The sequence below is a fragment of the Croceifilum oryzae genome (assembly GCF_030814315.1).
GTDB lineage: Bacteria > Bacillota > Bacilli > Thermoactinomycetales > Thermoactinomycetaceae > Baia > Baia oryzae.
Genome location: NZ_JAUSUV010000009.1, coordinates 57,672 through 152,128, shown reverse-complemented (window position 1 = coordinate 152,128; position 94,457 = coordinate 57,672). Strand labels below are relative to the sequence as shown.

Here is a 94,457-nt window from a genome sequence, read left to right as displayed (position 1 = left end):
CCAACGGGTCCGACAGGAGCCTCAGGATTTGCCGGAGCCACAGGAGATATCGGTCCAACGGGTCCGACAGGAGCCTCAGGATTTGCCGGAGCCACGGGAGATATCGGTCCAACGGGTCCGACAGGAGCCTCAGGATTTGCCGGAGCCACAGGAGATATCGGTCCAACGGGTCCGACAGGAGCCTCAGGGTTTGCCGGAGCTACGGGAGATATCGGTCCAACAGGTCCGACAGGAGCCTCAGGGTTTGCCGGAGCTTCTGGAGAAACCGGTCCAACAGGAGCCACCGGTCCACTAGGAGAAACGGGTCCAACGGGAGCTACCGGAATAGGAGAGACAGGAGCCACTGGTCTAACAGGTCCACAGGGAGGAACTGGACCTCAAGGTCCGACGGGAGTTCCCGGCTCAGCAGCAAATACGGGAGCCACTGGAATAACAGGTCCACAAGGAGACACTGGACCCCAAGGTCCGACGGGAGTTCCCGGCTCAGCAGCAAATACGGGAGCCACTGGAATAACAGGTCCACAAGGAGACACTGGACCCCAAGGTCCAACGGGAGCCTCAGGATTTGCCGGAGCCACGGGAGAAACCGGCCCAACAGGTCCAACGGGAGCCTCAGGATTTGCTGGAGCTACTGGAGAAACGGGTCCAACGGGAGCCTCAGGATTTGCCGGAGCCACAGGAGAAACCGGCCCAACAGGTCCAACGGGAGCCTCAGGATTTGCCGGAGCCACAGGAGAAACCGGCCCAACAGGTCCAACGGGAGCCTCAGGATTTGCTGGAGCTACTGGAGAAACGGGTCCAACGGGAGCCACCGGTCCACTAGGAGAAACGGGTCCAACGGGAGCTACCGGAATAGGAGAGACAGGAGCCACTGGTATAACAGGTCCACAGGGAGGCACTGGACCTCAAGGTCCGACGGGAGTCCCCGGCTCAGCAGCAAATACCGGAGCCACCGGAGTAACCGGTCCACAAGGAGATACTGGACCCCAAGGTCCGACGGGAGTTCCCGGTTCAGCAGCAAATACCGGAGCCACTGGAGTAACCGGTCCACAAGGAGATACTGGACCCCAAGGTCCAACCGGAGCCACCGGTGCAACTGGAGCTACCGGCCCAACGGGAGCCACCGGTGCAACTGGAGCCACCGGCCCAACCGGAGCCACCGGCCCAACCGGAGCCACCGGTGCAACCGGAGCCACCGGTGCAACCGGAGCCACCGGTGCAACTGGAGCTACTGGTCCAACCGGAGCTACCGGCCCAACAGGTCAAACTGGCTTGACCGGACCAACAGGTCCTAATTTTGCAACAGAAGGGTTCTCTGTTTTCCGTCCTACTGGTACGAATACTGCCGCGAGTACTGTATTATCTGGCTGGGTAGCGCCAGGTCCTCCATACTATTTTGGAAGCAGCTTCAATCCAGTCACCGGAGTGTATACGGTTCCAGTATCTGGAAGGTACTCTATGAAGGCGGTTATAAGTTATACAACAACAGTAGCTCTTACTGTATCACTTGGTGCAGGTGTTAATCCGGCCTTTGCTATTCAAAGAACGGCTCCAACCCCGACAACTTTGGTGTCTGGCTTGTTCCCTCTGTTAAATGTTAACATTGCATTGCTATTAACCTTAAGAGCGATTCTGGGGAATGCTTCTGTTACATTAGTAGGAGACTTTGAACTGAATGCGGGAGATCAAATTGCAATTTTTTACATCGCAGACGGATTAATTGTGAACTTAGATCTAGGTGGAGATCCTACCTTGCCTGCAGGTACCGTTTGGTCCGTGCATCGATTGACCTAGGGTACAAAATATCGCTTTATCCTTATACAGAACCAGCCTGTAAATCGAGAGTTCGATTTGCAGGCTGGTTTCAATTTTTTCAAGACAAATGGGTTATACTCTCTTACTAAGAGTACATCATTAATCAAAGAGTGGAGTTACATACAAATGAAAACAATCAAGCTCAGGGGAACATGGAAAAAAAGGATGCTTATCACGTTCATCACTATAATAGGACTAGCCATTGCCGGGATTAGTTATTGGAACCTTTCTCCCGTTCCAAAATCATTTTTGATTAAAAGAGCATTTGAAGGTGGCGTATTCGCCCCATCCGCAGTACATGGAGATGCTGAAAATAAAACGACAATCGTTAAGGATATCGATTATCAGTCCAAGTTTCCAGATGGTCAATTAGATATCATCTATCCAAAAAATCGAACAAGGGAAACCCCGACTATTTTTTGGGTCCATGGTGGAGGGTTTGTAGGAGGGGATAAATCGAATATTACTGGATATGCGGTAGAATTGGCCTCCCATGGTTATACTGTGGTGAATATCAACTATGCCCTAGCCCCAAAAAGAAAATATCCTACCCCTGTCCTTCAACTAGGTGAAGCATATGAATACATGAAGAAAAATGATAAGAAATATGAACTAAACTTAGATCGGGTTTATTTTGCCGGAGACTCTGCTGGTGCCCAGATATCAAGCCAGTTCGTTAACATTCAGACATCAAAAGAGTATGAAAAGCTAAACAAGATTGATGCAGTCGTGGATCCGGCTACGATTAAGGGCGTGTTGCTTTTTTGTGGTCCGTATAATATGCCGAATCTAGCTAAGATGGAAACCAGTAAAAACATACAGGACTTCTTGCGTACCACGGGATGGGCATACTTGGGTAGAAAAGATTGGGAAGGGTTACCGGAAGTAAAAATAGCAGCTGTTTTAAATCATGTTACCGAAAAATTCCCCCCTTCCTTTATTACCGATGGGAATAAGGGATCATTTGAAGATCAAGGGAGAGAACTAGCTGCGGCATTACAGAGTAAAGGGGTATATGTAGATGCTCTTTTCTTTGATAAAAAAGAGTTTGGTGAGTTAGTTCATGAATTTCAATTTAAAATGAATACTCCAGCAGGACAAAAAACCTTTAACCAAGTTCTAGAATTTTTAAGTAAAAAGAGATGAACCTTTCTGTATAAATCCGAAAACGGTGTTACAATATACGCATACCCTTGACGAGGAGAGGAAGTCCATTATGATTAACCAACAAAGAATACTTGATGAATTTATTGAACTTGTACAAGTGGACAGCGAAACAGGGGACGAACGTGCGATTTGTGACCTGTTGAAACAGAAGCTAACCGATCTTGGACTAGATGTAGTGGAAGATGGCTCAGCAGCTGTGACAAAGTATGGTGCGGGAAACCTCATTGCTACGCTAAAAGGTACTGTGGAAGATGCTCCTACGATTTATTTTACTTCCCATATGGATACCGTTACTCCAGGAAAAGGCATCAAGCCGATTATCAAAGATGATCATATCTATTCTGATGGAACAACGATTCTGGGCAGTGACGATAAAGCGGGTCTTGCAGCCATCTTAGAAGGTATTCGGGTGCTGAAGGAGCAGAAAATCGCTCACGGTACGATTCAATTGGTTCTAACGATCGGAGAAGAATCCGGATTAGTGGGTGCTCGCCACTTAGAACGACAATACGTAAAAGCAGATTTCGGCTTTGCTTTAGACTCCAATGGACCAGTAGGAGAGATCATCGTGAGCGCTCCATCCCAAGTGAAGATCCTCGCTCGCATCCACGGTCGTGCGGCGCATGCAGGAGTAAATCCGGAAGCGGGTATTAGTGCCATTCAAGTAGCTAGTCGTGCCATCTCTCGTATGCCGCTAGGACGGATTGATGAAGAGACGACAGCAAACATTGGTAGCTTCCACGGAGGTACTGCAACTAACATCGTGACAGAATACGTGGAAATCCTAGCTGAGGCTCGAAGCCGTAATGAAGAAAAGCTTCAGCAACAAGTAGAAAAAATGGTACAAGGATTCCAGTCCGCGGCCGCTGACTTCGGTGCGACAGCTGATGTGGAAACCAATGTCCTCTACCCAGGATTTTCTTTCACAGAAAAAGATCTAGTTGTCCAAAAAGCAGTTACGGCTGTGAAACGGATTGGTCGTACGCCAGCGATTGGTGGAAGCGGCGGTGGTAGTGATGCCAACGTGATAGCTGGATACGGTATTCCAACTGTCAACTTTGGAATCGGATATAAGAAAATACATACCACCGAGGAGCATATGCCGATCGCAGAGCTCAACAAAGCCGCTGAGTTATTTGTAGCAGTTGCACAGGAATGTGCTGAATAAGATAAAAATAGATTCCGTTTCATGAAAAAACCCCCAGATTATGCAGGGGCTTTTTCTTTTGTTTGAGAAAAGGAAGAAAGGGTGTATGAACCCATCTTTCTTTGGAAAAATAACGCTAATCACAATGAAACAGGAGACGAAAATATGAGTGTGTTTTTTTTCCTTACAGGTTTACTTTTGGTTTTTGTGTTAGGCTATATAGCCAGCAATAATCGAAGAGATATTAAACTGAAGCCTATTATTGCGATGTTAGTGGTAGAAGGGATTCTTACCTTTTTTATGCTGAGTACAAAAATAGGGATTACCATTGTGTCTGGTTTTTCCCAAGCATTTCACAAGTTAGTGGTGCTTGGGATTAGTGGTGTCGATTTTGTATTCGGTGGGTTAGAGAACAATGGAGCATCTACCTTTTTTCTTGATGTACTACTGCCGATTGTCTTTATCTCGGTATTGATCGGGATCTTAAGTCATTATCACATATTGCCGTTTATCATTCGGATGATCGGACTCGGCTTAAGTAAGATAAATGGCATGGGAAAATTAGAGAACTATGTAGCCGTTTCTTCCGCGATATTGGGACAATCCGAAGTGTTCCTGACCACTAAGAAACAGCTCGGTTTAGTATCTAAGCGTCGTCTTTACACGTTATGTACCTCGGCGATGAGCGCCGTTAGTATCGCGATCGTAGGGGCATATATGACGATGGTGGAGCCGAAATATGTGGTTGTGGCGATTATCATCAATATTTTTTCCGCACTCATCATTGCCAATCTCATTAACCCTTATGACCTGGGAGATGAGGACGATTTAGCGATTGAGCAATCAGCGGAGAAGCTTAACCTCTTTCAAACCATTAGCGAGAGCATTATGGATGGGTTTAAAGTGGCGATTATTGTGGCTGCGATGTTGCTTGGGTACATTGCTTTGATCAACTTCATTAACTTCCTGTTTTCATTTATCTTCCATATTTCGTTCCAAACCATACTTGGTTATATCTTTGCACCGATTGCTTTCTTGATGGGAGTGCCTTTCAATGAAGCAGTGAGAGCTGGGAGTGTGATGGCGACTAAACTAGTAACCAATGAGTTTGTGGCCATGCTTGACTTCCAAAATGTGTCCAAACAACTATCTGCTAAAACCGTCGGAATCGTCTCCGTCTTCCTGGTTAGCTTCGCCAACTTTAGCTCGATCGGGATTATTACCGGTGCGATTAAGGCGTTGAATGAGAAGAAGGGGGATGAAGTAGCGAAGTTTGGTTTAAAACTATTGTACGGTTCTACCTTAGCCTCGATTTTATCGGGTACGATTGTTGGATTGTTTTTGTAGGGAACGAAGAGCATTCTGTCTAGATACGCCTAGATAGGATGCTTTTTTAAGTAGAGAAATGAAGATTAGAAAAGAAAACTCTTCATGTAAGCGCTAATATGAACGATAACGAGGATCATATGCCTATTTTTCGCCTGAAATGCGTCTGTACAGTCGCTTGCTACGGGAGTAAGATTAGTTCAATTTCATATAAAAACATCTTTTCCCTATAATCGCTGAATTCCAATGGGAACGGGGGAACCAACTGTGGTTGATTAAAGACCACATGGGGTGAATCTTATCAAATGATGCCTATTTGATGAGTAGGGTGACTCTCAGCACCCGAATCCGTCAGCTAACCTCGTAAGCGTAGTGAGAGGGGGGTTATTTATTGTGGGTATTAGATTAAAGCCAACAGGATAACCACCTGTTGGCTTTTTGCGTGCAAAAAAATATGGAATAACTGAGAAAATAAACGATTTTAAGTGTGGAGGCGGTAAATGGTGATCTGGTTTATGTGTGCTGTTACACTCGCGATTTTTATCTATCTAGTCTATGCCTTACTTTATCCGGAGAAGTTTTAACGATAACCAATGGGAGGATTTTTGCACAATGGGAAATGCTACTTTACAGTTTCTGCTTATCTTGATTTTACTATTTGTGATTGCGATACCATTAGCAAAATATTTACAACTGGCGTTTTCGAGGGAAGAGACTAAGCTAGACCGATTCTTCGCCCCTTTTGAAAAATTTATCTATCGGGTAGCGGGGATTCAAAGTCGGGAGGAGACGGGCTGGAAAAAGTATGCTCTTTCCTTAATCTTAGCGAATGCGGCGCTGTTAGGGATTTCTTACGTAGTATTACGAGTTCAGAATTTCTTACCTCTAAACCCAGGTAAGATTTCCAATATGGAATCAACTCTCTCTTTTAATACAGCGATTAGCTTTATGACAAATACGGATTTGCAACATTACAGTGGTGAGTCGGGTCTCACGATTTTAACGCAAATGATATTCGTGACGATGATGATGTTTACCTCTGCGGCAACGGGTTTAGCGGTGGCGATTGCCGTCATTCGAGCTTTATCGAGCAAAGGGAAAACCATCGGGAATTTCTATCAAGACTACATCAGGGCAAATGTTCGTGTGTTGCTACCGCTTTCTGTGATTTTGACGATATTACTCGTTGCATTCGGTGTCCCCCAAACATTGGACGCAAGTACAACCATTACGACATTGGAAGGAAAAGCACAGACGATTGCGATGGGACCAGTAGCTTCTCTGGAATCGATTAAGCATATCGGGACAAATGGTGGAGGATTCTTTGGAGTCAACTCGGCTCATCCGTTTGAGAATCCAAATGCTATCACGAACATTCTTCAAATCTTAGCCATGTGGTGCATTCCTGCTGCTCTCCTTATCACCTATGGATTGATGGTGAAGAATCGGAAACAAGGTTGGGTTTTGTTCGGATCGATGATGGCGATTTTCCTTATTGTTCTTACCGTGATTTATTGTGCCGAACAAGCAGGGAACCCGGCGTTAAATAAGCTAGGATTTTCTTCGGCTCAAGGTAGCATGGAAGGAAAAGAAGTGCGATTTGGGATCCCACTTTCCAGTTTCTTTACTGCATTAACCACTGCGGCCACCACAGGTACTGTGAATAATATGCACGATACACTTACGCCAATCGGTAGCCTCGTTCCATTTGGACTAATGATGTTAAACAATGTGTTTGGCGGAGAAGGTACTGGTTTTGTCAATCTATTGATGTACGCGATTCTAGCGGTTTTCCTAGCGGGACTCATGGTAGGTCGTACACCCGAATTTTTAGGACGGAAAATCGAGCCACGTGAAATGAAGTTGATTGTGATCGCTTTGTTGATTCATCCGCTTATTATCCTAGGTCCATCTGCCATTGCCTTTATGACTCATTTAGGAACAGATGCGATCAGTAACGGAGGCTTCCATGGGATCTCGCAAGTAATATATGAGTTTACATCAGCGGGAGCGAATAACGGTTCAGGATTTGAAGGATTAGGAGATAATACACCTTTTTGGAATATCTCTACCGGGATTGTGATGATACTCGGACGTTATATTTCGATCATTGCTTTGTTGGCGGTAGCCGGTTCATTAACACAAAAGCAACCCGTACCTGAGACGATCGGCACATTCCGTACTGACAATGCAACGTTCGGGGCGATTCTGATCGGAACGGTGCTGATCATAGGGGCTCTTACCTTTTTCCCCGTCCTCGTTCTAGGTCCGATTGCAGAGTTTTTGTCTATTCGTTAAAAGGGAGAGAAATTACAAAATGAATTCGCAAACGAAAAATCAATCGATGTTTCAAGGACCGATTGTTCGTCAAGCGTTACGAGATAGCTTTAAAAAATTGAACCCACTTATCATGATGCGAAATCCGGTCATGTTTGTGGTAGAAGTAGGGACCTTCATTACTCTGTTGATGATTCTGATGCCGGGTTATTTTGGAATACAAAATCAGATGGGCTACACCATTGCGGTGTTTGTCATTCTATTTTTCACGATTTTATTTGCCAACTTTGCCGAAGCACTTGCCGAAGGTAGAGGGAAGGCGCAGGCAGATTCTCTGAAAAAAACCAAGGCAGATACTGTAGCAAAACGAGTGAATGAGAAAGGTGAAATCGAGAAGGTTTCATCTACTGAATTACGAAAAGGCGATGTGGTAGTAGTCGAAACAGGGGACTTGGTTCCCGGAGATGGAGAGATCATCGAGGGATTAGCTTCGATTGATGAATCTGCGATCACAGGGGAATCAGCACCAGTGATTAAAGAAGCAGGTGGCGACTTTAGCTCTGTCACAGGCGGGACGAAGGTAGTGAGTGATTCGATCAAAATACGAATTACAGCTGATCCTGGTGAATCATTCCTGGATAAGATGATTTCCTTAGTCGAAGGAGCATCTCGTCAAAAAACACCGAATGAACTTGCTCTAAACACGTTGTTGATTACCTTGACGTTAACGTTCCTCATGGTCGTCGTTACCTTATTGCCGATTGCTGGCTATGTAGGCGTTCATTTACAGATTGCTACGTTGATTGCGTTACTTGTCTGTTTGATCCCTACCACGATTGGTGGACTTCTTTCGGCCATCGGGATTGCGGGGATGGATCGGGTAACCCGGTTTAATGTCCTCGCCATGTCTGGCAAAGCGGTCGAAGCGGCAGGCGATATTAACACGATGATTCTCGATAAAACAGGAACGATTACTTTTGGGAACCGGATGGCCGCACAGTTTACCCCAGTTGGTTCTGCTACAGAGTCAGAAGCAAGAGGAGCGGCGGTACTATCTTCGTTAAAAGATGAGACTCCCGAGGGGCGTTCCGTTTTAGAGCTCTCTAAAAGTCAAGGGTTTACAGTAGATCCTGCTCCTTATGAGCAAGCAGAATTTATCCCCTTTGCAGCGGAAACCCGAATGAGTGGTATGGATGCAAATGGTGTCATTTATCGCAAAGGTGCTGTAGATTCGATCCAGAAATATGTTCAAGAATTAGGAGGAGAAGTTCCGGCTGATCTAAAAGAAAAAAGCGATCAAATCGCTGGGCTAGGTGGTACGCCACTTGGCGTTTCAGTCGGGAATAAAATCGTTGGGCTTATCTATTTGAAAGACACTGTAAAACCGGGTATGAAAGAGAGATTTGACGAGTTACGCAAAATGGGGATTAAAACCATCATGTGTACAGGGGACAATCCTCTGACTGCGGCCACGATTGCCAAAGAAGCAGGGGTAGACGACTTTATTGCCGAAAGTACACCAGAAGATAAAATTCGAGTAATCCGCGACGAACAAGCACAAGGGAAATTAGTAGCGATGACAGGTGATGGTACCAATGACGCACCTGCTCTAGCTCAGGCAGATGTAGGGCTCGCAATGAATAGTGGAACGATCGCGGCGAAGGAAGCGGCCAATATGGTGGACTTGGACTCTGATCCCACGAAAATCATCGAAGTCGTGTCCATCGGGAAGCAGCTATTGATGACACGAGGAGCGTTAACAACTTTCAGTATTGCTAACGATATTGCTAAATACTTTGCGATCTTACCAGCTATGTTTACCGTGGCGATTCCACAGATGGAAGCATTAAACTTCATGAATCTGAATTCGCCTACGAGTGCGATTTTGTCAGCTTTAATTTTTAACGCGATTATTATTCCCTTGCTGATTCCTCTAGCGATGAAGGGAATTGCATATAAGCCGATGCCAGCTGCAGCGCTATTACGTCGTAATTTACTCATTTACGGTTTAGGTGGCGTGATCGCTCCGTTTATTGGGATTAAGCTAATCGACCTTGCCGTCGGATTGTTTGTATAACACATAGGAGGAATTGTGAGATGAAAGGTATTCGTTTAGCTGTAGTTATGATCGTCGTGTTGGGCCTGGGTTATCCTCTCGCTATGACGGGGATCTCTCAGCTCATTTTCCCACATCAAGCCAATGGGAGCATGGTTTATAATGACCAAAAACAAGCAATCGGTTCCGAGTTAATCGGGCAATCGTTCGAAGGTCCACAGTATTTCCATGGGCGTATTTCTTCGATCAAATATGACGGAGCTGCATCCGGCACCCCAAACTACGCCCCTTCTAACGAGGAAATGATCAAAAGAACGAAGGAAGAAGCAGATAAGTGGCTAGCACAAAATCCAGGGAAGTCAGTAGGCGATGTTCCACTAGACTTAATCACGAACTCTGGGTCTGGATTAGATCCACATATTAGCCCAGAAGCCGCTCGCTTTCAAATCCCAGCTGTGGCGAAAGCAACTGGCTTGTCCAATCAACAATTAGAAGACCTACTGAAGAAGCATGTGGAGGGCCGAGCCCTTGGTGTGTTTGGAGAACCGCGAGTCAACGTATTCAAGTTAAATCTGGATCTGCATAAGCTGATCCAAGCTAAGGCGTGATTGAATGCAGAATGATAGAGAGTATAAGCGTTTAACTCCAGAAGAAATCTTACAAAAGATCGAGAAAATGAAGAAGGGTCGCCTCAAAATTTACATTGGGGCGGCTCCTGGTGTTGGAAAGACGTTTCACATGCTACGAGACGCACATGACCACAGGGCCAAAGGGATAGACATCGTGGTTGGTTTGGTCGAAACACATGGACGTACGACCACCGCCGCTGAAATCAAAGACCTAGATATCATCCCGAAGCAAACGATTCGTTACAAAGGAAAAGAGCTTCAAGAGCTAGATGTAGACTCGATTATCAAGCGTAATCCAGACGTGGTCATTGTTGATGAGCTAGCTCATACCAACGTGCCCGGATCGAAAAACAAGAAGCGGTATGAAGATATTCACGAGATACTAGAAGCCGGCATCCACGTCTGGACCGCTATGAATATCCAGCATTTAGAGAGTGTCCGAGATATTGTTGGGCAAATTACAGGGATTCAAGTAAACGAACGAGTCCCTGACTCTATGTTACGTGAAGCTGATGAAGTGGAAGTTGTGGATGTGAGTCCCGAAACACTACGGTCTCGGATTCAAGAAGGCAACGTATATAGCAAGGATAAAATCCAGCAATCTCTTAACAATTTTTTTCGTAGGGGAAATCTGGTTGCACTGCGAGAGTTATCTTTACGGGAAGTAGCGGATGACATTGATTTACGTTTAGAAAGAGAGAGAACAGAACTTGGAATTGAAGAACCGTCTGGTGTACACGAGAAAATCTTAGTTTGTATCCAGTACGGTCCTAATGCCGAAAAGTTGATTCGCCGGGGCTCCCGCATAGCGAATCGTTTAAATGCAGAGCTTTACATCCTTCATATCCGCTCGCACAAATCTGATTCAAAATCGATCGAAGAATGGAAGCAACTCGCCGAGCAGTTTGGGGCTACGTTTCTCGTCCAAAAGGCAAGATCAAGAAAGGTAGCTCAGCAAATGGTAGAAGTTTGCCGTGAACATAAGATTAACCAAATTATCATGGGGATGTCGGCACGTACCAGATGGGAAGAAATCTGGAAAGGCTCTATCATTAACATAATCATGCAACAACTACAGTATGTGGATGTTTTGATTGTGTCGGATCGATCCTCTAAAAATCCATAAAGTCAATCGCAACAAAATATATCCGATACACGCTCCTGTTACATTTAAGATCACATCGTCTATATCGATGACACGAAGTCTCCATCCGGATAGTTCATTCCCTAACATCTGCAATAGTTCGATGAGTACACTTAAGCATAAAGCTAATCCAGCTGTTTTGATGAATCGGTTTATTTTCGCCCAGATGAGAGGAATCAAGAAACCAAATGGGGCGAATAGAGCAATATTTCCCCCGATTTGCTTCCAGAAGCTATTCCGACCCGTGTATGTTTCGATCGTAGAAAAGGGAATAAAATTAAATCCAGCAACCCAACTTATTTGTCCTTCTGGCATGAATATGGGAATAGGAAATAGAGTAACACAAACTAAGAGAGCTAAGTAAAAGAGAAAGATCATTTCCAGTATGAATCTTTTCACTGGAACTTGCTTTCTACGTATCATGAAATGTATGAGGAAAATCGGAATAAGATAGAACCACTTAAAATGAATCAACATATAAAATCACTCCTTAAATCTAGGAGATTATAAGCCAGAGAAACAAAGATGAGATAAAGATCATATCAATTTCAGATAAAGATTTTATTATGTAACATGTAAAGGTACCTTAAACAAAAAACAGACTCATCTAGAGAGAATAGAAGCTTCTCTAGATGAGTCTGTTTTTTGTTCTAATTGAGATGCATTTTAGGGATTACCATGGATTAATCCCATATATCTCCGATGAGATAGGCTCATTGTACACTTTATAGCTGGCTACTCTTCCCTTATCGATCCTGACGGAGAACTCGCTTTTATCAGGGAAAAAGGTTGCAAATGGAAACTCTGGATATGGAGGGTATTTTGGATAATTTGGATAGGCAGTTGTTTGGGTAAACTTGTAAGAACCAACAGGAAGTTGAAGATTCATTTTTCCATCTTGATTTGTTCTTTGCTTTGTATACTCTTTCCCGTCCTTATAAATCGTAAATTCCACATTCGACAACTTGGTTAGAAAATACTCAAAACCCGAAGGATCACTAGGTGAGTATCTCCAATCTTTGCCGAACACCGTAATTTCTAAGGTTCCTGTTTCTACCTTATAGGTTGAACTTGCATTCGCTACATGTGTAGCATTCGATACTCCACCAAAAATCAAAGATCCTACTAAAACGAACATAGATAAAAATTGAATCGTGCGCTTCATTGAAATTCCTCCTATGGGATCGCTCCTATGAGCCTCTCTAAGAATATGGTCTTTTGTTTGAAGGTTGTTGCGAATTAAAAGTTTGTTTATTTCATTGCAAATACCGCCTCTCATGTAAATATTTTTACTCTCTAAATAATAATTGCTACATGTGAGGCGGAATATCCTGCTTTTAAAATATGATGTTTATGAACTTAAATATAACTTTATCTCAACGAGGGGGATTCGTTATGTTCTTTTCCGATTTTTCTCCGACACACCATTCTAGTCTTGATCTGATCAGTCTAGGCGATATTTTCCTTTCTCTAACTTCATGTCGATAAAATCAACCACTTTTTGCAACGAGGAAATTTGGCTAATGACATTCTCCCTGTGGCTTTTTAAGCTCTCCACTAACTCCGGAAATTCTGCTGGATCCGTATCGGTGGGAACTGCTAAAAACGGCCGCATTTCCTCTAGTGACATCCCTGTTTTTTTCATGCAGGTAATTAACTGGATCGTATCAATGTCCTTTTGCCGATAGATGCGATGTCCGTTATCCTGTCGATCTGCACGAGGCAATAATGCGATCTTTTCATAATAACGAATCGTATCCTTCGAAACGCCCGTCTGATCAGCGGTTTGCTTGATCGTAAAAGTAGACTCTGTCGTCATCATTCTGTTCCTCCGAAGCCTTGTTTTTGTGCATTATACATCTTGGAGTTGGCTCCAAGTCAATCCTTTCTCTTTAGAAAAAATGTGTGTTTTCCCATCTTGACTTGAAGTTGACTCCAAGTTATACACTGTGCACATAACAAGGAGGAATTAGGATGAGAACAAGTCAGCACGAAAATATTGCACTCATTACGGGTGCAAACGCCGGAATTGGATTGGAATTAACTCGGAAATTATTGTCGGAAAACTGGCAGGTGGTAGCTTTAAACCGTTCCGACTTCTCAGCAGATGTGGAAATCCAAAAAGAGATCAAAAACGGATCACTTCGAATCTATAAAACGAAGGACCTTGCTGATTATGTCAGCTTGAGGAGAGTGCTAGAAGAGATTAAAGGGACGGAGCAACGAATCGATATTTTGTTTAACAACGCCGGTAGGAGCTTCAATGAACTAAGCTATTCTAAACAAGGGCGCGAAAGCCATTATGAGCTGATGGCAGTCGTTCCATACATCATCGTGATGGAATTAAAGGGACTTTTACAAAACGGTCACTTCAAAACGGTGATTAATACTTCTTCTGCCGCGATACAATTTGCGAAGGAGTTTACGATCGAAACACTAGAGCGCCCTAGAACGTTTCGGAAACTGCTCGGTCCTTACGCCACATCCAAGCTGGCACTCTCATTATGGACAGGGGCCATCGCACCACAACTTGCCAAGGACGGCATCCAAATTCGCAGTGTGGACCCAGGAGGCAATAATACATTACGAAAAGGAAGAAAATCCGGATTGCCTATCTTCATTGAAGCATTAATGAAGTTCTTTTACTCACCTCCTACTCATGGTGCGGGCCAATTATATGAAGGGGCACTGGGAAAGCATCGTAACGAGACGGGCGTTTTTCTACTAAAAGGTCGGGTTACGGGATTAAAGTTTAGTGACCAAGCGAGGGAAGTTTTGGAAAGGGTTCAGACGATTTACGAACAAGAATTTCTTTCTTAAACGCAGTCCTGATTTCAACAGTTCTTCTACGAAAAGAGAGCGCCCGAACTCTAGACTGGTGTCTGTCATATTGTGATATATAACGAAGTGGAAGGATGGTTATGTTATGTACCATTATTGGCAACCCAATCATTTTCCTTACGATCCTCATTATGAAGGTAAAGAAGTATATGAATACGAACATGTTCCCATAAGGGATCATCAGAATCGAATCAATCTAAGCAATGGCATGCGTACCCTATGGGCGCAACATGTTGTTTGGACCAGAATGGCTATCATTAGTATTCTGCTTAATTTACCCGATACGAAATTTGTTCTCGCACGACTTCTTAGAAATGCTCAAGATATGGGGAATGCGTTAGAATCCTTATACGGCGACAGAGTGGCAAGAAAATTTAGCGAATTGATAAAAGACCATTTGGTCATTGCCGCAGATTTGGTTAGAGCAGCAAAAGCAGGAGATAAGTTAGATGTAGCCATAGCCGAACGAAAATGGTATGCCAATGCAGACGACATTATTAAGTTTTTAACGAAAGCCCTCCCATATTTACCGAAAAAAGAATTTCAAAAAATGTTCTACAGACATCTCTCTTTAACGAAAGCAGAAGCTGAATCGATTCTAAATAAGGATTATCAAGGCGGTATCCAATTGTATGATCAAATCGAACACGAAGCATTAATGATGGCGGATCAAATGACAAAAGCCATTGAGAAGCAATTTCCTGAGAGATTTTAAATAGGGATGATGAGAATGACATAGCAAAGGTGCTACTCTCTACGGGTAGCACTTTTTGTTATACTATTCTGTAAAATGATCCTAGGAGTGGTCATAATGGTGTCTTCCTATGAAGCCTTCCTGGAAGGTGTGAAGCCCTCAGCTTATGAAAATTTGGACATGCTTTCTCAATCAGAGCTCATTCCAGCATTGAAAAAACACCCAGCATGGAATGAGTGTGAGAATTTCTGGATGTTTTTTCAGTCTGAAGGTCAAAAAGAGCGATTCCTAAGTCAGTATCTTCATTCCACCGATTCGGAGCAACATCGATTACTGGGTTTAGAATTAGGCTACCCACCGAGAGCGGTTGACTTCTATGTCAAAATACTGCATGAGACCAGTCATCCAACAGTAGGAGTTCATTACCACGGGTATAACTTTACTAGTTGTATCCACGATCTAGAAGAGAATATAAAATGGCTATGGAGCACTCATAAGATCGTCGACTCGGTAGAAGTGCGTTTTAACCAAGAGAGTTATCAAATTCGCCACTTAGATATCAATGACTTGCAGACTGCATTAGAGGAAGTGCATAAGAAGACAAACGTGTTAGAAAGTGCAATGTGAGGGTGAAGTGCATCTCTGGTGTTAGGTACGGAATCTAACACCAGAGATGCTTTTTTCTATGATAAAAATGAGGGTTTGGTACCGATTGATATAAATGAGAAGTACAAGAGATAGCATGTCCCAGAACCCAAAGTGGACTACCTTAAACTATCCCAATTCAATCAATGTCTGATGTGCTATTTGGTGCAATTTCTTCAAGTTCACAAAATTTTGCTCTGCCTACAGAATTATTATCAAGAAACTTTACCGATACATATGCTTGAATATTTTTGTCATAATTATCAGGAACAAATTTTCGGATGGTTACAATCCGATCCCTATTCCGTTTGGTGAGGGGATTGCGAGGCTTGATAATATATTTATTGCCCATATACAACGTTCGTTTGATAACTCCATCCACTTTAATCTTTGCTTTCCAAAACTCGCCGTCATGATCTTCTACAAGTTTCACATCACACTTTCGCATATTTTCCTCCTTAATTATAAGAAATATCTGTTATGAAGATGACATGGCAAAGGTGCTACTCTCTAGGGGTAGCACCTTCTCACTAATACAGGATTTGTAGGTATTAACAGACGATTTTTCCAATAATCGCTGTTACTCATCATCATCGTCGTCATCGCCAACCGATAAAAAGGCAGGGACGTTAGCACTAAAGGACTTCATAAACTTCCTCCTCAATTTGATATTTCTCTCTTTAGAAGAAGCGATAGTTGCTAAACTACTCAGTATCATCATCATCACCAATCAACAAAAATGAATGGGTGTTAGTACTAAAGGACTTCATAAACTTCCTCCTCGCTCCGAATATTAAGTTCTTTTTGAAGACGGTACAAACGTATCAAATAATATCCTAGCTCAATTTCTTCTTTCATATTATCAAAACAATCCGCCGATTTCAATAAGGCTGTATATTGACGTTGCTTATATCCATGTTCTTCAGCGATTCGAGACGCTTCTTTATAATATACGAGAGCTTCCATAAATTGACCTTGATAATAGTGGACATTCCCTCTCACAATTAGAGTTTTTGCCATGCGAAATGCATCTGTATGTTTTCTTCCGATCTGGAGGGCTTCCTCTAGATGTTTGGTTGCTTTTTCCCAGTCTTGATGAGCAATGTAGAAAATGCCGAGATAGGTATGAGAATCAATATGTCTACGTGGAGACTTGAATTCCTTGTCTGAATTAAGGACTAGCATAAATCGATCAAATGCTTTCGTAAAATCCTTCTGTAACAAGAAAATACTACCTGAAATAATAAGAAAGTCGAGATAATGATTTTTTTGATTACGATGAGTCCGAGCGATCTGTAGTCCTCGATCACAACATTGGAGAGCATCTGTGAATAAATTTTGATTCCGTAAGATGGTGGATCTAAATTTATAAATGTTTAGTATTGGATAGTCACCATAGTTCTGGTCTAAATTAGATACTTCGGACCAGATTGTATCCAATATCTTTGAGGCTTCATCATTACGTGACAATTTCAGCAGATACATTACCTTATTCCCTAGTAGCTGATATTTGACCCCTTCTCCTTTCTTATTTGCATCATAGGTCTCTAGACCATCATTGACGTATTTAATCGCCTGATGTAAATCTCCATTTACATATCTACATTTTGACAATTCAGAGAAGCAAGAAGCAATAATATTATCTTTTGGATTCAAGTTATATCGCTCTGTACATAGTTTGATTGCCAATTCCAACTGTTTTTCAGCGCGCTCTAACTTTCTCTCCTCATAAAAAATCCGTCCACGTAGATATAAAGTAAAAGGAGTAAGTGGATGATATTCTTCGAAATCCATTTTATCTAACTGTTCTTTTGCGGATTTCAAGTCACCAAACTCGATAATGGTTTCAATCGCTTCCAGTTGATAATAAACCTCCTTTATTTCAGCCCTTGCCTTCTCTGCTAATTCGAGTACATCTGATTCTTTTAAGCCCAGCTTTTCCAGATAGATCTCAAGTGTTTTCGCACTCACTTTTCCTCTTGCTTTCTCTATATTGCTTATGGAACCCTTTGAAATCGTATGGTCAAATAGATCATCCATTTTCATATCTAACTCTCTAACTCGTCGCCGCTTTAACACGTACCGAATGATGTCGTCTTCTAATTGAATCAAATGCCCTTCTACTTTAACCGACATAAAATCACTCCATTCGAGGTTGTCCTAGTACCATTTTACAAATCTATTTAGAAAAATCAAATTGTTCATTCTAAGAAATGAATAATTTTTTTATTAGATATGATTTGAGCGATTTATAGAACATAAATAGAAAATATCCATAGGTAAGGTTAAACAAGAAAATTATTGAATTAAATTTTAGAATTGACTTATAATTAAGACAGGAAATGAAGATAAATGCCAGTGTTATAAAAAATGCTAATAGGGAGTTTGGAGGATTGGGATGACAAGAGTAGATCAAGTATTGCAACAAGTAGACTACGACTACTTCGTAGTAAAAGAAGATGGCAAAATGATTACTCAAAGCACCGCAAGTGGAGCGATTCAGAACGGACTGGAGATGTTAGATGTTAAAGCAGGACAGCATGTGATGGAGATTGGGACAGGCTCAGGATTTAGTGGGGCACTTCTGGCTACGTTAGTAGGTGCAACTGGTTCGGTTGTGTCCATTGACATTGAACCTCATTTAACGAGTCGAGCAAGAGAGTTGTGCGAGAACAAGGAACTCAATCATATCTTCCATGCAACCCGCGATGGTCGAAAAGGGTTTGAATCTGGAAAGCCATACGACCGAATTATAGCCTGGACAACCCCGGAAAGCTTTCCTGTTGCTTGGAGTGATCAGTTACAAGAAGGGGGACTTATCGTCATACCATTTCAAGTTCTGCCAATCGCTCGCTGTATCGTTACAGTCTGTCTGCGAAAAGTAAATGGAGTTTTGCAAGGAGAATCCGTTTCAGATGAAGGGTATATTATGATGTCCACAGAGCCGATGCAAGATTTAACAGCAGGGTATCAGATGCAAGCAGAATTGATTAAAGAGGGAGAGGAAGCAATCTGGGCAAGCTCTATGTGGATGAAGAGTAATCCAGATAAAGAGTGGTTAGACAAATTCGCTGTGACACAATCGGAATCATCAACTTTTGAAGAAACAGGCGAAGAGATTCGTCCGTACCTCCTAGGAATAAATCCCGAAGGACTTACGAGTGCTTTTCACCCTGAAACGGGCTACTGGATTGGTTATAGCAGTCTGACTGGATTTGCCCTTGTCTCCGGACGCGAGCCTAAAAAGTGGCTTATAACGGATCAATCACATGCTGATGTACTTTGTAGCTGGTGGGATGAATGGAAGAAGCTAGACAAGCCTAGTTTTGAGCAATTACAGCCTGTGCTAGTAGGAGACCGGGTTGAAGTGAGATTGAAGGGAGGTGAGTAAAGTATGGAATATCAAGCTCCAGAATTGATTGAGATCGGTTCTTTTGAAGACATGACATTGGGTTCAAAGAACACGGATACGGCGGATGAAAATTCACATCGTTGGTAGAAAAGAGCAAGGGGGACGCTGTTCGATTTGAGAGGTCAGCAGCGTCTCTCTTTTATTAGGAGGAACCCGATTGTTTCTTGGACATTATGAAGGATGTTCGCTATCTTTTGAAGTGATGCAAACTCCGTACCTGCATCTCGAAGAAAACGGGACTGAATGTTACTTCATTGGTGAAATTTTATCAGATCCAGATGAGATTGACTATGCCTTTCACCAGTTTATAAAGGAACGTCAACCAGAGCATATCCTGTTTCTTCGTGGAAACTATCAAACGATTATTCGTATATCGGATGAGTTATGGATGTTCTCTGATTTGGCGAATGTAAGACCCCTTTATCATGCGAAGCAAGGAAGCTCATACCTTTTCTCTTCTCATCTTACACCGATTCAAAAGCAAGTACAATCTACTTGTAATGTGTCATGGTTTCAGCGTTCGCTATCCGTTAACGGGTTTTGTATAGAAGAGGAAACACCCTATCAGCATATAAAGAGAGTGCCATCCGGATTTGGACTTTTGGTAAGTCCGCAAGGGGAGAGAATGGTACAAGCGTGGAATGTGGATCAAGAAGCCCCACTGTCTTGGGAACAAGCACAGAGAGATTTAAGAGAGGAATTAACAGCTTCCGTACGGTTACGTTGTCATGGAAAGAGAGTGACGAGTGATCTAAGTGGTGGGCTTGATTCGTCTACGATTACGTGGATCGCTTCTAGAGAACAGCCTATTAAATCGCTGACGATTATTGGAAAAGAAGAAGACGAAGATGGAAAAATAGCCAGAGAAGTCGCAGAAGTACAGAAAAACATTCAACATTTTATCTGGCAACAGGATGATATTCCGCTCATTTATTCCCATATGGATCAGATTCGTACAGATATTCCCATTCCTTTTCTCTGGTCAGCCAATAAAGTAAGGAAGAAAATGAGATGGGCAAGCGAAAATCATTCTGAAATTCATTTTAGCGGAGAAGGTGGAGACACCGTTTTAGGGGCTGATTTTACTTATCTCGTTGATTTAATTCGTCAGGGGAAGTGGAAAACATTTTACTCCCACGTATATGGATGGGCTACACAGAAAAAGGAGTCTCCATTTCTTTGGATCTCGGGAGCACTTTGCAAAGCGTTTCATCTTCCTTTTCAACCGAGACAAAGAAACCCGCTCTCTACTGTAAATAATCTAGCAGATTGGTTCAAATTTAGTCCAATGGTCCGTGATGTGCGATTTTCACGATATCAGGGAGTTAATAAAACGATGTACGGTATCCAGTATCTCGGGTATGTTTCGCAGGGATTAAAGGACTTGGCTAACCAAGAGCAAGTACATTTATGTGTGCCCTATCTGGATCATAACGTGATTCGGGTTTGTATGCGTACCCCATCAGAGCTAAAAATGAATCCATATGAACTAAAACCTCTGTTAAAGAGAGCTTTCCAAGATGAATTGCCATCTTCTCTCTTAAATCGCAATACAAAAGGGGATTATACGTCTGATGTTTACTATGGAATGAATCAGCAGTTCTCGTGGTTTCAAGAGTATTTTCGAGAAATGGCTTTATCTGAAATGGGACTAGTTGATCTTTCGGCATTTCAACAGAGTCTGCATCGATTATCACTCGGAGTGCCAGTGAAGCTTCCAGAGTTTCATCATACGCTTTCACTCGAACTGTGGCTTCGTCAAAACTTTAGATAGCATGAAAGGAGCAACGAGAATGAAGCTTACTGTACCCGACCATGTACAGATATCTGAAGTGGATGGTAAGTATGTTCTATTAGATTGTCGAAGTAACTTTTTTTACACGGTGAGCCGATCTGGAGCTGGGTTTATCGAACAAGTTCGACAACATGGTGATATGAGAAAGGCAATTGAGAAGATTAGTATGAACCACGTAGTTTCGTTTGAACGAGTAGAAGGTGAGATGACTTCTTTCGTAGATCATCTCATTCAGAAGGGATTGTTAATCAAAACATGACACGCGCTTGGCTTTCACTTTTATTCGCTTCTTTTTTGATCAAAACGCAGAGCTTAGAGAGGTTAAAACCGTTTCTCATTCAACGCAAAATGTCTTGTAAGGAAGCATGGTCGCTTGAAGAGGCAGAACAAGCATTTCTACAAATTGAACAAGCAAAGCGTTTTTTTATTTCTCGAACAGCTTGTCTGGAACAGTCTCTCGCCCTTTTTCTATTTGCTACATCACAAGGGAAATCGATTGATTGGTGTGTCGGGATTCGGCTCGCTCCGTTTGCTTCCCATGCATGGGTGGAGGCAGAAGGGATCACAGTTCGAGAGTTAGAGAGTGTCCAAAAGTATAGGAAGATTGTAGAGATTTAGAAGTAGACTCTCTTAATCCCGGTTATGTAACGTTGGTGATACTGGTTGCCCTAATCAAGTGGGTGACCTTTCGTTGTATATTGATCAAAATCAAAGGAGCATAATGAATGATATCGAAACGCCTATACTCCCTCATTTTAGAGCAAAAGAAGGCTATAGTAAGTTCCAGTTTGTTTCTCTTGCTCTCTATCGGAAGCACTTTGCTTTTCCCATATCTAACAAAAGTGTTGATTGATCAAGCGATTCCCGAAAGGAATCTCTCTCTTTTTATATGGCTCGTAGTGGGTGTTGTATTACTCCCCACTAGTGGATCACTCTTTCAAGCAATTGGTTCAAATATTCGGCGAAGGATAGGGGCTTATGTGACCGATCAATTGAGAATTCGTCTACAGGAGAAGATAGTAAAGCTACCGGCCAGTATCTACAATCAATTTAAATCAGGGGACATTTCAGGGAGGATGTATTCGTGTGGCGAGATAGGGGACTTGTACATCAATGCTTGTGTGGGACCAGCATTTTTTCAATCTGTCATTTTTATCGCTACTATTGGATTTATGTTTGTTTTGGAATGGAAGATGGCTCTTCTCTCTTTGATTATGGTTCCCTTTTTATTCACCGTTTCGAAGCGTCTATCTGTAAAAGTAAATGTTCTATCTGTAAAAGTAAATGTTCTATCTGGACAAGTTATGTCTATGCAACGGGATATGCAGGCTGATACGACTGAACTGGTAATGGGATTGAAAACAGTTCAGTCTATGCGTCAGGAAGAGAGGGAGATAGAGAAGCATAGGGACTGGGTACAGAAGTATCGCAAGGTAAGAGATCATGTTTTTTATCTAGGGAATGTGGGAGAATTTATAGTGAATAGCCAGAAGTATGTAGGGCTGGGGATTTTATTGTCCTATGGTACGTATCTCATTTTTCAAGGGAATCTTACGATTGGGACGTTACTAGCTTTTACGATTTACTATCCACAACTCTTTGGAAACCTAGAGCAGATCCAGTTTGCGGTTATTAAAACGCAGGAAATCATGCCAAAGATGCAATTGATTGATGAAATACTAGATTATGAAGAGATGGATTTATACTCAGGAAAGCCAGTTAACGAGGTGAAAGGGGATATTGTGCTGGAGCAAGTATCCTTTTCTTATGAGAAGGATCGCGGGAAATTGAACAAAATGGATATGAAGATCGAGTCAGGGCAATTTATCGGCATCGTAGGTCTGTCGGGTGGTGGGAAATAAACCATTTTGGATTTGATTATGCGATTCTATCAACCTGATAGTGGACGAATCTACTTGGATGGAGAAGATATCTCTGGGCTTAGATTGAGTGATTATAGGCAGCATATTGGATATGTGGGGCAAGATGTCTTTCTGTGGAACCAATCGATTAAAGAGAATTTGCTGTATGGAAATCCGAGGGCTACAAATGATCAATTAATAGAAGTGTGTAGAAAAGCCCAACTTCTTTCGTTTATTGAGTCGCTACCAGACAAATGGGATACGATTATCGGCGAGCGTGGTGTGCGCATTTCGGGAGGAGAGAAACAACGGATTGGGATTGCTAGGGCATTGCTACAAAATCCGATGATTCTGTTAATGGACGAGCCAACTTCTGCTTTGGATGTACAGACGGAACAACTTTTAAGCCAATGTTTGCTCGAATTTTTTCATGGGAGGACGGTAATGGTAGTGGCTCATCGACTATCGACCATTCAGGATGCGGATTATATCTTTGTGATAAATGAAGGTAGCATTTCAGAAAAAGGAACATACGATGAATTTAATAAAGCGAAAGGGATTTATTATGGATTGGTTCTCGATCAGCAGTTAAAGGATGGTCTGTAATTTGGGCCAATTGGAATTCATCGCTCAGCCACTGTTTTAGCCCCGTAAGGACAAGATTTTTACCGAATAGATGGGCATTTATGTAACGAGATATCTGTGCACTAAACAAGGTGGGCTAAAATATATTGAAAACGGGAGCAGATTTTGTCAGGAGGTGAGTAATATGTCTTATCCCAATATACCAAATGTAAGCCCTAATATTACGGTGACTCGAGACGATGCAATTAATTTACTTTTATCTTCGATTGCTCTAGAAGAATTAGGATTGAGTCATATTATAAATGCAGAAGGAGAGAAATTGCAGTACGTGCTCGGAACACTTCCAGGTATTTCGTCAGCGCTAAACCCCTCACTTACGGATCTTTTGGTGATCAATGAAAGTGTTCGGGATACGATTAACGTGATAGCTAAGAAAGAATGGATCTTGAACGAGAAGTTAGAAAATGTCTTAGAGAATGTAGGTGGTTCCCTGAATGTAGGACCACCAGGACCACCAGGACCACCAGGCGCACTAGGTCCACAGGGTCCTGCGGGTCCCCAAGGTTTTGTGGGTCCACAAGGTCCGCAAGGTCCAATAGGTCCACAGGGACCACAAGGTCCGCAAGGTCCACAAGGTCCACAAGGTAACACTGGCCCTACTGGTGCTATATCTACAGCTTTTGCGAATGGACTTAGTGGTATTATAGATTATCCCCAAAATGTGAATACTCCCATTATCTGGACTACTGCTAATTCTGTTGGAGTTGGAGTTGCGATCGCAACTAATACTGCCCCCATTACGCTAGATGCTGGACATAGTTATTTAGTTTCGGCTTCGATGGCTGGGCGTGCCGTCGGTGGGAACGATGATTTTGGATTCTTTGAATTGTATCTAGGTGGAACCCTCATCCCTACTGCACAGTCCATTATGTATAGTAGTGGCCAAAATGCGGATGGTGCTCTTCAGGTAACAATTCCTGTTGTTGGTGCTCCTGCTGCTCTTACTGCACAAGTAAATCTTACCGATCCTGTGGGGTCATCGGGTCCTATTGCTGTAGAGGGTGCTTTGGCAAGTATTACAGTATTGCAAATAAGTTAAGGAATCATGATATTTCAGAAAACCGCTTCGTAAAGAAGGGGTTTTCATTTTTTATTCCATCAGAAGGAGTTTATCGTACATAGATAGAATAAAACAAAATGTAAAAATATTTAAAATATATCCATTAGGGAGGAATTATGTTGAAGAAGGCGATCCGCAATACAGCCATGGGGTTAGTGCTTTCGATCCCGTTGGTTTTTACAACTGCATTTGCTTCGGCAGTGCCTGTACAAGGCAAGGGGCATGCCAAGCCTCGTGTGTCGGAGGAGCGAATTTATCGTGATATTGCTTGGATGGCAAGTAAAGATGATGCTCGTATGGCGGGAACTCCAGGTGAACATCAAGCGGCGAAGGTGATCGCACAACGCTTTAAAAAATTAGGATTTGATGTAAAGATGCAAAGATTTCCGTTTACCCGCTTTGAGAGTCATGGGGCGGCACTAACGATCAGCCAACCGGAGAATAAATCGTTTGAGACGGCTCCTTTAACCTATTCTCCGAGTACACCGGCTCAAGGGCTTAGTGCAGATTTAGTCTATGCTGGGTTGGGTGCGGAGAGTGATTTTGCTTCTGTGGATGTAAAAGGAAAGATTGCCCTGATCAAGCGAGGAACTCTCACTTTTTACGATAAAACGCAAAATGCGGCGAAAGCAGGAGCGATTGGGGTTGTTATCTTTAATAACGTTGCGGGTAAGTTAGGTGGAACGCTCGGACAGCAGACCAATATCCCTGCGATCGGTATTACGGATACAGATGGGGCTCTTTTGACCAATTTGTTAAGCAGTGGAAAAAAAGTAACAACAACGATGAAAGCAGACACGGAGGTTATCAATACGTACTCCCAAAATGTGATCGGTACGTATAAAGCGAAAAATGCACGAAAAGCGAAGACACTTGTGGTGGGCGCACACTATGACGGTGTAGACTCAGCGGCAGCTAATGATAATGCTTCTGGAACGGCTACGATGTTAGAAGTGGCACGTCTTGCTTCCCAAAAGAAGCTTGATATGAATGTGCGATTTATTGCATTTGGAGCAGAAGAAGCGGGATTGGTTGGATCGGAGTTTTATGCGAAATCGTTAAAACCAGAAGAAGCTGCGAATATTTCGGGCATGGTCAACATGGACATGGTTGGAGTTGGCGATCAGGTGAGTGTCATGACTGCCTCTGCGGATGCGCAGTCCTTTGTGGCAGATTTGGCAGTCGAGAAAGCAGAAGAGTTACAAATTACACCGGGTAGAGGGTTCTCCACACGAAGCGATCATGCTTCGTTTGAACCACTGGGCATTCCTGTCGCCTTCTTAAATGTAGGTGAAGATCCAAACTACCACAGCGACCAAGATACTTTAGATAAAATCCAAAAGCCGAATCTGAAAAATGTGGGAACGATTGTTACGAATCTAGTTCTCGATATCGCAGATAACAATTCGGGTGCACCAGCAGTAGCGAAGAGACAGACGCAACCTGTAAAAGAAATTCAAGTGAAACAGGCTCACCACGATCACGGGATTCACTTGGTAACGAAATAAGCTGAGATGGAAAGGCATCAGATTCTAGATGAGTCTGATGCTTTTTCTCTTGTGTAAAATATAAATTTTTATATATAAAATTAAGATAATTAATTGTTCCATGAATCATCTTTTGATACAATGGGTAATGAGAAAGGTAATACCTTTAGATGATTTACTACTTATGCTTGTGAGGTTGAGAAAAAGATGCAATTTGATATAGGAACAGAAGGTGGGCATCCATTTTTTTCGGAAGTTCGTCCGGGCCGTGGTTTTGAAGATATCGCGATGCAGATTAAGGAAGCGATTTTGCAAGGGCATCTAAAGGACGGGGATCGTCTGCCGAATGAAAGAGAACTCGGTAGCCTCTTTGGAGTGAGTCGTCCTACTGTGCGGGAAGCTATTCGTTCATTAGAAGCGATCGGAGTGGTAGAGGTACGTCGTGGGGTTTATGGCGGTATTTTTGTGGCGGAGCCTAAGCCAGATCATGTAGGGAAAGCACTCGCGGCATTGCTCCGTTTTCGGGGTGCTACGATTAGTGAATTAGTAGAGTTCAGGCAAACGTTTGAAGCGGAAACGGCATACTGGGCTGCACAACGAGCCACGACCCAACAGATAGAGCAATTGGTGACAATCGCAAACAAATTAATGGAAGTGGCACATTCCAGTCAGGTGCCGTGGGAGAAGTTTATTGAACTAGACTTGGCCTTCCACGAAGAAGTGGCTCAGGCTTCTCATAATCAGATTCGGGTTGCGATTATGCTAGCGATTCACGGTGTGCTACGTAAAACTTCTTTAATGCTAGAGAAGGTTGATGATGTGGCTTGGCGTGAACAGCAAGCATCAGACTTGATCGAGATTGCTGAGGCGATTCGCGAGAAGAAAGCTGAATTAGCACAAGAGCGGATGTCGAATCATATAGAGCGAAATATTAGCAAATTTGATTAATGAGCAAACGAGTAACGATGGGGTGAGGCATGTGAATGAAGGGTACATTGTTTGCAGATGTGAGGAAGTGACTGGTAAACAATTGGAAGACGCCTATCTCTTAGGAGCGATCACGTCTCGTCAGTTGAAGATGAAAACGAGAGCTACAATGGGAGCTTGTCAGGGAAGGGTATGTCGTCAGCTGGTTAATCTGTGGCTTAGTAAGAAAGATCAGTGTGCTGACAAAGGAGTCGAACCATTATCCTATCGAACTCCGATCCGACTTGTTACTTTTGGAGAATTGGCAGGTGAGGAATAAGTGAGAAAATCTCTTCGCATCAATCATCACCCTCTTTTGGGCGAGATGGATAAGAAAGTGATCTCATTTACTTATAATGGTGAGAAGTTACAAGGGTTAGAGGGGGAGCCGATTGCGGTTGCGCTACTGGCTAATCACATTCGGATTTTGCGTAGGCACGAGGAATCAGGATCGGCTCGAGGGCTTTATTGCGGGATTGGTCACTGTATGGAGTGTCGCGTTGAGCTACTTGGAAAAGGGCAAGTACGGGCATGTCTCACTCCTTTGAAAGAAGGAATGGAGATTCGAGAAGGAAGCAGACTTCCCAATGCGATTACGGGGAGGGTGGATTCATGAGCGAAGTACAGCAAACAGACCTGCTGATTGTGGGTGCGGGTCCGGCAGGATTGTCGGCAGCGGCTACGATTTCGGCGGATCGTGATTTCAGGGTTATGGTTATCGATGAATTCCCGGAACCCGGTGGGCGCTTGTTGGGGCAGTTCCATGAAGAGAGGAATCATTCGTGGTGGATTGGAAAAATAGTTGCCGCTGATCTCATCATACAAAACACCTTAGCAGGGGTTATGATTCAATGCGGCGTTTCGGTGTATGGGCTAGAGCTACTTCCTGATGGTTGGAGAGTGCTTACTTCCAAGGGAGACATTCGTACAAAATACTTACTACTCGCCACGGGTGCAGCTGAGGTTCCTATGCCGATCTCGGGGTGGACACTTCCGGGAGTGATGTCGATCGGGGCGGCTCAAGTGATGGCAAATGTTCATCAAGTAAAGCCGGGCGAGAGGGGATATATCGTAGGTGTAAATGTGTTGTCCCTCGCAATCGCAAAGGAGTTAGTCGTAGCCGGGATTGAGATAGAGGGGATTGCGTTACCACCCGATGATTTATTTGCGATGGAGGAAACGAATCCAGTTGCCGCGATCGAACTTTTAACCAGGCTGTCGGATGCGGCTCCTGCTCCGTGGATGCGCTGGGGTGGAAAGCTGGCACAGAAAATGAAGTTGAGTCGATTGATTGCCTCTTGTTTCCCAAAAAAGGGCGTCAAAGTGTGGGATCTTCCATTGCAATTGCGAACGGCACTTGTCTCTATTCAAGGAGTAGACCAAGTAGAATCGGTTATCGTGGCTGATGTAACCCGTAGTGGAGAAATCATAGAAGGAAGTCAGAGAGAGATAGAGGTTGATTTCGTTGCCATAGCAGGAGGATTGTATCCGTTAGCTGAGTTGGCGGCGTTGGCGGGTTGTCCTTTCCTCTATGTTTCGGAATTAGGCGGAAATATCCCGGTTCATAATGAACGATTGAAAACAACTTTACCGAATCTCTATGTAGCGGGAAATATAACGGGGGTAGAGGGAGCACAAGTAGCAATGGCTCAAGGACGTTTAGCGGCACACTCAATTTCGTATGATGCTGGTTGGTTTGCATGTGAAGAAGAGCCGAAGTTGCTAGATGCCATTGCCGAGGTAAAAGAGGTAAGGAGGTCTGCGATGATTCAATTTCATCCAGAGATTGATTCGGCTCGAAAGCGAATCTATGAGCTATTTGAACATTGGATGTAAGTTTCGGAAGGTGGTGAGCCTTAGATGACAACAGAGAGTGCGGATGTAGTGATTATTGGCGGTGGCATTATTGGGATGGCTACCGCTTACTATCTAGCTAAGCTTGGTTCGGATGTAGTGGTTGTGGAAAAAGGGGAGATCGCGGGAGGAACTTCCTCCAAATGTGATGGCAATATACTAGCAATTGATAAGGAACCAGGTTTTGATAGTCAGATGTCGCTAGAGTCACAAAAGCTGGTATCTCAATTGGTGATGGAGTTAGATGAGGAGTTTGAATATCGAGCGCCCGGTAGTATTTTGGTTTGTGAGTCAGATGAAGAGATGGAAGCCGCAGAAATGTGGGTAAATCGGCAAAAAGAAGTAGGATTACCCTTTCGAATGCTAGATCGAGGCGAGATTCGAAGTGAATGGAAGTACATGGCGGACGATATCCACGGTGGATTAGAGTGTGCTACGGATTCCACGGTAAACCCTGTGTTACTTACGTATTCCATGGCGGTAACGGCTGAGCGTTTGGGTGCTAGATTGAAAACGCATACATGGGTGACTGGAATTCGATTGGACCCATCCGGAGCTGTGGAAGGGGTGGAGACGTCAAGCGGATTGATTCGGACGAAGCATGTTGTGAATGCGGCAGGTGTTTGGTCCAAGCCCATTGCCCAGATGGTCGGGATTGAGATTCCGGTGGAGCCGCGAAAAGGGCATATTTTAGTCTCTTCTCGAACGGAGAGTATCGGGACGAGAAAAGTGATGGAATTTAGTTATCTGATGAGCAAGTTTGGCAAGGAGAGAAAAGTAGATCAGCTAACGGAACAGTATGGCGTTGCGCTGGTATTTGAACCGACTGCCTCACAAAATTTTCTAATCGGAAGTAGTCGTGAATTTGTGGGATTTGATATGAAGATTAATGTAGACGTGATTCGCTGTATCGCAAGACGGGCGATTCGATTTTTTCCTGTGATGAAGGATATCCCTGTGTTGCGGAGCTACTGTGGGCTTCGGCCGTGGACTCCTGACCATTTGCCGATTGTGTCCCGGGTGGAAGAGGTTCCTGGATTTTATATCGCTGCTGGCCATGAAGGGGATGGGATTAGTCTCGCTGCGATTACTGGAAAAGTGATGAGTGAATGTATTACGGGTCAAGAGACAACGATTTCAATCGAACCACTACACTATAATCGATTTAAAAAGGAAGCTGGGAAAAGATGAGGATTTCAAAACTAATTTCGACGATTGATACACATACGGGTGGTAATCCAACTCGTACGGTTACAAGCGGTGCACCTAAATTATTAGGAAACACGATGACCGAGAAAATGGTCTATATGGAAGAGCATCATGATGATTTTCGGCGTCTTCTCATGTATGAACCACGCGGACACGGCGTGATGTCAGGATGTATTTTAACGGAGCCTTGCGATCCTACCGCGGATGTGGGCGTGGTGTTTATTGAAACGGGTGGCTATCTACCGATGTGCGGACATGACACGATTGGTTTATGTACGGCGTTGGTGGAAGCAGGAATCTTTCCAGCTGATCAAACCACATTGCGCCTAGATACACCAGCAGGTCTAGTAGAAGCAAAGCTTTCGATTGAAGATGGAAAGGTGAAGCGGGTTACGTTTACGAATATCCCTTCTTTCTTATACAAGCGAGAGGTAAATGTGACAGTGGACGGTTTAGGAGAAGTAACGTGCGATATTGCGTACGGTGGCAATTTCTATGCTCTAGTGGATGCACAGAAAGTTGGATTGGAACTCACGACCGAACATGCGGCTGAAATTGTCCAGAAGGCGATTCGGATTCGGGATGCGATAAATGAACAAATCGAGGTCGTTCATCCTGAGATTCCCGTGATTCGTGGGCTTACACATGTGGAGTTTTACGCTGAGCCGGTATCTTCGGAAGCCGATTGTCGGAATACAGTTGTGATTCCGCCGGGTGGAATTGATCGTTCACCATGTGGAACGGGAACTTCTGCGAAGGTAGCAACGTTATTTGCCAAAGGGGAATTAGCGCTTCATCAAGAGTTTGTACATGAAAGCATCGTGGGTTCTCTTTTCTATGCGGAGGTGCTGGATGAAACTACAGTAGGCGATCTCCCTGCGGTGATTCCGCAAATTTCGGGTTCTGCATGGGTGACTGGTTTTCATCAGTTTGTGATTGATCCGAGTGATCCGCTTTTGGATGGCTTTTTGATTCTTTGATGTTGAGAGGATTGGAAGGGGGGTGATGCATTTCTAAGCAATCGTTTGAAGTACGTTTTTTTGCCCATCATGTTCACATTTTAAATACAGGGGGAAGGATAATGAAACGATTTTACGGCATCTATGTGGCGATTGTAACCCCTTTTACAGATTCGATGAAGGTGGACTACGATCGATTGCGCGACCACGCTGACTGGTTAATTCAAAATGGAGTTCATGGACTTGTGCCAGTTGGATCAGTAGGAGAGTATGCTGCTTTGGACGATGAAGAGCGAGCCAAGGTAGTGGAAACGGTTGTCGAGGTAGCGGCAGGTCGTGTTCCGGTGGTAGTGGGGACAGGTGCTCCGTCTACGCAAAAAGCAGTTGGCTGGGCAGAACATGCGAAGAGGATAGGCGCAAGCGGGATTATGGCTTTGCCGCCGATTAACTACAATCCAACTCGATCGGAAGTTATTTCTTTTTATCAGTCTCTGTCGGATGTGGGTTTACCGATTATTGCTTATAACAACCCGTTTGATACCAAAGTCGATTTGACCCCTGATTTATTAGCAGAGCTTTGTAAGCTCGAACATGTAGTCGCTGTGAAAGAATTCTCCGGAGATATACGCCGGATTCATGAGATATATGAAAAGACCGATCTGGAAGTTTTGGCTGGAGCGGATGATTTGGCTTTAGAAGGCTTGTTAGCAGGTGCGACAGGCTGGATTGCTGGCTTTACCAATTCGCATCCGAAAGAAAGTGTTGAGTTATTCAATTATGCAATTAACGGAAAAGTTGCGGAAGCCACACAATTGTATCGTCGTTTGTTGCCTCTTTTTCGGTATGATTCGACTCCGCGATTAGTGCAGTCGATTAAGTATGCGTTGGAGTTAGTAGGAAGACCAGTGGGTAAGGCTCGTGCTCCTCGTTTGGATTTGACGAATGAGGAGAAGGTGAGTATTGAAAAGGCAAGTCAGTGTATTTGAACATGTAATGTTTTGCTGGATTAGGTGCTTTGATTAAAAAACGAAAATTTGAATAAGAGAAGGGAGAGTCTATTCGATTACGGCGATGTTAGCGATCCTACTTAGCGGAGCCATCCGTAGCATGGGTGTTTTGGGTGCAACTTGTTTGAGCGTTTTTTGCGATTTTTGCACCTACCCCAGCGAAGGATCGTGGAGCGGACAGTCTCAACTTCCTTGTGGGATCGGTATTTGAGCAGTGATTGAATAGATTCTCCCAGCTCTGATCATCCAATAGATCATAATCAATTCACTGATACCAGACAAAGCTTTGGATAGATGATCAGAATTGCGATGTAGCCTTCAGTTTGATAGGAGTTTCTCTTGGTGATTGCGAAATTACGCTACGTTTTACAGGAGGAGATATGGTGGAGAGTCGAAACTGGATTGGTGGGGAATGGATTGAGCCGGTGGGGGAGAAGGTGGTTATAAAAGACCCTTCGAATACGGAGATGGAAGTGGGGACGATTACGCTTTCGGATGGTTCACATGTGTTGCAAGCAGGAGAAGCCGCGAGGAGAGCTTCGAGAGGGTGGGCGAAGTTAACGGGCTCTGCTAGGGGAGAGTTTCTGTATAAGATGGCTGATCTGTTGCAGAGTCACTTGGAGGAAGTTGCCCAATTAGCGAGTCAGGAGATGGGGAAGCCGATTTCGGAGATGAAGATGGAAGTGATGCGGGGTGTACATCTTCTGCGGTACTACGCGGCGGAGGGAGTAAGGACGCATGGACAGCTAATTCCATCCACTCAAACGGAGGTGGTGCAGTATTCAAAACGGGTTCCACTCGGAGTAGTCGGAATTATTACTCCATGGAATTTCCCTGTGGCGATTCCGATTTGGAAGATTGCCCCTGCACTCATCTGCGGGAATACGGTGGTCTGGAAGCCAGCGGAATATGCTTCTTTGACAGCGGTTCGCTTAACAGAGATCTTTGCGAAAGCGGGACTACCTGAAGGTGTTTTCAATCTAGTGATTGGGAAGGGTAGTGTCATTGGGAATCAGATGATTGAGAAGATGGATGTAGATGCTATCAGCTTTACGGGCTCTTCTATGATCGGAAGTCATATTGCAGCTACTTGTGCCAAGCGCCATATCAAGTATCAGACGGAGATGGGTGGAAAGAATGCCGCTATCGTTTTAGATGATGCAGATATCGAAAAAACGATCCCAATGATTTTAAGCGGTGCTTTTCGTTCAGCCGGTCAGAAATGTACGGCAACAAGTCGAGTCATCGTGGAAAAAGGGATTATGAATTCATTTATCGATGCGCTCCGGCAAGGATTATCGAATGTGAAGCTGAGTCATGCCCTCGATCCCCATGCATACTTAGGACCCGTTGCGTCCAAAGAACAGTATCAAACGGTTAACACGTATGTTGAATTGGCTCGTCGGGAAGCGGAGGTTGTTGTAGAAGGAGCGAATACGCTACAAAAACCAGGCTATTATATACCCCCTCTAATCGTAAAAGGAGTAGGAAACGATCATAAGCTCGTGCAAGAGGAGATCTTTGGTCCTGTTGTAACGCTGTTACCTGCTCATGATTTTGAGGAAGCGATTCAACTATGTAATCAAACAGTCTACGGATTAAGTGCGTCTATCTTTACAAAAGATGTAAACCACGCGTTCCGATTCCTAGAGGAAGCAGAAGTAGGAATGGTCCGTGTGAACCAAGAAACCGCCGGAGTAGAATATCAATCACCATTTGGCGGCATGAAACTCTCTAGTTCCCACACACGCGAACAAGGTGTAGCCGCGCTCGACTTCTATACACAATGGAAAACGTGTGCAATAAGCTACTCCGTTTAGATGAATAATGTAGATCCAGCTTAGAAAGGTGAAGCTGGATTTTTTTATAAGCGATAAACGAAATGTCTAAAAAACATGAACAAGAAGGATATATTATATGTTTAATCGAAATAATTAAAGTAAACAAACATATATTGTGTGAAAAATTTCCTGTTGCACGATTGCTCCCAATGCTGTATAGTTGCTTTATCACATAAAAGCAAACAAGCATAAAAGTGAACAAGTGATAAAGTGAATATACGGCATCGACAAGATTCAGTAGCAACTTACATGAGCAGTGTCAGAGACTAGGTGGAAGGTGCAAACCTAGGCAGTGTTAGATGTGAATTACCCTTGTCAAAAGGATGCCATAAAGAGTGGGTTGTAGCTTACATGTTATAACCAATTAGGGTGGTACCGCGGAGCTTTTCGTCCCTATTAGGATGGAAGCTTTTTTATTTTGTTATAAAAGGAGAGAGATTTATGTCGAGGAAAACAATCCCGTCCCATCTACAAGCGTATGTTTCAAAGCAGGATTATGACTTATATACGCCTATTAACCAGGCTGTGTGGCGTTATGTGATGAGACAAAACTATCATTTTTTCCGTGATCTTGCTCATGAATCCTACCAGGATGGCTTGGAGAAGTCGGGTATTTCCCTCGATCGAATCCCTCGTGTAGATGAGATGAGTCAGTGTTTGGAGCCATTTGGATTAGCGGCAGTAACGATCGATGGGTTGATCCCGGGGGTGGCGTTCTTTGACTTCCAAGGTCATGGATTCCTACCCATTGCGACAGAGATACGGACTCTGAAACATATCGGTTATACACCTGCCCCTGATATGCTTCATGAGGCTGGAGGACATGCTCCCATCTTGAGCGAGCCGAAATTTGCGGAGTATGTCAGGCTGTTTGGACAGATTGGAGCAAAGGCGATCTCGTCACGAGAAGAGCATGAGTTGTTTTTAGCAACTCGTAAGCTAACTCAAATCATGGAAGATCCAGCTTCCACTCCAGAGATGATCACTGAAGTAGAGCGAGTTCATGCTGAGAAGATGAAGGCTGCAACAGTGCGATCGGAAGCGACTGAGATTTCTAGGTTGTACTGGTGGACGGTTGAATACGGTTTGGTTGGTACATTAAACGATCCGAAAATCTATGGGGCTGGATTGCTTTCTTCGATCAGTGAAGGACAGCATTGTCTATCGTCTGATGTGGAGAAAATCCCGTTTGATGTGGATGTATGTATGGATACTGACTTCGATGTAACAAAGCCGCAACCTCAATTGTTTGTTTGTCGGGACTTCGATCAATTAATTGAAGAGATCCAGGTCTACAGTGAACGAATGGCGTATCGGGTTGGTGGAACGGAAAGTTTGGAAAAAGCACAGCGTTCTGGACAAGTAACCACCTCTGTATACAATTCTGGTTTACAAGTAAGTGGAGTTGTGACAGAACTTCTCTACGATGAGCAAGGAGAAGCGGTTTACCTCCGAACAGAAGGCGGAACACAGCTCTCGTTTGAGGATGAAGAGTTACCAAACCAAGGATGTGCAGTCCATCATCATGGATTTTCGGCTCCAATAGGTAGAGTAGAGGGTTTAGAGAAGCAGTTAGAAGAGTTGAGCTTAGTAGAGTGTGAAGAGTTAGGAATGCAGATAGGTAGTCAGTTGAGCTTGAGGTTTGTGAGCGGAGTTGAGGTAGAGGGGACGTTAACGAACATGACGTTCCAGAGAGATCGTTTGATCCTACTTTCTTTTGAAGATTGTAAGGTTACATGGGGCGATCGAGTATTGTTTGAACCAGAGTGGGGAACTTTTGACATGCCAGTTGGAGAGAGAATCCAATCGGTTTACGCAGGACCTGCTGATCATGATCATTTTGTTTTTGAAGAGCAGGATGTATGGACTGTTCATAAACCTGCGGTGGTTTGGACGGATCTGGATGATCTTTATCAAGATGTTCGTGATTTACGAGAAGAGCAGAGAAAAACGTGGGAAGTCACAAGTATTTTGGCCCGTCTACGTCAGGTAGACCCAGATGACTGGCTATTACGAGTAGAGATATTAGAGCTAGCCATTGCCTTTGAGGACAAGAGCTTAGAGAGACAAGTGAGAGCAGAGTTGAGTGAGATAGCAGTAAGACAAGTAGAGAGCCGATCCCTAATTGATAACGGGATCCGGTTAGCAGAGCAAGAGCCTCATACCATTCTCGTCAAACAGACGACATAGGAAGAAACAGAAACAATAGAAAACCCAGTATCCACATGATTGTGTGGTTAGCTGGGTTTTCTATTTCCTATTTTGGATCGAATCGGAATCAGGTGGGGTCTCCCTGCATGATGAGCTTCGATCAATTCTTGAAGCGTGATCGGAAGGTGCCCCCATTCTTGAAGTGTATCTCGAATTTCTTGGACGGTTCCGGATAGGCGGATGCCGTTCGCAAATATTTTCTTCTCCATATCTTCGCACCCTTAATAAAAGTCTTTTCTAACGGGATACGCTAAAACCGAAGGAAATATACCCTTTTTGAAATATATTTTTGTGTATAATAGAGGAATATTAAGAGCCGAAAGGTTGCGATTGCATGAGGAATTTAGAGGAAAAAACGATTTCGACTCAATCTATTTTTAAAGGTAGAGTCATTTCTCTCCAAGTTGACGAGGTTGAATTGCCAAATGGAAACACTTCAAATAGAGAAATTGTGAAGCATCCTGGAGCAGTAGCCGTTGTAGCCATTACGCCAGAAGATCGCATCATTTTAGTACGTCAATTTCGAAAGCCATTGGAAAAGACGATTTATGAAATCCCAGCAGGTAAGAGAGAATCCGGAGAAGATCCACAAGTTTGTGCAGAGCGTGAACTAGAGGAAGAGACAGGCTATCGTGCAGAGAAATGGGATCACTTGGTCTCATTCTACACATCTCCAGGATTTGCGGATGAATATCTCCATCTCTATCAAGCGGATGAGTTAAGCAAAGGGCAAGTAAACCTAGATGAAGATGAGTTTGTGGAGCTGGTAGAGTGGACGCTTCCAGAATGCCTTCAGGCTATCTCACGTGGAGATATTTGTGATGCAAAAACCGTAGCAGCTATCTTATTTTGGCAGAACCAACAACACCAGTCATGACTGTTTTAACGAACCTATTTGCGGATTTGCATATTCATATTGGTCGAACGCAAACAAATAAACCGGTCAAAATATCGGCTGCTCAAAACTTAACGTTTCGGAATATCCTTCAAGAAGCTTCCGATCGGAAAGGTCTTCAATGCATTGGAATCATTGATGCTCAGTCTCCTCCTGTTTTAGAAGAAATTCAAGAGGGGATTGGATCAGGGATCTTTCGAGAGCATTCAGATGGCGGGATTATCTACGGACAGACGACCTGTTTGCTAGGGGCAGAGTTAGAGTTGCGCGGGGATCATGGGCTGTTTCATGTGCTTGTGTACGTACCGAAACTTGATCAAATGAAGGAGTTAAGTCTTTGGTTGAGTGGATATATGAAAAATGTACAATTAAGTACACAGCGCCTTTATGTACATCCTTCTGTCTTGCTAGAAAAAATAAAAGAATTAGATGGATTTTTAATCCCAGCTCATATATTTACCCCTTTTAAAAGTGTGTATGGGAGTGCTAGTTACTCACTAGAATCGCTGTTCCCTCTTTCTGATATTGCAGGAGTGGAGTTAGGATTAAGTGCGGATACAAATGTAGCAGATCAAATTTCCGAGTTACAGTCTCTCACATTTGTCTCTAACTCCGATGCTCACTCGCTCCCTAAGATAGCAAGAGAATACAATGAATTTCATGTTGCCGAAGCTTCTTTTCTGGAGATGAAGCGGGCTCTCTTTCGAATCGATCAACGTAAAGTGATGACCAACTATGGGCTGAGTCCCAAATTAGGTAAGTACTATCAAACGATTTGTGACCAGTGTCAGCAAGCCATACCGATGGATAAAGGCAAATGGATTTGTCCTAGCTGTAGGCATGTACAAACGGTTTTAGGAGTAGCGGATCGAATTGCCCAGCTTGCGGATCAGTCTGTGCAACATCCAGATCATAGACCCCTTTATATTCATCAAATTCCCTTGGAGTTTCTACCGGGCGTAGGGAAGAAAACGATTGATCGTCTGCTTTCTGTATTTGGAACGGAGATGAATATCCTTCATCGAGCTAAGTTAAACGATTTACAAAGTGTTGTGGGGGATCGAATCGCTCATTATATCGACTTGTCTAGGAAAGGAATGGTAGATTTAGTCGAAGGTGGTGGGGGAACGTATGGAAAACTGAAGCAATCGGTTTTTAGATGAATTTGGAGGACGAAATTATTTCGATTCTCCAAATTCATTCCACTTTTCTCTAGTAAAAATGATATAATACAATTATTCTGTTAAATCATGTTCTTTCACTAGGGATAGAAGAGGTGATGTGGATGAATCACACAGAAGGACACATTCCACTCACAGCAACTCGATATACGCTTTACTCTTGGGTTCTATTTTTACTACCGCTAACTTTTGGTGTATTATTAGCGTCGATCTATGATTGGTCGGACTTTTGGGTAGCCGTGGTAATTGGATTAGGTTGCTGTGTACTTGTAAATAATATCATTGTAGTCATGTATCAACTTTATACGAGACGAGTTAGTATCTTGATGATTTTGGGTCAAGTGTACGTTGCTTGTTTTTTTGGAATTATGTTTTTAGGAAAAGCATATGTGGATGTTCGATTAGAGTTTGTACTTATGGCCATCTTTGCGATTAATGCCCTTTTGGGTGTGATGTACCGTAAAAATCTATTGCTTTGTGGCTGGTGTGCCAAAGTGATCTTGCTCTTTACGGTTGGGTTTCCCTTTGTTTTTGCACAAATTGCCTATACATATGGATGGTCTTCTACTATGGATGCACCAGGTCTGATGAGTTCGATTGCGGCCGCATTTACTTATTATACGGGGTCCTTGTTAAATAATAATTATTATTTCCCGTCATAACAAACAGAATATTAATCCGGTTTACAGAAGAGTCGCAAGTTTGAATTATCACACTTGCGACTCTTCTGGTTTTCATCAATAAGCAGTCTTCAAGGTCAGCTATCTTGCAAATCTATTAAATTGATCATATCTCTCTCATTTCTCTCATAGAATTGTTTTAAGAGAGTGAGGAGGACGGATCAATGGGAAGAAAACATTACTGGAGTCAAGCTATACAAGCTCATGTACAGAGCCAAAAATCGCTCTATATTTTTGTAGTCGTCTTGTTTTTGACAGGGGTTGTCTTTGGAGCGGTTATCGTAAACATGTTGACTGCCACACAACGTACGGGACTATCTAGTTATTTGGGACACTTTTTTAAAGAACTAGGGAGAGGGAGTATTGCTGATTCCGAAGTTGCCCTACAACATTCGATCGGAGAGCATTTGAAAACAATTGGCCTGATGTGGTTATTAGGTTTATCAGTGATCGGAATCCCTATTTTATGCCTCTTTTTGTTCTTTAAAGGAATGGTGATTGGCTTTACAGTTGGCTTTCTTGTTCAACAGTTTTCATGGACCGGATTATGGTTTGCTTTTGTTTCTATCGTGCCTACGAATCTGTTTGTGATTCCTGCTATGATGATTGTCTCGGTAGTGGGAGTTTACTTCTCCGTAGACTTAGTAAAAAATCATATTATTGCGCATCGAGGTTCGCTTTATCCCAAATTTGTTTCGTATTGTGGAGTTGTCGTGATGATGGCGTGTCTCATGATGATCTCTTCTCTTGTTGAGGCGTATCTCTCACCGATGATCATGAGAGGATCACTGCCTGAACTTGCTTTTATGTTGCCACATTTCTCTTTAGTTTAAAGTAATTATTATGTGATAATCTCTTTTAGTTGGTTTGACTTTTCCCGTATATCTCTCATATAATGTTGAGTAGATTGAGGGGGGTGTGGATGTGGAAAAACGAGTAAATCAAATTAAACAACAATTATCCGCCCACAATTATAAACTAACCCCCCAACGGGAAGCGACTGTGCGTGTTTTACTTGAAAATGAAGATGATCATTTGAGCGCAGAGGATGTTTACCTGTTGGTGAAGGACAAGGCACCTGAGATTGGGCTTGCGACCGTTTATCGTACGTTGGAACTACTTAGCGATCTTCACATCATTCATAAGCTGAACTTTGGTGATGGTGTGACCCGATATGAGTTTCGTGCTGAGGGAGCTGAACATCACCATCATCACTTAATGTGTTTAAATTGTGGCTCTGTTGATGAGATTATGGAAGATTTACTGGGGTCTATTGAACAGCGGGTCGAGCGGGAGTTCCATTTTCAAATTTTGGATCATCGTTTGACGTTCCACGGAATTTGTTATCGTTGCAAAGGTCAGGCAATTGATCCAAAAAAATTAATAGGTTCGAAAGTAACGTGAGATGCTAGTAATGGCTCTCACTTCTTTTTGGTGATTTTTAGGTTTTAAGTACAATTGGAAAGTGTTAAGATAGGTTTGATGCTGAAGGAGGTTCATTATGAGAATTGGAATTCCTAGAGAAATTAAGAACAACGAGAACCGGGTTGCGATTACTCCTGGTGGCGTAGATGCGTTCATCACGGCGGGTCATTCGGTTATGGTAGAAAAAGATGCAGGAATTGGAAGCGGTTTCACTGACGAGGTTTTTGCTTCCCATGGTGCTCAGATTGTGGACAGTGCGGAACAAGTTTGGGCAAACTCCGATATGATTTTGAAAGTAAAAGAACCACAACCTACGGAATATGGATATTTCCGCGAAGGGCTTGTTTTATTTACATATCTCCATCTTGCTCCTGAGCCAGAATTAACAGCGGCACTCATGGAGAAGAAAGTAACGGCAATTGCTTATGAAACTATCCAGTTAGATAATAGATCTCTTCCTTTATTAACCCCGATGAGTGAAGTAGCAGGTCGTATGTCTGTCCAAATTGGTGCTTCTTTTTTAGAAAAGCCACATGGTGGAAAGGGCGTGCTATTAGGTGGTGTACCGGGGGTTCTTCCTGGTGAGGTCGTAATCGTAGGGGGAGGAATCGTGGGTACCAATGCAGCGAAGATGGCTGTGGGTCTTGGTGCGAACGTAACGATCCTCGATGTGAACCCAGACCGTCTGCGTCAACTAGACGATCAATTTGATGGGAAATTACGAACTTTGATGTCCAATCCATACAACCTATCAGAAGCAGTTAAGAAAGCAGACCTGCTCATTGGTGCGGTACTCATCCCAGGACGTCGTGCCCCTCGTTTGGTGACCGAAGAGATGGTAAAACAAATGCAACCTGGTTCCGTTATCGTGGACGTTGCCATTGACCAAGGTGGTTCGATCGAAACGATTGACCGTGTAACCACACATAGTGAACCAACTTACGTAAAACATGGAGTGGTTCATTACTCAGTGGCGAACATGCCAGGTGCGGTTCCTCGTACTTCTACGCTCGCGTTAACCAATGTAACCATTCCTTATGGTCTTCAGATCGCCAATAAAGGAGTAGAACGTGCTTTAGCGGAGAGTAAACCATTGGCGCTTGGTGTAAACACAATTCAAGGAAAATGTACATATCAAGCAGTTGCAGAAAGCTTGAACTTGACTTACACGCCTCTTGAAGAAGTTTTATAAGAATAAATCAGTTCTCCTACCCATACATTGATAAAAAATGGGTGGGGGACGAGTTACTTATGATTATATCCACCAGACGGATCAAGCAATGGCTGACTTTTTTATTATTATTTGTCTTGTTCACCCTTCTTCTCTATCAAGTGATGAGTTTTTTTACCGAGATGTTTGAACCAAATTCGATCTATAAAGAACCAATCGGCGATGCGGTAAAGGTATTTTCAGACTATGGTAGACAAACATCTCAAGTGACATTCTCCGAACTAGTCCGAGAGCGCCTGTTATGGTTTTATGAGATTGGGGAATAAGAATAGTAAGATTTTCTGTAAACATCCTAACAAAATAGGATGATTCTTTTTTTATCAACAACATATGAGAGGGGGATTAGACATGAGAAAATACAATCGTGTCTTCCTCATTGTCTTGGATAGTGTTGGAATTGGCGAATTACCAGATGCCAATTTATATAATGATGTCGGCGCTCATACATTAGGTCATATAGCACAACATGTAAATGGATTAGCTATGCCCAATATGTCGAAGTTAGGACTTGGAAATATTGAAGCAGTAGAAGGGGTCTTACCTGCTGATGTTCCGCAAGCTTCTTATGCTCGGATGAAAGAAGTTTCACGTGGTAAGGATACCACTACGGGTCATTGGGAATTTATGGGCATTATCACGGAGACTCCGTTTAAAACCTATCCAGATGGCTTTCCGAGCGAACTGATTCAGGAGTTTGAGCAAAGGATTGGTCGCAAGGTTTTGTGTAACAAACCTGCCTCGGGCACAGAAGTGTTAGATGAATTTGGTGAAGAGCACATGAAGACAGGTGCCGTCATTGTTTACACTTCTGCGGATAGCGTATTCCAGATTGCAGCGCATGAAGAAGTCGTGCCACTAGAAGAGCTATATAAAATTTGTGAAGTAGCAAGAGAACTAACGCTAGATGAGAAATATTGCGTAGTGCGAGTGATTGCACGTCCATTTGTCGGAAGCCCAGGAAGCTTTACACGTACTTCCAATCGTCGTGATTATTCAGTGAAACCACCTATTAAAACTGTTTTGAATCATTTGCAAGAGGCTGGTAAAGAAGTAATCTCGATTGGTAAAATCTCCGATATCTATGCAGGAGAAGGAATTGTTCGCTCGATCCATACCAAAGACAATATGGATGGAGTAGATCAAGTGTTAGCAGTGGCGAAACAGGAGTTCCACGGTCTCGCTTTTGCCAATCTAGTCGATTTTGATGCTAAATTTGGGCATCGACGTGATCCAGAGGGATACGGCCGGGCGCTAGAAGAATTTGATGCTCGTTTGCCTGAGATTCTCGCAAATCTGCGCGAAGACGATCTTTTGATTATCACAGCGGATCATGGGAACGATCCAACCTTCCACGGAACCGATCATACTCGTGAATATACGCCACTTGTCGTATATAGTCCATCGATAACAGAAGGTACAAATTTAGGTGTTCGTGAAACATTTGCTGATATTGGTGCTTCCATTGCTGAGAACTTTGGAGTAACCTCTCCTTATGGAACTAGTTTCTTAAAAGAATTACCTTAAATAAATGATAGGCGGTGCTGACGTGAGTCAAAATCAATCAAATATCCGAGAAGCAACAGAATGGATTCAATCCAAAATCCAAGTTCAACCGAAAATTGGCCTTATTTTAGGTTCTGGTTTAGGAGTACTAGCTGGTGAAGTAGAAAACCCTGTGAAACTTCCTTACAATGATATTCCTCATTTTCCACAATCTACAGTAGAGGGGCATGCTGGTGAGCTAGTGGTAGGTACATTAGAAGATCAACCGGTATTAGTAATGGCGGGTCGTTTTCATCTATATGAAGGACATCCATTAACATCGGTAACCTTCCCCATTCGTGTGATGAAAGAGTTAGGAGTCGAAAAGATCATCGTAACTAACGCGGCTGGTGGAGTGAATACTTCCTATGAACCTGGTGACCTTATGCTCATTAAGGATCACATCAACATGACGTTCCAAAACCCATTGATCGGGCCTAACGATCCAGAGCAAGGGGTACGTTTCCCAGATATGTCGACTGCATATGATCCAGAGCTACGTGAAATGGCTCGCAAAGTGGCAATAGAGCAGGGAGTGAAATTCCAAGAAGGTGTATATATCGGACTTCTTGGCCCTACTTATGAAACGCCAGCAGAGATTCGTATGTGCCGTTTTCTAGGTGGAGATGCGATTGGAATGTCAACTGTGCCTGAAGTAATTGTTGCTCGTCACGCTGGGATTCGTTGCTTAGGTATCTCCTGCATTAGCAACATGGCAGCAGGAATCTTAGAGCAACCTCTTTCCCACGATGAAGTTATGGAGACAACAGAGCTAGTAAGATCTCAGTTTATTAATCTGGTAAAAGGGATCTTGCGCAACATCTAAAATCTTACATTTCGAGGTGCAACGATGAATATGATCCAACTTATCCAAGAGGCGAAAGAGTTTATCTCAAGCAAAACAAATCAAACTTATCAAATTGGGTTGATCCTCGGTTCTGGCTTAGGTGATCTGGCAGATAAGGTAGAAAATAAAATTACGATCAAATATGATGAAGTACCTCATTTTCCTGTATCCACAGTAGAAGGTCATGCAGGGCAGTTAGTGTTAGGTACTTTGGCAGGTAAGCAAGTCATCGCGATGCAAGGTCGTTTTCATTTCTATGAAGGCTACAGCCAACAAGATGTAACCTTCCCAGTGCGTGTGATGAAAGCGCTCGGAGTTGAAACGGTGCTCGTAACCAACGCAGCAGGTGGGATGAATGCAGATTTCCATGCAGGGGATCTCATGCTTATTACGGATCATATTAATATGACTGGTTCCAATCCATTGATCGGTCCTAATTTTGCGGAACTAGGTCCTCGTTTCCCAGATATGTCGACTGCCTATACCCCGGAATTAGTGCAGGTAGCGAAGCGTGTAGCGACCGATCTAGGCGTTACCGTTCAACAAGGGGTATATGCTGGTATTAGTGGCCCAGCTTATATGACACCGGCAGAGCTGATTATGTTACGTAATATGGGTGGAGATGCGATCGGGATGTCGACTGTCCCAGAGGTAATCGTAGCCCGTCATGCAGGGATGAAGGTGCTAGGGATCACTTGTATCACGGACATGGCGATTGGAGAAGCACTCGAACCGCTTACTCATGAACAAGTAGTAGAAGTAGCAAATCGTACCAAACCAATCTTCATGAATTTGGTTCAGGGAATTTTAAAAGAGGTGTAAGTGGATGGACACAGTTTCTTTAATTCGCAAAAAACGGGATGGACACGAATTATCGACAGAAGAAATTCGTTTTCTTGTAGAAGGTTTTTCTGCGGGAGAAATCCCAGATTATCAGATGTCTTCGTTTGCTATGGCAATCTTCTTCAAAGGGATGACAGACCGAGAAACGGCAGACCTCACCATGGCAATGGTAGAGTCTGGTGAACAAGTTGATCTTTCTAAGATTAATGGAATCAAAGTAGATAAACATAGCACAGGTGGCGTAGGGGATACGACTACTTTAACATTGGTCCCACTCGTAGCAGCTACAGGTGTTCCAGTAGCGAAGCTCTCTGGACGAGGACTCGGGCATACAGGTGGAACTATCGATAAGTTAGATGCGATCCAAGGGTTTTCTACGGAGCTTGACATTGAAGAGTTTATCCAGCTAGTGAATAACAGCAAAGTAGCCGTAGTGGGCCAAACAGCAAACTTAACACCTGCGGATAAGAAGCTTTACGCCCTTCGCGATGTAACAGGAACGGTTGACTCCATTCCCCTCATTGCGAGTTCGATTATGAGTAAAAAGATTGCATCGGGTGCAGACGCGATTGTTCTCGATGTAAAAACCGGTGACGGTGCTTTTATGAAAGAGGAAGCAGATGCGATTAAACTAGCAGAAGCGATGGTGGCAATCGGAAAGCAAGTAGGCCGAAAAACAATCGCTGTTATCAGTGACATGAGCCAACCATTAGGTTATGCGATCGGAAATGCTGTTGAAGTAAAGGAAGCGATCGATACCCTTAAAGGAGAAGGTCCGGAAGATCTTCACGAGTTAGGGCTTGTCCTCGGTTCTCAGATGCTGATCCTTGCAGGTCGTGCGAAAACAACTGAAGAAGCACGTAGTTTGCTAGAGGGTGTTGTGAAGGACGGTAGTGCCCTTGCGAAGTTCCGTGAGTTTATTAAAGGGCAACACGGAAATGCAGAGATCGTCGATCATCCTGAACTTCTTCCGCAACCAGCAGAGAAAATCCAAGTCCTCGCTGAGAAATCTGGATTTGTACAACGTATTCTCGCTGAAGAAGTGGGTCTCTGTGCCATGAGATTAGGCGCTGGTCGTGAAACGAAAGATGATGTGATCGATTACGCAGTAGGTATCGTGCTTCATAAGAAAGTGGGCGATTCGGTTTCTGACAAGGAAGCGATCGCAACCCTTTATGTGAACGCAAAAGATAACCTTGATGAGGTACAGTCTCGTCTGCGTCAAGCGATCCAGATTGATTCTGAGCAAGTTCAAGAACCTGCATTGATACGTTGCATTGTTACAGAAGATGGTGTGCAAAAAGTATAAATACGTAAAGGAAGCCAGCCCAATCGCCTACAAGCGAGAGGAGCTGGCTTTTCTAATAAGTGAATGGAAAGCGAGATATGATAAAAGGTACCCACATTGCTCTGTGGGTACCTTTTTCTGATGAATCCCTATTTTACTTCAAAGAATTTCGCTACATCGTCAAGCATGAGGTTTGCTGCTAGAACGCCACCAGCGGTGTTCCAGATCGTGTCGCTTACTTTGAATGCTTTTTTGTTTTTCACTGCGTTTAGTCCTTGGAAGAGTGGATCTTTCAACCATTCTTTTTCGAGGTCTGTTGCTTTGTTATCGCCTGTTTCATAAGTGAAGTAGAATAGGTAGTCGCCGTCCATCGCAGGGATGCGTTCTTTGCCTACACCACGCTCAGCTAAGTCATTTTTGTTTTGTGACTCAGGACGTGCAAATCCGAGATCTTTTAGAATCACTCCAGAGAATGAATCTAAATGGTAAATACGAACATCTCCTGTTATAAAGCGAACCATGGAAACTTTATTCTTTAGCTTATCTCCCAATTTACCTTTTAATTGGGCAATCTTCTCATCATATTGAGCAAGTACTTTTTGTCCTTCTGACTCTTTGTTTAATACTTTCGCATAAAATTTGAAGTTTGCTTTCCAATCACCTCGTAGTGATTCTGAGTAAACAGTGGGTGCGATTGCTTTTAATTGTTCATACACTTTCTCGTGACGCATTTTATTTCCTATGATTAAGTCGGGTTTTAAAGAAGCGATGGTTTCAAGGCTTGGCTCACTTTCCATGCCAACCACCTTTACGCCTTCCATTTGACCTTTAATATGATCATACCAAGGTTTACCAGTAAAGGATTGTACGGCTCCAACCGGCTTTACTCCTAGAGCGAGTAGAGCTTCGGTTCCTTCATTAGTAAGAATAACCACTTTTTTAGGAGTGCCCTTGATTTCTGTTTTCCCCATTGCGTGCTCAATCGTAGTAGTTGGACCATCTGATTTACCAGATTCAGTCGTGGTTTTACTACCACAAGCTGTAAGAGCAGATGCGATGAAAAGCAAGCTCGCTAAGATGAATAGAGAGCGACTTTTTATAAATCGTGAAAACATATATATGATTCCCTCCGTTGATTTGAAAATGATTTTCAATTACAATGAGAATCATAATCAATATTTAGTGTAGCTGTCAACAAAAGAAAATAAAAATAATTCTTATTAAAAAACAACATTGTGGTCACATGAGGGGAGTATGTAGTAAGAAATGAAGATTCATACGCACCAGGGGAAATGGCTTACACTAATCATTTCTATTTTTGTATTAATTCTTTGTATGGTAGGTAGTGTATTACTTGGCTATACAGATACGTCCATTCAAACGGCTATTCAAGCTTTTTCACATCCGACAGGCGTTTTTGATCAATTAGTGGTGACAGAGGTTCGCTTGCCACGTGCTTTGATCGGTGTAGCGATTGGAGGGGCGTTAGCGGTTGCGGGTGCATTGATGCAAGCGCTTACCCGTAATCCAATGGCGTCCCCAGATTTTATCGGGGTAAATGCAGGTGCTAGCTTCTTTATCGTTGCTGGGATGATGCTGTTCTCGGTTACTTCATTGGAAGCGTTTTTATGGATTGGATTAGTGGGCTCTGCCGTGACTTCACTTGCCGTGTACCTATTAGGGTCCATGGGAAGAGGAGGACTGTCTCCATTAAAAATAACATTAGCTGGTGCAGCGACCGCAATGTTATTTGCCTCGATGACACAAGGGTTGTTAGTGTTAGATGAATCTGCACTGGATCAGGTGATGTTTTGGTTAGCAGGTTCGATCGAAGGGCGAAAATTAGAGTTATTACAATTGATAGTTCCCTATTTGACGATCGGATTCCTAATCGCTCTTTTCTTAGGAAAATCGATTAATGTGTTGCAGATGGGGGAAGATGTGGCAACGGGCTTAGGGCAGAAAACGTGGCTAGTAAAATTGCTTGGACTCGTTTCGATCGTTCTTCTAGCAGGAAGTGCTGTATCGGTAGCAGGCCCGATTAGCTTTATTGGAGTGATGGTTCCTCATATTGTCAAAGGCTTAGTGGGTAATGATTATCGTTGGGTAGTTCCTTTTAGCATAACGATCGGAGGGATTGTCCTCGTACTGGCTGATATAGCCGCTCGATTTGTCATGATGCCAGAAGAGGTTCCTGTAGGTGTGATGACAGCATTAATCGGGATCCCATTTTTCTTAGCAGTAGCACGTAGGGGAGTAGGAAAGGCATGAAAACGAAACGATGGTTGATAATACGTAGAGGGAAAGCAGAACGAGTCTCACTTCTATTTGAAAAACGTTCCTTTTGGATGATCACGATTTTTTCGGTTCTCCTTATGGTTACGTTTCTCCTGACTGCGGGAGCAGGAGAGGTATATGTGAATCCGATTGAAGTGGGGAAAGTGATATTTGGTTTGGATGCGAATGCATTTTCGAAGCTAGTCGTCGAATCGTTTCGGTTGCCTCGAATGATTGTGGCTGTTTTAGTCGGTATGTTACTAGCGATTTCAGGCTCGATTTTGCAAGGGATTGTTCGAAACCCACTTGCTTCTCCTGACTTACTAGGAATCACGGGTGGTGCGAGTGTAGCGGTTGTCATGTTTTTAGGGATGTTTAGCGATCCTAAGACGAATGCACTAATCGTAAGCATTCATTGGCTTCCGTTGATTGCGATATGCGGAGCTCTCATAGCGGCCCTGATTTTATATAGTCTGGCATGGAAAAATGGTTTGTCACCCGTTCGCTTGGTGTTAATGGGGATCGGGGTTTGGGCATTGACGAAAGCGCTCACGACTTTATTTATGGTGAAAAGTGTCATTTACCGTGCAAGCCAAGCAAATGTGTGGATTACAGGTTCGGTATATGGCGCAAATTGGGATCATGTATCGATACTCGTCCCGATCGCACTTTTATTAATATTATGTACTTTCTTTTCGGTACGACAGTTAAATGTTCAGGCCTTTGGAGAAGAAATTGCGGTTGGTTTAGGTGGTCAGGTCTCAAAACAAAGATTATGGTTACTTACCTTAAGTACGTTAACAGCCGGAGTCGCCGTTGCGTATGGCGGGGGAATTAGTTTTGTGGGTCTAATGGCGCCACACATCGCTCGTAGATTGGTCGGTTCTAACTATGGTGCTCTTTTGCCTATTTCGGCCTTAATAGGTGGATTTCTCGTATTACTCGCTGATACGATCGGGCGGACACTTTTTCTGCCGTTGGAAGTGCCAGCAGGTGTGTTTATCTCGATCCTAGGAGCCCCTTATTTTATTTATTTATTAATTCGAGAACGAGGCTAACGTGGTGATATAGGCGTGATGGGTAAGGAGATGATTGACGATATGATTGCACTAGAGACAAGTCAATTAAAATTGGCATATGGAGAGCGAGTTATTATAGATGGGCTGGACGTTGAGATTCCAAAGGGGAAGATTACGGTATTAATTGGCTGTAATGGATGCGGAAAATCAACTTTACTACGCTCTATGGCTCGGCTACTAAAACCGAAAACCGGGACCATTTTACTGGAAGGACAGATGATTTCAAAGATGTCCACGAAGGAGATCGCGAAACAGCTGGCGATCCTGCCACAAGGTCCTGTTGCTCCAGAGGGATTAACGGTTTTACAGTTAGTGAAACAAGGACGATTTCCTTATCAAAGCATGCTTCGTCAGTGGTCTACTGAAGATGAGGAGCTTGTAAATAAGGCACTTGAAGCAACGGGATTAGATGAACTACGAGATCAGGATGTTGATTCACTATCAGGTGGACAGAGGCAACGTGCTTGGATTGCCATGACCCTCGCACAGAATCCAGATATCCTCTTGCTAGATGAGCCAACAACTTACCTAGATTTAACACATCAAGTAGACATTCTGGACTTATTATTTACGTTAAATCGCCAAGAGAACCGTACCATTCTTATGGTGTTACATGACCTCAATTTAGCTTGTCGATATGCGGATCACTTAATTGCTGTCAAAAGTGGAGAGATTTATGCACAAGGTTCACCAGAGGATATTATGAAACCTAGTTTGGTACAGGATGTATTTCAAATGGATTGTGAGATTATTTCGGACCCGATTTTTGGAACCCCTTTATTAATCCCACATGGGAAAGGGAGAAACATTGTTAGAAAGGAGGGATAGACATGTCCATGATGATGGAAGAGCTTCATTTGTTACAAACTCGATTTCGTCTCGATCCGCGATCTTGGAGTGAGATTAAAAGTGAAGTACAAGGATGGAGCTTTCCGCTAAGTGACTTGCTGGAAGAGAATCCTAGAGAACAAGTGTTACGTCAAATCAAAGATCTTTTAGGAACAGCTAATTTATCGGTAGCTAGCTCGATGTTGGTGAAGAGAATTAGCTTCGCCTTCTTAATTCCGTTAACGCTTTTTTCCCTTTATCAAAAGAGAGTAGTAGGCTCAGCTTGGAATGTGGCATTGTTAACCCCTCCTGAATCAGATTCGTTATGGATTCCCAGTATTGTTATGGACCTATCTGAAATGAAAGAAATACATCCAGAGGAGCGCTCTTCCGAGCGAACGGAGCTGTTTCGCTGGATGTTTCAACAGCATTTCGCGCCATGGACGAATGGAATCCGAAGTTCTGTTAATATTTCCGAAATGACGCTATGGGAAAATGTATATGTCTACATCAAGTGGATGTATCAAACCATGGTGACAGAGGTTTCTTCTATAGAATTGAAAAGACAGATTGAGGAAGATTATCAGGCACTCATTTTAGATCCTACCTTATCCCTAGATCAAAAAGGAACGAACCCCTTTGTTGTCTTTTCGCAACCAGAATTTGCTCATAACCGTAAGACTTGTTGCTTAGCTTATTTAACATCCTTACGGCCGAAACATTGCAAGACTTGTCCGGTAAATTGTAGTGCACGTGAATCATCCTCGGGTTGATTTCGCATACTTCCTGTTTGTCTGAGAGACACTATGCTCATTAAGACAATAGGAGGAATGCTAGATGCTGAAACGGATCAGTATCTCTGTTTTTATTTCAATCTTTGTACTCTCTTTGTTTGTACCACGAGCGATCGTACATGCGGCAGAATTAGATCTAGCACCTAATGCGAAATCAGCTGTATTGATGGACGCAGATACAGGAACGGTCATTTATGAGAAAAATAGTCATGAAAAATTACCGCCTGCAAGTATTACCAAGGTGATGACAATGCTTTTGGTGATGGAAGCCATTGAACAGAAGAAATTAAAGATGACGGATTCGGTTACGGTTTCAGAAAATGCCTCGTCAAAAGGTGGCTCTCAGATTTTCCTCGAGCCGGGTGAGTCGATGACCGTTCATGACTTATTAAAAGGAGTCGCTATCGGTTCAGCAAATGATGCCTCAGTCGCGCTAGCCGAGCATATCGGAGGAACAGAAGAAAACTTTGTTGCGATGATGAATAAACGCGCTGTTGCACTGGGATTAAAGGATACTAAATTTCAAAATCCAAACGGCTTACCTGTAGCAGATCACTATTCTTCGGCATATGATATCGCTTTGTTATCTCGTGAGTTATTGAAGCACCCTGAGATCACTAAGTATACGAGTTTGTATCAGGATTACTTACGTCAAGACTCGAAAAAGCCGTTTTGGCTTGTAAATACAAATAAACTGGTTCGTTTTTACCAGGGATTAGATGGTCTGAAAACAGGCTTTACCACGGAGGCGCGTTTTTGTTTAACCGCGACTGCCAAACGTGATAACTTCCGTGTCATTTCAGTAGTGCTGGGTGAACCTGATTCAAAAATGCGAAATCAGGAAATTTCCAAGATGTTAGATTATGCCTTTAGCCAGTACACCAACTACACTTTCTACAAAAAAGGGGATCTCATTGCTAAGGTGGGAGTCGATAAAGGGAATCCAGAGGAAATCTTGATTCGGGCACATCACTCCATGTCGATCTTGATGAAGAAGGGCGAAGATCCAAAGCAATATAAAAAGGTAGTTCAGTTTAAAGAGTTAAAAGCCCCGATTAAGCAAGGAGAGACGATTGGGACAATCGACTTTACGAATAAAGAAGGAAAAGTCGTAACGCATCTAGAGATCACCAGTTCAAGGGACATCGAAGAAGCAAGCCTCTGGAAATCGATTCAAAAAGTGTTTACAGACGTATTTAAGTAAATTTCTTGAAGGAAGCTGGCCAGAAAGCTAGTTTCCTTTTTTATTTTTATAGCAGGATATGGGAATGATTTGCAGAAAACATCATACAGAAGAGAAGCACCTGAGTGAGAAGGAGGGGTTCAGTTGGCTTTACATTTAGATGTAAAACGATCAAAAAACGTGTTAGTCGCTCGTTTGGATGGAGAATTAGATCATCATACGGCGGCTCATGTTCGCAAAGTGATTGAAGAGGAATTAAACCACGAATGGGTTACTCATCTGGTATTAAATCTGGAGAAACTCGAATTTATGGATAGCTCTGGTTTAGGCGTAATCCTCGGTCGCTATAAACGAGTGACGCAAATGGGGGGCAAGATGACCATCTGCTCCGTACAACCTCCGATTGAGCGAATCATGGAGATGTCGGGATTGTTTAAGATTCTTCAAATGTTTCAAGATGAAAGCAGTGCAGTTTCCGCATGTGGGGTGGCGTCATGATGAAACCGGTACATACGAACTTTATGGAATTATGCTTTAATGCTCGATCGGAAAATGAATCATTTGCACGTGTGGCTGTTGCCGCTTTTCTATCACAGTTAGATCCTACGATAGAGGATTTAACCGATATCAAAACAGTCGTGAGTGAAGCGGTTACCAACTCAGTTATTCATGGATACGAGGAAAATCCAGAAGGCGTAATCTTGATTCGCACCGAAATCGAAGGTACGAAGATTTGTGTTCAGATTACGGATTATGGTTTAGGAATCGAAGATGTAACAGAAGCAAGGCAACCTCTCTATACATCCAAGCCCGAGTTGGAGCGATCGGGAATGGGTTTTACGATCATGGAGAATTTTATGGACGAAGTGATGATTCACTCCAAACTAGGAGAAGGTACGACGATTCAGCTAGTCAAGCAGCTTACTCCGCAATCTCAGCAATCGTTAGTGAATTGAGGGAAGCATATGGATGCGGAAGTGCGTAAAGAGCGGCATAACCATTTGTCGGATGCCGAAGTGAAAGAGCTCATTCTACTCAGCCAGCAAGGAGATTTGTTGGCTCGAGATCGATTAGTGAGTCACAATATTCGTTTAGTTTGGTCCGTTGTGCAACGTTTCTTAAATCGTGGCTATGAAGCAGAAGATTTGTTTCAAATAGGTAGCATTGGATTACTTAAAGCGGTAGATAAATTTGATCTTAGTTATGAAGTGAAGTTTTCCACCTATGCGGTCCCGATGATTATCGGAGAGATTCAGCGCTTCCTGCGGGATGACGGGATGGTGAAAGTAAGTCGAAGTTTGAAGGAATTGGCCAATAAAGTACGAAAAACCAAGGATGAGCTGTCGAAACGTCTAAACCGAATCCCTACGCTACATGAGATTGCGAAAGAGATTGGAATTGAGCCGGAAGAGATCGTATTCGCACAAGAAGCTAACCGTGCCCCTACTTCCATTCATGAGACGGTATATGAAAACGATGGGGATCCGATTACATTGATGGATCAAATTGCAGATGATAGCGAAAAATCATGGTTTGATAAGCTCGTGTTACACGATGCGATTGAGCGTCTATCCGAACGAGAGCAATTAATCGTTTACCTGCGTTATTTTAAGGATCAAACACAATCGGAAGTAGCTGAGAGACTAGGCATATCTCAGGTTCAAGTTTCGAGGCTGGAGAAAAAAATCATTGCCCGGATGAAAGAAGATTTATCTCAAATTAATTAGTCCGTTGCAAGGAGCTATCCTACATGTAGGGTGGCTCCTATTTACATTTAGGCTTTCAACTAGAGCAAATCCGCATTTTGCTCATAAAGGTAATATACCTTTACTTTTGAAAGGATGTGTTTTGATTGCATCGGTTGGGCTTTGTTAAAGATGTCATCTATCCTTGGAGGAGAATCGATCCCATCTCACATATATTACAAAAAGAACAGCCGTTTTCTTGGGTAGAAAAATATTCTTACGTGTATAGTGGTCCCTATAATAAAAATGCCATTGCTCTTACATTTGATGATGGACCAGATCAGGTCTATACTCCAAAGGTATTGGATATTCTAAAAAAATATCGAGTCAAAGCAACCTTCTTTTTGGTTGGGAATAATGTAGAAAAATATCCGCAAGTAGTGAAACGGATTGCACAAGAAGGCCATCAAATCGGGAATCATAGCTATGATCATGCGAATTTGAAAAAACTACCCGATAAAGCATATCACGAGCAAATTGAAAAAACAGGAAGACTCATACGTAATCTAGTCGGATATACACCCAAAGCATTTCGTCCACCTTATGGGTCACTCAGTGAGAAGCAAGTAAAATGGGCAAGCGATAAAAAATACCTAGTCACCCAATGGAATGTCGATACATTAGATTGGAAAGGATTAAGCAAAGAAGAAGTTTTATCAAGAGCTTTGGATTCTACTACACCAGGAGCCATTATCCTCCAACATTCTATGTATCCAATGAAACTACAAGGCTCTGTTGAAGCCCTAGATCAAATGATTCCGATTCTAAAGTCAAATGGAACGAGATTAGTTACCATTTCCCAAATGTTTCATATTCCTCAAGGGATTTAAGAGAAAATAATGAGTAAAAGGCTTTTACTTTGCGTTATATACCCAAAGTAAGAGCTTTATTTATTGTGATTTTCACTGAAATTTATTTTTTTGCACATACTATCTCTAACCACAATGTGAAAGGAGTCGCACACTTGTGGCATCAATCGTTTATATCAAGTTGAGGAAAAAAATAAAAGCAAAGATGGAGCAACGGATTTTGTTGCAGGATATAGCGGAGATTGTAGCCGACCAAGATCAAATGGAGCTACAACGTATGCCGATTATCCAGCTAACTCCCAAATACGGTACATATGCCGTGATCGAAGCGATTCATGTGCTACGCGCTGTGAAACATGCATTTCCGCATCTCCAGATTCAGATGTTAGGGCCTGTGTATTCCATTATCGAGCGATCTCCAGAGCCACGTCTACGTAAGAAGCTGTTCGTTTTTTTAACATGGATTTTCCTTTTTACAGGTTCTGGATTAGCCATTATGAACTTCCACACAGATGTCAGTATGAAGAAGGTGCACGATCGGATCTATTTCCTGGTCACTGGGGATCAGGTGGATGGCTCATTATGGTTGCAGATTCCCTATTCACTTGGAATTGGTGCTGGGATGATTCTCTTCTTCAATCATGTTTTTAAACGCCGCTTTAATGAAGAGCCAAGCCCAATGGAATTAGAAATGTATCTATACCAAGAGACGATCGACCAGTACGTCATCGAACATGAAAAGGTTCGCACTACAGAAGGAGAAGAAAATGATTCAACATCTCCTCGATAGTGTCATTCTTGTCTTTTTCGGTTTGGCGGGTGGTTTCGCAGTAGGGAGTGGATTTGTTGCTTTTATTGCTGTGTTAGATATCGTTCCTCGCCTTACCCATCTTACTCGTTCGAAGTCTTCGATCCACTGGTATGAAGGGGCTATTATAACAGGCACATTGGTTTTTACATGGCTCGATTTACGAAACATGACGCTCGGAATCCCGATGTGGATTATCTTGCCCCTAGGAGCCTTCATGGGGATTTTTGTCGGGATGTTAGCCGCTGCATTGACCGAAGCATTAAACGTATTCCCCATCCTCGTGAAGCGTATGGGGATGAAGGAATCTCTGCTGATGTTCCTGATGGCGATGTCGCTCGGAAAGGTAATCGGTTCTCTTTTACAATGGACCTATTTTAAAATCTGGTAGTAGAAAGGATGAAATCAAGTGGGGACGTTTCTGACTGCTTTTGTGGTAGGTGGCTTGATTTGTGTAATTGGACAACTCTTAATCGATTTAACCCCACTTACCCAAGCACATGTGATGACATTATTGGTGATAACAGGGGCTGTCTTGGACGGGGTAGGCTTGTACGAACCGCTCATTAAATTTGCAGGAGCAGGTGCAACTGTCCCGATTACGAGCTTTGGAAATGCGCTCGTTCACGGGACTGTGAAACATACCCAAGAAAATGGGATAGCAGGCTTATTATCAGGGATGTTTTCGATCACGAGTGCAGGTATTACCGCGGCCATCGTATTTGCTTGTTTAACTGCTCTTATCTTTAAACCGAAAGGTTAACGAAAGATGGGTCATCAAAGAAGAAAAGTGATTGTCGTGACAGATGGAGATCAGGTAGCTCAAGAAGCTTTAGAACAAGTAGCTAAACGAATTCATGGTCGTGTGATCTCCCTCTCTGCGGGTAACCCTACCCATCTCTCAGGACCTGAGCTTGTGAAACTTATCCATCGTGCCAAGTACGACCCTGTCATTGTCATGTTTGATGACTGTGGAAATGCAAAGGAAGGATTTGGAGAAAGGGCATTACGTTATGTAGCGAATCATGAAAGCATCGAGGTGATTGGTGCGATTGCTGTTGCTTCAAACTGTATGAAGAGCAGAGGGACTCCGGTCCATATGGCTCTAGATTGTCATGGGAACGTCATTAGTCATCCAGTCGATAAATATGGGAAACCTCATTATAACGAAGAGCTTCGAATCTATGGAGACACAGTAGAAATTTTAAATGCCATTCAGATTCCGATCATCATCGGGATCGGTGATGTGGGGAAGATGCGCAGATATGATTATTATAAAATAGGAGCTCCTGTTACCACGAAGGCAATTAAGCTATTATTAGACATTTATAACAAGAATACAGGAATCGATTTAATTCAAAGAAAGTCCAACAGTTGAGACTCCCATGGCTGAAGCCCATGGGAGTCTCGGGTAGATCCATTTTTTGATGAACAACTTCAAACGACTAAGATGATTTGGACACAAAATGAATTGGCTTGATTTTGTGTCTGTTTTGTGTCGGTAAAGCCTAATCCAGACCCTTGTGTTACAATTAGTGATGAATTTCACATATACGTCTTTGAAGAGGGGATTCACATGAAAAAGCATGCTACATTGCGCTTTTTATCTATTATTACTGCACTCGTTTCATATCTCATGTTATTAATGGGCGCGATTGTGACCAAGACAGGTTCGGGCAAAGGATGTGGCAATTCCTGGCCGATCTGTAAGGGAGAGTTGATCCCAGAATCGATGCCGCTTGAGTCGATTATCGAGTATAGTCATCGGATTATCTCATCGGGAGCTGGGATGTTAATCCTTGCGCTTACGATTTGGTCTTGGATCGTTTATCGTGACAACTTTCGCGTGAAGCTATTTGGTGTCATGAGCGTATTTTTTGTTCTGTTACAAGGGGCTTTGGGTGCTTTAACGGTGATGTTTGAAGGTCCTTTTATTAAAAAATTTATGTTGGCACTTCATTTTGGTTTTTCGCTTATTTCGTTTGCAAGTGTGATGTTACTGGTTATTCAGTTGTATCGACTTCGTGATGGAAAGCCAGATAAATGTTCGGGCACTCCGTTAAGTCGTGGCTTTGTATGGAGTGTGTGGGCATTGGCAACGTATACATATATCGCTGTATATAGTGGAGCGCTCGTTCGTCATATGGAAGCAACGATGGGATGTGGCTATGATTTCCCTAGTTGTGGAGTGACGAAATTCCCGGGATTCGGTTCCACTGCTGAGATTCATATGCTGCATCGGTATGCGGGGATTTTATTATTTCTACTAACGCTCTGGTTATTAGTCGTGGTTCTTCGGAAGTATCGTGATAATCGAGATTTTGTACAGGGTAGTTGGATTGCGATGATTTTGATTACCTTGCAAGCTATAGCTGGAATTATAACGGTTAAAACGGGCGGAGTGCTAATGGCGGCATTGCTACATACGACGATTATTACCATTTATTTTACTACCATTACGTATTTGTGTATGTTGGCGGGTGCACCGTGGAAGAAGAAGGGTTAACTTCTGTTAGTAGCTAGCAAACATGTTGCACCAAAAGCGCCCCATCCTAAAGATCGCTACGTCTAGGTAGGGTCACACATAGGATACTACAATGGTTATGGATGAATAAAAAACTCCGAGCTCGGAGTTTTTTTATTTAAACCTATATAGACAATTGCTATGACGAATGTAGCCTTAAGCATACAATCTCTTATCTTCTACCTGATTGTTAGCCATGGCAGAAATAGCTGCCCACTCTTGCCCGCTTAGTGGCTCCCAAATAGGCATCTCATTAACCAACTCTAACAAGTCTTGCAGTGAATCCCCAACAAAATTAATGTGTCCCATCTTTCTTCCCACTCTGGCAACGCTTTTCCCATACCAGTGCACTTTTGCACAAGAGGGTAACTTCGTCAACTCATCCCGAAAGGCATCTAGATGTTCTCCAAATAGATTTACCATAATTCCAGTATTTTTTCGAACTGGCTTACGAAGCGGAAGTCCTGTTACCGCACGTACGAACTGTTCAAACTGGCAAGGGTTTGTGCTATCCATTGTGATATGACCTGAATTGTGTGGCCTAGGTGATAATTCATTTACCAAAAGAGTCCCATCCACCAGCACAAACATCTGAATAGCAAGCACCCCCACAAATTGAATTTGACTAACCAACTGATATGCAATTTGCTCTGCTCTTTCGCGAATTCCCTCTTTAATAGGGGCTGGAGAAATCGTCATGTGTAAAATTTGATTCCGATGGATGTTCATAACGGGTGGATAAATCTCTACCTCCCCAGAAATACCTCGAGCTACAATGACTGAAATCTCTTTTACATAAGGAACCAATTTTTCAACCAATATTCCCTTTTCGATTATTTCTACTGGAGGAAGCGGATCGTCTAGAGTACGAATCACCCATTGACCCTTTCCATAATCTCTACCTGTAAGTGTTTTCAATACACATGGAAGTTGCAGTTCCTCAATCGCCTCAAGCATCTGTGCTTTCGACGTCACGACATGACAGGGAGCAAGCGGGATTTGTGCATCTTGCAATATTTTCCGCTGGTGCCCTCGATTTTTCGTCCAATACAAATTACTTCCTTGTGGTAAGGGCTTTATCGTCTCAATCATTTGAACCATATCAAGATCGATATCTTCAAATTCATATACAACTAGATCGGACTTGTCACAAAGCTGTTCCATTGACACCGGAGAATCATACGCTCCAACGATCTGTTCATCCGCTACTTGTCCTGCTGGAGAATCGCTAACTGGATCTAATACAACGAAGCGATATCCTAATTTACGTCCCTCTAGTATGATCATGCGACCTAATTGACCACCGCCTAACACTCCGATCGTCTGTCCAGGAACAACTAATGGTGAAGGATTACTTGATTGCCCATAAGGAAAATTGGATTCTTGTTTAGAAAGACAATTCAGTTCTTGGCGTTCTTGATGCATCGTATCTCATCCTTAATATTTGAAATTTGTGAATTTATAAATAATCGCATGATATCATTTCCTGAATGTATTATGAAATATATCTAGGGTTTGTTAGCAAAGTCATTAGTAATGAATAAAAATATATTATCATAGTATATATATATAGATAAAATAATATAATTTTTTCCATTGGTATAAATGAAAAGGGCCTTTTTGTAATTAGGAAGGTTTCATTTATATTTATATTCATAAAAGTTTCATGTTTAGTATCTTATATTTAAATGATTCCCCTCCGCTAACTCATCCTAGACAATCTTTTCCCAACAGGATATACTTGACTTGTTACACAAATCACAATTGAATACCGATGTTACATCCTTCGGGGCAGGGTGAAATTCCCTACCGGCGGTGATGGCGTGAGAATAGATTGCGCCTTAGCCCGTGACCCGCTTTTAGCGGTGGATTCGGTGAAACTCCGGAGCCGACAGTATAGTCTGGATGGGAGAAGGATGATATGGAACGACTCCTTTGAGCGTTGTTTTTTTCAAAAAATGCAACCTTTAAGGGTTATTTTGCTGTACATAAAATAGCGAAATAACAGCTAAGTCGTACGTTTCTTTCCCATGCCTAAAACAAGCCCCAGCGAAAAAATCGTTGGGGTTTTTTATGTAACTAAGTGCAGAAAGAAGGTGAACAGATCCAATGTTTACAGGGATTATCGAAGAAGTGGGGTGCGTAGCACATGTGCGTAACTCCGGTCAAACACAAGTATTAACGATCGGCTGTCACAAAGTATTAGAAGGGACAAAACTAGGCGACAGCATTGCGGTGAACGGCGTTTGTCTTACCGTTACCAAAATGGATCATGGTTTTTTCTACGCCGATGTGATGCCAGAAACGTATCAGCGGACTTGCTTGCGGTTTCTTCGTTCAGGGGATCCCGTCAATCTAGAACGTGCTATGGCTCTGGGTGATCGGATGGGAGGTCATCTTGTACAGGGGCATGTTGATGGAATGGCTACGTTTATAAAACAACAACCTGCCGAAAATGCAGTCTTATTTCAATTTGAAATCGACCCAAGCTGGACAAAGTTTATGATTCCCAAAGGCTCTATCGCCATCAACGGCACAAGCCTAACTTTAATTGAGGTGACGAATAAGTCATTTTACGTTTCTTTGATTCCTCACACTATGCGAGAAACACAATTTGGCTCACTCGTAGTAGGCGATCGGGTCAATATAGAGTGCGATATGATGGCTAAATATATAGCAAAATGGACTGGGATTCACTCGGAGACTACGATCACTTCAAATGGAGTACAACTTACGACCTTAGAAAGAGCTGGTTTTTTATAAAAGGGGGAGACGATAGATGTTTCATACGATTGAGGAAGCACTAGCTGACCTAAAACAAGGAAAAATGATTATCGTGGTGGATGATGAAGATCGAGAAAATGAGGGGGACCTCGTGGCACTTGCTGAATATGCAACACCAGAGTTAATCAATTTTATGGTTACCCATGGGCGTGGACTTGTGTGTGTGCCGATCACAGAGCAACGAGCAGGGAAGTTAAAGCTTCCTTACATGATCGAGGCAAACAATAATACGGATAAACACGGAACCGCCTTTACCATTTCAGTTGACTCTCAAACCTCGCATACGGGGATCTCTGCCTTTGAACGCTCGCAGACGATACTTGATCTAATCGACGAAACCAAACAAGTACGTGACTTTAGGCGTCCCGGTCATATCTTTCCTCTCATTGCGAAAGAAGGTGGAGTGCTCGAAAGAGCAGGGCATACCGAAGCAGCAGTGGATCTAGCGAAACTTTGTGGCTCGGCGCCTGCTGGTGTACTCTGTGAAATTTTAAATGAAGATGGAACGATGGCTCGTGTTCCAGATCTAATCCCCTTTGCAACAGAATGGGATCTCAAGATGATCACCATTCAAGATTTAATCAAATATCGTCTAGCACAAGAACCAAGTGTTCAGCGTCGTGAAGAGATTCACCTTCCAACGGAATACGGAGATTTTCGCATGATTGCGTATACGGCTCCTGACGGAAAAGAGCAGATTGCTTTGGTGAAAGGGATCATACATCCAGAAAAGCCTGTCTTAGTTAGAGTCCATTCGGAATGTATGACAGGTGATCTGTTCACCTCTCGGCGTTGTGATTGTGGTCTGCAACTGCATGAATCGCTTTTGATGATCGAAGAAAATGGCAGTGGCATTTTTATCTATCTCCCCCAAGAGGGTCGTGGAATTGGACTGTTAAATAAAATGCGCGCTTATCAATTACAAGATCAAGGTCTTGATACAGTGGAAGCAAATCTGCATCTCGGCTTTCCCGATGACCAACGCGACTATAATAGTGCAGCGCAAATTTTACGTGATCTAGGTGTCCAGCAGATTCACTTGATTACGAACAATCCACGAAAAGTGTCGGGTTTACAACAGTCTGGGATTGATGTACAAGTACGTGTGCCCATTGAAATTCAGCCATATACAGAAAATAAACGTTATTTAGTTACGAAGAAAGAAAAATTAGGACATCAATTACAGTGGATATAAAGGAGAGGGATTTTGATGGTAGAAAAAGTATATGAAGGCAAATTAACTGCACAAGGATATCGTTTTGGGATTATAGTAGCTCGATTTAATGAGTTTATTACGAGCAAATTATTGGGTGGTGCAAAAGATGCCCTCTTGCGTCATGGCGCAGAACAAGAGAATATAGAGATAGCTTGGGTACCAGGCGCGTTTGAGATTCCGCTGATTGTAGAAGAGATGGCGGCTTCTAAGAAATATGATGCGATTATTACATTGGGGTGTGTCATCCGCGGATCCACCACCCATTATGATTATGTGTGTAATGAGGTAGCGAAAGGAGTGGCAAATGCAAGTGTGCGCCACCGGCTACCTGTGATGTTCGGCGTTATTACTACAGAGAATATTGAACAAGCGATTGAACGTGCAGGAACGAAAGCAGGAAATAAAGGGTATGAAGTGGCTGTAGGTGCGATTGAAATGGCGAGCCTACAACGCGAATTACTCGGATAAAGAAAGTCGTGATGAATGCCTGTGGAAGTAAAATTTAAACTCGATTCGTTTGAAGGTCCTCTTGATTTATTACTTCATCTGATTGATCAATCTGAGGTGGATATTTATGAAGTGCCCATCTCCCAAATCACAGATCAATATATGAACATGATTCAAGAGGCGAACCATTATGAGATAGAGGTAGCAAGCGAGTTTATCGTGATGGCCGCTACATTATTAGCGATTAAAAGCCGGATGTTACTTCCGAAACAAGAGATTTTTGAAGAGCATCACAGCTTTATGGATGATGAGTGGATGGATCCTCGGGAAGAGTTGGTGGAGAAATTATTGGAGTATAAGCGGTACAAACGATTAGGGGAAATGCTCCGAGAGCAAGAAGAGGAGCGAAGTCAGGTTTATACGCGAATCCCGACCGATTTAAGCCCGTTTGCCCCTGTTGAAAACCCAGTAGCAGGCTTGACAACAGATGATCTCCTACAAGCATTTGTCCTCGCTCTTCAGAGCCATACACCTAAAAATGAACCGATGACCAGGCTTGCACGAGAGGAAATTTCAGTAAGTGATCGCATGGAAGAGATTGTTCAAGAGCTGGCGATACAGGGACGAATTTTATTTACGTCTTTGTTAGATTGGACGAAGATGAATAAGGAACGAGTTATTACGACTTTTTTGGCTCTGCTGGAACTAATGAAGACGAAACGGATCAAATGTAGCCAGTATGACCTCTTTGCTGATATCTTGATTGAACCGTTTGCTCAGGAGGCGACCCGATGATAGAAAACAGAGAATATAAAGCCATTATCGAAGGATTGCTATTTGCGGCTGGAGATGAGGGGCTAAGTGTAAAAGAACTGTCCGAGATCACGGAGCTATCCAAGCAAGAGGTTCAAATGTTTGTGAATGAGATGATGATGGAGTGGAAGTTAGACCAGCGAGGGGTTCAAATCGTTCAAGTGGCAAAAGTGTATCAGATTACGACTCTTGCTGAGCATAACAAGTACTTTGAAAAGCTAGCTAGTGCACCAACACGGTCCCAATTATCGCGTGCGGCTTTAGAAACATTGGCGATTATTGCGTATCGTCAACCGATTACACGCTTGGAAATTGAAGAGATCCGTGGAGTAAAGACGGATCGCACGGTTCAATTGTTGCAACGAAAAGGACTCGTCAGAGAAACTGGACGCGGGGAAGGACCGGGTCGTCCGATTTTATTAGGTACAACCAAGGAATTTCTCGAGTACTTTGGCTTAAATCGGTTGGAAGATTTACCTGCACCCGATAGCCTTTTTAACTGGCAAGAGATGGAACAGGAACGTAATGATTTATTTGAACGCTTAGGAGTAGAGAAGGTTTAAACTGATTTATCCAAGCTCATACTACCTACTATGGGTAGGTGAGGAACGTGCATATTTTTTCTTGGATCCTTTTTATTTTGCTCGTTGTATCTATTTTAATCGTCTGTTCCCAAATTCAAATTGAATTGGAATATCAACGCGAAGGTAAGGCAGACGATGGGTACATTCGCATAAAGGCGCTATACGGACTTATCCGTTATACGATGCGGATTTCAGAAATGGATGTGGATGTGAGTTCAAAAGGGGTTTCCTATACATCTGGTTGGAATGCCGAAGCCGGTAAATCCACTGTAGAATCTGAAAAAAGTAAAGAAAACGTTAGCTGGTCTGGATTTAAGAGGGCGCAGGAGAATTTTGCTGAAACCTTGGAAAGAGTGCAGGATCTCTATCCATTAATCCGTTATTTTTGCTCAAAGATATGTTGTAAGAACTTAGAATGGAAGACTCAAGTAGGTACAGGAGACGCTGCTGAAGCGGGTGTTCTAACTGGACTTGTTTGGGGAATTAAATCATTTTTGATTAGTGCAGTGGGGAATTATATTAAATGGAAAAAACCGCCTGAAATCGATGTAATTCCCCATTTCAATCAGCTTGCTTTCAATATGTATTTCCATAGTATACTTTGCTTTCGGGTGTGGCATGCTATCGTTGTAGTGACCCGTCTCTGGATCCAAATGCGAAAAGGGAGGGAACGGACATGGCAGGCGAGCACCCCATTCAAGGCTTAATGATGACGGCAATGGAAAATTTAAAAGAAATGATTGATGTAAATACAATCATTGGTGAGCCAGTGGAAACCGTTGATGGTCAAATCATCATTCCTGTATCAAAAGTAGGATTTGGTTTTGCTGCAGGTGGCTCCGAATTTGCAGGGCTTGGAAAAATGCAAAACCAAGAAACACGTTCATCTCGTTCCGAGAATTCGACAGACCGCCGAAGTGAACGTCGTGATGAATCAAATGCTGGATCGCATAAACAACATTACCCGTTTGGTGGAGGTAGTGGTGGCGGAGTATCGATTACGCCCGTTGCTTTTATTGTAGTAGGTCCTCATGGTATTCGTCTTCTTAATTTAGAGGGCGCTAATCACCTATATGATCGTCTAATCGACTCTGTACCTCAATTGTTTGAACGGTTCTCGAGGAAAAAACATCATTCTCATGATGACGGATGTCACCCCGAATGTTAATAGGATAAGAAGAAAGGATATGGAGGTAAAGACCATATTCTTTTTTTTGTTCCATCATAACGAGGTCCTGTCCGCATATAAATGGTACAAACCCCTATGATGGACGAGGTGGATGCAGTGAAAAAGTGGCGGGTTATCATCAGACTTTGTCTCATTTGTATGATGTGTACCATGTTTCCCACACGAATTTATAGCCAAGAAAATCAAAATCGAGCACAGCAAATTTCCGCTCAAATTGGAGATCATGCTGCTGCATCGATTTTATTAGATCAAGCTTCGGGACGAGTCTTATACGCGAAAAAAGAAAATGATGAGATGAAAATTGCAAGTCTGACGAAGATTATGACCGCCATCATTGCAATTGAAAAAGGAGAGCTTCAAGATCTTGTTACGATTCAGCCCAGTGCAGTTGGAGTAGAAGGATCGTCTATTTATTTAAAAGCGGGCGAGAAAGTACCTCTGGAAGCGCTTGTATATGGACTGATGTTACGTTCAGGCAATGATGCCGCCACTGCGATTGCACAGCATGTTGGTGGATCGGTGGGAGGCTTTGTTTTTTTAATGAATGAAAAGGCACAAGAATTAGGGCTAGAACATACTCATTTTACGAATCCACATGGATTAGATGAAGAGAAACATTATTCATCCGCTAAAGACCTGGCTTTGCTAACCCAGTATGCGCTCCGAAATCCCACTTTTCAGCAAATTGTTAAAACCGAGTTAAAGACGGTGGAATGGCCGGGCGAAGAGTGGAAACGTACGTTACTTAATAAAAATAAGCTTTTGAAAATGTATCCATTTGCAGATGGTGTGAAGACAGGATATACGAAACAGGCTAAGCGTACTCTGGTTACATCCGCGACAAAAGATGGACAACAGCTGATTGCTGTTACCTTAAACGACGGTGATGATTGGAAAGACCATATGAATTTGTTTGATTATGGTTTCCAAAACTTCCAGTTGAAAGAAGTAGTGACAAAAGATCAAAAAATAACCTCTACAGAGATTGTAAATAAAGAGAAAAAGCGTTTGATCCTCGTATCTGGAAAACCTTTACCCTATCCATTACAAAGCTCAGAGACAAGTCAAGTAAAGATTGAACCGACTGTAAGCTATCCGCTAGAAAAAGTGGAGAAGAACGGAGTATTGGTTGGGACAGCAAAAGTCTACTTTGAGCAAGAGTTAGTGGGAACGGTCCCACTTTATAGTAAATTCACGCAAGATCCGAGTATCTTAAACAGTTGGAAAGAGGTATTGGCATTTTTGTGTGGAAGGATGGGGCAAGGTGATTAATTATATTTGGGTGTTTATGATTGTTAGTGGGATTATCGCCGCTATCCTTCAAGGAAAGATCGATCTGGTTACGACTGCCGCGCTAACAGGTGCCAAAGATGCGGTTGCGGTATGTATCGGCCTTATCAGCATCTTGGTTTTCTGGCTAGGGATGATGAAGATTGCAGAGGATTCAGGTCTCCTTAAAAAGCTCACAAAAGTTCTTCGACCCGTTGCCAAATTGTTGTTTCCAAGTGTGCCAGAAAACCATCCAGCGATGGGCTATATTTTATCGAATATGAGTGCCAATTTATTCGGATTGGGGAATGCCGCTACTCCGATGGGTATTAAAGCGATGGAGGAGTTACAAAAGCTAAACCCAGATCCTCATAAAGCTACCCCTGCGATGTGTACCTTGTTAGCTTTAAATACATCTGGACTAACGCTAATCCCCGCCACGATGATCGGGATTCGGATGAAATATGACTCCGCTAATCCGACTGAAATTATCGGTCCTACCCTTTTGGCTACGATTGTCGCTACAGGTGGCGCTGTCTTATTGGACCGTTATTATCGAAATCGCCATTTTAGAGGAATAAATTCATATAAGAAGTAAATGCAAAGGAGAGGGATCTATTGTACGAGGTAATCTCAGCCATATCCAACTATATGTTACCAGCCATCATCGTGCTCATCCCCCTCTATGCATTGTTTCGGAAAGTCCCCGTATATGAAAGTTTTGTTGAAGGGGCAAAAGAAGGCTTTCCAACTGCGATTCAGATTATCCCACACCTAGTGGGCATGATGTTTGCTGTAGCCGTGTTTCGAGATACAGGGGCACTCGATTTCTATCTGCAAGGACTCGTGCCACTTGCCAATTGGTTCCATATTCCCCCTGATATTCTGCCTATCGGGATTCTAAGACCCATTTCGGGAACAGGCTCACTTGCATTTGTCGAAAGCATCTTTCACACATTTGGTCCTGACTCTTTCATGGGAAAACTTGCTTCTACGATTCAAGCGAGTACCGACACCACTTTATACGTAATCACTGTCTATTTCGGTGCAGTCGGAGTTAAGAAGTCCCTATATGCTTTAAAAGTAGGACTTCTGGCTGATTTAATCGGATTTATTGCTTCGTTAGTCATTTGTACGATTATGTTTGGAGCTTTGTAAATTCAAATAAAATGAGTGCCATTTACCCAACAAGGTAATAGCACTCATTTTGCTTTTTAGAATAAAATTAGATTCGCCACCCAAGTTCTGCTATCATCAATATGAGTGTAAGCTCCGGTCGAAACGGTTAAGATGACAGAGAGGTGTTATGATGGAGCGTTTACAAAAAGTACTTGCCCAAGCGGGGATTGCTTCACGTAGACAAAGTGAAGAGTTAATCCTACAGGGGAAGGTTAAAGTAAATGGACAAGTTGTACAGACATTAGGAACCAAGGTCGATCCAGACCAAGATTGGATCGAAGTAAATGGAAAGCATATCAAACAAGAGAAGAAGCGCACGTTTATATTTTATAAACCAAAGCTTGTGATTACGAGCATGAGTGATCCAGAAGGCCGTAAAACGGTCGCGGATTTCTTTGATGATGTTCCGGAACGGATCTATCCAGTAGGTCGCTTGGACTTTGAGACAGAGGGATTGTTACTTATGACGAATGATGGAGAGCTTGCCAACCGCTTAGCCCATCCTCGTTACGAAGTGAATAAAGTATATGTAACAACGGTCAAAGGGAAGCCGACAGATGAAGAGTTAGAACAGCTTCGCAAGGGAGTCCGTTTGGAGGATGGGATGACCGCACCCGCTGACGTGCGTATGATGCAAGCGAATCCCGAGAAGAGCAAGCTTCGAATTCAAATTCACGAAGGTCGAAATCGCCAAATTCGCCGTATGTGTGAAGTATTGGGCTACCAAGTCCTTCATTTGATTCGCACAAAGTATGCTTTTCTTCACTTACAAGGTTTAAATCCGGGGGATAAACGTGAATTGACTAAAGCAGAGATCGAGAAATTAAATCGCATGCTACGCTAGTATGTTCAAATAATCTTCACAAAGTTTGTGAAGGATGTAACGATATAATGAAGTTGGATTTATGAGTGCAGGAACGGGGGAGGAGAATGGTCGAAAACACCAAATGCGAATGTGGTCATAATAACCCCGTCGGTACGATTCTTTGTGAGTACTGCGGCAAGCCACTTCAGCAGGAAGTGATAGAGAAATCCTCGATTGAAAATGAGATGAGATATGAGGGGGCAGCGAGGCGCTCTCAGCAATCGGTTATGTCACTATTTGACCGTGTCTGGGCCTTTTTCTCATCTGTGAAAGTAGCCATTAGCCTGATTGTGATTACCTTAATCCTTTCTGCTGTTGGAACGATCTTCCCACAAGAAGAGTTCGTTGGTGCGGCTTCTAAGGAGTTATTTTACCAACAGGAGTACGGTTGGTGGGGAGCGACCTTTTATCAATTAGGACTTTCAAAGATGTATTCACAGTGGTGGTTTGCTAGCTTAATCGCCATGATTGGGATTTCGTTAGTCATATGTAGTTTAGATCGCGTTGTTCCTCTATATAAGGCATTAAAGGGACAAAAAGTGATTAAAAATATTGAGTTCATGAAACGTCAGCGGATTCACGTGGCGGTAGAAGTGGCAACGGATGAAGAAGAAGCGAAATTAGCAGAGTTAGAGCAACAGCTGAATAATCATCGTTACCACATTCAGCGTGATGGGAAGGCGATTCTTGCGGAAAAAGGGCGTTTTAGTCGTTGGGGCCCTTATATTAACCATATCGGACTCATTATATTCTTATTTGGGATTCTCCTGCGGTTTATACCAGGTTGGAATATTGATTCATTTGTTAACTTGATTGAGGGTGAAACCAAACGTGTACCTCAAACCGAGTACTATGTTAAAAATGAGAAAACCGTTGCCGAGTATTATCGTCCTGAAGAGTTACCTCCAGCCATGAAAAGCGGTGGGGGCGAGGTGATCAAGAAGTATCAAACTGATGCCGTTTTGCTTAAGAAAGTGCCTGGTAGCAATGAAATGAAAGAAGTTACCAGACATGAAATTCAGGTAAATGATCCCCTAACATACGAAGGGTTAAATCTATTGCAGAGCGATTTTCGACCTCAGCAACTTCGTGGCATTAAGCTTGGCATCACAGATAAAAATACGAAACAGAGCAAGGGTCAGTTTACAGTAGTCTTTCATGAAATCTCGTTACATCAGGTTTATCAAGTCGGAGATCTGAAAGTGCGAATGGAAGAGTACTATCCTGATTTTGCGATTGAAAACCAACGCCCCATCACGAAATCACAAGAACCAAATAAACCAGCTTTTATCTTTACGATTCAAAAGCCTGATGGTAAAGAAGAGAAGTCCTGGGTAATCTCGGGTGAGCGTCTTCCAGATCCAGAAGGAAATCAATACGGTATTGACTTGGCAGGATTCGATCTCGCCAATCAGACCGGATTAATGGTTCGTGCAGAGAAAAGTTTATGGGTATATTTGGTCGGTGGCATCATCTTTATGATTGGAGTCACCATGGGATCCTACTGGCAACACCGCCGGGTATGGGCACGTGTCGATGATGGAGTCCTATATATAGGAGCGCATACGAATAAGAACTGGTTTGCCCTGCGTCGTGAGTTAGAAATGGTGGGTAAGCCAATCGGTCAGGTATTTGGACTAGTGGAAAATGAAAAAGAGTAGTTGAAAGTGAGGTGCGATCATGAAGACGACCATGGAGTACTTCCTGTTTGCCACATTCTTTCTATATTTGTTCTCAGCCGTTGTCTTTTTAGTTGGTGTATCAGGTGCTAAAAAGAAAGGCAATGCAGAACGGGTGAAAAAATGGGGGAAAGCAGGTATCATCCTCGCAATTATAGGCGTTACCTTACATGTTGCTTTTATCATCATACGAATTATGCTCAGCGGGCATTTCCCGACAAGTAACATGTTTGAGTTTATCGCATTCCTATGTTTTGCTGTCGTGTTAGGCTTTATTATTGTGTTTTTTATCTATCGCTCTTTTGTACTCGGTGCTTTTGTTATGCCGATCGCTGTGATTTTGCTTTCATATGCCACTGTATTTCCACGTGATGTACAACCCCTAATTCCAGCTCTGCAGAGTAGCTGGTTGTATATACACGTGACAACGGCGGCGATTGGTCAGGGATTATTTGGAGTTTCATTTGTTGCTGGACTGGTTTATCTCATTCATAAAGTGGGGAATCGAGATAAAAGCAAGTCAGCGATCTCATTAGAATTGATCTTCTTGGTCCTAATCATGTTTGGAAGCTTTTCGATTGTATCTACGATTTTCCAAATGACAGGATATCAAGCGACTTTCAAACATGTTTATAAGGGTGCAGAGGTCGTACAAGAGTATAAACTACCGGCAATCGTCTCACCTTATGAAAGTAAGACAGTAAAAATGGATTCCTTTGCTGGAATGTCTAAGCCGCTCTTTGAATCACCTAAGGTTTTTCAAGGAGAAAAAGCGGCAAGTAAGTTGAATTCGGTTCTCTGGTCTATCGTTTCAGGGCTGATCATCTATGCAATTTACTTCGCGATTGCCCGGAAGCGTTTAGGAAAGCTACTTCATCCACTGGTGCAAAAGTTAAACTTAGAACTGATGGATGAAATCGTGTACCGCTCCATCGTCATTGGGTATCCTATTTTTACATTGGGCGCCTTGATTTTTGCGATGATCTGGGCGAATCAAGCATGGGGTAGACCGTGGGGCTGGGATCCGAAAGAGACATGGGCATTTATTACATGGATGTTTTATAGTGCTTATCTCCATCTTCGCTTATCTAGAGGGTGGCACGGTGAAAAATCAGCATGGTTGGCGGTAGTTGGCTTTGCTATCATCTTAATTAACTTGATTGTAATCAATCTCGTTATTTCAGGCTTGCATTCCTACACATAAGAGGTGAAAGTATGGACAATCAAAATCAACAAACCATATTAGTCGTAGACGATGAGGATCGTATTCGCCGTCTACTCCGGATGTACTTGGAAAGAGAAGGATACATCATCGATGAAGCAGAAGACGGTGAGAAAGCCTTAGAGAAAGCATTTCAAAAGGATTACGACTTGATTCTATTGGATCTGATGTTGCCAGGTATGGATGGGCTGGAAGTATGTGCAGAAATTCGTAAAAAGAAAGCAACTCCGATTATCATGCTGACAGCTCGAGGCGAAGAGACGAATCGGGTAGATGGATTTGAAGCTGGAACGGATGACTATGTGGTGAAGCCGTTTAGTCCTCGTGAATTGGTACATCGTGTGAAAGCAGTGGTGCGACGCGCTTCTGCGACTGCGTACCTTACTACTAAAACGAATACCCATAATGTGATTGTGTTCCCTGAGCTGACGATCGATCATGATGCACATGAGGTAAAAGCAGGGGGTAAAAGTATCTCCTTAACACCAAAAGAGTACGAGCTTCTGCATTATCTTGCGAAATCCCCTGATAAAGTTTTTACACGCGAAACATTGTTGCGGGATGTTTGGAATTATGAATTCTTTGGTGATTTACGAACGGTAGATACACACGTAAAACGTCTTCGTGAGAAATTGAATCGTGCTTCCTCTCGTGCGGCTAGTATGATTACGACGGTTTGGGGAGTTGGATATAAACTTGAGGTGCCAAAAGAGTGATTCTACGTAGTGTAGTAGGGAAGCTTTGGCTTACCATTATCGTCTTGGTATCTCTTGTCCTGATTTTACTCAGTTTGTTTTTAAGTGAACAAGTAGAGCAATTTTATGAGCAGGATCAACTCAAAAGCTTAAAAGAAGTAGGAGAAGAGATCCAGAACGGCTTGACAGGCGTTAAAAACCATGCCAACTCGCGGATCCCTTCTTCTATCAAAAATCAACAAAAGCCCGGCATTAATGCAGCTGAATTGAATCGTAATATTGAAAAAGAGTATGTTGATACGGTGACAGAAATTGCGGGTCATTTTCATACGCATGTTATTATTACTGATTTTCAAGGAAAGCCATTATTTGATCAATCGGCTCAAACGCAGAGATATTTAGATGGAATTAAAAGTGTCCTGAAGCTGGATCAATTGCGCGAAGAGTTAGTGTCTGAGGAGTCTACTGCTAAACGAACTGGAAAATTGCAACTCCCGAAGGATGAGTTAAAAGAGAAGGGATTTGAAGATGGGCAAGTTATTGTTTATGCGACTCCCTACCTAGAAGATGCCAAGATCAAAGGGTCTATTGTCCTATTTCAAAAGCAAGGCGCTTTTAGTGAACAAGACATCAAGAAGTGGATTTTTTACTCGGCTCTGATCGGGATCGCTCTTACAACCGTATTTGCTTTCTTCCTATCCACGCGGATTACGCAACCTCTTATTCAGATGCAAAGAGCAGCTGAGAAGATGGCGCGTGGGAAGTTTTCGACGCGGGTGATGGTTCGGGCTCATGAACGGGATGAGATCGCGGAATTAGCGATGACCTTTAATCAGATGGCAGGTCAGTTGGAAGAGTCCATTAACCTTCTTTCTCACGAAAAAGAGCAGTTGACTAGCATTCTTCGTAGTATGTCAGATGGAGTAATCAGCATTAATGCGCATGGGAAGATTATTTTGTCTAACCCACCAGCTGAGCGTTTTTTAAATCTATACCGTGATCCACAAGATTTTAAGCAGAATAATAGCTTGCCTCCGACCCTATTGGAAGTGTTCCGTTATGTATTAGAAGATGAAGCGGAACAGATGGGGGATATTGAGGAGCAAGGCCGAACGTGGCAACTGATCATGGCACCGTTATACGCACGCGAACAAGTACGTGGGGCTGTTGCGGTGATGCGCGATGTGACGGAAGAGCGCCACTTAGAGAAACTGCGCAAAGATTTTGTAGCGAATGTATCGCATGAATTACGTACACCTCTCTCCATGTTACAAGGATATAGTGAAGCATTGCTCGATGATATCGCGGACTCTCCAGAGATGCGTCAAGAGTTAGCGCAGATTATCAATGATGAATCCCAGCGGATGAGTCGACTGGTAAACGAGCTATTAGATCTAGCACGAATGGAAGCAGGACATATCGATCTTATATTGTCTGAGCTATCTGTGAAGTCATTTGTGGATCGTGTGACTCGTAAATTTAGTGGACTAGCTGGTGACAAGAAGATTGAATTGGTTGGAGAAGTAGAAGAAGATGTGCCAATGGTGTATTGGGATGAAGATCGTACAGAACAAATCCTAACCAACTTAATTGGAAATGCGATTCAACACACTCCAGAAAATGGCAGAGTAACAGTACGTGCCAAATGGCTAGATAATCAGGTATACTTAGAAGTCGAAGATACTGGGACAGGGATTCCAAATGACGACCTGCCATACGTTTTTCAGCGCTTCTATAAGGCAGATAAAGCGCGGACCAGAAAAACGGTTTCAGGTGGTACAGGACTTGGGCTTGCGATTGCGAAACATTTGGTGCACGCTCATAACGGTAAGATTTCTGTTCGCAGTGAACTGGGCGTTGGAACTACATTCTGCGTTCAACTTCCACAAATAGTTGAAGATAATTAGATAAAAGCAGCCAAACAAGGTGGACCTCTTATGGAAATTTTTCCGGTCAAGAGGTCTACCTCGTTTTGTAATATGGAGGGGTTAGCGTTGAGTCGTATTAAAGCATCCATACTAGTGTTAATTGCCGGAATTTCATATGGATTTATTAGCCTTTTTGTTAAATTAGCCTATGCCAAGGGATATAGCCCTGCACAAGTGTCAGGAAGTCAGGTGTTTTTCGGAGTAATCGGTATGTGGTACTTGGCATATCGGGTCCGTTTGGAGTGGAGAAAAAAACAAATCAGCCGTAAAGATCTCATATCACTATTACTTGGTGGTGCGTTTTCTGCCATTACAGGAGTTACCTATTACCTATGCTTACAAACAACGCCAGCATCCTTTGCGATTATCTTGATGTTCCAGTTCACCTGGATGGGTATGTTAATCGAGTGTGTAAAATCACGCCGAAAGCCAACGAAGGATGAACTTATTTCTATTGTTGTTATTTTACTAGGAACGTTCTTAGCGGCAGGAATTTCAGCAGAGGAGCTGTCTAATCTCTCTGGGATTGGAGTTTTCTATGGTCTTCTTTCTGCTATCGGTTATACAGGGTTTATCTATTTCAATGGAACGCTAGCGCCAACCGTTCATCCTACCCTTCGAGGTGCTTGGATGATCACTGGGACCTTGATTGCCATATTTGGAGTTTATCCGCCGACCTTTTTAGTAGACGGAACGTTACTGGATGGTCTGTGGGCTTGGGGACTCTTACTAGGATTGTTTGGTTCTCTCATTCCTTCCTATTTATTTGCGATTGGGATACCGCATATTGGGTCGGGCATGGCTTCGATCTTAGGATCAGTCGAACTGCCAGTTGTTATCTTAACATCTGCCCTTTTATTAAGTGAATCTGTTTCGATGATCCAATGGGTGGGAACCATTCTTATTCTCGTAGGAATTGGGTTCTCCGAGTTACGTCGTGCTAGTAGTGAAAAGAAGATGAAATTAGTGGAATAAATATAGACCTGACTAAAAAACAAGAGAGGGGGGCATCCCCTCTAAATAGATAAGTTTGAAATTTTAATTAAGTCATAGTTAACGATGAGAGCTGATGATTAAGTAGGATTATTTTATTTATAAATGGGATACCCACTTATACAAATATCCTCACCAAAACAATCGATCGCAAGCTTATCCAGTTGAACAGCTAGTCCCATCTGAGAAAATCCTTCGCCTGAAATAGGGGAAATACTATCCTTACCACCAAGCAATTTTGGAGCGATAAAAATCATTGCCTTCTGAACAAGAGAAGCCTCCAGCATCGACCAATTCAACTGACCTCCGCCTTCAAGCAAAATGGACTGAATCCCATTTTTCCCGAGCCTCTCCATTGCTTTATGTAATCCCACTCGCGATCCATTACCTGTACGAAGCACTTTCACTCCATACTCCACCAATCGTTTTTCCTTCTCTATATCTGCCGCATCTGCACAAAGCATCCATGTCTGCGCCTCGCTTGTATCTACCAACGGTGAATCAAGTGGCAAGCGTAACTGACTATCCGCGATGATCCGAATGGGATTTCTCCCATTTCCATCGGGCAAGCGAGTTGTCAGTTGTGGCCGATCTTTTATAGCCGTGTCTACGCCGATCATAATTCCATCATAGATGTGCCGTAATTCATGAACATGATGTCTCGATGTCTCTCCCGTTACCCATTGGCTATCTCCTTTCGAAGTAGCAATTTTTCCGTCTAGTGTCATAGCTGACTTTAGTACAACAAAGGGTAACCCTGTCTGTTTATAGTAGGAATCTGCTTCTTCCTTGAGCTTTTTGAGATGCTTCACGATCACGATCCATCCTCCTGTGTTTTTTCAATGTTATTGGTTATATTACCCAAGTGTGAGTTAAAGTCAACTTTATACAGATATTCAAGTTGCTTGCGGTTCACAGATTTAGGTATTCGTTTTAATAGTGTATTTCGTAATAAAGAAAGAAATGGATTATCCACTTGGGCCATTTTTCCTACTAACCGTGAATATCGTGAGATTGTTTCTGTTCTTTTTAATCGCTTGGCCTCAAACTCAGAAAATGCTTCATGAACAGATGGATTATTTTTTAAACAATGGGCAAGGACAACAGCATCTTCGATAGCTTGACATGCTCCTTGTCCTAAATTTGGAGTTATGGCATGTGCAGCATCGCCCATCAAAAGTATTCGATGAAAGGCAAATCGTTGAAGAGATGGAATATCGATAATATCATTATGAATCATCTTGTTGTTCGTATTACCATTCAAAATACTAGGAATCGGATCATGATAATCTTTAAAATGTTCGAATAGATCTTTTGCTTGATATGCAGAGTATCGCGTGCTTTGATAAGGTGCATTGATTAAGGCGTACCAGTAGATTTGTTGATTAGGTAATGGCACTATACCAAATCTCCCTTTGATCCCCCAGGTTTCAGTAGCATCTTCTGGAATACAATTGACATTACTTTGAGTAATAACACCTCTCCAGCAAGTGTAACCTGCATAACGAAGTTGCGTGGAAGGTAGTAGATTTTTTCGGATAACAGAGTGTATGCCATCAGTAGCAAGTAAAAAATCTCCGGTAGCCTTACTATGATCTTGAAAAAATACAGTTACCCCAGTTTCATCCTGTTCAAAGTGAATACACTTCTTTCCCATATAAACTGTATCCGGTTGTACAGCCGAGCTTAATAGGAGATGTAAATCTGCTCTGTGAATGGATATTTGTTCAAACGGAGATGGAATAATTTGCTTAGATAAGTGCTTTCCTTTTTCTGATAAAAGTGTAAGTCCATGAATGGATCTGCCGTGATTCTTAACTAGTTGATAAATACCTAGATGATCTAATCCTTTTAAAGCATTGGATGCGAGCACTATCCCAGCACCAGCAGGCTTCCGTTCTGGATATTCCTCATAAATATTCACATCGAATCCAAGCTTCTGCAAAGCAATGGCAGCGCTGAGACCTGCTATTCCACCGCCTATTATAATGACTTTTTTTTTCATGAATGAATCCCCTTCCAAACAATTTCTAGTTGATTGCGAACCATACTCTTTAACTCCTTTTTATCAGAATTAACGATACTCCAATTCACTAAGGAATAAAAATATATAGCCATTAACACAGAGATAACATGCTCAGAGGATGGATTTCCTACTATTTGCTTAGATTGTTTAGCTTCATCAATCATTTTTATTAACACAGATCTAAAGTGATCAATCGTTTTCTGTTCTTCTTTCATTAGTCCTGAGGATCGGATCATCTCTGAGAGGAAAACCCTTATTAGCTCTGGATGTTCTAGATAACGACTAGTGAGGTCATCAAAAAGCTGGAAGATCCTTTCTTTTATTTCTAGATGAGCATACTTTGAAATATTTTGTTGTATGAATTCCATTTGAGATGAGCCTAAATAAAGTAAAATCGACTCTTTTTGAGGAAAATAATTATAGAAAGTTCCTTTGGCAATCCCGCACGATTGGGTAATTTCTTCTATGGTTACATGATCAAATCCCTTTTCAACAAATAAGCGCATAGATTGCAAGAAAATTTTTTCTTTTAGAGCTTTTTTCTTGGCTTCTCTTAACATAAATGAATCACCACCTAGAATAATGACCACAGTCATATATGACTGTGGTCATTATTCTATTCTATTTCCGAATAAACATCAAGTCAACAAATTATCTTTACTTGTCTAAGGGAGATACAATATAATAACCATATAGAAATAAATACGACTAAATTCGGAGGAGCCTGTCATGCAGGGGTCTTTCTGCCTATTTTTAGGTGGAGAGTTCCCTATACGACAGGTTCTTTTTGCTTTTTGAAAAGAGGAGGGATGATTTGTTATGTTTCTTGCCATTTTAAATGATGATGACATTGGATTTGACGACGCTTTCCATCGATACTACTAAAGGAGATTGTGAAGGGAGGGGGTGCTATATGCTATTTGTAGAGATTTTAATCATTTTGCTTGCGACGAAAATAGCGGGTGAAATTAGCATAAGGCTTGGGCAACCAGCTGTTCTTGGAAAGTTGATAATCGGTATTATCATTGGACCGGCTGTATTTGGCTGGATTCAAGAATCAGAGATCATTCATCAACTTAGTGAAATCGGCGTGATCTTGTTGATGTTTATCGCAGGATTGGAGACGGATGTGAAATCGTTACGTCAGAACCGGAATTCTTCGATTGCGGTTGCAGTGGGAGGTATCATATTCCCGCTTTTGGGAGGGTATTTGGTTGGATTAGTGATGGGATTAAGTCAGTCTCACGCTCTTTTCCTAGGATTACTACTATCTGCGACTTCGGTTAGCATCTCTGCACAGACGCTAAAAGAGTTAGGGCATTTAAAGAGCCGAGAGAGTGCTACTATCTTGGGTGCCGCGGTGTTGGACGATATCTTGGTAGTGGTGGGTCTGGCAGTCATGATGAGCTTGCTGACTGCGGAAGAGGTTAGCTTAGGAGCGGTACTGTTTAAGAAATTGATCTTTTTTGTCGCGATTGGACTTCTTGGATGGAAAGCTGTTCCTTGGATCATGAACAAGTTTAGCTCTTGGAGAGTATCAGAGTCGGTAGTGAGTACAGCACTCGTTCTGTGTTTCTTTTTTGCTTATTTAGCAGAATCTCTAGGTGTAGCCGCTATTATCGGGGCATTTGCCGCTGGAGTTGCTATTTCCCAAACACCTTATAGACGCGTAGTAGAGCAAAAAATCGAACCCATTGCATACGCCTTTTTTGTGCCCATCTTTTTTGTCAGCATTGGTTTATCCGTTTCGTTTGTTGGCATGGGAGGTCAATTGTGGTTTATCGTGGGACTTACGATTGTGGCCGTCTTAACTAAGTTGTTAGGTTCAGGACTTGGTGCTAGACTAACAGGTTTTCATCGTCGTTCTGCGCTTGGAATTGGTGCAGGGATGGTATCAAGAGGAGAGGTTGCTCTTATTATCGCGGCGATTGGATTGGAGGCGCATTTACTAAAGCAAGAGTATTTTACAGCCATTATTACTGTTGTGATTTTGACTACTCTTATTACACCGCCATTGCTAAAGAAATTATTTTCGAAATTAGAAGCAAATCATGAAACCGTTACGTAAATAGAGCAACCACACCTTCGTATAAAAGGGTGTGGTTGCTCTATTCGTTTTTTAGCTTATGAAAGTGCGTGCTACACTCTTACAACGGACTTACGCTTTAATAGTTCTTTCATTTCTTCCTTGCTAACCTGATGGCGTACTGGAAATGCGGAGTAGGCGCTGTGTGTGCGAAGATACAGGTCTTCGATATCTCGAATCGCGATGGCTTTTAGGCTATACAGTTGTTCTGCCATTCGCTTGGTATCAATTCGATTCATCCCAAACGTTGTAATGTTATAGAACGTATCTGATTTGGGTTTGTATTCGATTCGAATACGGGTACTTGTTTCGGAATCTGCTTGTAGCTGAATGTGTTCGCTAATCGAGTAGCGTTCGTATTGAAATCGCGAGAGGATGGATTGATTTTTCACCTTTTCTTGAAAGTGAAGTACTTCTCGAACGATAGCAAGACTTAGATCAACTTGATAGGAGAGAATGAGATGTCCTCCAGCTTCTGTCGTATCATAGACTGCATCGATGATTTTCCCTTGATTATTTGCGATTTCTCGTTCGGCATCGCAGAGATAATCATAGACATACTCCACAGGAGCTTGAAGAGTTGTTTCGATTACAAAAGATTTCAACTAAAAATCCTCATTTCTTATTTTGAAAGTCTACTGGTACGACTGGACGCATGATGACACGTCCAATAATCATATTGGCTGGTGCGGTGATAATCTGATAGACCGATTCAGCGACATCAGATGCATGAAGCGAATAACTTTTTGGATTGGCACTGAACTCGGTCTGAATCGAACCGGGACAAAGTGTACTTACTTTTACATAATGTGGCTTTAATTCTTGAGTTAGGGCATCCGATAATGCCATCATCCCAAATTTGGATGCGCAATAACCTGCACCGCGGGCAAATGCCTCCGTCCCAGCTACGCTAGAAATATTGACAATGTGGCCCTGCGTCTTTTTTAGATGGGGGATGGCGTATTTACATGTTAAAAAGGCTGCTTTGAGATTGACACTCATCATTTCGTCCCATTGATTTTCGGTTAGATCTTCAACGGGGGCAAAATGGGCGAGTCCTGCATTGTTAATGACGAAGTCAAGTCTTCCAAAGGAATGAATCGCCTGCTCGACCAAACGTTTCACATGAGAGCTGTCTGCGATATCACCAGGGAAGCTAATAACATGGTCTGGGAACTCTGCCTGAAGTTCTTCTAGTTTCCGGGCACTTCGAGCAGTTGCTAGGACGTAAATCCCTGCGGAAGCAAAGCGTCGTACGATTTCCTTACCAAGACCTTTACTAGCCCCTGTTACAAGAGCGGCTTTTATAGGAGAATGGTTGGTCATAAGGTTCGTTCATCCCTTCTTTTCGAGTCCTCTTTCATTTTAGACTACAATTCTAAGATCGTCACCTTTTGGATGGAATCGACTTTTTGTAATTCTGCTTGCAACGCTTCATCGATTGCTTTATCAATATGGAGGAGCATAATCGCTTGCCCACCGATGGTTTCGCGTCCTACTTGCATGGTAGCGATATTGACTTCATAGACGCCGAGTAAGGTTCCCACTTTACCGATTACCCCTGGTTGGTCTTGATGCTGAATAAAGAGAAGATGCCCAGTAGGGGATAGATCAACCGAATAGCCGTTTACTTTGGTGATGCGGGCCCCAAATCCATTTAGGAGGGTTCCTTCTGCGCTATAGGAATCTTGTTCTGTTTCTACGTTTACGCGGATTAGTTGGGTAAATCCGTGATCATGGGATGATTTTTGCTCCACGATCTGAATCCCACGTTGTTTGGCAATTTCAGGAGCGTTGATATAATTGACACCCGAAAGATGGTGAGAAAGAACTCCCTTTAGAATGGTACGTGTGAGTGGTGCCACTTCCATGTTTGCCACTTCACCTGCATACGTAACAGTGATCTTCTTTAGTGCCCCTTTCGAGATCTGAGCCACAAACTCACCTAGTTTTTCTACTAGAGTTTGATAAGGAGCAATTTTTTGTTGGAGATCTGCTGGGATAGAAGGTAAGTTTACTGCATTTTTAAATGCTTCCTCGCGTAATACTTTGAGCACTTCTTCCGATACGTCGATCGCCACATTTTCTTGAGCTTCCACAGTAGAGGCTCCTAAGTGAGGAGTCACGATTACTTGATCTAACTCAAATAGAGAAGGTTGGACAGGAGGCTCTACCTCAAATACATCCAGAGCGGCTCCTGCTACTTTTCCTTCTACTAACGCTTTGTACAGGGCATCCTCGTCAATAATGCCTCCACGAGCACAGTTTAGGATGCGAGCGCCGTCTTTCATCATGGAAAATTCATTGTCACTGATTAGATGATGGGTTTGCTTTGTCAGAGGAGTATGAACCGAAATAAAATCCCCTTGTGCAATCGCTTCGTGAAGAGTCGCTTTTTGTACACCTAACTTCTCTGCACGTTCTTCGGTTAGATATGGGTCGAAGGCGACCACCTGCATGCGAAATGCTTTTGCTTTCTTAGCTAGTTCAGCCCCAATTCGTCCTAATCCAATGATGGAGAGGGTCTTTTTATTTAGCTCTATCCCTACAAACTCTTTCCGTTTCCATTCCCCTTGGATCGTAGAGCGGTAAGCCTGCGGAATGTTACGGGCGAGGGAGATCATCATGGCAAAGGTGTGTTCAGCCGTTGAGATGGTGTTTCCATCGGGTGCATTGATAACAATGACACCATGCTTGGTAGCAGCCGAGATATCAATGTTATCCACACCGACTCCTGCCCGACCAATTACCTTTAGCTTTTTCCCTTTAGCGATGACATCAGCCGTTACCTTCGTTTGGCTACGTACGAGCAGGGCATCAGCATCTTCGATCGCAATAAGAAGTTGCTCAGGGGTTAAATTGGTTTGACGAATTACTTTCACATCGGTTGCTTGTAGTAATTTTTCGATTCCTAGATCGCTTAGTGGATCGGTAATTAATACTTTATACATGGTTAAGGTACACCTCCTGGGCTGCTTTTACGCCAGAGCCAAGTGAGATCGGAACTCCTGCTTGGATAAGGGCGATTTCGAGTGCGCTTAAAACGGTTATTACGTCGAGAGCATCGCAGTAGCCCATATGGCCGATCCGGAAAATCTGTCCTTTAAGATGTTGTTGGCCACCTGCTACTAAGACGCGTAATTGTTTCAAGTGCTTTCTTACTTCTTCCGAGCTCCATGCCTCAGCTCCACCGTAGATCGAGGTAACCGTAGGAGAGGCGTCCTGGTCACTTGCCATGAGAGTGAGACCGAGGCTTTGTACGCCTGCTCGGCACATCTTCATTAGTAGCTCATGTCGCTGGAAGACTTGCTCGAATCCTTCTTCTTCTAACATACATAAGGCTTCTTTTAGACCGAGGAGAAGTGAGACAGCCGGAGTATAAGGGGTCGTGCTTTGTGATAAGCTGTTTCGATATTGAAGTAAATTCAGATAGAAGCTAGGTGTTTGATTCTGTTCGATTAGCTCCCATGCTCGCTCACTGACGGCGATAAACGCTAATCCTGGTGGCAACATAAGAGCTTTTTGCGAACCGGTCACCACGATATCAAGTCCCCAGTCATCCATTTGGCAAGGTACAGCTCCTAAGCAACTCACACCATCTACGATGAAGAGAGCTTCTGAGTGAGTGCGAACCACTTGAGATAGTTCTTGAATCGGATTCAAGACACCTGTAGACGTTTCACAATACGTGACAAAGACCGCTTTTGTCTTAGGATGTTGCTCGAGTGCTACTTGTAACTGTTTAGGTCTACATGATTTTCCCCATTCGATATCGAGACGATGAAGCGTGAAACCATAACGCTCCACGATTTTAGCAAAACGGTCTCCAAATGCGCCTGTGACAATCACGAGAGCTTCGTCTCCTGGCGATAATGTGTTGATCACAGCCGCTTCTAAAGCAGATGTACCGCTACTAGTGAGAATGAGTGGGTCTTGCTCTGTGCCAAAGATAGGCTTTAGTTGTTGACTACATTCGCGAATGAGCTGTGTAGCTTCTTGACTGCGATGTCCGAAGATCGGTTGATTCATCGCTTGTTGAACTCGTGGTGGGATAGGCGTAGGCCCAGGGATGCGCAGGTGAAACTTTTCCGAAAATGTCATAGGGATAATCCTCCTCTAAGTAAATAAAAAAGACCTTTCATCCCATACTCATCCTATTATGGATGAGGGACGAAAGGTCGTGGTGCCACCCTCAGTTTGTCATATGCTCACACATATGACCTTGCTGGTCGAAATAAAAGAAATCGACACATGGGATAACGGTTTCCACCGTACTAGCCTACTATCGATAGAGTTCAGCTAGTCTACTCCGGAGTGCTCGATGAATGATTTCCTGCCGATTCGCACCTACCACCGGCTCTCTGAGAGTGAATGCATTCACTTGGCTCCATCAAAGTAATGTCATATTTGAAGTTTCATTTACATTAACACGAATAATATAACGAGTCAACGAGTTTTAATTCGTGTTTTTAAACAGATTAATAAGAAAGAGAGCCGATTTGGCTCTCTCAGACTGTTTTTATTTTTATTTATTGCTTTGATAACGATCTAAGCATTCTTGGTATAGATTCGCGGCGAAATCTGCGTCTTTCCAACCATCGATGACAGTGGTTTTGTTTTCAAGATCTTTGTAGACGCGGAAGAAATGCTCGATTTCTTTCTTCACATGATTGGTTACGTCATCCAAGGATTTGATATCTTTAAAACGTGGATCTTCTGTTGGGACAGCAAGTACTTTTTCATCTTGGCCTTTGTCATCTGACATGACTAATACGCCAACTACACGGCTAGAGATAACGCAACCTGGGAAGGTTGGGAAGCTTGTAAGAACTAAGATGTCAAGTGGATCACCATCTTTAGCAAGAGTTCCTTCTAAGTAGCCGTATTCGGTTGGATAGTGCATAGGAGAAAATAATACACGATCCAGACGGAATACACCGTTTTCTTTGTCAAATTCATATTTGTTTTGACTTCCTGTAGGAATTTCGATAAAAGCATCTACTACTAGTTCTTTAGACATAAGGGTTCCTCCTATGTAATACGGTATGTAATGGACGATCGTGTGTAGCGAGTTTTGCTATCGTTTTCGTCTATTCCCATTGTATTCAGTTTCTGGAGAGGAAGCAAATAAAAAACAATACCTAGTAAACTTGAACAGAAGTTCACTAGGTATTGTAGTTGCAATCACACATATGAATGAGTGCAGTCTCAGAAAATATTAGTCTTCAACTTTAATAGAATCAGTTGGACAACCTTCTTGAGCGTCGCGAACATCATCATGTAAATTATCAGGTACATCAGCAGTACCAGTATTGTCGTCGAGGATTACGAATGCGATACCATCTTCATCGTAATCATACACGTCTGGTGCGGTTGCTCCACATGCGCCACAAGCAATACATGTGTCTTTATCAACCCAAGTACGCATAGGTTTCAAACCCCTCTCGTTTATCAAGCAAAATTGTGAACAAAGTCCACTTCCAAACCTCATTTTAGAACGATTTCCTACAGATTGCAAGGGAAAACAGAAGGCTCATTGTGAAAAGATCAAGATTTTTTTGTTATTTCATTAATGGAGAAGGATGTTTGCTTGTCTAAGCTCATAGACTAGTTTCAAACATTAAAGGAGAAACATACTATGATGGTGCGAAAGATTTTCTTGCTTCTGTTTACAGTTTTGCTTGTTTTGGTGACAGTGAGCGTAGAATACACTAACACAAATAGTTGGTGGCAATATCTAAACTATCGCTTCCTGATTGTTATGTTATTGTATATCAGCAGTATTTTTTTATGCATTACGAACTTTTTGTATGCATTTGGCATGTTGTTGGAGTCTTGGGAATGGACGCGGAAAGGGATAAATAGTGAATTTTTTATCTGTCTAGGATACATAGTACTTCTTTTGTTATTAATCTGGTCCTCTCCGTTGATTACTCTTCTTTTTTGTTTGTTAATAGGTTTACAAGAGGGGAAAAGATGGGTAAAGAAACAGAAAACCACCACGTGGCTTTGAGTGACTAATGCAAAAGCTTAGTAAATCGTGTAAAATAAAAGAAGAAAGAAATGGAGACCCGAGGACGGAACGGTTCACTCTTTCTCCACATATTATATGTTGTGTGGAGGTCTCCAGTGAGGGAGGGTTAATCATGCGTGTCGAGCGTCTAGGGGGAGACAAGGTCCGTTTCTTCTTGACCTTAGACGATCTCATGGATCGCGGGATCAAGAAAGAAGACATGTGGCGTGATATCCCTAAGGTACATGAATTGTTCAACGATATGATGGAGCATGCATACCAAGAATTGGGCTTTGAGATTGCTGGACCTGTTGCAGTAGAGGTGTTTGCAATGCCTGCACAAGGTATGGTTGTGGTGGTAACTCGTGGTCGTACACCACAGGCAAGCGATGATGACTTTGATACGGATGATATGTATGAGTTAGAAGTCACTATGGAAGAGACGGATCGAGTGATTTTCCGGTTCTCTGACCTCGAGTATCTGATTCAGGCAGCGATACGCATGAAGTCAATTATTCCTCAAGGTGGAAGAGTATACACCTACCAAGATGTTTACTATCTAGTGCTAGATGAAGGATTGGAAGCACCTAATCTGGATACACTGGTCGCAATGTTATCTGAGTATGGAGAAGCCTCTACTGTCACGGATGCTGTTCTTACTGAGTATGGCAAAGTAATCTGGGGGAATAATGCGATCCGTGAGATTAATAAATGTTTTGGTACAAGTGATTAAGGCACGTCCGGCGTAGGACGTGCTTTTTGTCATCAATAAAAACCCATTTTGTATTCTATGCAATTGATTCTGGGATCATAATGTAGTAGAGTGTGGTAGTGATAGGGGTTCTCTTACCTAATATAATTGGTGTATACTTGGTTTGCTATTACATTTCTACATGTTTCAGTCTTTTTCTTTTATTTGTAATTACTCTTCGAGGTGGTAATGATGGGACAACATACGATGGCCACAGGTCAGGAGTCTCGTGAACAGGAAAATCTAGATGTACTTGTATCAACACAAACGGTTATTAAAGAAGCACTTGATAAGCTTGGGTATTCAGAAGCGATGTATGAATTGCTAAAGGAACCACAACGTGTATTGACTGTACGTATCCCCATTAAAATGGATGACGGTTCTGTACAGGTATTTACTGGATATCGCGCACAACATAACGATGCAGTGGGTCCAACTAAGGGTGGAGTGCGTTTTCATCCAGATGTGACCGAATCAGAAGTGAAAGCGCTTTCAATTTGGATGAGTTTAAAATCGGGAATTGTCGATTTGCCATACGGCGGTGGTAAAGGTGGTATCATCTGCGATCCACGTAAGATGTCATTTGGTGAGCTAGAACGTATCTCTCGTGGATATGTACGAGCTATTAGTCAGTTAGTTGGACCTACCAAGGATATCCCTGCACCAGACGTATTTACAAACTCTCAAGTAATGGCATGGATGATGGACGAATATAGCCGCATTCGTGAATTCGATTCACCTGGCTTTATTACAGGTAAGCCTTTAGTACTTGGAGGATCACGAGGACGTGAAACTGCTACTGCTAAAGGTGTTACGATCATGGTCGGGGAAGCTGCTAAAAAACGTGGCTTAGAATTAAAAGGCGCGCGAGTCGTTGTTCAAGGTTTTGGTAATGCAGGTAGTTTCCTAGCCAAATTTATGCATGAAGCAGGTGCAAAAGTAATCGGAATTTCCGATGCACAGGCGGCTTTGCATGATCCAAATGGCTTAGATATAGAATATTTGATTGAGCGTCGTGATTCTTTCGGAACCGTAACCAATCTATTTAAAGAGACGATTACAAACCAAGAATTATTAGAGCTTGATTGTGATATTTTGGTACCAGCTGCGGTTGAAAACCAAATTACGGCAAAAAATGCTCATAACATTAAAGCCGGCATTGTAGTAGAAGCGGCGAATGGTCCAACGACACTAGAAGCGACGAAGATTCTTCATGAACGTGGTGTGTTGATCGTTCCAGACGTACTCGCAAGTGCGGGCGGAGTGACGGTTTCTTATTTCGAGTGGGTTCAGAATAACCAAGGGTATTACTGGACTGAGGAAGAAGTAGAAGAGAAACTCGAAAAAGTGATGGTTAAAGGCTTTGAGAATGTTTATAACGCTGCTGAATCTAGGGGCGTGGATATGCGTTTGGCTGCCTACATGGTAGGGGTACGTAAGATGGCTGAGGCATCACGCTTCAGAGGTTGGGTATAATAAGAATAGTGATTTTGAATATGAAAACGCCCTATAAAATGGGTGTTTTTCTTTTGGAAAAGGAATGAATTTGGATGCAGGAAGCCATTATTATTGGTGCGGGCCCTTGTGGGTTGTCCACAGCTATAGAATTGAAAAAGGCAGGAATCGAGCCACTCGTCCTAGAAAAGGGATGTGCTGTTAACTCTATCTATCACTACCCGTTGTCTATGACATTTTTTAGTACTCCTGATAAGATCGAAATAGGTGGAATCCCTTTTATCTCTTCCAAAGAGAGACCAAGTAGGGAAGAGGCACTCAAGTATTTTCGTACACTTGCTCATCTGTTTCAAATTCCGATTCATACACATGAAGAAGTAATCGATATACAGCAAACACCAGATGGATTCCGTATAACCAGTGAAAACCGCCAAGGGAAGCAGATTTATGAGACCCGGAATGTCATCCTTGCTACTGGTTATTATGATAATCCTAATCTACTACAGGTATCAGGGGAGGAATTGCCCCATGTTCATCATTACTTTAAAGATGCACATCCTTATGCGCATCAAAAAGCGGTCGTCATAGGGGGTCGTAACTCTGCTATTGATACCGCTTTAGAGTTATCGTTAGCGGGAACGGATGTCACGATGGTATATCGTAAAGATGCGTTCCCATCTAGCGTGAAGGCATGGGTGCTACCACAAATTGAAGCGGCTATTGAACATGGACGAGTGAAGATGGTCTGGGAAGCGCAGATCCAGGAAATTACACCACATGAGGTGATTGTGGACGCGAAAGGGCAACAGATATCGATTCCGGCTGATGTCGTATTTGCTATGATCGGCTATCATCCCAACCTATCTCTTTTAGAGAAGCTGGGTGTTAAGGTCGATTCGGAGCGATATGTTCCCATTTTAAGCGACTCGATGGAAACGAGCATTTCAGGTACCTATTTAGCAGGTGTAGTGGCTACAGGATTTGATTCAACTAAGATTTTTATTGAAAATGGACGTTATCATGGGAGGAAGATAGCAGAAGATCTAATAAGGAAGCGGTCTACATAAGATATCTATTTTTCATGTTTTTTTCGATAAATACAGATCATAAAGATCCACCTGCTTAAAACATCTAGTACCCAATATAGTAGTGTATACGATAATGTGATACCCATTGTTTTAAATAGAAAAGAGCGATGATCGTCTCGAATGAAAGTTAAATCGCCTTCACTGTAATACAACATCAGACCGAATAGAGTAAGTTGGCTTGTGAGTAGGTGTAGGCAAGGGGAGACAATATAGTAATTCCATTTTCGTTTGAAGATCAAATGATCGATATGACTGGAAATGTATATCGTTAAAATGATCGAGATCCAACCAAGTAGAAGATATAAATACTTAATCATGAGATTGAAATAGTACAAGCACGATCATAAGTAAAGCTACGAATGCTGATAACCCCTTCCGCTCAGGTGACCAATCATCTCGTTCTTTTATTTTCATTCATACTGTCCCTTTCAATAACTTATTTGAAAACAATATAAATATTTATTTAAAAAGTAATATTATCATGATCCCTATACTGGGTACAGGACGAAATGGAAAGGTGGCACCTGCTACAGTTACGTGGGTTAGCACTACGCCGGGTACACCTGTCGTACGCAATAATTCTCTCTCATTTTATTTGGCTACGAATATCTCCAATACGGCAGCCTATACTGTTTATGTATCCACGAATATATAAACAGTATGTGAGAACAAAAAGAAGAACGCCTCAGCCATTCGAATTGGCTGAGGCGTTCTTGTATGCGTCTATTCATTTACTTCAAAAACAATGATATCAGAAACAATCCCGCAATTACGAATAACACAATATTTTCTTTACGAAAATCTTTCTTGATGATCCGGACGACGGCGTAGCTGATAAAGCCGAATGCCATTCCATCTGGGATGCTTTGTGTGAAGCCGATGAAGATGATAAGCAAAAAGGCAGGGATGGCTTCGCTGAGATTATGGAATGGAATCTCTTTTACGGATTGAAACATGAGTGCTCCGACGATGACTAAAATGGGGGAGGTAGCGCTGTTGGGAATCATATTAATAAATGGTAAGAATAATAGTGTTACCGCAAAGGCAAGTCCAGTCGTAACGGCTGTTAGCCCGGTTCGTCCGCCTACAGCTGTTCCGGCTGCACTTTCGGCTGCGCTAATGGTCGGGCTGGTGCCAAATAATCCGGATACCATAGCTGTAATGGAACCCGCTTTTAAGGATCGTACGAACCGATCTTTGTTAGGTAGAAGTCCTTGAAGCAAGCCAACATGTTCAAATACAGAGAGAAGGGTTAAAGAGAAAACAGCTAACCAAAAATCTACTTTTCCCATGTCTTTGAGTGAAAACGAGCCGAAGAACGAGCTGTATTCGCTTATTTGTAAAGGTTGAGACGCCGATAAGTTTGTGATCCCAATATAAGCGGCTAAGCCAGTGATGGAAAGAATGGTTAGCAAAAATGCTGTTTTTAGATCCAGTATAAATAATACGAGTGCAATCAAAAGACCGATTAAGGTTAGGATCACTTGTGGGTCACTCAGATTACCTAATTGAAGTCCAGTTTGAGGGTGAACCAAGATGATTCCCCCTTTTTGTAGACCGATAAAGGTGATCAGGACACCAATACCTACGGAGATGGCGTGCTTAAGAGATGCAGGGATTGCTTTGGTAATTTTTACGCCTAGACTGGTAAAAGCGACGAGTATGAAAATAAGACCTGAGATTACGACGATTCCAAGGGCTGACTGCCACGATAATCCTTGATTTTGGACGATGGTATAGGTGAAATACGTGTTAATACCCATGCCGGGTACGAGGACGATAGGAGCGTTTGCGTATAGCCCCATTAATAGACAGCCGAAGATCGAGACAAAAACAGTTGCCAAAACGGCCATCTGAAGATTGATTCCGCTATCATGTAGGATGGAACTATTTACCACAATGATATAGGCTACGGTGAAAAATGTGGTTAAGCCTGCGGTAATTTCTCGTTGAAAAGTAGTATTATTTTTTTCAAACTCAAAGAGTGTATGAAGTGGTTTCACGATTGATTCCCTCGATTTCTAACTAAAATAGGATTTGATTTTGGCTAAGTTGGTGGTTTGTTCTAAGATCATGCTTAGGAAGATTCTTATTTTCTGACCATTTCCTTGGGCAAGAATGCAACCAAGTTCTTCTAAATGTTTCCCTCCTCCTTCATAAGCATACGTGGTACCTGTCGCACTATAGGCACATCGGGAAGTGATGACGACGGGGATCCCGAATTGAATCGCTTCCACGATGGAAGGGATAACAGCGGGTGGTAGATGTCCGAAGCCTAATGCTTGAATGACGATGCCATCTTTTTTACTAGCAATTGCCCAATCGGTATAAGAACGATCCATGCCTGCGTAAGCAGTGAAGAGCACGACATCTTTGGTTAAGTATTGGATCGGGAATTGTGGATGGTCGAGTGCCGGGACAATCCACTCGAATTCGTCTGCTTTCAAACGTTTTGCCATGGGACCGACTACTAAGGATTCAAAGAAAGGAAGACGGTCTGGGTATGTTTTTGTCATATAGATCGGGCTGTGTACTTCATTTTGAAACACAACTAAGACTCCGTGGGGCTCAGACTCGGGCAATGTTGCAATATGTACAGAATGAACGAGATTTTGCAATCCATCAAAACTAGCCTCGCTTTGATTGGACATCGAACCTGTGATGATAACCGGCTTTCCTTTTGGCAAGACATGTTGTAGATAATAGGCCGTTTCCTCCATGGTATCAGTCCCGTGGGTGATGACGACTCCATCAATTTCGGGTTGCTCTAGATAATAGGTCACTTTTTGAGCGAGATTTACCATATGATCGAGTGTCATGTGGGGGCTTGGAATATTAAGATAGGAATCCACTTGTATGTGGGCATAGGGTGAAAATAGGGAAATGTTATCTGTGATAAATGAGAAACTAGTAGGCTTTGCTCCTTTTGATTCAGGATCTACAGCCATCCCAATCGTGCCACCCGTTGTAATGATTTGAATTGTTTTCATCAAAGTGCCTGCCTTTCCGAGATGACTAACCTTAGTATTATACGATAAAGGTGTATGAAATCAAAGAGATCGGTATGCAACTATGCATACCGATCTCTTTGATTTTAGGATGTCTCTCTATTTCCGACAAAGCGCAGAGCGCGGCTGAGTGTTGTTGCGACGACAGATAGATGATTTTCAAATTCTGCGTTGTGAAAGTTCATCTGAAATGAGTGGTTAGTCAGAGATTGGAGGCGTTCAGATAGAGCAGTAGCATCTTTGACCATGTGATCCAGCTCTAGGGAGCCGACCGTAAGAAATAGCCGGATTTTAGAAGAAAGGGATGAGATGAGGGAAGCGAAATCAGCTTCTCTAGTTAACACATCACATTGGTTCCACCAGATGGAAGGGCTACTGGCGATATATCCTTGGAAAGCTTGAGGTTTGGTAAAGAGTACTTCGAGTACAAACAAACCTCCTAGAGAATGGCCGAGAAGGGTCTGCCTGGTTTCATCCACTTGGTATTTTTCTAGAATAAGCGGCTTTAGTTCGGATTCGATAAAGTGTAAAAATTGATGGGCGCCACCTGATTCGGGCCATTTTTCTCCATTTGGCTTGGGAGGAATTTCGGATGCGGATGGTACTGTAAAATCATAAAAGCGACGTGGAAGGTTAAAGTCTTTGTCACCCGGATAACCGATGCTGACGACAACAGAAGGATGAACCCCTGTTTTGTCGGACCTCTTTGATTGTAAGCGGACTTGTTCATGTATGGTCTGGAAAAAGGCATTTCCATCTAGCACATAAATTATGGGGTATCCCGTCTGAGGCGCCGGTTGGGACGGTACTGAAATATCGAGATGATAGGGTAGATTGAATTCATTGCTGTGTACAACCCAGCGATCTATATGAGGAGAAGATGATTCGATTTTACTGATGCTCCTGCTCATGTGGCAACATTCTCCTTTTCTTTATGTAATACGAACTCTTCTTCTGCTAATGCACTTTCATATCCAAAGCAAACAGGTGAACCATTAGACGGATCGACCATGATTCGGGCGTCGATATGAAAGATTTGCTTTAAGGTATCCGCTGTAATCAGTTCATGAGGACTCCCTGTTGCCATGATCTTTCCGTCCCGCATCCCCACGATTTCATGCGAAAACCGCGCGGCATGGTTAATATCATGCAGTACCATGACAACGGTGCATTGATGATGGTGGTTTAGGTTTTCGACGATTTGTAAGACATCTAATTGATGGGCTAAATCTAGATAAGTAGTCGGTTCATCGAGTAGTAGGACCGTCGTATCTTGCGCGAGTGCCATGGCTAACCAGACTTTTTGCCGTTGCCCTCCTGACAAGCTACCGAGTGGACGATCGCGGTAGGGGAGGGTGTGAGTAATTTCGAGAGCCCATTCAATCTTTTCTTTGTCCTCAGTGGTTAGATTGCTGATATTTTTACGATGCGGATATCTACCATATGAAATCAGCTCTTCCACTCCTAGTTCTCCAGGAGCTATAGGATTTTGAGGAAGCAAGGTAAGACGTTTGGCGATTTCCTGTGTAGGAAGGGTATTGATATCTTGGTCCTGCAAGTAGACTTTTCCGAACTTCGGTTTGAGAATGCGACCCATGGTTTTGAGTAATGTGGATTTCCCACAGCCATTGGGGCCGATAATGGTGGTAATTTTGCCTTTGATCACATCTAGACACAGATTTTCAAAGATTACATTTCCCTCATATCTTGCTTCCGCATTTTCTACACGTAGGATACTCATAGCGATCTCTCCTAAAATCTAACTTCTAGCCGTTAATAGTAAATAAAGAAAATAAGGTACACCGATGATGGAGATGACGATCCCTACTGATATTTCTGCTGGGAATAGATTCTTGGCGATAAAGTCGGATCCGACGACAAGCGTCATGCCGATTAAGCCACAGATGGGGATGATGTAGCGATGCCTCAGCCCAACGAGTTGCTTGGCGATATGAGGAGCCATCAGCCCGATAAAACCAATTCCACCTGATACAGAGACACAGGCACTTACCAGCCCAATACTACTTAATAGCAGGATCGCTTTCTCTTTTTCTAACGAGACACCTAAGCTTTTCAAGCTAGATTCCTCTAGTTGAAACAAGTCAAGCAAGTAAGATTTTCGATAAATTGGGATGAGGAGGATGAACCATGGTAGCATGGCGAAAATGGATTGCCAGTTCGCATTGTACACACTCCCCATACTCCAGAGGGTTGCCATTTCAAAGTCGGTTGACTTCATTTTCAGTGATAGATACATAGCGAGCGCGCCAAAGCCAGAGCTGATGGCAATCCCGGTTAGAATCAGCCGTTGTGTATCGATCCGACCATTCTTCCAAGCCAACAGATAAATGATAACTGCGGCCCCTAGCCCACCAATTAATCCAAACAAAGGTTGCATGAGAACCGAAAACGAACCAATCTGCTCATGAAAAAAGAATAAGAATAGGACGATCGCTGCACCTGCACCTGCATTAATCCCTAAAATTCCAGGATCGGCTAATCCATTTTTTGTGACCCCTTGGATGACAGCTCCAGCGATTCCGAGTCCAAGCCCTACTAAACTGGCAACGACAATTCGAGGGAGTCGGAGGTCGAATAAGACAAAATCATGCGTTGGAACGGGATTGATTCGTAGGAAAGCATGTAAGACATCGCTTACGGTGAGGTCAAAGGTTCCATTGGTTAAACTGATATAAAATAATGTGATAAGCAGGGCGATAAGGATCAATAAACTCTTTATATAACGAAAGCCCGTTGGTTTAGACAACATTCTTTCCCCCCTTAGAGCGAATGAGATAGAGGAAGAAAGGGACACCGATAATGGCAGTTAAAACACCAATCGGAGTTTCAAACGGATAATTAATAAAGCGGCTTAGGATATCGCATATAGCGAGGAATAGCCCGCCCACGATTCCTGCGCAGGGAATGACCCATTTATAGTCGATCCCTACTAGAAACCGAGTCATATGTGGGATGATAAGTCCAACGAATCCGATTTTTCCAACTAAAGCAACTGCCGTTCCGGTTAGGAAGATAACAGCTAACATGGATATTATTTTTATGTATTTGGTACGTTGTCCAAGGGTAATGGAGATATCTTCGCCCAGTGAGAGAATGGTAATGGATTTGGATACATATA

General features: G+C 42.8%; 98 protein-coding genes, 2 riboswitches and 1 other annotated feature (1 of these 101 only partly in view). Of the genes, 75 read left to right on the top strand and 23 right to left on the bottom strand.

Going from position 1 to position 94,457, the window contains the following annotated elements; genetic code table 11:
- The 9 genes from J2Z48_RS11550 to kdpDN form a co-directional block, all read left to right on the top strand.
- Window positions 1–1,794: collagen-like domain-containing protein (locus tag J2Z48_RS11550; protein ID WP_503128546.1), on the top strand; the 1,794-nt coding region annotated here is incomplete at its 5' end.
- A 147-nt stretch (window positions 1,795–1,941) separates the two neighbouring features.
- The gene (locus J2Z48_RS11545) at window positions 1,942–2,961 is read left to right on the top strand and encodes an alpha/beta hydrolase (RefSeq protein WP_307253682.1); all 1,020 of its coding nucleotides are present in this window, start codon (window positions 1,942–1,944) and stop codon (window positions 2,959–2,961) included.
- 70 nt (window positions 2,962–3,031) lie between these two features.
- Window positions 3,032–4,150, top strand: coding sequence for a M20/M25/M40 family metallo-hydrolase (locus tag J2Z48_RS11540; RefSeq protein WP_307253680.1), 1,119 nt, complete (start codon window positions 3,032–3,034; stop codon window positions 4,148–4,150).
- A 144-nt stretch (window positions 4,151–4,294) separates the two neighbouring features.
- Complete coding sequence (locus tag J2Z48_RS11535; RefSeq protein WP_307253678.1) at window positions 4,295–5,476, top strand: NupC/NupG family nucleoside CNT transporter; 1,182 nt, start codon at window positions 4,295–4,297, stop codon at window positions 5,474–5,476.
- 203 nt (window positions 5,477–5,679) lie between these two features.
- A riboswitch (cyclic di-AMP (ydaO/yuaA leader) is annotated at window positions 5,680–5,839 on the top strand.
- A 116-nt stretch (window positions 5,840–5,955) separates the two neighbouring features.
- On the top strand, window positions 5,956–6,039 hold the full coding sequence (gene kdpF, locus J2Z48_RS15765) for a K(+)-transporting ATPase subunit F (protein WP_370872929.1): 84 nt from the start codon (window positions 5,956–5,958) through the stop codon (window positions 6,037–6,039).
- 28 nt (window positions 6,040–6,067) lie between these two features.
- Window positions 6,068–7,753, top strand: coding sequence for a potassium-transporting ATPase subunit KdpA (gene kdpA / locus J2Z48_RS11530; RefSeq protein WP_307253676.1), 1,686 nt, complete (start codon window positions 6,068–6,070; stop codon window positions 7,751–7,753).
- Between the two features lie 19 nt (window positions 7,754–7,772).
- Window positions 7,773–9,809 (top strand): potassium-transporting ATPase subunit KdpB, encoded by a 2,037-nt coding sequence (kdpB, locus tag J2Z48_RS11525; RefSeq protein WP_307253674.1) that lies wholly within the window; start codon window positions 7,773–7,775, stop codon window positions 9,807–9,809.
- 20 nt (window positions 9,810–9,829) lie between these two features.
- On the top strand, window positions 9,830–10,396 hold the full coding sequence (gene kdpC, locus J2Z48_RS11520) for a potassium-transporting ATPase subunit KdpC (RefSeq protein ID WP_307253672.1): 567 nt from the start codon (window positions 9,830–9,832) through the stop codon (window positions 10,394–10,396).
- 4 nt (window positions 10,397–10,400) lie between these two features.
- On the top strand, window positions 10,401–11,543 hold the full coding sequence (gene kdpDN / locus J2Z48_RS11515; protein ID WP_307253669.1) for a KdpD-like non-kinase potassium sensor: 1,143 nt from the start codon (window positions 10,401–10,403) through the stop codon (window positions 11,541–11,543).
- Here the strand turns inward: kdpDN and J2Z48_RS11510 are convergent.
- From J2Z48_RS11510 to J2Z48_RS11500, 3 genes are all read right to left on the bottom strand, one after another.
- Complete coding sequence (locus J2Z48_RS11510; protein WP_307253668.1) at window positions 11,490–12,038, bottom strand: VanZ family protein; 549 nt, start codon at window positions 12,036–12,038, stop codon at window positions 11,490–11,492. The genes kdpDN and J2Z48_RS11510 overlap by 54 nt on opposite strands.
- 196 nt (window positions 12,039–12,234) lie before the next feature.
- Window positions 12,235–12,726: a SpaA isopeptide-forming pilin-related protein gene (locus tag J2Z48_RS11505; protein WP_307253667.1), complete on the bottom strand. Its 492-nt coding sequence runs from the start codon at window positions 12,724–12,726 to the stop codon at window positions 12,235–12,237.
- A gap of 279 nt (window positions 12,727–13,005) precedes the next feature.
- Complete coding sequence (locus J2Z48_RS11500; protein ID WP_307253704.1) at window positions 13,006–13,380, bottom strand: MerR family transcriptional regulator; 375 nt, start codon at window positions 13,378–13,380, stop codon at window positions 13,006–13,008.
- Window positions 13,381–13,535: 155 nt separating this feature from the next.
- Here J2Z48_RS11500 and J2Z48_RS11495 point away from each other — a divergent pair, with 155 nt between their 5' ends.
- From J2Z48_RS11495 to J2Z48_RS11485, 3 genes are all read left to right on the top strand, one after another.
- Complete coding sequence (locus tag J2Z48_RS11495) at window positions 13,536–14,381, top strand: SDR family NAD(P)-dependent oxidoreductase (protein WP_307253666.1); 846 nt, start codon at window positions 13,536–13,538, stop codon at window positions 14,379–14,381.
- A gap of 106 nt (window positions 14,382–14,487) precedes the next feature.
- Window positions 14,488–15,117: an acetylglutamate kinase gene (locus J2Z48_RS11490; RefSeq protein ID WP_307253665.1), complete on the top strand. Its 630-nt coding sequence runs from the start codon at window positions 14,488–14,490 to the stop codon at window positions 15,115–15,117.
- Window positions 15,118–15,213: 96 nt separating this feature from the next.
- Window positions 15,214–15,723 carry a hypothetical protein gene (locus J2Z48_RS11485; protein WP_307253664.1) on the top strand — a complete coding sequence of 170 codons (510 nt, stop codon included), beginning with the start codon at window positions 15,214–15,216 and terminating at the stop codon, window positions 15,721–15,723.
- Between the two features lie 157 nt (window positions 15,724–15,880).
- On the opposite strand, the gene J2Z48_RS11480 is transcribed toward J2Z48_RS11485, so the two are convergent.
- Window positions 15,881–16,189 (bottom strand): hypothetical protein, encoded by a 309-nt coding sequence (locus tag J2Z48_RS11480; RefSeq protein WP_307253662.1) that lies wholly within the window; start codon window positions 16,187–16,189, stop codon window positions 15,881–15,883.
- A gap of 308 nt (window positions 16,190–16,497) precedes the next feature.
- Window positions 16,498–17,877 carry a helix-turn-helix domain-containing protein gene (locus J2Z48_RS11475; RefSeq protein ID WP_307253661.1) on the bottom strand — a complete coding sequence of 460 codons (1,380 nt, stop codon included), beginning with the start codon at window positions 17,875–17,877 and terminating at the stop codon, window positions 16,498–16,500.
- 262 nt (window positions 17,878–18,139) lie between these two features.
- Here J2Z48_RS11475 and J2Z48_RS11470 point away from each other — a divergent pair, with 262 nt between their 5' ends.
- The 18 genes from J2Z48_RS11470 (at window position 18,140) to J2Z48_RS11385 (ending at window position 36,028) form a co-directional block, all read left to right on the top strand.
- A complete protein-coding gene (locus tag J2Z48_RS11470; protein WP_307253660.1) occupies window positions 18,140–19,132 on the top strand; it encodes a protein-L-isoaspartate O-methyltransferase family protein in 993 nt (330 codons plus the stop codon).
- 3 nt (window positions 19,133–19,135) lie between these two features.
- A complete protein-coding gene (locus tag J2Z48_RS11465; RefSeq protein ID WP_307253659.1) occupies window positions 19,136–19,240 on the top strand; it encodes a lasso RiPP family leader peptide-containing protein in 105 nt (34 codons plus the stop codon).
- 70 nt (window positions 19,241–19,310) lie between these two features.
- Window positions 19,311–20,927, top strand: coding sequence for an asparagine synthase-related protein (locus J2Z48_RS11460; protein ID WP_307253657.1), 1,617 nt, complete (start codon window positions 19,311–19,313; stop codon window positions 20,925–20,927).
- Between the two features lie 19 nt (window positions 20,928–20,946).
- Window positions 20,947–21,207, top strand: coding sequence for a PqqD family protein (locus J2Z48_RS11455; protein WP_307253655.1), 261 nt, complete (start codon window positions 20,947–20,949; stop codon window positions 21,205–21,207).
- A complete protein-coding gene (locus J2Z48_RS11450; RefSeq protein WP_307253653.1) occupies window positions 21,204–21,566 on the top strand; it encodes a lasso peptide biosynthesis B2 protein in 363 nt (120 codons plus the stop codon). Before J2Z48_RS11455 ends, J2Z48_RS11450 begins: the two co-directional genes overlap by 4 nt.
- A gap of 107 nt (window positions 21,567–21,673) precedes the next feature.
- Window positions 21,674–22,810 carry an ABC transporter transmembrane domain-containing protein gene (locus tag J2Z48_RS11445; RefSeq protein WP_307253652.1) on the top strand — a complete coding sequence of 379 codons (1,137 nt, stop codon included), beginning with the start codon at window positions 21,674–21,676 and terminating at the stop codon, window positions 22,808–22,810.
- Between the two features lie 6 nt (window positions 22,811–22,816).
- Window positions 22,817–23,416 (top strand): ABC transporter ATP-binding protein, encoded by a 600-nt coding sequence (locus J2Z48_RS11440; protein ID WP_307253650.1) that lies wholly within the window; start codon window positions 22,817–22,819, stop codon window positions 23,414–23,416.
- A 163-nt stretch (window positions 23,417–23,579) separates the two neighbouring features.
- Window positions 23,580–24,494: an alpha-helical endospore appendage domain-containing protein gene (locus tag J2Z48_RS11435; protein ID WP_307253649.1), complete on the top strand. Its 915-nt coding sequence runs from the start codon at window positions 23,580–23,582 to the stop codon at window positions 24,492–24,494.
- 140 nt (window positions 24,495–24,634) lie between these two features.
- Window positions 24,635–26,023, top strand: a complete 1,389-nt coding sequence (locus tag J2Z48_RS11430) for a M28 family peptidase (protein WP_307253647.1) — start codon at window positions 24,635–24,637, stop codon at window positions 26,021–26,023.
- A gap of 186 nt (window positions 26,024–26,209) precedes the next feature.
- Window positions 26,210–26,950 carry a FadR/GntR family transcriptional regulator gene (locus J2Z48_RS11425; RefSeq protein ID WP_307253645.1) on the top strand — a complete coding sequence of 247 codons (741 nt, stop codon included), beginning with the start codon at window positions 26,210–26,212 and terminating at the stop codon, window positions 26,948–26,950.
- Between the two features lie 31 nt (window positions 26,951–26,981).
- Entirely contained in the window at window positions 26,982–27,248 is a 267-nt protein-coding gene (locus tag J2Z48_RS11420; RefSeq protein WP_307253644.1) for a (2Fe-2S)-binding protein, read from the top strand.
- Window positions 27,249–27,584, top strand: a complete 336-nt coding sequence (locus J2Z48_RS11415; RefSeq protein ID WP_370872925.1) for a (2Fe-2S)-binding protein — start codon at window positions 27,249–27,251, stop codon at window positions 27,582–27,584.
- Window positions 27,581–28,804: an NAD(P)/FAD-dependent oxidoreductase gene (locus J2Z48_RS11410; RefSeq protein WP_307253642.1), complete on the top strand. Its 1,224-nt coding sequence runs from the start codon at window positions 27,581–27,583 to the stop codon at window positions 28,802–28,804. Before J2Z48_RS11415 ends, J2Z48_RS11410 begins: the two co-directional genes overlap by 4 nt.
- A 24-nt stretch (window positions 28,805–28,828) precedes the next feature.
- On the top strand, window positions 28,829–30,013 hold the full coding sequence (locus tag J2Z48_RS11405; RefSeq protein ID WP_307253641.1) for an NAD(P)/FAD-dependent oxidoreductase: 1,185 nt from the start codon (window positions 28,829–28,831) through the stop codon (window positions 30,011–30,013).
- The gene (locus J2Z48_RS11400; protein WP_307253639.1) at window positions 30,010–31,011 is read left to right on the top strand and encodes a proline racemase family protein; all 1,002 of its coding nucleotides are present in this window, start codon (window positions 30,010–30,012) and stop codon (window positions 31,009–31,011) included. Before J2Z48_RS11405 ends, J2Z48_RS11400 begins: the two co-directional genes overlap by 4 nt.
- A gap of 101 nt (window positions 31,012–31,112) precedes the next feature.
- The gene (locus tag J2Z48_RS11395) at window positions 31,113–31,976 is read left to right on the top strand and encodes a dihydrodipicolinate synthase family protein (protein ID WP_307253637.1); all 864 of its coding nucleotides are present in this window, start codon (window positions 31,113–31,115) and stop codon (window positions 31,974–31,976) included.
- Between the two features lie 404 nt (window positions 31,977–32,380).
- Complete coding sequence (locus tag J2Z48_RS11390) at window positions 32,381–33,817, top strand: aldehyde dehydrogenase family protein (protein WP_307253700.1); 1,437 nt, start codon at window positions 32,381–32,383, stop codon at window positions 33,815–33,817.
- Window positions 33,818–34,279: 462 nt separating this feature from the next.
- Entirely contained in the window at window positions 34,280–36,028 is a 1,749-nt protein-coding gene (locus tag J2Z48_RS11385; protein ID WP_307253635.1) for an aromatic amino acid hydroxylase, read from the top strand.
- A gap of 47 nt (window positions 36,029–36,075) precedes the next feature.
- Here the strand turns inward: J2Z48_RS11385 and J2Z48_RS11380 are convergent, their stop codons facing one another.
- Window positions 36,076–36,258, bottom strand: a complete 183-nt coding sequence (locus tag J2Z48_RS11380; RefSeq protein ID WP_307253633.1) for a hypothetical protein — start codon at window positions 36,256–36,258, stop codon at window positions 36,076–36,078.
- Between the two features lie 125 nt (window positions 36,259–36,383).
- Here J2Z48_RS11380 and J2Z48_RS11375 point away from each other — a divergent pair, with 125 nt between their 5' ends.
- From J2Z48_RS11375 to J2Z48_RS11325, 11 genes are all read left to right on the top strand, one after another.
- Complete coding sequence (locus J2Z48_RS11375) at window positions 36,384–36,926, top strand: NUDIX domain-containing protein (protein WP_307253630.1); 543 nt, start codon at window positions 36,384–36,386, stop codon at window positions 36,924–36,926.
- Window positions 36,923–38,107, top strand: a complete 1,185-nt coding sequence (locus J2Z48_RS11370; protein ID WP_307253698.1) for an endonuclease Q family protein — start codon at window positions 36,923–36,925, stop codon at window positions 38,105–38,107. The genes J2Z48_RS11375 and J2Z48_RS11370 overlap by 4 nt, the downstream gene beginning before the upstream one ends.
- 122 nt (window positions 38,108–38,229) lie before the next feature.
- A complete protein-coding gene (locus tag J2Z48_RS11365) occupies window positions 38,230–38,787 on the top strand; it encodes a hypothetical protein (RefSeq protein ID WP_307253627.1) in 558 nt (185 codons plus the stop codon).
- Between the two features lie 182 nt (window positions 38,788–38,969).
- A complete protein-coding gene (gene spoIIM, locus J2Z48_RS11360) occupies window positions 38,970–39,638 on the top strand; it encodes a stage II sporulation protein M (RefSeq protein ID WP_307253624.1) in 669 nt (222 codons plus the stop codon).
- Window positions 39,639–39,729: 91 nt separating this feature from the next.
- Window positions 39,730–40,209 carry a ferric iron uptake transcriptional regulator gene (fur, locus tag J2Z48_RS11355; RefSeq protein ID WP_307253621.1) on the top strand — a complete coding sequence of 160 codons (480 nt, stop codon included), beginning with the start codon at window positions 39,730–39,732 and terminating at the stop codon, window positions 40,207–40,209.
- 97 nt (window positions 40,210–40,306) lie between these two features.
- Entirely contained in the window at window positions 40,307–41,422 is a 1,116-nt protein-coding gene (ald, locus tag J2Z48_RS11350) for an alanine dehydrogenase (RefSeq protein WP_307253618.1), read from the top strand.
- A 59-nt stretch (window positions 41,423–41,481) separates the two neighbouring features.
- Window positions 41,482–41,727, top strand: a complete 246-nt coding sequence (locus J2Z48_RS11345; protein ID WP_307253616.1) for a DUF4227 family protein — start codon at window positions 41,482–41,484, stop codon at window positions 41,725–41,727.
- Window positions 41,728–41,809: 82 nt separating this feature from the next.
- Window positions 41,810–42,985, top strand: a complete 1,176-nt coding sequence (gene deoB / locus J2Z48_RS11340) for a phosphopentomutase (RefSeq protein ID WP_307253615.1) — start codon at window positions 41,810–41,812, stop codon at window positions 42,983–42,985.
- A 22-nt stretch (window positions 42,986–43,007) separates the two neighbouring features.
- On the top strand, window positions 43,008–43,829 hold the full coding sequence (locus tag J2Z48_RS11335; protein ID WP_370872924.1) for a purine-nucleoside phosphorylase: 822 nt from the start codon (window positions 43,008–43,010) through the stop codon (window positions 43,827–43,829).
- A gap of 30 nt (window positions 43,830–43,859) precedes the next feature.
- Entirely contained in the window at window positions 43,860–44,672 is an 813-nt protein-coding gene (locus J2Z48_RS11330; RefSeq protein ID WP_370872928.1) for a purine-nucleoside phosphorylase, read from the top strand.
- A gap of 4 nt (window positions 44,673–44,676) precedes the next feature.
- The gene (locus J2Z48_RS11325) at window positions 44,677–46,002 is read left to right on the top strand and encodes a pyrimidine-nucleoside phosphorylase (protein WP_307253606.1); all 1,326 of its coding nucleotides are present in this window, start codon (window positions 44,677–44,679) and stop codon (window positions 46,000–46,002) included.
- A 128-nt stretch (window positions 46,003–46,130) separates the two neighbouring features.
- Here J2Z48_RS11325 and J2Z48_RS11320 read toward each other — a convergent pair whose 3' ends face one another.
- Window positions 46,131–47,096, bottom strand: a complete 966-nt coding sequence (locus J2Z48_RS11320; protein ID WP_307253604.1) for an ABC transporter substrate-binding protein — start codon at window positions 47,094–47,096, stop codon at window positions 46,131–46,133.
- A 151-nt stretch (window positions 47,097–47,247) separates the two neighbouring features.
- On the opposite strand from J2Z48_RS11320, the gene J2Z48_RS11315 reads away from it, so the two are divergent.
- From J2Z48_RS11315 to J2Z48_RS11250, 14 genes are all read left to right on the top strand, one after another.
- Window positions 47,248–48,252: a FecCD family ABC transporter permease gene (locus J2Z48_RS11315; protein ID WP_307253603.1), complete on the top strand. Its 1,005-nt coding sequence runs from the start codon at window positions 47,248–47,250 to the stop codon at window positions 48,250–48,252.
- Window positions 48,249–49,316 (top strand): FecCD family ABC transporter permease, encoded by a 1,068-nt coding sequence (locus J2Z48_RS11310; RefSeq protein WP_307253601.1) that lies wholly within the window; start codon window positions 48,249–48,251, stop codon window positions 49,314–49,316. Before J2Z48_RS11315 ends, J2Z48_RS11310 begins: the two co-directional genes overlap by 4 nt.
- Window positions 49,317–49,358: 42 nt before the next feature.
- Window positions 49,359–50,165, top strand: a complete 807-nt coding sequence (locus J2Z48_RS11305; RefSeq protein ID WP_307253695.1) for an ABC transporter ATP-binding protein — start codon at window positions 49,359–49,361, stop codon at window positions 50,163–50,165.
- Window positions 50,166–50,167: 2 nt separating this feature from the next.
- Window positions 50,168–50,938 (top strand): IucA/IucC family C-terminal-domain containing protein, encoded by a 771-nt coding sequence (locus J2Z48_RS11300; RefSeq protein ID WP_307253598.1) that lies wholly within the window; start codon window positions 50,168–50,170, stop codon window positions 50,936–50,938.
- 64 nt (window positions 50,939–51,002) lie between these two features.
- Complete coding sequence (locus tag J2Z48_RS11295) at window positions 51,003–52,163, top strand: D-alanyl-D-alanine carboxypeptidase family protein (RefSeq protein WP_307253595.1); 1,161 nt, start codon at window positions 51,003–51,005, stop codon at window positions 52,161–52,163.
- Window positions 52,164–52,286: 123 nt separating this feature from the next.
- Window positions 52,287–52,640 (top strand): anti-sigma F factor antagonist, encoded by a 354-nt coding sequence (gene spoIIAA / locus J2Z48_RS11290; RefSeq protein WP_307253593.1) that lies wholly within the window; start codon window positions 52,287–52,289, stop codon window positions 52,638–52,640.
- Entirely contained in the window at window positions 52,640–53,098 is a 459-nt protein-coding gene (gene spoIIAB / locus J2Z48_RS11285) for an anti-sigma F factor (RefSeq protein WP_307253693.1), read from the top strand. Before spoIIAA ends, spoIIAB begins: the two co-directional genes overlap by 1 nt.
- 9 nt (window positions 53,099–53,107) lie before the next feature.
- Window positions 53,108–53,869, top strand: coding sequence for an RNA polymerase sporulation sigma factor SigF (sigF, locus tag J2Z48_RS11280; protein WP_307253592.1), 762 nt, complete (start codon window positions 53,108–53,110; stop codon window positions 53,867–53,869).
- Window positions 53,870–53,994: 125 nt separating this feature from the next.
- On the top strand, window positions 53,995–54,717 hold the full coding sequence (locus tag J2Z48_RS11275) for a polysaccharide deacetylase family protein (protein ID WP_307253591.1): 723 nt from the start codon (window positions 53,995–53,997) through the stop codon (window positions 54,715–54,717).
- Between the two features lie 136 nt (window positions 54,718–54,853).
- Window positions 54,854–55,486 (top strand): stage V sporulation protein AA, encoded by a 633-nt coding sequence (locus J2Z48_RS11270; RefSeq protein ID WP_307253590.1) that lies wholly within the window; start codon window positions 54,854–54,856, stop codon window positions 55,484–55,486.
- Complete coding sequence (locus tag J2Z48_RS11265; RefSeq protein WP_131847996.1) at window positions 55,464–55,895, top strand: stage V sporulation protein AB; 432 nt, start codon at window positions 55,464–55,466, stop codon at window positions 55,893–55,895. The genes J2Z48_RS11270 and J2Z48_RS11265 overlap by 23 nt, the downstream gene beginning before the upstream one ends.
- Before the next feature lie 18 nt (window positions 55,896–55,913).
- A complete protein-coding gene (spoVAE, locus tag J2Z48_RS11260; RefSeq protein WP_307253587.1) occupies window positions 55,914–56,267 on the top strand; it encodes a stage V sporulation protein AE in 354 nt (117 codons plus the stop codon).
- 6 nt (window positions 56,268–56,273) lie between these two features.
- Window positions 56,274–56,882 carry a stage V sporulation protein SpoVABEA gene (gene spoVAEA, locus J2Z48_RS11255; RefSeq protein WP_307253586.1) on the top strand — a complete coding sequence of 203 codons (609 nt, stop codon included), beginning with the start codon at window positions 56,274–56,276 and terminating at the stop codon, window positions 56,880–56,882.
- Window positions 56,883–57,080: 198 nt separating this feature from the next.
- Entirely contained in the window at window positions 57,081–58,010 is a 930-nt protein-coding gene (locus J2Z48_RS11250) for a COX15/CtaA family protein (RefSeq protein ID WP_307253584.1), read from the top strand.
- A 174-nt stretch (window positions 58,011–58,184) separates the two neighbouring features.
- On the opposite strand, the gene purK is transcribed toward J2Z48_RS11250, so the two are convergent.
- Window positions 58,185–59,453 carry a 5-(carboxyamino)imidazole ribonucleotide synthase gene (gene purK / locus J2Z48_RS11245; RefSeq protein ID WP_307253583.1) on the bottom strand — a complete coding sequence of 423 codons (1,269 nt, stop codon included), beginning with the start codon at window positions 59,451–59,453 and terminating at the stop codon, window positions 58,185–58,187.
- 353 nt (window positions 59,454–59,806) lie between these two features.
- Window positions 59,807–59,949, top strand: a riboswitch (FMN riboswitch).
- Window positions 59,950–60,137: 188 nt separating this feature from the next.
- On the opposite strand from purK, the gene J2Z48_RS11240 reads away from it, so the two are divergent.
- From J2Z48_RS11240 to J2Z48_RS11165, 16 genes are all read left to right on the top strand, one after another.
- Window positions 60,138–60,791, top strand: coding sequence for a riboflavin synthase (locus J2Z48_RS11240; RefSeq protein ID WP_307253579.1), 654 nt, complete (start codon window positions 60,138–60,140; stop codon window positions 60,789–60,791).
- A gap of 16 nt (window positions 60,792–60,807) precedes the next feature.
- Window positions 60,808–62,007, top strand: a complete 1,200-nt coding sequence (locus J2Z48_RS11235) for a bifunctional 3,4-dihydroxy-2-butanone-4-phosphate synthase/GTP cyclohydrolase II (protein ID WP_307253577.1) — start codon at window positions 60,808–60,810, stop codon at window positions 62,005–62,007.
- 15 nt (window positions 62,008–62,022) lie between these two features.
- Window positions 62,023–62,496 (top strand): 6,7-dimethyl-8-ribityllumazine synthase, encoded by a 474-nt coding sequence (gene ribH, locus J2Z48_RS11230; RefSeq protein WP_307253575.1) that lies wholly within the window; start codon window positions 62,023–62,025, stop codon window positions 62,494–62,496.
- A 21-nt stretch (window positions 62,497–62,517) separates the two neighbouring features.
- Entirely contained in the window at window positions 62,518–63,270 is a 753-nt protein-coding gene (locus J2Z48_RS11225) for a segregation and condensation protein A (RefSeq protein ID WP_307253574.1), read from the top strand.
- On the top strand, window positions 63,270–63,851 hold the full coding sequence (scpB, locus tag J2Z48_RS11220; protein ID WP_370872927.1) for an SMC-Scp complex subunit ScpB: 582 nt from the start codon (window positions 63,270–63,272) through the stop codon (window positions 63,849–63,851). The genes J2Z48_RS11225 and scpB overlap by 1 nt, the downstream gene beginning before the upstream one ends.
- Before the next feature lie 47 nt (window positions 63,852–63,898).
- Window positions 63,899–64,579 carry a DUF2953 domain-containing protein gene (locus J2Z48_RS11215; RefSeq protein ID WP_307253569.1) on the top strand — a complete coding sequence of 227 codons (681 nt, stop codon included), beginning with the start codon at window positions 63,899–63,901 and terminating at the stop codon, window positions 64,577–64,579.
- Window positions 64,549–65,040: a GerW family sporulation protein gene (ytfJ, locus tag J2Z48_RS11210; RefSeq protein ID WP_307253567.1), complete on the top strand. Its 492-nt coding sequence runs from the start codon at window positions 64,549–64,551 to the stop codon at window positions 65,038–65,040. The genes J2Z48_RS11215 and ytfJ overlap by 31 nt, the downstream gene beginning before the upstream one ends.
- Before the next feature lie 117 nt (window positions 65,041–65,157).
- A complete protein-coding gene (locus J2Z48_RS11205; RefSeq protein WP_307253564.1) occupies window positions 65,158–66,333 on the top strand; it encodes a D-alanyl-D-alanine carboxypeptidase family protein in 1,176 nt (391 codons plus the stop codon).
- Complete coding sequence (locus J2Z48_RS11200) at window positions 66,326–66,928, top strand: nucleoside recognition domain-containing protein (protein ID WP_307253562.1); 603 nt, start codon at window positions 66,326–66,328, stop codon at window positions 66,926–66,928. Before J2Z48_RS11205 ends, J2Z48_RS11200 begins: the two co-directional genes overlap by 8 nt.
- A gap of 20 nt (window positions 66,929–66,948) precedes the next feature.
- Window positions 66,949–67,488 carry a spore maturation protein gene (locus J2Z48_RS11195; RefSeq protein WP_307253560.1) on the top strand — a complete coding sequence of 180 codons (540 nt, stop codon included), beginning with the start codon at window positions 66,949–66,951 and terminating at the stop codon, window positions 67,486–67,488.
- Window positions 67,489–67,639: 151 nt separating this feature from the next.
- Entirely contained in the window at window positions 67,640–68,353 is a 714-nt protein-coding gene (locus tag J2Z48_RS11190) for a pseudouridine synthase (protein WP_307253690.1), read from the top strand.
- A gap of 86 nt (window positions 68,354–68,439) precedes the next feature.
- Window positions 68,440–70,035 (top strand): cytochrome c biogenesis ResB family protein, encoded by a 1,596-nt coding sequence (locus tag J2Z48_RS11185; protein ID WP_307253558.1) that lies wholly within the window; start codon window positions 68,440–68,442, stop codon window positions 70,033–70,035.
- Window positions 70,036–70,054: 19 nt separating this feature from the next.
- The gene (gene ccsB, locus J2Z48_RS11180) at window positions 70,055–71,257 is read left to right on the top strand and encodes a c-type cytochrome biogenesis protein CcsB (RefSeq protein WP_307253554.1); all 1,203 of its coding nucleotides are present in this window, start codon (window positions 70,055–70,057) and stop codon (window positions 71,255–71,257) included.
- An 11-nt stretch (window positions 71,258–71,268) separates the two neighbouring features.
- Window positions 71,269–71,991, top strand: a complete 723-nt coding sequence (locus J2Z48_RS11175) for a response regulator transcription factor (protein ID WP_131847979.1) — start codon at window positions 71,269–71,271, stop codon at window positions 71,989–71,991.
- Entirely contained in the window at window positions 71,988–73,877 is a 1,890-nt protein-coding gene (locus J2Z48_RS11170; RefSeq protein ID WP_307253550.1) for an ATP-binding protein, read from the top strand. The genes J2Z48_RS11175 and J2Z48_RS11170 overlap by 4 nt, the downstream gene beginning before the upstream one ends.
- Window positions 73,878–73,964: 87 nt before the next feature.
- On the top strand, window positions 73,965–74,873 hold the full coding sequence (locus J2Z48_RS11165) for an EamA family transporter (protein WP_307253546.1): 909 nt from the start codon (window positions 73,965–73,967) through the stop codon (window positions 74,871–74,873).
- Window positions 74,874–74,986: 113 nt separating this feature from the next.
- On the opposite strand, the gene ribD is transcribed toward J2Z48_RS11165, so the two are convergent.
- From ribD to J2Z48_RS11150, 3 genes are read right to left on the bottom strand one after another with little or no spacing between them, the layout of a single operon-like run.
- The gene (gene ribD, locus J2Z48_RS11160) at window positions 74,987–75,709 is read right to left on the bottom strand and encodes a bifunctional diaminohydroxyphosphoribosylaminopyrimidine deaminase/5-amino-6-(5-phosphoribosylamino)uracil reductase RibD (RefSeq protein ID WP_307253543.1); all 723 of its coding nucleotides are present in this window, start codon (window positions 75,707–75,709) and stop codon (window positions 74,987–74,989) included.
- Entirely contained in the window at window positions 75,706–76,896 is a 1,191-nt protein-coding gene (locus tag J2Z48_RS11155) for an FAD-dependent monooxygenase (protein WP_307253542.1), read from the bottom strand. The genes ribD and J2Z48_RS11155 overlap by 4 nt, the downstream gene beginning before the upstream one ends.
- Window positions 76,893–77,477: a TetR/AcrR family transcriptional regulator gene (locus J2Z48_RS11150; RefSeq protein WP_307253540.1), complete on the bottom strand. Its 585-nt coding sequence runs from the start codon at window positions 77,475–77,477 to the stop codon at window positions 76,893–76,895. The genes J2Z48_RS11155 and J2Z48_RS11150 overlap by 4 nt, the downstream gene beginning before the upstream one ends.
- 353 nt (window positions 77,478–77,830) lie before the next feature.
- Here J2Z48_RS11150 and J2Z48_RS11145 point away from each other — a divergent pair, with 353 nt between their 5' ends.
- Window positions 77,831–78,985: a cation:proton antiporter gene (locus J2Z48_RS11145; protein ID WP_307253539.1), complete on the top strand. Its 1,155-nt coding sequence runs from the start codon at window positions 77,831–77,833 to the stop codon at window positions 78,983–78,985.
- Window positions 78,986–79,056: 71 nt separating this feature from the next.
- Here J2Z48_RS11145 and J2Z48_RS11140 read toward each other — a convergent pair whose 3' ends face one another.
- The 6 genes from J2Z48_RS11140 to J2Z48_RS11115 all read right to left on the bottom strand — a co-directional run bounded on the left by J2Z48_RS11140 (window position 79,057) and on the right by J2Z48_RS11115 (window position 84,431).
- Window positions 79,057–79,608: a hypothetical protein gene (locus J2Z48_RS11140; RefSeq protein WP_307253538.1), complete on the bottom strand. Its 552-nt coding sequence runs from the start codon at window positions 79,606–79,608 to the stop codon at window positions 79,057–79,059.
- A 10-nt stretch (window positions 79,609–79,618) separates the two neighbouring features.
- Window positions 79,619–80,329, bottom strand: coding sequence for an SDR family oxidoreductase (locus tag J2Z48_RS11135; protein WP_307253537.1), 711 nt, complete (start codon window positions 80,327–80,329; stop codon window positions 79,619–79,621).
- Between the two features lie 44 nt (window positions 80,330–80,373).
- Window positions 80,374–81,954, bottom strand: a complete 1,581-nt coding sequence (gene serA / locus J2Z48_RS11130) for a phosphoglycerate dehydrogenase (RefSeq protein WP_307253534.1) — start codon at window positions 81,952–81,954, stop codon at window positions 80,374–80,376.
- Entirely contained in the window at window positions 81,947–83,104 is a 1,158-nt protein-coding gene (locus tag J2Z48_RS11125; protein WP_307253532.1) for a pyridoxal-phosphate-dependent aminotransferase family protein, read from the bottom strand. Before J2Z48_RS11125 ends, serA begins: the two co-directional genes overlap by 8 nt.
- Window positions 83,105–83,166: 62 nt before the next feature.
- Window positions 83,167–83,406, bottom strand: a binding site (T-box leader).
- 122 nt (window positions 83,407–83,528) lie between these two features.
- The gene (locus J2Z48_RS11120) at window positions 83,529–84,023 is read right to left on the bottom strand and encodes an inorganic diphosphatase (RefSeq protein WP_307253529.1); all 495 of its coding nucleotides are present in this window, start codon (window positions 84,021–84,023) and stop codon (window positions 83,529–83,531) included.
- 198 nt (window positions 84,024–84,221) lie between these two features.
- Window positions 84,222–84,431 (bottom strand): ferredoxin, encoded by a 210-nt coding sequence (locus tag J2Z48_RS11115; RefSeq protein ID WP_072330023.1) that lies wholly within the window; start codon window positions 84,429–84,431, stop codon window positions 84,222–84,224.
- 718 nt (window positions 84,432–85,149) lie between these two features.
- On the opposite strand from J2Z48_RS11115, the gene J2Z48_RS11110 reads away from it, so the two are divergent.
- The 3 genes from J2Z48_RS11110 to J2Z48_RS11100 all read left to right on the top strand — a co-directional run bounded on the left by J2Z48_RS11110 (window position 85,150) and on the right by J2Z48_RS11100 (window position 88,289).
- Complete coding sequence (locus J2Z48_RS11110) at window positions 85,150–85,749, top strand: genetic competence negative regulator (protein ID WP_131847967.1); 600 nt, start codon at window positions 85,150–85,152, stop codon at window positions 85,747–85,749.
- Between the two features lie 210 nt (window positions 85,750–85,959).
- Window positions 85,960–87,243, top strand: a complete 1,284-nt coding sequence (locus J2Z48_RS11105; RefSeq protein ID WP_370872926.1) for a Glu/Leu/Phe/Val family dehydrogenase — start codon at window positions 85,960–85,962, stop codon at window positions 87,241–87,243.
- A 74-nt stretch (window positions 87,244–87,317) separates the two neighbouring features.
- Window positions 87,318–88,289, top strand: coding sequence for a YpdA family putative bacillithiol disulfide reductase (locus J2Z48_RS11100; RefSeq protein ID WP_307253522.1), 972 nt, complete (start codon window positions 87,318–87,320; stop codon window positions 88,287–88,289).
- A 752-nt stretch (window positions 88,290–89,041) separates the two neighbouring features.
- Here J2Z48_RS11100 and J2Z48_RS11095 read toward each other — a convergent pair.
- The 6 genes from J2Z48_RS11095 to J2Z48_RS11070 form a co-directional block, all read right to left on the bottom strand.
- Complete coding sequence (locus J2Z48_RS11095; protein WP_307253519.1) at window positions 89,042–90,313, bottom strand: NCS2 family permease; 1,272 nt, start codon at window positions 90,311–90,313, stop codon at window positions 89,042–89,044.
- Window positions 90,314–90,331: 18 nt separating this feature from the next.
- On the bottom strand, window positions 90,332–91,300 hold the full coding sequence (locus J2Z48_RS11090; RefSeq protein WP_307253517.1) for an asparaginase: 969 nt from the start codon (window positions 91,298–91,300) through the stop codon (window positions 90,332–90,334).
- Window positions 91,301–91,404: 104 nt separating this feature from the next.
- A complete protein-coding gene (locus tag J2Z48_RS11085; protein ID WP_307253514.1) occupies window positions 91,405–92,229 on the bottom strand; it encodes an alpha/beta hydrolase in 825 nt (274 codons plus the stop codon).
- Window positions 92,226–93,059, bottom strand: coding sequence for an ABC transporter ATP-binding protein (locus J2Z48_RS11080; RefSeq protein WP_307253511.1), 834 nt, complete (start codon window positions 93,057–93,059; stop codon window positions 92,226–92,228). The genes J2Z48_RS11085 and J2Z48_RS11080 overlap by 4 nt, the downstream gene beginning before the upstream one ends.
- A gap of 18 nt (window positions 93,060–93,077) precedes the next feature.
- Window positions 93,078–94,088, bottom strand: a complete 1,011-nt coding sequence (locus tag J2Z48_RS11075; protein ID WP_307253509.1) for a FecCD family ABC transporter permease — start codon at window positions 94,086–94,088, stop codon at window positions 93,078–93,080.
- A protein-coding gene (locus J2Z48_RS11070; RefSeq protein WP_307253506.1) for a FecCD family ABC transporter permease crosses the window boundary here: on the bottom strand, window positions 94,078–94,457 show its 3' portion. Its footprint extends 628 nt past the window's final position; 380 of the gene's 1,008 nt are visible here — the last part of the coding sequence; its start codon lies beyond the right edge, outside the window; its stop codon occupies window positions 94,078–94,080. Before J2Z48_RS11070 ends, J2Z48_RS11075 begins: the two co-directional genes overlap by 11 nt.

What these genes read in the sequence shown, in the direction of transcription:
- J2Z48_RS11545 (WP_307253682.1), top strand. Translation starts at nt 1,942, where the DNA reads ATGAAAACAATCAAGCTCAGGGGAACATGGAAAAAAAGGATGCTTATC.
- J2Z48_RS11540 (WP_307253680.1), top strand. Translation starts at nt 3,032, where the DNA reads ATGATTAACCAACAAAGAATACTTGATGAATTTATTGAACTTGTACAA.
- J2Z48_RS11535 (WP_307253678.1), top strand. Translation starts at nt 4,295, where the DNA reads ATGAGTGTGTTTTTTTTCCTTACAGGTTTACTTTTGGTTTTTGTGTTA.
- kdpF (WP_370872929.1), top strand. Translation starts at nt 5,956, where the DNA reads ATGGTGATCTGGTTTATGTGTGCTGTTACACTCGCGATTTTTATCTAT.
- kdpA (WP_307253676.1), top strand. Translation starts at nt 6,068, where the DNA reads ATGGGAAATGCTACTTTACAGTTTCTGCTTATCTTGATTTTACTATTT.
- kdpB (WP_307253674.1), top strand. Translation starts at nt 7,773, where the DNA reads ATGAATTCGCAAACGAAAAATCAATCGATGTTTCAAGGACCGATTGTT.
- kdpC (WP_307253672.1), top strand. Translation starts at nt 9,830, where the DNA reads ATGAAAGGTATTCGTTTAGCTGTAGTTATGATCGTCGTGTTGGGCCTG.
- kdpDN (WP_307253669.1), top strand. Translation starts at nt 10,401, where the DNA reads ATGCAGAATGATAGAGAGTATAAGCGTTTAACTCCAGAAGAAATCTTA.
- J2Z48_RS11510 (WP_307253668.1), bottom strand. Translation starts at nt 12,038, where the DNA reads ATGTTGATTCATTTTAAGTGGTTCTATCTTATTCCGATTTTCCTCATA.
- J2Z48_RS11505 (WP_307253667.1), bottom strand. Translation starts at nt 12,726, where the DNA reads ATGAAGCGCACGATTCAATTTTTATCTATGTTCGTTTTAGTAGGATCT.
- J2Z48_RS11500 (WP_307253704.1), bottom strand. Translation starts at nt 13,380, where the DNA reads ATGACGACAGAGTCTACTTTTACGATCAAGCAAACCGCTGATCAGACG.
- J2Z48_RS11495 (WP_307253666.1), top strand. Translation starts at nt 13,536, where the DNA reads ATGAGAACAAGTCAGCACGAAAATATTGCACTCATTACGGGTGCAAAC.
- J2Z48_RS11490 (WP_307253665.1), top strand. Translation starts at nt 14,488, where the DNA reads ATGTACCATTATTGGCAACCCAATCATTTTCCTTACGATCCTCATTAT.
- J2Z48_RS11485 (WP_307253664.1), top strand. Translation starts at nt 15,214, where the DNA reads ATGGTGTCTTCCTATGAAGCCTTCCTGGAAGGTGTGAAGCCCTCAGCT.
- J2Z48_RS11480 (WP_307253662.1), bottom strand. Translation starts at nt 16,189, where the DNA reads ATGCGAAAGTGTGATGTGAAACTTGTAGAAGATCATGACGGCGAGTTT.
- J2Z48_RS11475 (WP_307253661.1), bottom strand. Translation starts at nt 17,877, where the DNA reads ATGTCGGTTAAAGTAGAAGGGCATTTGATTCAATTAGAAGACGACATC.
- J2Z48_RS11470 (WP_307253660.1), top strand. Translation starts at nt 18,140, where the DNA reads ATGACAAGAGTAGATCAAGTATTGCAACAAGTAGACTACGACTACTTC.
- J2Z48_RS11465 (WP_307253659.1), top strand. Translation starts at nt 19,136, where the DNA reads ATGGAATATCAAGCTCCAGAATTGATTGAGATCGGTTCTTTTGAAGAC.
- J2Z48_RS11455 (WP_307253655.1), top strand. Translation starts at nt 20,947, where the DNA reads ATGAAGCTTACTGTACCCGACCATGTACAGATATCTGAAGTGGATGGT.
- J2Z48_RS11450 (WP_307253653.1), top strand. Translation starts at nt 21,204, where the DNA reads ATGACACGCGCTTGGCTTTCACTTTTATTCGCTTCTTTTTTGATCAAA.
- J2Z48_RS11445 (WP_307253652.1), top strand. Translation starts at nt 21,674, where the DNA reads ATGATATCGAAACGCCTATACTCCCTCATTTTAGAGCAAAAGAAGGCT.
- J2Z48_RS11435 (WP_307253649.1), top strand. Translation starts at nt 23,580, where the DNA reads ATGTCTTATCCCAATATACCAAATGTAAGCCCTAATATTACGGTGACT.
- J2Z48_RS11425 (WP_307253645.1), top strand. Translation starts at nt 26,210, where the DNA reads ATGCAATTTGATATAGGAACAGAAGGTGGGCATCCATTTTTTTCGGAA.
- J2Z48_RS11410 (WP_307253642.1), top strand. Translation starts at nt 27,581, where the DNA reads ATGAGCGAAGTACAGCAAACAGACCTGCTGATTGTGGGTGCGGGTCCG.
- J2Z48_RS11405 (WP_307253641.1), top strand. Translation starts at nt 28,829, where the DNA reads ATGACAACAGAGAGTGCGGATGTAGTGATTATTGGCGGTGGCATTATT.
- J2Z48_RS11400 (WP_307253639.1), top strand. Translation starts at nt 30,010, where the DNA reads ATGAGGATTTCAAAACTAATTTCGACGATTGATACACATACGGGTGGT.
- J2Z48_RS11395 (WP_307253637.1), top strand. Translation starts at nt 31,113, where the DNA reads ATGAAACGATTTTACGGCATCTATGTGGCGATTGTAACCCCTTTTACA.
- J2Z48_RS11385 (WP_307253635.1), top strand. Translation starts at nt 34,280, where the DNA reads ATGTCGAGGAAAACAATCCCGTCCCATCTACAAGCGTATGTTTCAAAG.
- J2Z48_RS11380 (WP_307253633.1), bottom strand. Translation starts at nt 36,258, where the DNA reads ATGGAGAAGAAAATATTTGCGAACGGCATCCGCCTATCCGGAACCGTC.
- J2Z48_RS11375 (WP_307253630.1), top strand. Translation starts at nt 36,384, where the DNA reads ATGAGGAATTTAGAGGAAAAAACGATTTCGACTCAATCTATTTTTAAA.
- J2Z48_RS11370 (WP_307253698.1), top strand. Translation starts at nt 36,923, where the DNA reads ATGACTGTTTTAACGAACCTATTTGCGGATTTGCATATTCATATTGGT.
- J2Z48_RS11365 (WP_307253627.1), top strand. Translation starts at nt 38,230, where the DNA reads ATGAATCACACAGAAGGACACATTCCACTCACAGCAACTCGATATACG.
- spoIIM (WP_307253624.1), top strand. Translation starts at nt 38,970, where the DNA reads ATGGGAAGAAAACATTACTGGAGTCAAGCTATACAAGCTCATGTACAG.
- ald (WP_307253618.1), top strand. Translation starts at nt 40,307, where the DNA reads ATGAGAATTGGAATTCCTAGAGAAATTAAGAACAACGAGAACCGGGTT.
- J2Z48_RS11345 (WP_307253616.1), top strand. Translation starts at nt 41,482, where the DNA reads ATGATTATATCCACCAGACGGATCAAGCAATGGCTGACTTTTTTATTA.
- deoB (WP_307253615.1), top strand. Translation starts at nt 41,810, where the DNA reads ATGAGAAAATACAATCGTGTCTTCCTCATTGTCTTGGATAGTGTTGGA.
- J2Z48_RS11330 (WP_370872928.1), top strand. Translation starts at nt 43,860, where the DNA reads ATGATCCAACTTATCCAAGAGGCGAAAGAGTTTATCTCAAGCAAAACA.
- J2Z48_RS11325 (WP_307253606.1), top strand. Translation starts at nt 44,677, where the DNA reads ATGGACACAGTTTCTTTAATTCGCAAAAAACGGGATGGACACGAATTA.
- J2Z48_RS11320 (WP_307253604.1), bottom strand. Translation starts at nt 47,096, where the DNA reads ATGTTTTCACGATTTATAAAAAGTCGCTCTCTATTCATCTTAGCGAGC.
- J2Z48_RS11315 (WP_307253603.1), top strand. Translation starts at nt 47,248, where the DNA reads ATGAAGATTCATACGCACCAGGGGAAATGGCTTACACTAATCATTTCT.
- J2Z48_RS11310 (WP_307253601.1), top strand. Translation starts at nt 48,249, where the DNA reads ATGAAAACGAAACGATGGTTGATAATACGTAGAGGGAAAGCAGAACGA.
- J2Z48_RS11305 (WP_307253695.1), top strand. Translation starts at nt 49,359, where the DNA reads ATGATTGCACTAGAGACAAGTCAATTAAAATTGGCATATGGAGAGCGA.
- J2Z48_RS11300 (WP_307253598.1), top strand. Translation starts at nt 50,168, where the DNA reads ATGTCCATGATGATGGAAGAGCTTCATTTGTTACAAACTCGATTTCGT.
- J2Z48_RS11295 (WP_307253595.1), top strand. Translation starts at nt 51,003, where the DNA reads ATGCTGAAACGGATCAGTATCTCTGTTTTTATTTCAATCTTTGTACTC.
- spoIIAB (WP_307253693.1), top strand. Translation starts at nt 52,640, where the DNA reads ATGAAACCGGTACATACGAACTTTATGGAATTATGCTTTAATGCTCGA.
- sigF (WP_307253592.1), top strand. Translation starts at nt 53,108, where the DNA reads ATGGATGCGGAAGTGCGTAAAGAGCGGCATAACCATTTGTCGGATGCC.
- J2Z48_RS11265 (WP_131847996.1), top strand. Translation starts at nt 55,464, where the DNA reads ATGATTCAACATCTCCTCGATAGTGTCATTCTTGTCTTTTTCGGTTTG.
- spoVAEA (WP_307253586.1), top strand. Translation starts at nt 56,274, where the DNA reads ATGGGTCATCAAAGAAGAAAAGTGATTGTCGTGACAGATGGAGATCAG.
- J2Z48_RS11250 (WP_307253584.1), top strand. Translation starts at nt 57,081, where the DNA reads ATGAAAAAGCATGCTACATTGCGCTTTTTATCTATTATTACTGCACTC.
- purK (WP_307253583.1), bottom strand. Translation starts at nt 59,453, where the DNA reads ATGCATCAAGAACGCCAAGAACTGAATTGTCTTTCTAAACAAGAATCC.
- J2Z48_RS11240 (WP_307253579.1), top strand. Translation starts at nt 60,138, where the DNA reads ATGTTTACAGGGATTATCGAAGAAGTGGGGTGCGTAGCACATGTGCGT.
- J2Z48_RS11235 (WP_307253577.1), top strand. Translation starts at nt 60,808, where the DNA reads ATGTTTCATACGATTGAGGAAGCACTAGCTGACCTAAAACAAGGAAAA.
- ribH (WP_307253575.1), top strand. Translation starts at nt 62,023, where the DNA reads ATGGTAGAAAAAGTATATGAAGGCAAATTAACTGCACAAGGATATCGT.
- ytfJ (WP_307253567.1), top strand. Translation starts at nt 64,549, where the DNA reads ATGGCAGGCGAGCACCCCATTCAAGGCTTAATGATGACGGCAATGGAA.
- J2Z48_RS11190 (WP_307253690.1), top strand. Translation starts at nt 67,640, where the DNA reads ATGGAGCGTTTACAAAAAGTACTTGCCCAAGCGGGGATTGCTTCACGT.
- J2Z48_RS11185 (WP_307253558.1), top strand. Translation starts at nt 68,440, where the DNA reads ATGGTCGAAAACACCAAATGCGAATGTGGTCATAATAACCCCGTCGGT.
- ccsB (WP_307253554.1), top strand. Translation starts at nt 70,055, where the DNA reads ATGAAGACGACCATGGAGTACTTCCTGTTTGCCACATTCTTTCTATAT.
- J2Z48_RS11175 (WP_131847979.1), top strand. Translation starts at nt 71,269, where the DNA reads ATGGACAATCAAAATCAACAAACCATATTAGTCGTAGACGATGAGGAT.
- J2Z48_RS11155 (WP_307253542.1), bottom strand. Translation starts at nt 76,896, where the DNA reads ATGAAAAAAAAAGTCATTATAATAGGCGGTGGAATAGCAGGTCTCAGC.
- J2Z48_RS11150 (WP_307253540.1), bottom strand. Translation starts at nt 77,477, where the DNA reads ATGTTAAGAGAAGCCAAGAAAAAAGCTCTAAAAGAAAAAATTTTCTTG.
- J2Z48_RS11145 (WP_307253539.1), top strand. Translation starts at nt 77,831, where the DNA reads ATGCTATTTGTAGAGATTTTAATCATTTTGCTTGCGACGAAAATAGCG.
- J2Z48_RS11135 (WP_307253537.1), bottom strand. Translation starts at nt 80,329, where the DNA reads ATGACCAACCATTCTCCTATAAAAGCCGCTCTTGTAACAGGGGCTAGT.
- serA (WP_307253534.1), bottom strand. Translation starts at nt 81,954, where the DNA reads ATGTATAAAGTATTAATTACCGATCCACTAAGCGATCTAGGAATCGAA.
- J2Z48_RS11125 (WP_307253532.1), bottom strand. Translation starts at nt 83,104, where the DNA reads ATGACATTTTCGGAAAAGTTTCACCTGCGCATCCCTGGGCCTACGCCT.
- J2Z48_RS11120 (WP_307253529.1), bottom strand. Translation starts at nt 84,023, where the DNA reads ATGTCTAAAGAACTAGTAGTAGATGCTTTTATCGAAATTCCTACAGGA.
- J2Z48_RS11115 (WP_072330023.1), bottom strand. Translation starts at nt 84,431, where the DNA reads ATGCGTACTTGGGTTGATAAAGACACATGTATTGCTTGTGGCGCATGT.
- J2Z48_RS11110 (WP_131847967.1), top strand. Translation starts at nt 85,150, where the DNA reads ATGCGTGTCGAGCGTCTAGGGGGAGACAAGGTCCGTTTCTTCTTGACC.
- J2Z48_RS11105 (WP_370872926.1), top strand. Translation starts at nt 85,960, where the DNA reads ATGGGACAACATACGATGGCCACAGGTCAGGAGTCTCGTGAACAGGAA.
- J2Z48_RS11100 (WP_307253522.1), top strand. Translation starts at nt 87,318, where the DNA reads ATGCAGGAAGCCATTATTATTGGTGCGGGCCCTTGTGGGTTGTCCACA.
- J2Z48_RS11090 (WP_307253517.1), bottom strand. Translation starts at nt 91,300, where the DNA reads ATGAAAACAATTCAAATCATTACAACGGGTGGCACGATTGGGATGGCT.
- J2Z48_RS11085 (WP_307253514.1), bottom strand. Translation starts at nt 92,229, where the DNA reads ATGAGCAGGAGCATCAGTAAAATCGAATCATCTTCTCCTCATATAGAT.
- J2Z48_RS11080 (WP_307253511.1), bottom strand. Translation starts at nt 93,059, where the DNA reads ATGAGTATCCTACGTGTAGAAAATGCGGAAGCAAGATATGAGGGAAAT.
- J2Z48_RS11075 (WP_307253509.1), bottom strand. Translation starts at nt 94,088, where the DNA reads ATGTTGTCTAAACCAACGGGCTTTCGTTATATAAAGAGTTTATTGATC.